The sequence below is a fragment of the Flavobacterium sharifuzzamanii genome, from assembly GCF_003254585.1.
In the GTDB taxonomy this organism is placed as follows: Bacteria; Bacteroidota; Bacteroidia; order Flavobacteriales; family Flavobacteriaceae; genus Flavobacterium; species Flavobacterium sharifuzzamanii.
Map to the genome: position 1 here is coordinate 576,716 of NZ_QJGZ01000042.1, position 94,288 is coordinate 671,003.

The window sequence follows — 94,288 nt, forward strand, 5'->3', positions numbered from 1 at the left end:
AAAGAGCTGTACAAATTGTTGCCGAGAACATTGTCCAAGATGGTGTTCCTTTTATTTTTGATATTCCGAAATACGGACGGAGTAAAATCGCTGTTATTGTAAATAAAGCAATAAAGCCAATTACGGGCCAATTGATTTTAGAACTAATTTTTCGATCAAAAAACAATAATGAAATTATAATTCCAGCCGAAGTCAGAGAAACATGTGTAAGATGTCCTGCTATAAAACTCAACCAAGAAGTGCTTTGAACAAAAGAGTTTTCAATTAAATTAAGAGAATTCATAGCAACAGCAAAAACTAGAAAAGCAATCATTGCCCATAGATTTCCTGAAACGAGCCAGTAATAAATTACCGTAAAAAGATACGCCCAACCTATCAACCCAAGAATTCCCCACCATTTTGGTGTCATTCCGCGATCTCCAGTATCTTGCACATAAATGAAATAAAGTGCTACAAGTACTAAAATCCCTCCATATTGAAGCACATTTTTTAACCAAACAGGAAAATCTTTTGGATATTTATTCCAAATTGGAATAGGCATGCTATAAGCCAAAAGTCCCCAAAATGCAGGCGCGATAATCATTTTTGTCGCATCATAGCCATACTCGGCATTGACCATAAAAACACCAATCACAATAAGTGCAATAGCTCTCTTAAGAGTATGTGTCCAAATTGTTTTTGGACTGTCTTTTTTTATAAGTCTGGCATTAAAAGCAAACGGAATGGACATTCCGACAATGAATAAAAAAGCAGGAAAAACTAAATCAACAAAAGTCATGGCATCTGCATCTGCGGGCATGTGTTTCATCCATTGCGGCACGTTTTGAATACTCGCAAGTTCATTTACAAAAATCATTACAAAAATGGTAATTCCACGCAAAGCATCAATAGAAATAATACGCTGATTAAACAGATTCTCTTTTATTTTCATAATTTTTTACTTTTTTACTAAAAATCAAATATAGTATAATTCTAAAATGTCTTGTTACAAATTCTCGACTAATTTTGCGCGTTATAAAACTGATTTATACATTTTTGTTACATGTTATCATTCCTCAAATCAAAACCCGCATTAAAAGAACTGCTTGATGGCACTTTTGTAGATATTCATTCTCATATTTTACCGGGAATTGACGACGGAGCAAAAAACATGGCAAAATCAATTGAATTGGTTTCGGCTTTGCATAAACTCGGAGTTTCTCAAATTGTAACAACGCCACACATCAACCATTATGTTTGGAATAATTCTCCTGAAATTATTCGACCTAAACTTCTAGAGACCCAAAAAGCATTAGAAGAAAATAAAATTGAAATACCTGTTCAGGCTGCTGCCGAATATTTTATAGATAGCTGGTTCGAAAATCATTTTAAAGAAGAAAAACTTCTAACATTAAAAGATAATTATGTTTTGGTAGAGATTTCTTATCTAAATGCTCCACTAAATATTTACAAAACCATTTTTGAGATACAAGTAGCGGGCTACATTCCTGTTTTGGCTCATCCAGAAAGATATGTTTTTTACCACAACAAGTTTTCAGAATATGAAAAACTAAAAAATGCAGGCTGTCTTTTTCAGCTAAATCTGCTTTCTACTGTAGAATATTACGGTTCGCCGATTGCTAAAATGGCAGACGATCTTCTAGCCAAAGGAATGTATGATTTTTGCGGAACTGATGTTCATCATAAAAAACATATTGCGGCTTTTGAAGATAAAATAAAAATCAAAAATATGGATTCTTTAAAGAAAGTTATTGCTAATAATCAGTTTTTTAAATCCTGAAAAGCTTAATAAGCGTTTTCTTCGCCTTTAAAAATATTGATAACGGTTTTTACAATAATTTTAATATCAAGCAAAAAACTCCAGTTCTCGATATACCAGATGTCATATTCTACCCTATTTTCCATATCGCTCAAGACTTTTGTTTCTCCTCTAAAACCATTTACCTGCGCCCAGCCAGTAATTCCTGGTTTAGCATATTGCCGTACCAAATAATTATTGATAAGATCGCTGTACTCTTTTGCAAGATTAACCATGTGTGGCCTTGGCCCTACAACGGACATATCTCCAAGAAAAACATTAAAAAATTGCGGCAGTTCGTCTATACTTGTTTTACGGATAAAAGCACCAAATTTAGTAATTCGACTATCTCCTTTTTCTGCTTGTTTATTATGCGCCAGACCATTTACATACATGCTCCTAAACTTTATGCACATAAACGATCTATTGTCTCTCCCGGATCTTTCCTGCTTAAAAAAAATAGGCCCTGGTGATTCTAATTTTATAATGAGCATAATAATTGGGAATAGCCATGGAAAAATAAGTAGAATTACAAGACCCGAAAAACAGATATCGAAAGCCTTTTTCAAAAGTCTGTTAGAAGCAAATTCTAACGGTTCTGGACGAAACATTAAAACGGGCATATTTTCATAAAAAGCAACTTCTACTTTACTTGCTTTTGTGTAAAGCTGAAAATCTGGAATGAATTTGATACGAATCATATTTTGTTCGCAAATTCTAGTCAATTCATTAATAATTTCGATGTTATCGATATGCAATGCAACATACATTTCGTCAATTTTTTTACCTGCAACAAACTTTTCAACATCGTCAAATTTCCCAATAATTAAAGCTGGATCAACAATTTGATTATTATTTGTTTCATCAAAAAAACCTAAAAACCTATATCCGAATGTAAGGTCTTTTGCAAGCACTTTACGAATTTTTTCACCCGATATAGTAGCACCTACTATTATAAAAGTCTTAAAATTATATCCTTTTGCACGAACATATTTTAAAAGCTTCATTGACAAATAACGCGAAATCATCAGCAACCCAAAAAATATCAGGTAAAAATAAACTAGACGAAGTCTTGAAATATCATTGTATTTTAAATAAACAACGAATATTGACACTAAAGCGGCATGAATAGAAATCTTTTTGATTGTTCTCCATAATATCGATTCTATCGGTTCTACCCTTACGCTTCGATTAGAATCTTTTTGAAGTAGTAAAGCAACCCAAATTAAAATGGCCAAAAGCGAAATTGTTCTTTCGTCCTTGGACAATAGTTTATCCAAATTGCCAAACCTTGCCAGTGCAGAAAGAATGGTCGCAAGATTTAATAATACAACATCAACTACTACAAACAAAAGTTTATAATAACGTGAGATTCGGTAGTGTGATAATTTTTGTAAAATTTTCATTGCGGGGCTTCGTTTTATCCAAGAGAATAAAAAAACGTTTACACTTAAAGTGATGCAAAATAACACTTAAATTATATTTTTTAAATACTTATTTCTTCCTATTATTTAAAACTTTACTTTTATCTTATGCAGACTTAACATTGCACTCATGCTAAAAATTCTTTTTTTCTTCCTGACCATCACTACTTCAGCTTATTCACAAATCTCTGGCTGTACAGACCCACAGGCACAAAACTACAGTTCTGTATCTAGCCAAAATGATGGAAATTGCAACTATAAAAACCTGAAGCTAAAACCGAAATATTCTTTTCAGCTAAGCGATTCATTAAAAGAAACTTCTGGGCTGATTGCTTTTGAAAATCTGCTTTGGACACACAATGATGATCACGACAAAACGATTTATGGATTAGATTCTTTAGGAAAAATTAAAAAGAAAATTGTTTTGGAACAGGCAGTGAATCAAGACTGGGAAGAAATTTCGCAAGATAGTTCAAATATCTATATTGGGGATTTTGGAAACAATTATTCTGGAAATCGATCGGATTTGAAAATTCTTAAAATCGAGAAAAAATCTTTTCTGGAAGGTAATCCAAATATTGAAACCATTTCGTTCACCTATTCCGATCAAACCGATTTTTCTGCTTCAAAACCTAACAAAACTGATTTTGACTGCGAAGCTTTTATTGTTTCCAAAGACAGTATTTATCTATTTACCAAACAATGGAAATCATCCAAAACCAATATTTATGTTTTGTCGAAACAAAAAGGAACCCAAACTGCAAAATTTAAAACAACACTCGACACTAAAGGTTTGGTTACTGGCGCAACCTATTTAGAAGATAAAAAACTCATTACTTTGTGCGGCTATAGCAAGGTTGGAAAACCATTTTTATATCTACTTTACGATTTTAAAAATCAGGATTTTTTGTCTGGAAACAAAAGGCGAATCGACTTAAAACTTCCCTTTCATCAAGTAGAAGGAATTGCAACAAAAGACGGACTTCATTATTTTATTACAAACGAATCTCTGGTTCGAAAACCTGTTTTAAACAATCCGCAACAAATTCATTACTTAGATTTGAGTTCAATTTTAAGTCAATATATCAAGATGCAGAAATAGCTTTATTTTTTGCCCCCATTATTAAAAGCCATAAACACGTCCCGATTTCTCCGAGACTTGCTGGAAGTCGGACATAAGATGATATTCCAAGTTCAGAATAACTAGGGAACAATGTATTGGCAAAGAAATTTATCAAATAGCCCAGACAGCCAAGCATTAATAATATTCCGAAAAATTTGGGAATTATTCCAGATTTGAAGATTAAATAACCAAGCGGAAACAACCAAAGTCCCCAAAATATCTGAACAATTAGATTTCCATAATCATATTGATTTAGATAAAACATAACCTGTTCGGCATCTTTATGATGAGAACCGATAATAGAAAGCACTGCAAATTTATTCTGCATGTTTATAAACGAAATCGGTACGCTTACAACTGCCAAAACAACCATATATATTGCATATGTTTCATTAACTGGTTTTAATAGTTTATACAAAACCAAAGGTAGAAATAGAAAAAAAGTATAACAAATTAAACTGCTTACAATACCTAGCCTGAAAAGAAATTCAGATTCAGAAATATTATTAAAAGTCACAGAAGCATTATCCCAGACAATTAATTTCGAAGGAACATATCCTAAGCTAAAAATCCCAGTTAGCACCACTACTAAATACAACAAACCGGCAATTCGCCCAGTAGTTCTATACGACAGATTTGATTCTTGATTCATGCTTTTATCTTTTTAAAAATTTAAACCTGTTTTGGCCATTTCAATGCAGTCCAAAATATTATTGATGTCAGAACACTTTCTATCAATGCGAAAAAAACGTAAAAACTCCACCATGGTGCAATTGTCGTAAAAGCGATTAAAAGCATTATTAGTGTATAAATAATTCCAAAAATCATATTGAGTAGACGGTTAAATTTTGGTTTTAAAACAACCGATGCAACAACCATTAATGCTGGAATTGCCATTAAAATTGCAGCAAGAAATAATTTTACTGGAGAATCAAGAAGTGTATCCCCGCTTATGAAATCCTCTACTTTTTTAGGAACATAGAGAGAAAAATAATCTCCATATATATAACAAAACATTACTGAAGTCCATAATGTCGCAAGTTTGATTTTGGGATTGATTCTAAAATCTTCGTAACCACTTGTATTTATTTGTTTCTCGCTCATGTTTAAGGAATTAAATTTCAAATATGACGAATGTATTTTTAAAATGTTACAATCCATTTTTACAATCAGCTTCCTTACTGATTTTATAAAAGCATGAAAACCAGTTTTAAAACCCGTTTTTTTTCTCTAGTTCAAAAACCTATCTTTGCGCATTATTATTAGAGTTTTAATTAATAGAGACTGATATTTCAGTTAAAAATCTTCATGAATTACTTATCTGTAGAAAATATATCAAAGTCATTTGGCGAAAGAGTCCTTTTTGACAACATTTCTTTTGGGATTAATAAAGATCAAAAAATCGCTTTTATCGCAAAAAATGGTTCTGGAAAAACCACCATAATGAGCATTATTAACGGATTGGAAGAACCAGATACAGGACAAGTTGTTTTAAGGAAAGGAATTAGAATGGCATTTCTTTCGCAAGACAATAATCTTCAGGATGAACTTACGATTGAAGAAAGTATTTTTGCTTCAGACAATGAAACGCTTAAAGTTATCGAAGCTTATGAAAAAGCTTTAGAAAATCCTTCTGACGAAGAAGCTTACCAAAAAGCTTTTGACGCTATGGATCAGCACAATGCTTGGGATTTTGAAACGCAGTATAAGCAGATTTTATTCAAATTAAAACTGGAAGATTTTAAACTTAAAGTGAAGAATCTTTCTGGAGGACAGAAAAAACGTCTTTCATTGGCTATAATTCTAATCAACCGTCCAGATTTATTGATTTTGGATGAGCCTACCAACCATTTAGATTTAGAAATGATCGAATGGCTTGAAAGTTATTTTGCCAAAGAAAACATTACGCTGTTTATGGTAACTCACGACCGTTTCTTTTTGGAGCGTGTCTGCAATGAAATTATCGAATTAGATAATGGAAAATTATATCAATACAAAGGAAATTATTCTTATTACCTTCAGAAAAAAGAAGAAAGAATCACTTCTGAAAATGCCAGTGTTGATAAAGCTAAAAACCTTTTCGTAAAAGAATTAGAATGGATGCGCCGCCAGCCAAAAGCAAGAACAACCAAATCTAAATCGCGTCAGGACGACTTTTACATTATTAAAGAAAAAGCGCAAAGCCGACGAAAAGAAAACAAAGTTGAGCTTGAAATTAATATGGAAAGAATGGGAAGTAAAATTATTGAGCTCCATAAACTTTCTAAAAAATTTAAAGACAGAGTTATTCTAGATAATTTTAGTTTTGATTTCCAACGTGGCGAAAGAATAGGAATTATTGGAAAAAACGGAACTGGAAAATCTACTTTCTTAAATCTGCTTACAGGAACAATTCCGCCAGACAGTGGTCGTGTTGTAAAAGGTGACACTATAAAAGTTGGATACTATACACAATCTGGAATTAATCCAAAACCAGGACAGCGTGTTATCGATGTTATTAAAGAATACGGAGAATATATTCCGTTGGCAAAAGGAAAAATTATTTCGGCCTCTCAACTATTAGAGCGTTTTCTTTTTGATGCTAAAAAACAATACGATTATGTCGAAAAATTGAGCGGAGGTGAATTAAAGCGTTTGTACCTATGTACCGTTTTAATCCAGAATCCAAACTTTTTGATTCTCGATGAGCCAACAAACGATTTGGATATTGTAACGCTAAACGTTTTGGAAAGTTTCCTTTTAGATTACCCTGGATGTTTATTGGTAGTTTCTCACGACCGTTATTTTATGGACAAAATTGTCGATCATTTATTTGTTTTTAGAGGAAACGGAATTATCGAAAATTTCCCAGGAAACTACTCTGATTTCCGTGCTTACGAAGATAGTGCCGATGTTGCTCAAAAAGAAGAAAACAAAGCCGAAAAGAAAGATTGGAAACAAAATAATCCGACAGGAAATTTAAGCTTTAACGAACAGAAAGAATATCAGAAAATCGAACGAGAGATTAAAGATCTTGAAGCTGAAAAAGCTAAAATCGAACAATTATTCTCTGATGGAAAAGTCGCTGATGCCGATATTAAGAAAAAAGCAAACGAACTTCAAAATATAATTAATAAAATAGACGCAAAAGAAGAACGCTGGTTTGAACTTTCTGCCAAACTTGAAGGATAGATTATACTTTTGAGTTTCAGCAATTAATGTTAATATCTAAAAACCATTATAGCGACTCAAAAACTAATTTATATATTTACGACTTTTAAAATAAATACCACATGAAAAAATTATTAATCGCATTATTTACATTGACACTTTTCGTTTCATGTACTAGTTCAACTCCTGAAGATATCCTCCCACCACCAAAGGATTATACGGCACAAAATGATAAAGAAATCACTGATTATCTTGCTAAAAACAATTTAACAGCAACAAAAACAAGCACAGGATTATATTACATAATCAAAACAGAAGGCACAGGAAAACAACCAAGTGTACTATCTACTGTAACTGTAAAATACAAAGGATATTATACATCTGGCAAAACATTTGACCAAAGCAAAGATGCTGCTGGAGCTACCTTCCCATTAAATAAAGTAATTCAAGGTTGGAAAGAAGGAATTCCATTTTTTAAAGAAGGAGGAACTGGAGTTTTGCTTATACCATCACATTTAGGTTATGGAAGTTATGACGACCCAAGAGGTGTTCCTGCGGGTTCTGTACTTATTTTTGACATTGAACTAATTTCAGTAAACTAATTGTTGTACCCTGAAAAGTAAAAATGCTATTTCAAATACAATCTTATTTAAAATTTCTTTGGCATTCTAAAAACGAACACGCGGTTCATTCGCCGTTCGTTTTTAGTCTGCTTACAAAATGCTTCTACGATAAAAAGCCTAAACCAGAATACGCCATTCTTAAAAAGTACAGAAAAACGCTTTTAGAGAATAAAAACTTTATAGAAGTAACTGATTTTGGAGCAGGTTCCAGAGTTTTCAAATCAAATCGAAGACAAATTTCTAAAATTGCACAAACAGCAGGAATTTCTCCAAAACGTGCTGAATTATTGTTTCGAGTTACCAATTATTTTCAGCCTTCAACTATTCTAGAAATAGGGACTTCTTTAGGCTTAGCAACCTCTGCGTTGGCTTTAGGAAATCCGAAAGCAAAAGTGGTTACAATTGAAGGTTGCCCAAACACCGCAAATGTTGCCCAAAATCAATTGGCTGAATTTGATTGTAAGAATGTTGAAAATGTAATTTCTGAGTTTGAATCTTTTTTAATTTCCGAGAACATTCAAGCAACAAATTACAATCTTATATATTTTGACGGGAATCATTCTAAAAAAGCAACTTTAGCTTATTTTGACCTTTTACTTCCAACCATAGACAATGATTCTGTTTGGATTTTTGATGATATTCATTGGTCAAAAGACATGGAAGAAGCTTGGGAGATAATTAAAAATCATCCGATGGTAAAAGTCACGATTGACACTTTTCAATGGGGCTTTGTATTCTTTAGAAGAGAACAGCCGAAAGAGCACTTTATAATTAGAGCATAAAAAAAGACGATCATTTTTGATCGTCTTTTTCATTTTCTAATTCAAAAAATTAAAATCTTATTTTTTTGCGTCTTTATTTTCTTCAGACTTTGCTCCCATTCTGTTTACAGTATACATTGGTGCAAACTTAATTTTCAAACCAGCAATTTTTCTGTTATCCTCTGCCGACAGACCTTCTTTTTCAACTGTATTTTTACGACTGTCAAGTGCTTCATACATTAATTTAATTTCATCCCAGTCTTCTCTAGAATATCTGTCTTTATTATTTTCTACAGTATGAACAAACTGCTGATAAACGCTATGAATATTTTGAGCATTTACCCAATTAAAACTCATGTCGTCACCAATTTTTCCTGCACCAAACAAAGCATCTCTTAATTGTTGTTTTGGACTAGGAGTTGGAGGGGCAAATTGGGCGGTCATTTCATTTTTAAATTCCTCGTATTTAATTTTACTTGCATTTACTTTTTCAGTTGCAGCAGCATTATCTTTGATATCCGCTAAAGCAGCTTGCGCGTCTTGAGATCTTCTGTCATATTCAGCTTCTACACTTTTCCAATTGTCTTTTAAATCGGATGCTGCCACATTTTTAACAGAGTCCACGTAGATTACATAGTTCTCAACTGTTTTTTGAGCTTTTTCTTGTTTTTCATCTTTACACGATGCAAACCCTAATACTACTAATGCAATTCCTATAGCTATTTTAATATTTTTCATAATCTTAGTTATTAATTAATTGATATATCAAATTTACTTAATACCAATTTCAATAAATTACATTATTATCATATTTTCAAAACAAAAAACATCTTAAAATTATAAAACATTAAAAATAATGCGAATTACACAAAATTAAAACTAAATCATATAATCATTTTAATCTTTAAAACCATATTTTATTAATCGTTTCGATACTTTTATTAGCTTAAGTGATTTTGTAACAAAAACCAATTATCAACTACTTATTCAAAAGTGTTTTGTACTTTTAAATCCAAAATTGTAAAATAAAATGGCTGAACCATTAATTAAAATAACCGACATTAAACGAAATTTTACCTTAGGAAACGAAATCGTTTATGTTTTAAAAGGAATAGATCTAGAAATACAAAAAGGCGAATATGTAGCTTTAATGGGACCATCCGGATCAGGAAAATCTACATTAATGAATTTATTAGGCTGTTTAGATACACCAACTTCGGGTCGTTATATTTTAAATGGAAAAGATGTCAGCAAAATGAAAGATGATGAACTGGCCGAAATTAGAAACAAAGAAATTGGTTTCGTTTTTCAGACCTTCAATCTTTTACCAAGAACAACAGCTTTAGACAATGTTGCCTTACCCATGATTTATGCTGGTTATGGAAAATCTGAAAGAATTGCTCGTGCAACCGAAGTTTTAAAACAGGTTAATCTCGCAGATAGAATGGATCACCAGCCGAATCAGCTTTCTGGAGGACAACGTCAGCGTGTTGCCGTTGCGAGAGCATTGGTAAACAAACCTTCTATTATACTAGCCGATGAACCAACAGGAAACTTAGACAGTAAAACTTCTGTAGAAATCATGAAGCTTTTTGGTGATATTCACGCACAAGGAAATACTGTTATTCTTGTAACTCACGAAGAAGATATTGCAGCTTATGCGCACAGAATTATTCGCTTAAGAGATGGATTAATTGAAAGTGACACAAGAAAAACTGTTTAATCGTTTATTTGGTTAATCGTTTAATCGGAAAAAGAAAAACTTATAATTTCAATTCAATCCTGATAAATTCTAAGGATAGAATCTAGAAAAATAAGCTCAAAGAAGAGAAAACTTAGCATCTCAGAACCTCAGAACCTTAGCATCTTAAAAAAAATGAAAGTATATACCAAAACCGGCGATAAAGGCACAACAGCTCTTTTTGGAGGAACTCGCGTACCAAAAGACCATATCAGAATTGACAGTTACGGAACTGTTGATGAACTGAATTCTTATATCGGATTAATCCGCGATCAGGAAATGGATTCGCATTACAAGACTATTTTAATCGAAATCCAAGACCGTCTTTTTACTGTTGGTGCCATTTTGGCAACTCCACAAGAGAAAGAAGTTTTAAAAAACGGAAAACTTCGTTTAGAAAACCTAGGCATAATCGATTCGGATATTGAATTATTAGAAAAAGAAATTGATAAAATGGACGAAAGCCTTCCGCCAATGACTCATTTTGTTTTACCTGGCGGGCATCCGACCGTGTCACATTGTCATATAGCGCGTTGTATTTGCCGTCGTGCGGAACGTTTAGCGGTACATTTAAGCCATAATGAACATGTTCCTGAAATAGCAATCACATACTTAAACCGACTTTCTGACTACCTTTTTGTCTTGGCACGAAAGTTGTCCTCAGACTTAAAAGCGGATGAAGTGAAATGGATACCCAGAAAATAAATTTTCTGGAAATTCCAATTTTTTGAAATCCCAAATTCCAAAGGAAGAATTAAATTCTTTTCGAATTTAAAAAAAGAAAAAAAACTTCAATTATAAATTGGAGTTTGGAGTTTAAGTCACTGGTATTTAAAGGCTTTTTATTGGAATTTGGAATTTAAATTTTGGGATTTAAAATTCATTTTTGGGATTTAAAAAGAGACGTTCTTAAATTTTATTAAAATAAATCAAAATTTACTTGTCTTTTTCAGTAAAAAATTTATTTTTGCACAAACTAAACAGATAACAGATGTATTGGACATTAGAATTAGCATCTTATTTAAGTGATGCGCCATGGCCTGCTAACAAAGATGAACTTATTGACTACGCCATTAGAGCAGGTGCTCCATTAGAGGTAGTAGAAAACCTTCAATCAATCGAAGACGAAGGTGAGATATATGAATCAATGGAAGAAATTTGGCCTGATTATCCAACAGACGAAGATTATCTTTGGAATGAGGATGAATATTAAAAAATAAACCAAAGGAAAAAGTCTCTCATCATAGAGACTTTTTTTTTGGTTCAAATACATATTATATAATAAAGAAATACAATAAATCATGAGTTTCATAAACAGTATTATTAAAGTCTTTGTCGGCGATAAGTCGCAAAAAGATGTCAAAGCTTTACAACCTTACTTAAATAAAATTAAAACATTCGAAGCTCCTTTAATGAGTCTTACAAACGACGAATTAAGAGGAAGAACCGTTTATTTTAAAGATAGAATCAAAGAAGCTAGAGCTGATAAAGATGCTAAAATTGCTTCGCTTAAAGCAGAAGTAGAAAACATCGAAGACATCGATAAAAGAGAAGACATTTACGATGCTATAGATGCTCTTGAAAAAGAAGCTTATGAAATCTCTGAAAAAACTTTATTGGAAATTCTTCCTGAAGCATTTTCTGTAGTAAAAGAAACGGCTCGTCGTTTTAAAGAAAATTCTCATATCGAGGTTACTGCAACTGCAAAAGACCGCGAATTCTCAGCAACAAAATCGTACATCACTATTGATGGTGAAAAAGCTATCTGGGCTAACAAATGGAATGCTGCCGGAAAAGACATCACTTGGGACATGATTCACTACGATGTTCAGTTAATTGGTGGTATGGTATTACACGAAGGTAAAGTTGCCGAAATGCAAACGGGAGAAGGTAAAACTTTGGTTGCTACCCTTCCACTTTATTTAAATGCCTTAACTGGAAACGGAGTTCACTTAGTAACAGTGAATGACTACTTAGCAAAACGTGATAGCACATGGAAAGCTCCTTTATTTGAGTTCCACGGTTTATCTGTTGATTGTATCGATAATCACCAGCCAAGTACAGAACAAAGAAAAAAAGCTTACGATGCTGATATCACTTACGGAACTAACAACGAGTTTGGTTTCGATTACTTAAGAGATAACATGGCACACTCTCCAAGCGATTTAGTACAGAGAAAACACAATTTTGCTATTGTCGACGAGGTTGACTCTGTATTAATTGATGATGCTAGAACACCGCTTATTATTTCTGGACCAGTTCCGCAAGGAGATCGTCACGAATTCAACGAATTGAAACCAAAAATCGAAAACTTAGTTGCACAACAACGTCAGTTAGCAAATGGTTTCTTAGCTGAAGCTAAAAAATTAATAAAAGAAGGAAATACTAAAGATGGAGGTTTCTTATTATTAAGAGCTTACAGATCTTTACCTAAAAATAAAGCATTAATTAAATTTTTAAGTGAAGAAGGAATTAAACAATTGCTTCAAAAAACTGAAAATCAATATATGCAGGATAACAATCGCGAAATGCACAAAGTTGACGAAGCTTTGTATTTTGTGATTGAAGAGAAAAACAATCAAGTAGAATTGACAGATAATGGTATTAAATACCTTTCTGGAGATACTGATGCAGATTTCTTCGTGTTACCAGACATCGGAACAGAAATCGCAGCGATTGAAAAACAAAAACTTGATAAAGATTCTGAAGCAGAAGCTAAAGAAAGATTATTCCAAGATTTTGGAGTAAAAAGCGAGCGTATCCACACTCTTACTCAGCTTTTAAAAGCGTACGCTTTATTCGAAAAAGATGTAGAGTACGTTATCATGGACAACAAAATTATGATTGTCGATGAGCAAACAGGTCGTATCATGGACGGACGTCGTTACTCTGATGGTCTTCACCAAGCGATCGAAGCAAAAGAAAACGTAAAAATCGAAGCTGCAACTCAAACTTTTGCAACTGTAACATTACAGAATTATTTCAGAATGTACAGCAAATTAGGTGGTATGACAGGTACTGCTGTTACAGAAGCTGGTGAGTTATGGCAAATCTATAAATTGGATGTTGTCGAAATTCCAACAAATCGCCCAATTGCAAGACACGATAAAGAAGATTATATCTACAAAACTACACGTGAGAAATTCAACGCTGTAATCGAAGATGTTACAGAATTATCAAACGCTGGAAGACCTGTATTGATTGGAACAACTTCTGTAGAGATTTCAGAATTATTAAGCCGTATGCTTAAAATGAGAGGAATCACTCATAACGTATTGAATGCTAAAATGCACAAGCAAGAAGCGCAAATCGTTGAAGAAGCTGGTAAAGCTGGAGTTGTAACAATTGCAACAAACATGGCTGGTCGTGGTACCGATATTAAATTGTCTCCAGAAGTAAAAGCTGCAGGAGGTTTAGCAATCGTTGGTACAGAGCGTCATGATTCTCGTCGTGTAGACAGACAGTTACGTGGTCGTTCTGGTCGTCAAGGAGATCCAGGAAGTTCTCAATTCTATGTTTCTCTTGAAGATAACTTAATGCGTTTATTCGGTTCTGAAAGAGTTGCTAAAGTAATGGACAGAATGGGATTGAAAGAAGGTGAAGTTATTCAGCATTCTATGATGACTAAATCTATCGAACGTGCTCAGAAAAAAGTAGAAGAAAATAACTTTGGTGTTCGTAAACGTTTATTAGAATATGATGACGTAATGAACTCTCAACGTGAAGTAGTTTACAAACGTCGTCGTCACGCATTGTTTGGAGAGCGTTTGAAACTGGATATCGCGAACATGCTTTATGATACTTGCGAATTAATTGTAAGCAATAATAAAGTAGCAAATGATTTCAAAGGATTTGAATTTGATTTAATTCGTTATTTCGGAATTACATCTCCAATTTCTGAGGCTGATTTCACGAAATTAAATGATATCGAAGTTACTGGAAAAGTATACAAAGAAGCTTTAGCTTTCTACACAGAAAAAACCGAAAGAAGTGCAAGAGAAGCTTTCCCAATTATTAAAGGAGTTTACGAAGAGCCAAACAACCATTTTGAAAGAATTGTAGTTCCATTTACAGACGGAATCAAAACTTTGAATGTGGTAACTGATTTGAAGAAAGCTTACGATAGCGAAGGTGCTCAATTAATTGCTGATTTTGAGAAAAACATTACGCTTTCTATTGTTGATGAAGCTTGGAAAAAACACTTACGCAAAATGGACGAATTGAAACAATCTGTTCAATTGGCTGTTCACGAACAAAAAGATCCATTGCTTATTTACAAATTAGAAGCTTTCAATTTGTTTAGAGGAATGTTAGACAACGTTAACAAAGAAGTTATCTCATTCTTATTCAAAGGTGATTTACCAGCTCAAAACGTTCCTGAAATCCATGAAGCAAGAGAAGTTCGTCAAAAAGAAAACTTACAATTAAGTAAAGACGAAATCCCAAACAGCGAGAGCATAAACCGTGAGGCTGGAGAAACTCAACAACGTCAGGTTACTGAAACTATCGTTAGAGATATGCCAAAAATCAACAGAAACGATACTGTTGTAGTTCAAGAAGTTGCTACTGGTAAAACAGAAACAATGAAGTACAAAAAAGCGGAAGCTTTAATTGCTGAAGGAACTTGGATTTTAATTAACTAATAATTTCTATTTCAAATAGCAAACATAAGTAGACCCGACAGATTTCAAAAATCTGTCGGGTTTTTCTTTTCTAATGCCTCCAGTTGTTCTTTTTTAACATTAAATAACAAAAATCATTCTTGTAAATAAATTTAAAATGTATTTTTGCTCTCAAAAACAACGAAACATATTTTGAAACGACTTTTCGTCATATTTCTTTCTTGCATGCTATTAGTTCCTTCTTTTGGCAGTTTCTTTGTTTATACCTCATTCAAATTAAATCAGGAAGAAATTTCGAAAACAATCTGTGTACAACGCAAAATGGTTTTCAACAGCTGTAATGGTCGTTGCGAACTTCAAAAAAGCTTAAAAAAATACGCAGACAACGAAAAAAGAATGCAAAACAATCTGAAAGAAAAAGCAGAAGTAGTTTACATTCAAACTTCAATCTTAAACAATTTCAAACTAACAGGACCTATCGAATCAAAAGCAAAAATTTTCGCTTCATTCGATAAAAAACCTATTGCAATAGCAAATTCAATTTTTCACCCTCCATCCTATTTTATATAAATTTTAAAAAGTCAAAATTCTAAGACTTGCAGTTCGCTTACGGCCTAAAGCCTATAGCTTACAGCTTTAATTTATATAATTCAAAATGAAAAAAATATACTTTACCCTATTAATCATAGGGCAATGTGTCTTTGCACAAAACAAAACAGTGCAAGACACAACAAAGCAAGAACTTGAAAATGTTTTTGTAACAGCAAACCGTACGGCAACTTTGAGAAAAGAAACTCCAGTTGCAATCAGTAAATTGACAGCAAAAACTATCAACGAAACCAAAGCGACAGCAGTTTACGAAATCATAAATAAAACTCCCGGAGTCTTGATGGTAAACCTAGGAAATGAACAGCACATGATGTCTATTCGTCAGCCTATGACCACAAATGCCTATTATCTGTATTTAGAAGACGGATTGCCAATTCGTCCAATGGGAATTTTCAATCACAATGCATTATTGGAAATAAACCAATACAATCTGCAAAGTATTGAAGTTGTAAAAGGCCCAGTTTCTTCTTTATACGGACCAGAAGCTGTTGGAGGAACCATTAATTTAATTTCGATAAAACCTCCTGTTGATCCTGAGTTTAAATTCGGAATTCAAGCTGACAATTATGGCTACAGAAGGTTTCAAGCTGCCGGAGGTGCAACAATTGGGAAAGTCGGCTTTCATATTGCAGGAATTTCTAGCTTGCAAGAAAATGGCTGGATGACGTATTCTGATTACAATAAAGATAATCTGAATGCAAGAATTGACTACAACATCTCACCTTCTACTCGACTGATCAGCAATACGATGTATGGAAAATATTATTCTGACATGAGCGGAACTGTTAACGAAGAAGCTTTCAACAACAGAACTTACAAAAGCACTTCTGATTTTACTTATAGAAAATCTGATGCTTTGCGAACTCGTTTAACATTAGAACATGACTGGAATAGCAATTCAAGCAGTTACATTACCGCTTATTTGCGTGACAATAAATTAGGCCAAAATCCGTCATACGGAATCAAATGGAGCCCGACAGTAAATCCGACAACGGCCAAAGGTGAAGTAAATTCGAACAACTTTAAAAGTTATGGAGCAATAGGACAGCACACTCAAAAATTTGATTTTTTAAACACCAAACTTGTTGCTGGAGCTTTATACGATTATTCTCCAGTGACTTATTGGTCGTATGTAATTGATTTAAAAGCCAATTTGAATCCAGGACAGCCAGGAAAACAAACGGTAGATTCGTATGAAATTATTGCCGAACATCCAGACTCTAAACTTTCAGATTATACAGCTGATATTTTTAATACTGCTGGTTATGCGCAAATTAGTTTCAATCCAATTGAAAAATTAATTGTTACTGTTGGCGGACGTTATGACAATATGAAAGTGAATTACGACAACGCAATTGACCTTTCTACAGGAAGCAAAGTATATGACAAATTTACTTTTAAAGCTGGAGCTAATTACAATCCTGTAGAATTTGCTGGTTTTTATGGCAATTATTCTCAAGGTTTTGCGCCTCCTGGAATTACTTCAATTTTCAGAGCCAAACCGGGAACTGGCGGTACATCTGGTGTTCCTGCCGAATTTTATTATAACCTGAAACCAGCAGATTTCGATAATTATGAAGTTGGTGGATGGCTTTCTTTCTTCCAAAACAAATTAAATATTGATTATGCATTTTATTATATGGAAGGAAAAAATGAATTATTAAACATCAAACTTCCAGATAACTCTACAGATTATCGTTCGGCTGGCGAAACACGCCATAAAGGAATTGAGTTTGGAGCTTCATACAAACCATCAAAACAATTTAATATTCGCCTTGGCGGTACATACGCTCAACATACTTATATTGATTTTAAACTTTCAGATAAACCATCAGATCCTATTCAGGATTTAAACGGAAAAGAAATGCCTTCAGCTCCAAAATGGTCAGGAAATTCAGAAGTTAGTTATTATCCAAATTGGCTTCCAAATTTGAGAACTTCAATTGAATGGCAGCTCGTAGGCAGTTACTACCAAGATCAAATCAATACCGTGAAATATGACGGTTATAATATTTTCAATGCCAGAATTGGATACCAATGGAAAAAAATTGAGGTTTACGGAAATGTGCTAAATCTTACTGACAAATTGTACGCATACAATGTTACAAGAACCAATGTCGCCAATGCACAGCCAACTTATACTGCCGCGGCACCTAGAACTTTTGTATTCGGAATTCAATATAATTTTTCATTAAAAAAATAAAGAATGAGTAAAGAAACAAATAAAAAATCTTCCAGGAAAGATTCTAAATTCATCAAAAAAGTCAAACAAAACATGTACAAATGGCATCGTGTTATTGGATTGATTACAATTGTTCCTGTAATTTTCTGGACCTTTTCTGGTTTGATGCATCCTTTTATGGCGCACTTTTTCAAACCTGAAATTGTTCATGATAAAATTGAACAATCAATTATTGACAAAAGCCAACTGCATTATTCTATTCAAGAAGTTTTACTGAAAAATGAAATATCACAATTCAAAAATTTCAGAATTGTCACTTTTAATAATTCAACTTATTATCAAGTAAAAACTATTCTTGGCGAACTTTGGTATTATGATGCTTCGACTGCTAAAAAACTAGAAAACGGAGATCAAAAATACGCCGAATGGCTTTCTCGTTATTTCTTAGATGACCAAAAAAGTCCTGTAAAAAATAGCGAAGTTATAACCGAATTTACTTCGCAATACAAATATGTAAATCGTTATTTACCTGTTTATAAATTAAGTTTTGATCGTCCTGATGGCATGCAAGTATATGTAGAAACCTCATCTAGCAAATTGGCTACCTATAATCCGATTTCTCGACAAGCTTTTATCTGGTTTTTTGACACTTTTCACAATTGGTCTTTTATAGATGCCATAAGCAATAATAGCATCCGAATTATTACTATGATTTTCTTATTGTCAATTATTGGGTTTTCTGCCTTGAGCGGGATTCTAATTTATGGTTTGCTTTGGAAACAATTCAAAAAAACAGATAGTTTAACGCCAAAAAAAGGATTGAGAAAATACCATCGTCAAATTGGGATTTGGGTTTCGCTTTTCACTTTGACTTTTGCTTTTAGCGGTGCGTATCATGCCACTACAAAATGGGCGCCTTATACTTTGTCGCAAATGATTTACGAACCGACTTTTGTGACCAAAGAAATTCCCAGTGCAAACAATAATCTTAATTTAGATTGGAATCGTTTTCAAAACATCAGTTTAATTACATTGAATGACACAACTTATTACAGATGTCAATTGCTTGAAAAGGAAACGAAAAGATTCAAAATGCCAAAATCGGATTCGAAATGGAATAAAAAAGAAAATTCAAAATCTGAAGTGGTTTACATTAATGCAACAACAAATAAAGTTGCACCAAATCTCGATTTAGAATACGCTGAATTTTTAGCGTACTATTTTACCGATGGAGCTCCAAAAGCTTCTTGTTGCGAAATGATCGACACTTCTGAAGATGATTCTCAACCTTCTTTTGAAAATATAAAATTGCTTGAATCAAAAGTGTTGACCGATTTTGAAAACAGAGAATATGGTTTTGTCAACAAAAGGCTTCCTGTCGTGAAATTGGCTTACGACACGCCGGAAAAAACAACTTATTTTATCGAAACTTCAACGTCAAGATTGGCTGCAGTTATCAATAATTCAGATCGAGTTGAAGGCTATTCTTTTGCTATTCTTCACAAATTTTTATTTATGGATTGGGCTGGAAAAAATATTCGCGATCTGGCAACAGTTTTAGCTGCGTTGTCGATTCTAATTGTTAGTATTTTAGGTTTTAATCTTTTCCTGAAAAAGTAAATTTTAAGTTGCTAAGATTCTGAGATACTAAGTTTTTTTTCTCAGAATCTTAGTATCTTAGAATCTTAAAAAAATTATCTAGGGTTATCTTGGTAATAACGCTCTTCAATTCGTTTTATATCTTTTATAGAGTTTTTCGCCCATAATAAACGCTTAACTAAAATTTCTTCTTCAGACAATTTCCAATCGATATCGGATCTTCTAAGTCTATTCGTCAAACTTTGAATGATAATTGCAGCAGAAACTGAAATATTTAAACTTTCTGTAAAACCTACCATTGGTATTTTTAAGAAACCATCAGCGTTGTCCATAATTTCTTTTGACAAACCTTCTTTTTCTGTTCCGAAGAATAAAGCACTTGGTTTTGTAATATCAAAATCTTCCAGCATGCAATCTTTTTCGTGTGGTGTCGTGGCAATAATCTGGTAACCTTTGCTTCTTAAATCTGAAAGGCATCCTGAAACCGAATCAAATCGATTAATGTCAACCCATTTTTGTGCACCTAAAGCAATTTCTTTATCGATTCTTTTTCCAAAACGCTGTTCAATTACATTTAATTCCTGAATTCCAAAAACTTCACAGCTTCGCATTACAGCACTTGTATTATGCATCTGATAAACATCTTCTACTGCAACTGTAAAATGTTTTGTTCTATTTTCTAGTACTTTTAAAAAATTAGCTTTTCTATTATCAGTTAATATGTTTTCTAAGAATGCGAGATAATCTAAATCAATCATTTTATTTATGTTTGGCGCAAAAATAATAAATAAAAGAGAAAGAAGGCTTCAACAGATTCTTCAGCCTGCCAAATCTGCAGTAAAATTAGCATTAAGCTTTTCATGAAGCAGATTAACTTCACTCAAATTCACAGACAAAATATCATCTTTATATGAATCTCCAACAAAAACAGCATTTTCATTTTTTGAATGTTTTTTAAGACGTTCCAGCATTAGATTTATTTCATTTTCAGAAAAATCGACATCAATAAAAGATATAAATCGTTCAATGACATTTTTCATTCCGTCATTATAATTAAGCATAATTACCTTGCTGTCAATTGCATAAAAGTGTAGAAAACCTTGAAAATATTTTTCTAAAACTAAAGCCTGATACTGTCGAAAACTCACCTCTTCGATTTCTTTAGAAGTAATTCCAAAAACACTCAATGGAATTATATTTGGAACCATATGCATTCCTGCTTGCTTTTGATGCGATCTTAAAACCTCTCCCGGATTTCGATACAATAATGCAAAAGGAATTTGAGGAAAGACCGATCTTAAATAAGAAGCCTTAAAAATACTCCAAGCATCCAATTTTATAATAAGATTCTTTTGTTCTGGAAATCTCTTCTGTCCAAGCAATTTTATAACCGATTCAAGTAAAACAGTTTTGGTATCTAAATCAAAAAAATCGCTTCTTAAAATCTCGTCAATAATAGGAGCTTCAGACACCATAATATTTTCAGATGAAGTTGCCAAAGACTGACTCAACATCGTAGATCCACATCTTGATACATGAAAAACCAATCCTTTCAATTCTACAAAATCGAGTTCTTTAGACCAATCAATTAGATTTTCTACCGTACTAACTACTTTAAAATATTTTGAATTATAACTATGACTTCTGCATTTCGCAATTGTTTCGTCAAAAAAAGGTTCTGCAAAAGGAATGTCCGAAAGATAAATCCATTCGAAATAAACTTCATTATCTTTTTCAATCAATTTAATCGGAATCCAATTTGAAATAAGATGCTTTATATTTTCCATTTTTCTTATGAGTTCATTTGCGATTGAAGTTCAGCAATAATCTTAGCATTCGTTTCAGATGGATTTCTTAAAAGCTCTGCAATAATCTGCTGCTTCACCTCATCTGAATATAGTTTTTTAGGTACAAAATTCACATCAAAACCCATTTTAGAAAACAATTTATCAGACCATTCATTTCTTATGCAATCCAAAGTCAAGTGAATTCTCGGTTCAGTACTTTTGTTCTGAACACTATGAGGTAATTGAAAATTAGCATACCAGCACTCTCCCATTTTCATAGGAACTAGTTTCTGATCTACGTAAAAATACACTTCGGAATTAGTAATAATAGGAACATGAATCCTGAAAAAGCCATCTTCATAAGAAGTATCATTATCCACGTGTTCTTTAATCTCGCTATTAGGGCCGAGTCTTAATAATCTCACAGCTTCCTTTTCGCACTCAAACCAATCCATTATTTCTTTAAAATAGGGACAACTGTCAAGCAAAGGCGTATTTTTATATTCTTTATCGGCAAAAGAAAGTATATCGGTTTCTAAACCAGACTGCGATCGCAAAGAAACACTTGTCCATTTTCCTTCATAGCGATAAGTATTAAAGTGCGGTGTCCATAAATTAGTCTCGCAAGTCAATAAATCGTTTTGTAGTTTCTCTATCGAAAAAGAAATGGGAAGCTGACAGGAAGAAGGATTCATAAGCCTTAAAAATTTAAATTGCTAATTATAAAATTATATAGTTTGTTGGCAGAAACCGAAACCGTTTCAGAATCTGTTTTTAATACTAAATCTGCTTTTTCTGGAATTTCAAAAACATCACTTATACCTGTAAAACTTCTAATTTTATTTTGATCATGGTCTGGTAATAAAGCTCTTTTGTACAATCCTTTAGGATCTCTTTCTATCAAATTAGCAATAGAACAATCTAGAAATACAGTTTTTACAAATTCAAAAGCTCTTAATTCATTTCTAACATTTTCATAAGGATTTATAACTGACATCAAAACGATTTTATTTTCCTCAATCAAACTTCGTCCAACATTAAAAAGTCTTCTCACATTTTCGCAGCGGTCTTCTTTAGAAAATCCCAAATCTTTACAGATTGTCTGCCGATAAACATCGCCATCTACTATCTCTGCTTCGTAATTATTCTGAAGCAGCAGATGCCTGACATTCTCAGCCAACGTTGTTTTTCCTGAACCTGAAAGCCCTGTAAATTGAATTAAAATCATACTGAAACGCTTTTACCAAACAGAACATTAAAATTAAACAATTCAGAAAGAGAGACAAAGCGTATAAACCCCTATTATTTTATCCAAAAAATTGCAATCTCTCCTTACTATTTACTAAACATTTGAATAAAGAAATCACTATTTTTATCTTTTAAAAAACTAAGAATGAAAAAGAAACTTGTTGTTTTAACAGGAGCAGGAATTAGCGCCGAAAGCGGCATTAAAACTTTTCGCGATAGCGATGGTTTATGGGAAGGACATGATGTTATGGAGGTTGCCACTCCAGAAGGCTGGCACAAAAATCAAGAGTTGGTTCTAGATTTCTACAATAAAAGACGCCAACAGTTAAAAGAAGTCAATCCAAATTTGGGTCATATCATTTTGGCTGAATTGGAGAAAGACTTCGATGTAAAAGTTATCACTCAAAATGTTGACGATCTTCACGAACGTGCAGGAAGCACAAACGTTTTGCATTTGCATGGTGAATTGCTAAAAGTTAGAAGCACACAAAATAAAAATCTAATTCTAGATTGGACAGAAGATTTGCTTACTGGAGATTTTGATGCAAACGGACATCAATTGCGTCCTCATATTGTTTGGTTTGGTGAAGAAGTTCCAGCGCTAGAAGAAGCAATTGACATTACCGAAACAGCAGATTATTTTGCTGTAATCGGAACTTCTCTTCAAGTTTATCCTGCCGCTGGATTAATTGCTTATACTCCAAGCACAACTCCAGTTTTTTATATAGATCCGAAACCTATTTCAATTCCGAACCTTCGCAATAAAGTTGAAACCATTGCCAAATTTGCTTCTGAAGGAGTTGCCGATTTAAGAGAAAAATTACTGACCCTAGAAAAAACAACATGATTTTTGAAAGCTGGTTACAGCAACTAACTCAATTTAATCTATTCTGGCTCTTTGTTTTCTTTTTACTAGAAAACTTAGTGTTAGTTGTTTTATCTGTTTTAATTGGAAAAATAATAGAACCAGAAAATACTATTTTAAAGAATAAAGATCGAAAATGGATACTTTCTACATTGCTTTGCAACACATTTATTACTCTAATAGGTTTTGAATTATATCGCTACGGAATCTTAAAAGTAGATTTTTCAGCGTCTCTTAAACTTTTCATTTTTGATACACTTTTATTGATTCTTTTGATGGATCTTTTCATGTTCATTTTTCATTTTCTGGTTCATCATTTAAAATGGATGTACCCGATTCATAAGCTGCATCATACACATGTAGAAACCAATGTTTACAGTTTGTATGTTCTTCATCCTATTGAAACTTTAGGTTTTGGATTTATTTGGCTGTTTTTAATTACGCTTTTGAAGTTTAATTATTTGAGTATCATCATTTATTTGATTCTAAATCTTTCTTATGGAATATTTGGGCATTTAAAAAAAGACATTTTTCCGTCTTTTTGGTACAGCAATTACTTCACAAAATGGATTTCGACCACTAAATTCCACAATGATCATCATAAAAATGAAACTCATAATTATGGTTTTTACTTTACAATCTGGGATAAAATTTTCAAAACCATAATTTAAGCATCAATATAGCTTTCAGAAGTTTTAACAATACCTTATATTTGCACCTTTCGAAAAACAACATAACAATGACTACTCTAAACGAATTGAATGCTATATCGCCAATTGATGGAAGATATAGAAATAAAACTCAAAATTTAGCACCTTTCTTCTCTGAAGAAGCTTTAATAAAATACCGCGTTTTGGTTGAAGTGGAATACTTCATTGCTTTATGCCAAATTCCATTACCTCAACTACAAGGTATTGATTCTAGTTTATTTGAAAGCTTGAGAAACATCTACAAAAACTTCTCAACTGAAGATGCTCTTTGGATTAAAGAAACAGAAAAAGTAACCAATCACGACGTAAAAGCGGTTGAATACTTTATTAAAGATGCTTTTGAGAAATTAGGTTTATCCCAATACAAAGAGTTCATTCACTTCGGATTAACGTCTCAAGATATTAACAATACTGCCATTCCTCTTTCTACAAAAGAAGCGTTTGAGCAAGTTTATATGCCAACTTTAATTGCTGTAATTGCAAAATTAAAAGAATTAAGCGTTGAATGGAAAGACATTCCAATGTTAGCTCGCACGCACGGACAACCTGCTTCTCCTACTCGCTTAGGTAAAGAAATCTTGGTTTTCGTAGAGCGTTTAGAAGAGCAAATGCGTTTGTTATTCAACATTCCATTTGCTGCTAAATTTGGAGGAGCAACAGGAAACTTCAATGCACATCACGTAGCATACCCGCAAATTGACTGGAAACAATTCGGAAATAAATTTGTTGAAACTGATCTTGGTCTAAAGCATTCTTTCCCAACCACTCAAATTGAGCACTACGATCATTTTGCAGCTTTCTTTGATGCTTTAAAAAGAATCAATACGATTATTATCGATTTAGATCGCGATATCTGGACGTACGTTTCAATGGATTATTTTAAACAAAAAATCAAAGCTGGAGAAATTGGTTCGTCTGCAATGCCGCACAAAGTAAACCCAATTGATTTTGAAAACTCTGAAGGAAACTTAGGAATTGCAAATGCTATTTTCGAACACTTAGCTGCTAAATTACCTATTTCAAGATTACAGCGTGATTTAACTGATAGTACCGTTTTACGTAATGTTGGTGTTCCTTTCGGACATACAGTTATTGCTTTTGAGGCAACTTTGAAAGGTTTAAATAAATTGCTTTTAAACGAAAGCAAATTTGCTGAAGATTTAGAGAAAAACTGGGCTGTAGTTGCTGAAGCGATCCAAACTATTTTACGTCGTGAAGCATATCCAAATCCGTACGAAGCTTTAAAAGGTTTAACAAGAACAAATGAAGCAATCGACAAAAATGCAATTCATAATTTTATTGCGACTTTAGAAGTTTCTGATTCCGTTAGAGCCGAATTATTAGCTATAACTCCTAGTAATTACACAGGAATCTAAGAAAAATACCAAATATTTTACCAAAAAAAGCTATCTTTATCGAGATAGCTTTTTTTTATTAAATCTAGAGGCAAATCCAGATTACACTCCTTTTATTTTAATTGGAGCTAATGAAATTTCATTTGAAACAAAAAGTTGGATCAGCCGCTTAAAAAAACACCTCTTTTTTATATGATTGCATTAAATGCCGCTGCAGAAACCACACACCACTTACAACCTTTAATTAGTGATTTAGGATTAATCCTGATGACTGCCGGAATTGCCGTTCTATTATTTAGAAAAATGAAACAGCCTTTGGTTTTGGGCTACCTGATTGCAGGATTTTTAGCTGGAAACCATTTTGATTTTTTTCCATCGATAAGCGACATGAAAAGTGTCGAAGTCTGGGCAGAAATCGGGGTTATATTTTTACTTTTTAGTTTAGGACTCGAATTCAGCTTTAAGAAACTAATGAAAGTTGGAGGAACTTCATCTGTCACCGCCATAACACAGATTTTGTTTATGACCGTAATTGGTTACGCAGTCGGGCAATGGATGGGCTGGGGAAAAATGGATAGTATTTTCTTGGGTGCAACACTTTCTATTTCGTCAACAACCATTATCATAAGAGCGTTTGATGAATTGGGGGTAAAAGGAAAAAAGTTCGTCGGGATTGTTTTCGGAGCTCTAATCGTAGAAGATATCGTTGCCATCTTAATGCTCGTTTTACTATCCACTATTGCGGTTAGCGATCAGGTTTCTGGTACCGAATTACTGCAATCTGTCTTAAAATTAATCTTCTTTTTAATTATCTGGTTTTTAGGAGGGATTTTTATTATCCCAACTATTTTCAAAAAAGCAAAACATCTCTTAACAGACGAAATGCTGCTGATTATCTCTTTGGCATTATGTTTAATGATGGTAATTTTCGCTTCAAATGTAGGTTTTTCTCCTGCATTAGGCGCTTTCATAATGGGGTCAATTATTGCTGAAACTACGATGGCTGAAAAAATTGAGCATTTAATTCAACCTGTAAAAGATTTTTTTGGAGCTGTTTTCTTTGTATCGGTGGGAATGTTAATCAATCCGGTTACTTTGGTTAATTACGCGCTTCCTGTTGCTATAATTACTTTATTGACCATATTCGGAAAAGCCTTTAGTTCTTCTATCGGAGCATTAATTTCTGGTCAGCCTTTAAAACAATCTGTTCAAACCGGAATGAGTTTGGCGCAAATTGGAGAGTTTTCCTTTATTATTGCCACTCTCGGAATGTCTTTAAAAGTTACAAGCGATTTCTTATATCCAATTATTGTGGCTGTATCTGCAATTACCACATTTACAACTCCTTTCTTAATTAAATATTCAGAAGGATTTGCTCTATACTTAGAGGCTAAAATGCCTAAAAGATGGGTAAAAAACATTAACCGTTATAGTGTGAATGCACAAGCAATTAAGTCTGTCAGCACTTGGCAGATTGTTCTTCGCTCATCTATTACGCAAATCATTCTTCACACAATCATTATTACTGCCATTATATTATTATCATCTAAATTTGTAGCTCCATTGGTTGCCGACACAAGATTCGGAAACACTTTAGCTGCGTTATTGACTCTGGTTGTAATTGCTCCATTTTTATGGGCGCTTTCGCTTCGTCGTGTAAAAGTAGATGAAGTCGAGACGCTATGGGAAGAACGCAAATATCGTGGAGCACTTTTAATGCTCATCTTAATAAGAATGAGTCTTGGTTTATTCTTTGTTGGTTTTTTACTGAATATTTTCTTCTCTCCTTTAGTGGCTTTCGTAGCACTTATCATCGCAATCGGAGCTTATCAAATTTTTCCTAAGAAACTAAATGAGCAATATCATAAAATTGAAAATCACTTTTTGAAAAACCTCAACGATCGTGAAAACAAAAAAATCGACAGAAGATACGCTAATTTAATGCCGTGGGACGGACACATGTCTTTTTTCGAAATTAAAAAAGAATCTAATTTGGTTGGTCAGACTTTACAGGAACTCAAAATTCGTGAACAACTAGGAATCAACATTGCTTATATTAAAAGAGGTGAAGTGACAATTCCAATTCCGACCAAAACCGAACGATTATTTCCAGGCGATGAAATTTGCGTAATTGGAACTGACGCACAAATCGCAGAATTCACAAAATTCTTAACTCAAAACGAAACAGAACCACCTACAAAAGTAGAGGAAACCGATATTGTTTTGAGACAGCTTGAAGTTTCTCAAGACGAATTCGTCCAAAAAAGCATCGGACAATTTAGAGCTAAAACAGACGGAATGGTCGTAGGAATTGAACGAAACGGAAACCGTATTCTAAATCCAGAATCTAGCCTAATATTAGAAAAAGATGACATTCTCTGGGTTGTAGGAGATAAGAAAAAAATGAATGCTTTGATGGCTTTTGAAGGTGCAAAGGTTCAAAGGAATAAAGGTTCAAAGGAATAAAGGTTCAAAGGAACAGAGGCTCAAAGGTCTCAAAAAGAAAAGGCTGATATTTTTCCATTTGGAAAAATATCAGCCTTTAAACTTTGTCCCTCTGTTCCTTTGAACCTTTGTCCCTTAAAGTTATTTATTCGGCTGCGGAGTCAATCTCAAATAAGGTTTTATTGGCGTATGTCCTTTTGGGAATTTTGCTGGAATATCGCTATCTGGAATTGCTGGCGCAATTACAACATCTTCTCCATCTTTCCAGTTGGCTGGCGTTGCAACGCTATAGTTTGCTGTCAATTGTAAACTGTCAATTACACGAAGTAATTCATCAAAATTTCTTCCTGTTGAAGCTGGATAAGTCAATGTTAATTTGATTTTTTTATCTGGTCCGATAACAAAAACAGAACGAACTGTAAATTTATCACTTGCGTTTGGATGAAGCATATCGTATAGATTTGCCACTTTTTTATCCTCATCTGCAATAATTGGAAAATTTACTTCTGTATTTTGAGTTTCGTTGATATCTTTAATCCACTCTTTGTGCGAGTCTAAACCATCTACACTGAGAGCAATAACTTTAGTATTTCTTTTTTTGAATTCTGGCACATAGTTCGCCACAGTTCCCAATTCAGTAGTACAAACTGGAGTAAAATCTGCTGGATGCGAAAATAAAACACCCCACGAATCTCCTAACCATTCGTGAAAATTAACAGGTCCTTGAGTGGTTTCTGCGTGAAAATCCGGAGCTATATCGCCTAATCTTAATGTTGACATAATTTCATTTTTTTAGTTCATCTAAAATTAACCAAAAAAAGCATATAGAAAACATTGATTTTCTTAAAAAAAGTTAAAATCCTACTTTGTCGATATAATTAGTATTTTACTACTAAATAAAGCTGAGAACAAAATACCAGAAAGCAAGTGTTATAAAGGAAATCGGAATTCCGAAACCGATCATCATACTGCTTAATTTTGGCTTTAATCCGTAAGTTGAAGCAAGAATTGCACCTGTAATCATTGGTGCCATAGCAGTTTCCATTATCGTAATTTTTATAACTTCAGAATGCTGGTTAAAAATGAAAACATAAAGCACAAAAATTACAAAAGGAATCAACAGCAATTTAAAGAAAAGTCCAAGTCGCAAAAACTTCCAATGCTGGCTTTTTCGATCAAAAGTCAATTGCAAACCGACAGAAAGCAAAGCTAAAGGCGTTACTAAACTTCCGATTTTCAGTAATACAGATTGGATATTTTCATTTAAATTATAATCGAAAATATTCATCAGGCATGCCAAAACAAACATCAGAAATGGCGGAAACGTGATGATTTTTTTTAAAATCCCTAATGCGTTCGGACTTCCTTTAGAATAAAAAGCGGCGGTAAAAACACCAAGTGTCGAAACCACTACAAAAGTTCCAGGCTGATCAACTAGAACAGCCGTCTCCAAACCTTTCTTTCCAAACAAAGCTTCGATAATCGGATAACCTAGAAAAGAGCTATTGCTTAAGCCAGCCGTTAGAATCAAACATCCTATCAATTTATTCGACCAGCCATTTCTTCTTCCTAAAAAATGAAAAAAAATAAAAGCCAAAATATAAGTAATCCACCCTGCTCCTATCGGAAACAGCAACTCGCTGCTCCATTTTATTTTAGGAATATGATATAAAGTAATCGCTGGAAGACAGAAATAAATAACAATTTTATTGAGCGTCTTATAGATATGAGTAGGAAACTGTTTTACATGCTGAAGAACTAAACCCAGCGAAAGAAAGAGAAATATTAGTATAAAGTTGTTCATATCATGACTTCAGCACAAAAATAGGAAATAATAAATTGATGAATTGAACAAATTATCGTCTCTCTTTGAGTTTTTTGTTACTTTTAATATGTAATTCTAAAAATCTATGCAGCAAATAAGGGATAATCTTGAACTAATGACCAAACTTTCTGATGAAGACTGGAACATATTTTCTTCAAAACTCATTCGTCAGGAATTTTCAAAGAAAACAGCAATACTTCAAACTGGTTATTTAGAAAATTATCTTTCATTTATAGAAAAAGGAATTCTTAGATATTATGTTCCTTCTGAGAATAGAGACTTAACGTTTACTTTTGTATTTGATGGTGAGTTTACAAGCGGATACGATTCATTTATTACAAGATTGCCCGTAAACTACACTATAGAAGCTCTTGCAGACACAATCCTTTCGCGCATTTCTTATGATGACCTTCAAGATATTTATACTGAAACTAAAATTGGCAATACTATTGGCCGATTAGCAAGCGAAGGGTTATTTATTAAAAAGTCTAAGAGAGAGCTGTCTTTACTAAACGATTCTGCAGAACAGCGATATCTTAATTTATTCACAGAACAGCCTCATTTAATACAAAAAATTCCGCAAAAATACCTTGCCTCTTACATTGGCATTACTCCGCAAGCTTTAAGCCGAATTAGAAAACGTATTTATTAACCCAGGTTCATTGTTTTAGGTTTCTTTACTGTGCAACTTTGTATAATAAAAAAAAGATATGGAAACCTTAATTATACTTTTTGGAGTTTTTATTGCAACGCTACTTATTATTTGGCTTACAGCTAAACGGCTAGAGCTAGCATTCGCTGGTAGAGTAGCCATATCAGTTATGCTAGTATTTACTGCTATAGGCCATTTTGTTTTTGCTAAAGGAATGGCAATGATGATCTCTTTTTTGCCTTTTGCAAATGCCATTGTGTTTATTACAGGAATTATAGAATTAATTGCTGCAATTGGATTGCTACTGCCAAAAACTAAAATCCTTACAGGGAAACTGCTTATTCTATTCTTTATCTTACTCCTACCCGCTAACATTTATGCCGCAAGCCATAATATCAATTTACAGAATGCCGACTATACTGGCAAAGGTTTATCGTACTTATGGATCAGAATACCAATGCAACTTCTTTTTATAGCATGGGTATATTTTTCTTCACTAGGAATCAATCAAAAATCAAAATAGTCAATCAGGAAAATGTATGTCATATATAATTAATAATGTACATTTTCCTTTAGTTTATTTTGTAATTTTAATTGGTTTAATTAATTTTTAGTTAAAATTGTTTTTTGAGTTACAAAAAGATGTAAATTTGTAACATATTTTATTACAGTATGATTTCAGGTAAATTTGCCATAACGATTCACATTCTTACTTTGCTCCATAAATTCCCAAATGATTATTTGTCATCGGAATATATTGCGGGTAGTATTAATCTAAATCCTGTTTTGGTTCGAAAAGAAATTGCCAATTTAAAAGCACACCATATTGTAGAAAGTAAAGAAGGAAAAAATGGAGGTACAAAATTGGCAGTAAACGCCGCTGAACTGACTTTAAAACAAATATTTGAAATGACCTTTGAAACCATTGGTTTAGGTTTTGCAAAGAACCAGCCGAATCCTGATTGTCCTGTTGGAAAAAACATCAATCAGCATTTGGAAGTTTTATATAGCGAAATGAATCAAAACGTCAGCAAACAGCTGGAAGGAATTTCATTGGAAGATTTTTCGAATCAGTTTTAAAACTATTTTTTTAACCTAAACTGTAACATTTTTTATTACTAAATAAATTTATATATTATGAAAATCGCACTTATCGGAGCTACAGGATTTGTTGGCTCAGCACTGTTAAATGAACTAGCAGACAGAAAACATGAAATCACTGCTATTGCAAGAACTCCAAAAGACACAGCAAACGCAACTTGGGTTGCTGCAGATATTTTTAATGTTGATGCTTTGGCAGAAATCTTAAAAGGTCACGATGCTGTGGTTAATGCTTATAACCCTGGATGGACAAACCCAAATATTTATGATGACTTTTTAGCAGGTTCAAAAGCTATTCAGGAAGCGGTTAAAAAATCAGGTGTTAAACGTTTTGTTACTATTGGTGGAGCAGGAAGTTTATATGTCGCTCCAGATTTACAAGCGGTTGATACTCCAGATTTTCCAAAAGAGATTTTCCCCGGAGCCAATGCGGCAAGACATTATTTGAATATCATCAAAGAAGAAAAAGATTTAGACTGGGCATTCTTTAGCCCTGCTTTCGAAATGCATGCTGGAACTAAAACAGGTAGAACTGGAAAATATCGTTTAGGCTTAGAAAATCCTGTTTTCAATGACGAACAAAGAAGTATTTTATCTGTAGAAGATTTGGCAGTTGTTATTGCTGACGAAGTAGAAACTCCAAAACATCATCAAGTTAGATTTACAGCGGGATATTAATTCTTTTAGATGCTAAGATTCTAAGCGACTAAGTTTCTTTGCCACGAATTACACGAATTTTCACGAATTATTCTTCTGTTTATTTTGAATAAAAAAATTAATGAAAATTCGGGAATTCGTGGCAACTTATTTTTACTCATTGTGAGAATAACAAATTAGTGGAAATTCGTGTAATTCGTGGCAAACTAACTTTTTGAAACTGTTTTTGTTTTCTGTACTTTTACATTTCTAAAAAGTGCGTTTTGTCAAATTCTAATAAACAAACTGGCAGTATATCTGAAAAAGCTGGAATTTCACCTCCCGAAATCACCAATATTTCGGCTATAAATCAAATTAAAAATAAGCGCAGGCAGCAACCGACTTCTCAAGAATTAATTGAGGGTATTTTAGAAGGCAACAGAACTTCTCTTAGCCGAGCCATTACTTTAATTGAAAGCACTAATCCAGATCATTTTGAAAAAGCTGGCGAAGTTATTCAAGGCTGTTTAGCTCATGCTAATAAATCGGTTCGAATTGGAATTACGGGTGTTCCTGGCGTTGGAAAAAGCACTTTTATTGAAGCTTTTGGAAAACATCTGACACAATTAGGAAAAAAAGTAGCCGTTTTGGCAGTTGATCCTAGCAGTTCTCTTTCGCATGGAAGTATTCTAGGCGATAAAACCCGAATGGAAGAATTGGTGAAAGACGAAAATGCTTTTATTCGTCCAAGTGCTTCTGGTGAAACTTTAGGCGGTGTGGCTCGAAAAACTCGAGAAACCATTATTCTTTGTGAAGCCGCAGGTTTTGATACCATTATTATTGAAACAGTTGGTGTTGGCCAAAGCGAAACTGCCGTTCACAGTATGGTGGATTTCTTTTTGCTATTGAAAATTTCTGGCGCAGGCGATGAACTTCAAGGCATCAAACGCGGTATCATGGAAATGGCTGATGCTATTGTTATTAATAAAGCGGACGGAGATAATATAAAAAAAGCCAATCAGGCGAAATTGGAGTTTAATCGCGCTTTGCATTTATTTCCTCCAAAAAAATCAAACTGGCAACCTAAAGTAACCACTTGCAGTTCACTCACAAAAGACGGAATCGCTGAAGTTTGGAACACTATTTCTGAATATTTTGAAATGACGAAAGAAACAGGTTTTTTTCAAGAAAAAAGAAATGAGCAAAACCATTTCTGGATGATGGAAACGATCAACGAACAGCTTAAACAAAATTTCTATAATCAGCCTGATATAATTTCGCTTTTAGAAGAAAGCAAAAAAGCAGTGCAAAACAATGAAATTTCATCTTTTGCAGCTGCTTCTGAGTTATTGAAATTATATTTTGATAAAGGTGCAAAGGCTCAAAGTGACAAAGGTTCAGAGTAAAAAGATTGTCGCTTTGCTCCTTATTTTTCCCAACAATCTTGATACACAATCTTGTCAGTTCTAGCGGAGTCGAGAACCCGCAAAGCATTTCAATTTCATTAAAAAAAGAAAAGGTTCAAAGTAAAAACCTTTGAACCTTTGTAACTCTGAGCCTTTGAACCTATTTTTTAGGCCTAAGCTTATATTTACTTTCTTTATATAAATTTCCTGCTGTAATTACATGCGCCAAAGCATCTTTTGCTAATTCTTCATTTAATTTAACTGGAATTAAAGTTGTATCATTTTTGATTTCAAACTGCAATGGTTTCAAATTTGGCTGCATGATTACAACCTGATTTTCCACTCTAAATGCGTTGATATCATTAAACTGCATAATCGATCTTCCTTGCACTTTCGGATCAAGCTTGCTTAGGTTTCTACCTACCATTGGTGTTTCAAAAGGAAGTCCTAAATAACTTAACAATGTCGGTGGAATATCAATCTGACTTGCCAATCTATCATAAACAGCTCCTTTTGGAACTCCAGGTCCCATAATAAATGCTGGAATATGGAATTTGTTAATTGGCACTAAATTTTTACCATAAGTTCTTGTATTGTGATCAGCAATTACAATAAAAATCGTGTTTTTAAAATACGGTTCTTTCTTCGCCATTTCAAAGAATTTCCCAATTGAGAAATCAGCATATTTCATGGCATTATTTACCGTATTAGGCTTTTTATCGTAAGGCTTAATTCTTCCTGCTGGATATTCAAATGGTTCGTGATTTGAAGTCGAAAACATTAAAGAGAAAAATGGTTTATCTCCTTTTGATTTGAAATACTGATTGGCTTTCGTAACCAAATCTTCATCAGAATAACCCCAAGTTCCTTTGAAAGCATATTTATTTCCATCTGATTCAAAATCGGATTGGTCAACGATGTCTGTAAAACCATTCCCGTTGAAAAACGAAGCCATATTATCAAAATTGGCCATTCCGCCATAAATGAAACTTGTATCGTAACCTTTTTGTTTTAATGCGTCTGCCAATGTAAAAAATCCTTGTTGTGAATTTCCAAGCTTCACCACACTTTCTGATGGCGACGGCAAAAATCCAGTTACAACTGCTTCAATTCCGCGAACACTTCTGGTTCCTGTGCAATACAAATTGGTAAATAATAATCCTTCTTTAGATAATTTATCAAATTCTGGAGTTAATGGTTTTCCTCCTAAAATCCCAACGTATTCTGCACCTAAACTTTCTTGTAGAAAAATAACCAAATTGTATGGCTTTTTCATAACAGAATCTGGCTGCTGAACATGTAGAAACGGAATTTCTTTATCAGTAAAATCACTTGGACCGGCAATCATGTATTTTTTCACACGAGCAATAGCTTCGGCCTCATCCATTTTACCGTACATCTTCGTATTTCCTTCATTTTTGATTGAGTACGCCGCAAAAGCAACCGTATAAAATGAATTTAACCCCAAAGTATTTGTAAGCTGATCTGTTGAGAAAACAGCATTACTAGCATTAATAGGTCGTTTTGAAGTAAGACTTGAACGTGCTCCGAAAAACAATAAAAAAGCCACTAATGGAAATACCATTAATTTGAATTTATATTCGGTACTTGTTGTGTAAAACAATTGTTTTCCTTTTTTGAAAGCAAAATACAGTACAACTCCAAGAATTAGAAAAGTCACAATGATTGAAGTCAGATAACTTTTTAAAAGCATTCCAACCACTTCTTTTGGGTAAATAAGATAGTCTAAGAAAATCTTATTTGGGCGTGTATCATATTGTTTTACAAAATCTGGGGAAGCTAATTCTACAAAAAGAATTAAAAACAGAAATAGGAAACTATAAATTACCAGAAATTTATTGGTAAACTTTATCCATGTATTCGGCAGAAAAGTAATTAGAACTGCTGGCAGAAATGACAAATAACAAAGCAATATTAAATCCATTCGAAGACCGATTGGAAAAATATACCAGAAATCTGGTGTCTGCACTACTCTTTCTTTAAAAAGAAAAAATAAAAAGATTCGGCTTAAAGTGGTAATCAATAACCCGATCAATATAAAACTGAAAATAGGTTTTAAGAAACGTAAATTTTTCATTAAAATTAGTATAAGAACGTGAGATTAGAAAAACAAATTACTCTTCGTAACGGTTAATTTCTCTGTCATAAAACTCATTAGCCTTTTCGATTAAACTCTCCATTTCGGCATTTAATTCAGCTTCGTCAAGATCTTCTGGTTCTTCCAAAAACTCAACCTCATCATCTTTCAAATTGATAATAAATCTTGGGTAATCTAGATGAATGATAAAAATATCGTCTGGAAAATCTGTATTGTCTCCAAGTAAAAATTTAGGTAATTCCATATCTATTTATTTTTTTTAATGGTTATTTTTTAGCCACAGATTAAAAGGATCAAAAGGATTTCTCCTGACTTTAGACTTTATGATCTTTGACTTATTTTTATTCAAATTTAGTTATTTGAAACTGACTTGGTAATCAATTTCTTTGTTAGGTAATGAAAACGAATATACAAACAAATTGCCGCTGCGGTTAAACCTGCCAAAAGCCCGACCCAAACTCCTTGCGCCTTCAATTCGGTGTGTTCTCCTAAATAATATGAAATCGGAAAACCAATTACCCAATAGGCTACAAAAGTAATGTACATTGGAATTTTTACATCTTGCAAACCACGGAGTGCTCCGAGAACCACAACCTGAATTCCGTCTGAAATCTGGAAAATCGCTGCAATTAACAGTAATTTTGAAGCTATTCCTATTACTTCTTCGTTATCTAAAATCTGTCCTGTATTTTCCATATTCAAGAAAATATAAGGCAGATAATCGTGGAAAATAATGAAGAAAATCGCAAAAATCGTTTCTAAGATTATGGCAAGCAGGAAAATAGAACGCGCCACAACAACTAGTTTTTTATAGTCCATTAAACCTCTTTGATTGCTGACACGAACCATCGAAGTAACGCTTAATCCCATTGCAAACATAAAAGTCATTGATGCCAAACTCAAAGCAATTTGATTTGCCGCCTGGCTTGTTTTTCCGATATTTCCGCAAAGCCAGATTGAAGCTGTAAACAAAACTACTTCAAAAAGCATTTGCATTGCAGAAGGAAACCCTATACTGATAATCTTGTTTATGGTGGCTTTTTTTATTTCACTAAAACTAAAACCTTTAAAAAAGCGCTTTAAGTCATCTCTTCGCGAAAGCATAATATGCATGAACATTACCAAAAATATTCTCGAAATCACTGTTCCTAAAGCTGCTCCGATAATTCCCATTTTTGGAAAAATCCAAATTCCGTAAATTAAAACATAGTTTATACCAACGTGAAGCACATTGGCCATTACCATGGCATACATAGAATATTTAGTCAGAGACATTCCGTCTGCAAACTGTTTATAGCCTTGATACATTACCAACGGAATTAGAGAAAAAGCAACCCATCCTAAATATGGTTTTGCCAATACAATAACATCTGCAGGCTGTTTTAGCAATTCCATAATTGGTTTCGCGAACATAATTACCGTAAAAAGCACCAATCCTAAAATAGTGCATAGAAATAATCCATGGTGGAAAGCAGATCGAATTTTTGTATCATTTTTCTCTGCATCTCCTTCAGCAACAATAGGTGTAATAGCTGTAGAAAACCCAATTCCTAGAGACATTGCAATAAAAATCATACTGTTTCCTAGTGAAACGGCTGCCAGTTCTGTGCTTCCTATTTTACCAACCATTATATTATCGACAATACCAATTAAGGTATGTCCGACCATTCCTAAAATAACAGGATATGCCAGTCTTAAATTATACGAAAACTCTTTAGTGTACTGCTTTAAATTCACTTCTATTCAATTTTGTGCGCAAAGATAGTCAGAAGCTTCGAATTCTATCCTATCTATAAAAATATATCCCAATTTTAAGACAAAAATAAGATGAACTAAATATTATGTAACGATTTTTAAAAATTGTATAACAAACTCCAAATGGCTTGCATATAATTTTACGTCATAGAAATTTCAAAAATATAAGCCATGAAAAAATTACAGATGTTATGCCTAGCTGCTTTCACATTTTTATTTGCCAACACCACATTTGCTCAAGAGACAGAAGCAACAAATTACGACCAAGGTTTTAGATTAGGTTTTGGTTTAAATGGAGGATTGCCAACAGATAATGATTACGACTGGTCTCTTGGGGGGGATGTTCGTTTACAGTATGATCTTTCCAAAAAAACATCGTTGACCCTAACAACAGGTTTTACAAATCTATTTATGGGAAAAGACGATCTTGGAAATAACATAAAAGATCTTGGATTTATTCCGGCAAAAGCTGGTTTTAAAGCTTTTGTTTTAAAAGATCAATTTTATGTTTTAGGAGAACTGGGTGCAGGTTTTGCTGTAACAAATGGTTACAATCAAACCACCTTTTTATGGGCTCCAGGAATTGGTTATGCCAACAAATACATTGATTTAAGTGTTCGTTACGAAGATTATCATGATTTTAGAACCAATCAAGTAGCATTGCGTGTTGCTTATGGTTTTCAACTCTAAAAAATAGGTTTAATTTATTATTTTGTTTTTGGTAAAAACCCGATAGTCTGAATAGTCTATCGGTTTTTTTATTTACCATTGGTCAAAAGAAAAGTGCTGGTAGTCAAATGATTTTTTGGGATTGATTTAGAACGCGGTAATTCGCAGAAAAATTAATCAAATCATGAACAAAACAGTTTTTTATCTTTCGCAGCTTTTCCTTTTTTTACTGGCTACCCTTGCTGCGCGCTCACAATCGGGAATTTCAGGAGAATTTAAAGTCGATTATGTCCCTTTTTCTAAATATGTACGACCAATGGACAGCACAAAAACAAATGCCGAAAGCAATTTTAAAAGAGCACAGCTGGCTTTTGAAGTTCCATTATCTTTAAAAATGGACAAATATGATCATCCAAAACTCTGGTCTGTTTTTTTTAGTGGCAGTTATGCTAAAATGGAAAACAGGAATTACAATATTCAAGATCTTCCCGCAGCATTTCAAGGCGGATTTCCAGATGAATTGCTCAATACGCAAATTGGAGTCAAGCATTTGCGTTCCATTTCTTCTTCTTGGTCGCTGTTAATAATGGCTTCTGTTGGTGTTTATACAGATATGGTTGAAATTAATAAAGACGATGTACTGCTTCAAGGTGGAATTCTTTTTATCAAACAATTTAATCCTAAACTTGCTTTGGGTGCGGGTCCGGTTTTAACTAATAGTTTTGGTGTGCCGATGGTTCTTCCGGGAATTTATTTTAACTGGGAGTCTACAGGAGCTTTACATTTTAAAGTAGCTTTTCCGGAAGGTGTAGAAATTGGCTATCGAATGTCTGACACTTTTGACTTAAAAGCAGTAGCCGAAATAAGCGGAATGACAGCTGAAACCAAAATTGGAAATAAATCTACACTACTTGGATATCAACAGATAATTGCAGGCTTAAGACCTCAGGTAAAATTTGGAAAACATTGGATTTTAGAGCCAACTGGAGGAACTACTCTTGTTCGAAGTTTTTCGACAACAAACCGAAAAATTAAAGAAATTTTTAAGGAAAAAGATATTGCCGATCCAAGATTCACCACTACCTTTTATGGAGCAATAGCTCTAAAATGGAAATTCTAGAGCTATCTGCTTAATAAGTTTTTATAGACTACCTCTTTCAATAATTCCTCACGGCGTGTTCTTGAAATAGGTAGTTCTTGTCCATTTATAAATAATCGCCCGCCAGAAACAGAATCGATATGAGTGATATTTACCAAAAATGATTTATGAATTCTAAAGAAAATTTCTTTGGGAAGTGTTTCTTCTAATGAAATTATAGTTTGGTGAATAACAAGAACCTTATCTTTAAAATGAAGTTTAGCATAATTCTGCATTCCTTCGATATATAAAATATCTACCCAAGAAATTTTCTGAAATCCTTCTTCCTGACGCACATATAAAAAAGGATCCAATTGATTTTGCTTTGGAGAGTTAATCATCTGATGCCATTGCTTAGCTTTTAACGAAGCTTGATAAAAACGCTGAAAAGTAATGGGTTTTAATAAATAGTCTACAACCTGAAGACGGTATCCGTCTAAAGCATGCTCTGAATAAGCGGTTGTAAAAATTACCAAAGGCGGTTTTTCTAATGATTCCAGAAACTCTAATCCCGTAAGATAAGGCATATTGATATCCAGAAACATCAAATCAATTTGCTTTTCTTGAAGGTACGAAGTCGCTTCTAATGCCGAAGCGCAAGTGCCGGCAACTTCTAGAAAATCAATTTTAGAAATAAAGTCTACGATTCCATTTCTTGCGATAGGTTCATCATCTATAACGAGGCATTTCATGTTCATAATATTGTTTCAGTTTTTTTGTTTCACGCAGATTTGGCAGATTTAGCAGATTTTCTTTTAATCCTTTACTCTGTGTAATCTGTGGCTAAAAATTTTAACGCAAAGTGCACGAAGATTTACGCAAAGTTCGCAAAGTTTTAATTTTTATAAAGGATGTAAAGATCACTAAGTAACAAACTAAAAATTCGTGCTAATTCGTGTAATTCGTGGCTAAAATAAAATCATTTTAATCTTTATAATCTGTGGCTAAAAATTTAACCGCAAAGAACACAAAGGTTTTACGCAAAGTTTGCAAAGTTTTAATTTTTATAAAGGATGCAAAAATCACTAAGCGTTGCGGATTAAAAAATTCACGCTAATTCGTGTAATTCGTAGCTAATATAAAATCATTTTTAATCTTTATAATCTGTGGCTAAAAAATTATTTTAAATCTAAAACCACTTCAACGGTAAAATCAGAAGCGGTTTTATGGATATTAAATTGATGTTTTCCTGGATATTGTATTTCCAATCTTTTCTTTACATTCTCTAGACCTAATCCCTGATTTTTAGACGGAATTTTATATTGTTCTGTATATGAGTTTTCTATTCTAAAGTTTAGTTGATAATTTATTTGTTCGCAAGACAAATGCACATATCCTTTTTGATTTGGAAGTCGAGAAACATGTTTAAAAGCATTTTCAATCAGAGGAACCAAAAGCATTGGTGCAATTTGAAGCTGTCCGTCTTCTATATTCCATTTGCTTTTTACTTCCAATTCATTTCCCCAACGGGTTTCTTCAACAGCAATTAAATCTTTTAAGTATTTAATTTCAAGATGCAATGGCACATATTCTTTATTGCATTCATACAATTGATAACGCAAAATATCCGAAAACTGAACCAATAAATCAGAGGCCAATTGTACATTGCTCTGCATCAAAATATGAATATGATTCAAAACATTAAACATTAAATGCGGATTGATCTGATCCTGCAAAATCTTGATTTGAGCCTCAAGATGAACTTGCTGTAATTGCGCATGATTTCTTTCGATAACATTATGTTCCTGATAAAATCGGAGCCCGCAGGCAGTACCGCAAATCAAAATCGCTGACGGGATATTGCCGTAAAATCGAGACCATAAAAAATGAAGAGAATCTACATCTGCTTCTTCTGGATATGCTTTTCTTCTTATAGCCGAATCTGAAAAAACAATATAAATCAATGACAGACAAAATGCCAAAAGCAGTACAACAACAACGCTTTGTACTGCAAACGAACTCATTTTATTTTGTTTTAGCGCTTTGGGCAGTATAACATCACTTAAAATATGAGCTAAAATAGCAGAACAAATCAAAACTAAAATAGCCTGAATCGTGGCCGTCAAAAAATCGTAATCTTCGATCATCTGCGCCCAAATCGTAATACCTAACAAGCTCCAAAAAAAAACTAAAAATATCCAATGTCTATTCTTATTGATTGCGATCATCTATAAATTAATTTATTGAGAAAATTTAACTCCAAAAGTAGTTCTATATTTTTTAAACAAACAGCAAAGAAGCACAAACCGCTTACATTATAAAAATTAGTTTGATGAACTGCGTTTTTGTTTTGACCAATGGAATTTAAAAAAGCAGTTTAAAAATTTTCGGATATAAAATAAACCCGAAAGGTTTTAAAAATTTTCGGATATAAAATAAACCCGAAAGGTTTTAAAACCTTTCGGGTTTACAAAAAATTATCAAATTGACTAATTATCTCAATTGTCCCATTATTTTTCTCCTAATTCTTTCTTATACAATTCGATATTTATTGCTGTTTTTTCATCCAGCTCTGGCTCTTTAATATCCGTATGTTTTTTCATTTCTTCCCAAATAATTTTGGCTACAATATAACGTGACATTTCTTTGTCATCGGCAGGCACAATATACCATGGCGCATGTGGCGTAGAAGTTTTATTTATCGCTTCTTCATAATACTTCATATATTCATCCCAATAGCCACGTTCTTTCAAATCGCCTGGCGAAAATTTCCAATTGTGCTTTTCTTCTTCCAAACGGCGTAACAAACGCTGACGCTGTTCTTCTTTGCTCAAATGCAGATAGAATTTCATTACAATTGTTCCATTTTGGCAAATATGCTTTTCAAAATTATTGATCTGTTCAATTCTATTTTCCCAAAAATCAGGCGTAATATCATCGACAGAATTAATGTCTGGAAGGTTTTCGGCCAAAACATATTCAGGATGCACGCGTGTCACCAGAACATTTTCATAATGTGTCCTATTAAAAATAGCAAACTTTCCTTTTTCTGGCAGAGCGATATAATGACGCCACAAATAATCATGTTCCAGTTCTGCTGAAGTTGGAGTTTTAAAACTATGCACCACTACTCCACGCGGATTAAACTCCTTAAAAACTTCTCGAATCAAACTATCTTTTCCCGAAGTATCCATTCCCTGAAGACAAATTAAAACGCTGTATTTGTTGTGCGCATACATTACGTCTTGCAAATCGCTCAATTTGGCTTGAACTTTATCTAGTTTTTCTTCTTTTTCATCGTCATTGGCTTTGACATTCAAAACAGTCGGAATTTCTTTGAGCTTTATTTTATCTACAACTTTAAAATCTTTCGGGTCTATTGATTTCATATTTTCAAATTTTATATCATAAATATACTACTTTTACGAAGCATACTCCTGCTATCCATTGCAATACTTTTCAATAAATAGCTTTTTTCCAAAGCCATAACAAAAGCTTCCGTTGGTCGCTTTCTTATGTCAGGAAAAAATGCAATTTCTTTTCAAAGTATTTCCATTACTATCAGGGCTAGACACTTATTTTCAAAAGAACAATTCAAATATTTCAAAATTCATAATGCCAAAACGAATTCTATTTTTATTTCTGTTTTTTGTTATCTCTATTGCAAATGCACAAACAAATCCAACAGCTACAATTGACAGTTTAGTTGACAATTACATAAAAGAACTTCAATCTAAAAAAATAGATACAATTTGTGTTTATCAAGATTACTGTATCGGATGCGTTGATACATATAATTATACATCATTTAAAAAAGATCTTTGTTTAGAGGATTTTCCTAATTATCCCATTTATATTTTCTGGAAAGAAAGTGGAAAAACGTATGTTGATAAAATTAGTGTTTGCTTTGAATATTCAAAGACTATTTCTGAAAACACTTTTTGGGATGTCTATTTTTTAAATGAAAAAATTATTAAAAACGAAATTGTTAAAACTTACGAATATGAAACTTTTGAAAACTCAAAAAAAATAACATATAAAATCAGCGTGGATCATTCTGGACATCAAAATTTTAAATTCATAATAAAAGATAAAATAACTACAAAAGAATTTGACAGCTTTGATTTGACAAAAATTGGATGGGATCCATCTAAACCAAACATTAATTACGATCACAATATCAACTTAAAAAGCAAACTAATTGTTGATATTCTTGAAAAAATAATTTCAGAAGCCGAAAAAAATAATACATTTAAAAAGATAAAGTCAAGATAAACCAAAGACTTCAAAATAAAACTTCATGGAAAAATTCACATTAGAAATACTATTTCAAATTATCGGAATCGGTTCGGCATCGGGTTTATTTTATAATAATGATGCACTTTATGTAATTGGCGACAACAGCGGATTTCTTTACGAATACAATATGCAAAATCAGCAATTGAATCAGCATGCTTTAATCGACAATCCTACACAAAATATTCCGAAAAACTTAAAACCCGATTTTGAATCGCTTACACATCATAACGATACACTTTATGTTTTTGGTTCGGGTTCTACCGAAAACCGAAACAAAATGATTGAGTTTGATTTGAAATCAAAAACTGTTTTACAGAAGAATAATCTAGTTGATTTGTATGCTGTTATGCAGAATTTTGGCGAAATAAACCCAGAAGATTTCAATCTAGAAGGCGCTATTTTTGATGGCGAAAACTGGTATTTATTCAATCGCGGAAATGGCGTTTCAAACAAAAACACCATTTTTACCATTCATGCCAAAAATCTAGGAGAAGAATTTGCTCTGATTTCGGTTAATTATAAACTTCCAAAAATAAAAGGCGTTCGCTCCAGTTTTACCGATGCCATTTTAGTTGATGATAAAATCTATTTCCTTTCAACTGCCGAAGACACAAAATCAACCTACGATGACGGAGAAATCCTAGGAAGTTTCATTGGAAGAATCGATGTAAAAACCATGAAAATAGATTTTACTCAAAAAATCACCTCAACCAATAAATTTGAAGGTCTGACTTTTTACAAAAAAGAAAACAATAAAATCGAGTTTTTACTTTGCGAAGATAATGACACAGAAGTTTTAGAAACTAAGATTTATAAATTAACATTGCCTATAAAATAAAAAATGTAACTTTTTTCTTAAAACGGCGTCTTTTATACCAAACAAACCAAGATAAACCAATTTTTAAATAATGATCAGAAAAACCACTTTCGCTCTTTTACTTTTTATTACAAATCAAGTCACACAAGCTCAGTACAAATATCCTGCTACTCCTGAACGTCCTGTTGTAGATGATTATTTTGGAACAAAAATCACAGATTCTTATCGATGGATGGAAGACATGAATAGTCCCGAGGTTCAAAAATGGTTCAAAGACGAATCGGATTATACAAATTCTATTGTAAAAACTATTTCTGGTCGTGATGACCTTTTTAAACGAATGAAAGAAATTCAAGCTTTGGGTGGAGATCAATACGGTTTAATCAGGCAGGTTGGAGATATTTATTATTATACTAAAAACAAAAAAGATGAAAATATCGATAAATTGTACCTCCGAAAAGGTAAAAACGGAGCCGACATTTTATTGATAGATCCTAGTACGATCAAAAAAGGGGCAACTATTACAAGTTTTATTATTAGTCCTGACAATAAAAAATTGGCAGTAACGATCTCTCAAGATGGCGCAGAAGTTTGTGATCTCCAAATTATGGATCTTGAATCGAAAAAGTTCCTTTCGGATAAACTTACACCGGTTTGGAGCGAATTCCCTTTTGAATTTACTCCAGATAGTAAGGCCATAACATATACACAAATGGTTACCCGAGACAATACTAGTGATGATTTTCTAAAAAACATGAAAGCATTATTACATATTATTGGAACAGACTCAAAAACAGATAAAATATTAGCATCAAAAGAAAACAATCCTGAATTAAATCTTCTTACTGAGCAATTTCCTAAAATCTCATTTTCCAATGATTACTCCTATATTATTTTAACCATTGGATCTACAAAAAGTGACGAATTATCATTTTATGCTCCATTTTCAGAACTTTCAAAACCAAAAATAAATTGGAAAACACTGATTAAATATGAAGATGAAATATCCGGAAGCCATATTATTGGAGACAAGATATTTTTTCTCACCCACAAAAATGCTCCCAATTATAAACTAGCGTACACAAGTATAGAAAACCCTGATTTTAACAATCCTACAATTCTTATTCCGGAAAATGACAGAGTAGTACGAAGAATAAGAAAATCTAAAAATTTCATTTACTATAATTTGAGTGACGGAATCAATCAGGAAATTTTTCAAGTTAATGGCAAAACTTTAGAAACTAAAAGAGTACCGCTACCTGTAGGGTCTATTGCAGGTTATTCATTAAGTCCACGTCAGAATGATGACATGTTGTTTTTTATTGACGGCTGGGTCATTCCCTCAACCACTTATAATTATAATGGCGAAACTGGAATATTAAAAAAAGCCACCGAATTTACTTCTAGTGGTTTATATCCAGATTATACAAAAAAATTTGCTACAAAAGAAATAGAAATACCTAGTCACGATGGTGTGATGGTCCCGTTAACCATTATGTATCCTAAAAATATAAAAATGGATGGTTCAACACCATGTTATATCACTGGTTACGGGGCTTATGGAAGCAGCGATTTCCCATATTTTGTTGGCCCCTCTTTAATGACTTTGTTAGAACAAAATGTCATTGTTGCCATTGCGCATGTACGTGGTGGTGGCGAGAAAGGAGACAAATGGCACAAGGACGGAATGAAAGCTAAAAAACCAAATACTTGGAAAGACTTTATTGCTTGCACAGAATATTTGATAAATAAAAAATACACTTCTAAAGAAAAGCTTATAGGAAATGGAGTCAGCATGGGAGGCATCTTAATCGGAAGAGCTATTACAGAACGTCCTGACCTTTTTAAAGTAGCACTAATTGAAGTTGGAGATACTAATACCATTAGAATGGAAACGACTACTAACGGTCCTAATCAAATACCAGAAATAGGTTCAATAAAAAATGAGGAAGATGCGAAGCACATCTTAGAAATGGACTCACAAAGCAAAGTGAAAAAAGGGGAAAAATATCCTGCAGTTTTAATTCGTACTGGTATTAACGATCCTAGAGTTACTCCTTGGGAACCAGGTAAATTTACCGCTATTTTACAAAACTACAACAGCTCGACCAATCCGATTTTATTACATGTGAATTATGTCAATGGTCACCACTCTAGTGATTTGGATGTTACGTTTGGAGACGAAGCCGATATGTTTGCTTTTGCCTTATGGCAAGTTGGGAACCCTAAGTTTCAAATTGCGAAATAATAGGACTTTGCGAATCTTTGTGTTATTGCTTTATTACGAAGATTCGCAAAGTTTTTTATATAGATTCTCTAAATCATAAAAAAAACATATTCCTGTTAATGAAACAGCTCTACAAAATCATATTCATTCTATTTTTTATCAGCCTTAAAATTTATTCTCAAAAGCAAGAAGCTATAATCTATTTTAAAGACGGAGACTCTATTGAAGGATACGCTTATCTCAAATTCAATAAAATAAAATTTAAGGTTGCTCCAGAAGACAAACCCGATACTTGGGATGAAGAATTTGTTAAAAAAATTAAGTTTGTAGATTTTGGCTTTACAAGAACTTTCGAATATGTAAAACTAAATTCTTTGGACAAACCTAAACTGGTAGAAATTATTACCCAAGGAGAAGCGACTTTATACAAAAAACTTGGATCAGATTTTAGTCTTGTTGATAAAATTTATAATCCATACGATGACCGTCCGACAAGTTCTGGAACTACAAACTTAAATCCAGACTTTAAATCTCAATTAAGTTCAGATATGCAGCTGCAACCATCTAACCCTTATGGGAATTTACCAGACCCCTCCGTATTTTATTATGTCAAAAAACAAAAAGACAAATATCCAACGTGTTTAAACTGCGGCGTCATAAATGCTTGGCGAAAAAACACTTCAAAAGTCTTTGCTGACTGCGATTTTATCGTCAAAAAACTGAAAAGCGATAAATGGATTTTCGAAGACATTAAAGAAATCGTAGAATTTTATAATGATGTTTGCTTAGGAGAATGATTACAATCAGACGCACTGCAATGCTTTTTTACAATAAAAACTTTGAACCTTTGTAACTTTGTAACTTTGACCCTAAAAAAATATTTTAATATTTTTTCACCCCCGTCCCAACCTTTTTATCTTTTTTACTCTCTATACAAGAAAGACAACAATTGTGATAAACGAGACTCAAATAGCAAATTGTAAAAAAATGCACCGCGATGCCCAGCGTCAGGTGTACGAATACATGGCGCCAAAGTTGTACCGCCTTTGCAAAAGATATTTAAAAAAGGAAGAGGAAATTGAAGAAGCTTTGGCCGATTCTTTCTTTACTATTTTCACCAAACTCGATCAGTTAAAAGAAACGTACGCTTTTGAAGCTTGGGCAAGACGCATAACTGTAAATCATTGTTTGGCGACGATTAGAAAAGAAACCAACTTTAATATGTATTTAGATGATGTGAAACTGATTTCGCAACCTTCTGTAGACGAACTAAATACGTTGGAAGAAGAAGATTTACTTAATTTATTAAACCACATTCCTGACGGCTGTAAAACTGTGTTTAGCCTTTTTGTCATTGAAGGTTTCTCACATAAAGAAATAGCCGAAATGCTGAAGATCTCTGAAGGCACCTCAAAATCACAATTGAATGCCGCTAAGACCAAACTGAAAGAACTGGTTAATAAATTGTATTATCAAAAAGCAAAATAGTAATGGACAATCAAGATAAATTATTCGATAAAATAAAAGAAGCTTCGCAAAAAGCCGAGTTTCAAGACTTTCCAGGAATGGAAAAAGTCTGGGCGCGCGTAGAAGAAAAACTGGACAAAAAAGAAGATAAAAAAACCATTGCATTATGGAAAAAAATAGCAGTTGCAGCTTCTCTCCTATTATTACTTTCTTTAGGATTTCAGTTTTTGCATTCTAATAAGAAAACTGTAACAGAAACTCCAAAAGTAGTTCTTGAAGAAAAAGCAATAGAACAGCTTCAAACTCAAGAACCAATTCTAAAACAGAATGATGCAAGTTCTTCAGGAATAGTTTCAAATGAAGAAGCAGTTAAAATTTTAGACAATCAAACTAAAAACAAAGAACGAGTTGCTGTTCAAGAAGTAACAGCTCCTCAGGCAGGACAAGTTTTGTCTGCACCAAGTCCAAGTATTGCGGCAGAAGCTGTTGTTTCTGCAAATGCACCTCTTAGAAGTGAATCTTATGAGGAAGAAAATAACGTCGTTTCAAAAAAAGAAGTGACTCCAGAAATGGGTTATTCAAGTTATCCTCAAAGAGAGTCTGCAAAAGTGGCTTACTCTGCAGCGCCAACACAGAGAGCTAAAAAAAGTAGTCCTTTAGTAATTCTTAACGGAAATGCAATGGCTCACAGCAACGATGCAAAAAAAGATAAAATGATGCAAGATGAGCTTCCAAACCTAAATCCTGAAAATGTAGATTCTCTTGTTGTACTTGATGAACCTTTGTACATTATTGATGGAATTTACTATTCTGAAAATGATTTATTCGGAAAAAATCCAACAAGTCCTTATGCACCTTTAGACAAACAAGACATTAAAACCATAACCATTTTACAAGACCTTGAAGCGACCGAAAAATATGGTGAAAAAGGCAAAAAAGGAGTTGTTATAATCACTACAAAAAACGGAAAACCAGCTCCGAAAAAATAGTCAGGTCACAACAAAACTTTGTCAAAGTTTCAAACTTTGACAAAGTTAAATCTCAACATTAATTCTTAAAACTCATTATCATGAAAAGTCTAAAACTTATTTCATCAGCCATTGCTATGCTTATATGTTTCGTAAGTATGGCACAAGAAAGAACGATTTCTGGAATCGTTTCAGACGAAAACAAACAGCCACTTCCAGGCGTAACTGTTTTCAATCAGACCTCAAAAACTAGTGTTTATACAAATTTTGATGGCCAATACAGTATTCAAGCAAAAACAGGTGACATGTTGGTTATCAGCTTCATTGGATATAAAAGCCAAAGTCAAAAGGTTCAAAATTCAAATACAATTAATATAAAACTTTTTCCAGATAATCAGACTTTAAGTGAAGTTGTAGTTACTGCTTATGGCGTAAGTAGTTCGGAATATGAAGACCGAAGCTATGCCCGTGCCGAAAGAAGAAGAGAGAAAAAAGATGCACAAGCGCTAAAAGGAAAAGTTGCGGGAATTCAAGTTCAAAATTCTATGGGATATTCTGCTATGCCAAATCCAACTGTTTCTATTCGCGGAAATGAATCAGTTTCTCCAAAGAATGAACCTATGTATATTATTGATGGAGTTCCAGCAAAAGCCAATCAAATAGCAAAAATAAATCCGAATGATATTGATAATGTTTCTGTTTTAAAAGATAAAGATGCGACTTCAATTTATGGAAGCAAAGCTTTAAACAGTGTTGTGGTTATTTCAACCAAAAATGAAATCTATAAAAACCTTTCAGAAAAAGAATTGGATAAAAAACTAAACATTATGCCAGTTCCAACAGAGCCAACTCAGGAAGATTACGACACTTTTGTAGAAAATGCCTTCGAAAGTCCTAAAACAGCACCACTTTCTACATTTTCTATAGATGTTGACAATGCTTCGTATACCAATATTAGACGTTTTTTAAACAACGGACAAGAAGTTCCTAAAGATGCAGTGCGAGTAGAAGAAATGGTTAATTTCTTTAAATACAATTATCCACAACCAAAAAATGAACATCCGTTTTCTATCAATACAGAAGTAAGCGATTCACCTTGGAATAAAAATAATAAAATCTTGAAAATTGGTTTACAAGGAAAAAATATTCCAACCAATGACTTACCTGCTTCAAACCTTGTTTTCCTAATTGATGTTTCGGGTTCAATGAGCGACATGAACAAATTGCCTTTATTAAAACAATCTTTAAAAATATTGGTAAACGAGTTACGTGCAAAAGACAAAGTAGCAATTGTGGTTTACGCAGGTGCAGCAGGAATGGTTTTGCCTCCAACTTCTGGTGATGAGAAAAAAACGATTATCGACGCTTTGGATAAATTACAATCTGGCGGAAGCACGGCTGGCGGCGCAGGAATTGAACTAGCTTATAAAACAGCTACTGAAAACTTCATTAAAGGCGGAAATAATCGTGTAATTCTAGCAACTGATGGCGATTTTAACGTTGGAAGTTCTTCTAATTCTGATATGGAAAAATTGATTGAAGAAAAAAGAAAAACCGGCGTTTTCTTGACTTGTTTGGGTTACGGAATGGGAAATTATAAAGACAGTAAAATGGAAATCTTGGCTGATAAAGGAAACGGAAATTACGCTTATATCGACAACATTCAGGAAGCAAATCGTTTTTTAGGAAAAGAGTTTAAAGGTTCGATGTTTGCTATTGCTAAAGATGTGAAGATTCAGATTGAATTCAATCCAAAACAAGTTCAGGCGTATCGTTTAATTGGTTATGAAAATAGAAAATTGCGTCCAGAAGATTTCAAAAATGACGCGATCGATGCGGGCGAATTGGGGAGCAATCATACTGTAACGGCTTTGTACGAAATTATTCCAGCGGGTGTAAAAAGTGATTATTTAGCTGAACAGCCAGATCCTTTAAAATATACTAAAACCGAAACCAGTTCAAACAATTACAGCAACGAATTGGCAACGATAAAATTCCGTTACAAAAAACCTGATGGTGATAAAAGCATCGAAATGGTTCAAGTAATCGAAAACAAATCGGTTGCTTTGGATAAAGCGAGTGATGATATGAAATTTAGTTCTGCCGTAGCTTGGTTTGGTTTGAAATTAAGAGATTCAAAATTAATTGCTGATAAGTCTTCTGAAGAAATTGTAAAACTGGCAAAGCAAGGAAATTCAAACGACGGCGAAGGTTATAAAGCTGAATTTATTCGTCTAGTTGAAACTTCTAAACAGTATAATTAATAAATATTGTATTACATTTGCGGCTTTATTTTTCAAACTTATTTTACAAACGTATGAATCCTATTTTAAGCCAAAATCTATTTTTAGTAAAAGAACATGTCGGAATGTTCAAAGCCGCAAACAATTACGATATATATCATCCAGAAACCAATCAAATCATTATGAATTGCCGAGAAAACAATCTTGGTTTCTTCACAAAAGTATTTCGTTTTACAGATTATAAAAGAGCAACTCCATTTAATGTTGAAATTACAACTGCTTCTGGAGAAAAATTAATTACCGTAAGAAGAGGTGTTGCCATCTTTAGATCTACTGTTGAAGTATTGGATGAAAAAGATCGTTTGGTTGGAACTTTCAAACAAAAATTCTTTTCGATTGGAGGAAAGTTTGATATTCTTGATAAAAACGAAAAACCTGTTGCAACGCTTCAAGGAAAATGGACAGGCTGGGATTTTAAATTCTCACACGAAAACAAGCAATTGGCTCAAGTAAGTAAAAAATGGGCAGGATTAGGAAAAGAGTTTTTTACAAGTGCTGATAATTATGTTCTTCAAATTGAAGATACAGTTACAGCTGACAGTCCGTTGAGACAATTGATTTTAGGAGCTGTCATGTGTATTGACATGGTTCTAAAAGAATAACCAAAAGTTGTTAAACTTAGATTAAGAATACCTTTTAAAGCATCATTTTAGTTTTCAAAACCTTATTTTTGTAAGACTTAAAATGATGCTTTCTGCATTTCTAAAAACACAATCATGACCGACTTAAAAAATAAAAACGCCTTTATTACGGGCGCAGGAAAAGGAATAGGAAAAGCCGTGGCAATTGCTTTGGCAAAAGAAGGTGTAAACCTGATTTTGGTTTCTAGAACCAAAAGTGATATTGACCAATTGGCAGAAGAAACTTCAAAATTGGGAGTAAAAACTTTGGCTTTGTCTGCCGATGTTTCTGACATCAATTCTATAAATGCTGCCGTTGAAAAAGCTATTGCTGAATTTAAACATATTGATATTTTAATTAACAGCGCCGGAATTGCTTCTTTTGGAAAGTTCTTAGAATTGGAGCCAGAAGCTTGGGAAAGAATTATTCAGGTGAATTTAATGGGAACGTATTTCACAACGCGTGCGATTATTCCAAACATGATCGAAAGACAAATTGGAGATATTATCAATATTTCGTCAACTGCAGGATTAAACGGAAACGCATTGACAAGTGCTTACAGTGCTTCTAAATTTGCTGTTTTAGGTTTAACTGATTCTCTAATGCAGGAAATGAGAAAACACAACATTCGTGTTACAGCTTTAACACCAAGTACAGTTGCAACTGACATGGCAAAAGACTTAAACCTGACTGACGGAAATCCTGAAAAAGTAATGCAGTCTGAAGATATGGCCGATTTAATTATTGCACAATTGAAACTAAACCGAAGAGTGTTTATTAAAAACAGCAGTATTTGGTCAACCAACCCTTAAAAATTAAATTCCAATATTTAAATTCCAAATTCCAATCTCAAAGCAATTGGAATTTGGAATTTTAAAAAATTGAAAATTTAAAAAAATATATGATGGAACAATATTTAAGACAATTGGTCGAAATAGAATTTCAGGATAAAAAGGAAATCTTCAGCGGATTTTTAATTGATTATTCTGACGAATGGATTTTACTTCGAAATAATCCTGTAGACTTTGTTTTGGATGGTTTTGTTATTCTTAGAAATAAAAATATTGAAGCTGTAAACCGCGATCACGATCTGGCTTTTACAGAAAAAGTAATTCGTTTGAAAGGGTTAAAGATCAATTCTGATGACATTATCCCAATCAAAGATTTAGCTTCAATTATTAATTATGTTTCAGAGAAATATGGCATTTTTCAAATTGCCAAAAAATCATCTAAATCAGCCTATTTAGGAAAATTAATAAAATTGAATAACGAAGAATTGACTATTAACTTCTTAGATACAAGAGGTCAGTTTGGCGGAGAATTAGATTTTAATCCCGAAAAAATTCGAGTTATAGAATTTGATACTGATTATATTAATTCTTTGAAATTGGTTGTTCAGGAAAATGAGTAATTTATAAAAAACAGAAAAGCCTCTAATAAGAGGCTTTTTTTGTCATTCCGAGGAACGAGGAATCAGACTAGTAATTCCGTATGCTATAATTGTCAATCTTTGTCGAGTTTCGAGTGTGATTCCTCGTTCCTCAGAATGACAAATACTTTGTATTTATTTCTTTTTTAAGCTTCCGCCAATTTATTCAAAAACTCAATGCGAACACTTCCGTCTTCATCAATCTTAGTTAAATTGATTTCTTGAAGTGTGTTAACCAATTCAGGATTCCAAGGTGTTTTTACTTTTACATAATTTTCTGTAAATCCGTGAATGTATCCTTCTTTATTTTCACTTTCAAAAAGAACTGTTCTATTTGTTCCCAATTGACTTTCATAAAAAGCTCGACGCTTTTTAACAGACAATCCACGAAGCATTTTACTGCGTTTAGCACGAACATTCGAAGGAACTACGCCTTCCATATCAACCGCTTCTGTATTATCTCTTTCTGAATAGGTAAAAACGTGTAAATATGAAATATCTAAATCATTTAAGAAATGATATGTTTCTAAGAAATGCTCATCTGTTTCGCCAGGAAAACCAACAATAACATCAACACCAATACACGCATGAGGCATTACTTCACGAATTTTACTTACGCGTTCTGTATAAACTTCACGTAAATAACGGCGTTTCATTAATTTTAAAATATCATTGCTTCCTGATTGCAGCGGAATATGAAAGTGCGGTACAAAAGTTCGGCTTTTCGATACAAATTCAATTGTTTCGTTTTTCAATAAATTCGGTTCGATAGACGAAATTCTCAAACGTTCGATTCCTTCTACTTTATCCAAAGCTTGAACTAAATCTAGAAAAGTGTGCTCATGTTTTTTATTTCCGAACTCCCCTTTTCCGTAATCTCCAATATTTACACCTGTTAAAACAATTTCGCGAATATTTTGAGCTGAAATTTCCTTAGCATTTTTTAGCACATTTTCTAAAGCATCACTTCTAGAAATTCCACGAGCTAACGGAATGGTACAATACGTACATTTATAATCGCAGCCGTCCTGAACTTTTAAGAAAGCTCTAGTACGATCTCCAATTGAATAGCTCCCTACGTAGAAATCGGCTTCAGCAATTTCGCATGAGTGAACTTCACCCATATCGTTTTTACTCAAATCATGAATATAGTCGGTGATTTTGAATTTTTCTGTCGCACCAAGAACCAAATCAACTCCATCAACTGAAGCTAATTCTTCTGGTTTCAATTGCGCGTAACAACCTACAGCGGCAACAAAAGCTTTTTCGTTAAGCTTCATTGCTTTCTTGACTACTTGTTTAAATTGTTTATCAGCATTTTCTGTTACAGAGCAGGTATTAATCACATAGATATCTGCAACATCTTCAAAATCGACGCGGTCAAAACCTTCGTCATTAAAACTTCTGGCGATCGTAGAGGTTTCTGAAAAATTCAGTTTACAACCCAGCGTATAAAAGGCAACTTTCTTTCTATTTTCCATAATTTGTCTTAAATTAATGAAATCGTTGTCAAAAAATTTAAGGCTGCAAATTTACAAACAATATTCATCAAAAGAAAGCGATTAATGCACTTCCATTCAATAATTTGCGCAATCGTTAATTTAGAAACATTCAAAAGCTAATCTTTTTTACCTTTATTTTACAAAAGAAAAGCTTTTGTTTTTTAAGATTTTAGCATTCAGATAAGAATAAATTGACAAAATTATCGACTAAATGCAAGTTTTATCGATTAAATACATTTTTTTCGGTTTTAAATTCAAAATTTCTTACATTTACCATTGTTATGAATCAAGTCGCCAATAAATTCATATTAAAGAATTTTAGTAAGCTTTAATTAATTTAATAATAATTCGGCCATAACAATTTTGAATTTTACTCGTTATGTTGTTGTTTTGTGTTACAAAATGAAATGGGAAAGCCGAAAACCAAAGAGAGTAGGCAAAATTATAATAACAAATACCACGCTTTATGAAAGCATTTTTACCCACGATCTGCTTGATGTTCTTAACCCTATTTAGTTCGCAAGCGCAAACTAATGCACCAGCCGCAAATGCAAATCCATTTCCTACTATTAGCACATTAACGACTTGGGCAAGCTTTAACTCACAACAGCAATTTGATGTTGCTATTCGTGCAGTTGGGTTTAAGTTTGAAGTTAAAGAACCTAGTGAAGGATCTACAGCTTATACCTACATTCGTAAAGTAACAGTTAACGATGTAAACTATACGGATAGAATTGTATACAGAATTACAAATAACAATTCTGCAAGTATTATTTCTTTAGTAACTGCTTCTACTGATTTGGTTAGTTTATACACACCACAATTGGCAAGTTTTAAAAACAACAACTGTAAAACTGAAATGTCTAAAGACAAAAACACAACTTGCAGCTGTTACGAAAGTGCAAATTTTGCAATCGATCTTTGCGACGAACGTGTAAAATTAACTATGGGTGACGGAAATAAATATTTTGTTTCTGTAGCTAAAAAATAATTATAACTCTGATTTGTTTCCAAATCTTTACTGACTTTTAAGTATGTAAAGATTTGGAACACATTTCTTAGTTTGAGTTTGGATTTTTAAGTTCGTACCAAACTTCTAATTCTTCTTGGTATTCGAAAGAATTCACAAAATGGAAACCTAGTTTTTCTAAAATCTTTCTAGAATTTTCGTTTCCTGCATCTGCGTAAGCATAAAGCACTTCTACTTTCATTTCGTTAAAGGCATGATTAATAAAAGCTTTTCCTGCTTCGGTTGCATAACCTTTTCCCCAATGTTTTTCTATAAAGCGATATCCTAACTCGTAAAAGTTTTTGTGCTTATTAATTTCGTCTGTAATAAACTTTATTCCAGACCAGCCTATAAATTCATTTGTTTCTTTTAAAACAACAGCCCAACGTCCTGTTCCTAGATCTTTGTATTGTTTCTGAACAAATTTGATATATTCAATACTTTCGTCAATATGTTTTACAGGTCTATTTCCAACAAATAAATGCACATTCGGATTAGAATCCAATTCGAACATTCCTTCAGCATCAGAAAGTTCAAGTTCCCGTAAAATTAGACGTTCCGTTTCAATTGGATTTTTCATTTTAGTTTAGTTTAAAATATAACGTGTTACAACTTCAGCAACGCCATCATCATTATTTGAAGCCACGATTAAATCGGCTTTATCACGCAATTCTGGCGTTACATTATCGACCCAAACTCCTAAACCGGCATATTCGATCATAGTTAAGTCATTTCCTGCATTTCCTACAGCGATAATTTCACTTTGATGAATTCCTAACTTATCAGCCAAAAACTTCAGACTTGCTGCTTTATCAATGCCTTGTTGTGCAGCTTCTAAGAAAAATGGTTTTGACATCGAAACGCTTAAATGCGGCATAGCATCTTTTAAATCATTTTCCAATGTTTTTAAATACGCTGGATCTTGAAGCAAGATACATTTAACCGCCGGTCTGTCTACATAATCTTTAAAGCTTGACACTTTATAATGCGCCATTCCTGTAATTTCTTTTTCGACTTCTATAAACTCAGAATCTGTTTCGCTAATGATTTGATCATCTAAATAGGTAATGATATGTGCATTTTTCTTTATGCTATAATCGTATAGCGCATGAATTTGCTCTACAGTTAACTTTTGTTCAAACAAAACCAAATCATCTTTAACACGGCTAATTATGGCTCCATTAAACGAAATCATATACGAATCGTTTTTATCCAATTCCAACTCCTTTGCATAAGCTGTCATTGCTGTAGTTGGCCTTCCAGAAGCCAAAACCACGTAAACACCTTTTGCCTGAGCTTCTAATATTACTTTTTTATTTAAATCTGAAATTCTATGATCATCTGTCAACAAGGTATCATCCATGTCGAGCACTAACATTTTGTATTGCATATTTTTTTTTAGTTTTCAGTCGCAGTCGCAGTTTACAGTTTGGAAACTGATCCCGATAGCCATCGGGAGCGACTGCAAACTGCGACTTTTTTAAAGACTCATTCTGAAATTTTCAATAACGGGATTTGCTTTAGCAAAATCGGTTTCTTGAATAAAAACCTCAACAGCTAAATCTGTCTGGCCAAAACCTCCTAAACGAGCCGATTGAATATTATCTTTTTTTACTGTTTCTACTCCAGCTTCTTCTAATCTTTCCTGCAAAGCAATCGCTAATACTTCGCTACCTGAAAATACTTTCATTAATCCCATAATATTCTTTGTTTTATTTTATTCTAATTTTCTTAAATTTAAAAATCCCGTTTTTCAATAACTTAGACTGAAAACCGGGACTATAAACTTATTGCATATTATTCTTCTTCAATATCTTCTTCATCTTCATCAAGCTCTTCTTCACCTTCTTCATCCATATCAAACAAATAAGGCTCGATCATGATTTTATCTGCTAAAATTTCGATACGCTCTGTCAAAGTTTCAGCAAAAATGATTCGCTGTACTTTGGCGATACTATTTGAAATACGCGTGATTTTAGCATCGTGACGTAATTTCAAAATCGGATCTGCATCATCGATAATAAACATTTTTAGACGATTTACATTGTAACCCGCTGTGCTGAACATATCGTTTAATTTGGTTGGAGTTCCAATTAAAACATCGATTCCGGTGGAAACATAGTTTTTATCATAATCCATATCGCCTTTGTCATGAACTCCATAAACTTCTAGATTTGTATATCTTCCGTATTTCTCAAAAAGCTCTTCCATTGCCAAAACCTTTTCTTTGTCTTCTACGACAATCAAAGCTCGTGGTGATTCTTCTGTTTTACCTGCCAATTGCTGAATTACGTTTAATACAATTGTAGTTGTTTTTCCGCTTCCTTTTGGAGAAATAATAACACAGTCAGCACCACTTTTTATAGTTGAAAATGTTTCCATCTGCAAAGCATTGGCTTCAGTCAAACCATTTTCAATTAAGGCATCTTGTAATTTCTCGTTTATCTTTTTTAGTTTCATTTTTTTTTTGAGCTTTAGGCTTTAGGCCAAAATTATTTTGTTTTTTTAGCCTAAAGCCTAAAGCTTAAAGCTTATTTCGCGAAGCATCTTACTTGCTTGCGAACATTTTTACATCGGTTTCAGAAATTTCGCTTCCTCCCAAAATGATCAATCTTTCCACCACATTTCGAAGTTCACGAATGTTACCTGTCCAATCATATTCCTGCAACAATTTTATGGCTTGCGCCGAAAATGACTTAACTGCATTTCCTTGCTCTGAAGCTATTTTCTCTGTAAAATGAGAAATCAAAGCTGGAATATCATCACGTCTTTCGTTCAACGGCGGAACTTTAATTAAAATTACTGCTAGACGATGGTATAAATCTTCACGGAAACGTCCTTCTGCAATTTCTGTTTTTAAATCTTTATTTGTTGCGGCAACAACACGAACATCGACTTTTATGTCTTTATCAGCACCAACTCTTGTAATCATATTTTCTTGAAGCGCACGTAAAACTTTCGCTTGCGCAGAAAGACTCATATCTCCAATTTCATCCAAGAAAATAGTTCCTTTATCAGCAACTTCAAACTTTCCTGCACGATCTTTTACTGCCGATGTGAAAGCACCTTTTACGTGACCGAACAATTCGCTTTCGATTAATTCACTCGGAATCGCAGCACAATTCACTTCGATTAAAGGAAAACTAGAACGCTCGCTTTTTTCGTGCAATTGATGCGCCACTAATTCTTTTCCGGTTCCGTTTGGACCTGTAATTAGAACTCTGGCTTCTGTTGGAGCAACTTTATCAATCATCACTTTAATATGATTAATTGATTCGCTGTCACCAATCATTTCGTAGTTTTTACTAACTTTTTTCTTTAGAATTTTATTTTCAACTACTAATTGTTTTTTATCTAAAGCATTACGAACTGTATTCAGCAAACGATTCAAATCTGGCGGTTTCGAGATATAATCAAAAGCTCCTAAACGCATAGTCTGAATTGCAGTTTCCATGTCGCCATGACCCGAGATCATCACCATCGGAATTTCTGGTTTTATTTTTTTCACTTCTTCTAAAACCTCAACTCCGTCCATTTTTGGCATTTTGATATCGCACAAAACCAAATCGTAATCGTTGTTTTTTATTTTTTCAAGCCCAGCAACGCCATCTTCTGCTTCATCTACCTGATACGAATCATTTTCTTCTGATAAAATTTTTACCAAAACTCTTCTGATTGCTGCTTCGTCTTCTACAATTAGTATTTTACTCATTTTTTTCTAAGGTTCAAAGTTGCAAAGGTTCATAGGTACAAAGTTTAAAATCTTTATCTACAATTATACCTTTTTAACCTGTTATATAATATCTCTTCTGGCTCTAGTGCATTTCTTAAAGTCGCTTTTCTAAGTTACAAAATTTCAAAAAACCTTTGAACCTTTGCCCCTCTGAACCTTTGCAACCTCAAAAAACTAGTACTTCAGCCACTTATACAATTCCTTCCAAGTCGGTTTTTTGCCGTACATTAAAATACCGATTCGGTAGATTTTTGCAGCGAACCAGACTACAAGGAAAAATGTTGCAAACAATAATGATACCGAAATTGCAATTTGCCACCACGGCACACCAAACGGAATACGCATTAACATTACTATTGGTGAAGTTAACGGAATCATTGAAAAGATTACCGCAACACTTCCGTGAGGATCATTTACCACAGTAAAAAATCCGATATAAACACTCAAAATCAGAGGCATCAAAATTGGAAGCAAAAATTGTTGAGAATCGGTTTGATTGTCAACCGCTGCTCCAATTGCTGCATAAAATGAGCTATATAGAAAATATCCTCCAATAAAATAAATTACAAATCCGATTAAAATACTGGCAATTGGCAAATTCCATAATTCAGCAATATACATTTGCGCCGATCCAGAAAGTTCATGCTGAGCTGCCTGCATCATTTCTGGTGAAATTCTGGCTGTTGGGCCAACATTTACTCCAAAAAATGCCGAAGCTGCAAACATCAAACTTAAACCAATTATTGCCCAGATTACAAATTGCAGAATTCCAGCTAGTGAAGTTCCGACAATTTTTCCAATCATTAATTGAAATGGCTTTACAGATGAAATAATGATCTCAATAATTCGGTTCGTTTTCTCTTCGATTACGCTTCTCATTACCATGTTTCCGTAAATGATAATAAACATCATAATCAAATAGCCAAATGCACCTCCGATTCCGATTTTAATTTCATTTAAGCCTTTTAAACTTTCTTCTCCAGAGGCTTTTACCAAATGAATATTTACATCTGATTGTGCTTTCTGAATAGCAAGCGTATCCAATTTCGCCTCCTCAAGATTCAGTTTTGTGATTTTATTTCCAATAATATCTTGAGTGTTTTCAATAAAAGAAATGCTCGGACTATTATTCGAAATAAATTCAATTTTACTTTCTAAATCTTTAATATTATTTGTTTTCGGAATAACAATTAATCCACTGAAATTTTCTTTTGTAATACTGTCTTTTAAAGCTTTTACATCAATTTCAGATAGATTCAGATATTTAAATTCTGCTCCTTTTTTATTTTCTTTTAAAAAATCTGAGACAAAAATCCCAGTTTCGTCATGAATCGCAATTCTTTTTGTTTCTGCTTTCATAGTACTTAAATACCCAATAAAAACAGCTATAGCCACAAACAAAAGCGGACTCAAGAAAGTCATGACAACAAAAGATTTATTGCGGACTTTGGCAATAAATTCTCTTTTTATAATCAACGAGATAATACTCATAAATAATTAATTTTCAAATTTTAAATTCCAAATCCCAATTTATAAGCTTGGAATTTGGAATTTCTATATTGGAATTTTTAAATTTTGTTTTCAGTAACCGTTTGGATAAAAATATCGTTTATACTCGGAATTTTTTCAACGAAGTGCGTTACTTGTCCACGTTGTGTCAAAACATTCAATAATTCGTTTGGACTTGCATTTCCAATCTGAATATTTAATTTTAAATCATCATTTAAAGATTTAAAACTAGCAGGCGAAACCGTGAATTTTTGAGTAATATCATACATTAAACCTTCAACATTACCAGTTAAGATTCCAACTTCAAAACTGTTTGTTCTAAACTGACGTTTTACATCAACCACTTTTCCTTCTATCAGTTTATTAGATTTATGAATTAAAGCGATATTTTCACAAAGTTCCTCAACACTTTCCATTCTATGAGTCGAAAAAATAATTGTTGAGCCTTGTTCTTTTAAAGCCAAAATTTCGTCTTTAATAATATTTGCATTTACGGGATCAAATCCTGAAAATGGCTCATCTAAAATCAGCAATTTTGGTTTATGCAACACACAAACCACAAACTGAATTTTCTGCGCCATTCCTTTAGAAAGCTCTTGGATTTTTTTATTCCACCATCCTTGAATTCCTAATCGGTCAAACCAATAATCTAGTTGCTTTTTAGCTTCGGCTTTAGAAAGACCTTTCATTTGCGCCAAATACAAACACTGCTCGCCTACTTTCATCGAACTGTACAAACCTCTTTCTTCTGGAAGGTAGCCAATTGTCTGCACATGTTTTGGCTGTAATTTTTCTCCATCCAAAATTACCTCGCCACTGTCCGGCATTGTAATTTGGTTTATGATTCTGATAAGGGAAGTTTTTCCTGCTCCATTGGGACCTAATAGTCCATATATACTGCCTTTTGGCACATTTAATGAAACTTCGTTAAGTGCTACATAGTCGCCATATTTTTTTATGACTTTATGTACTTCAAGTAAGTTACTCATGTTATTTTTAAGGATTTACTGCGTTGCTTCTCCCATTACGGTTCAGCGACTGTAAAAGTAAATAATTACTAGCGAATCTGCGCCATATTACGCAAAAAACCCATTCTAATTTATACTAGAATGGGTTTTTATTATTTTATAACCTTTTAAAAAAGTTGAGATTATGAGAACATATCTTTTACTTTTTCAAAGAATGACTTCTCTGATTTCTCTGGACTCGGAGCAAAGTGTTCGTTGTTCAAAGCATTTTCAAAGAATTGTTTTTGCTCTTTATTTAATGTTTTTGGAGTCCAAACATTTACATGAACCAATAAATCTCCGCTTCCGTAACCGTTCAAACTTGGAATTCCTTTTCCTTTTAATCTTAAGATTTTTCCAGATTGGATTCCTTCTTCCAATTTAATACGCACTTTTCCGTTGATTGCTTCGATATCTTTTGAAGCTCCCAAAACTGCTTCCGGGAAACTGATGTATAAATCGAAATGAACGTTTTCACCTTCACGCTTCAAGAATTCATGTTCAATTTCTTCAATAGCAACAATTAAATCACCTGGAATACTGTTTCCTGGTGCATCATTACCTTTGTTTGCAACTTTCAACTGCATTCCGTCAACAACTCCCGCAGGAATTTTGATTGATACCGTTTCGTCTTCTTGAACCATTCCTTGAGCATCTGCCTCAGAAGGTTTTTTATCTAAAATCTGACCAGAACCACCACAAGTAGGGCAAGTTGATGCAGATTGCATTCTTCCTAAAATGGTATTGGTTACACGCATTACTTGTCCTTGACCGTTACAAGTCGTACAAGTTTTATACGTTACGCCTTTTGCCTGAACTTTACGTTTTACTTTTACTTTTTTCTCAACTCCATTTGCAATTTCTTCTAAAGTCAATTTTACTTTAATTCGAAGATTGCTTCCTTTCGCGCGGCGAGGACCTCCGCCTCCGCCTCCGAAACCGCCAAATCCGCCACCAAAAATATCACCAAACTGGCTGAAAATGTCGTCCATATTCATACCACCGTGACCGCCGCCAAATCCGCCAGAACCATCAAATGCTTGATGACCATATTGATCGTATTTCGCTTTTTTCTGCGGATCACTCAAAACTTCATAAGCTTCAGCTGCCAATTTGAAGTTTTCTTCTGCCTCTTTGTCGCCTGGGTTTTTATCAGGATGATATTTTAAAGCGCTTTTTCTATACGCTTTTTTAATTTCGGCAGCATCAGCATTTTTTGAAATGCCTAGTATTTCGTAAAAATCTTTTTTCATAATTAGGTTTAAATTCCAAATTTTAAAATTCCAAAATCCAAAATGGGCTTGAAATTTCTATTTGCATTTTAGTTTCCAACTACAACTTTAGGGTAACGAATAATTTTGTCTCCTAATTTGTATCCTTTTTCAATAACATCAACAATTTTCCCTTTTAATTTGTCAGACGGAGCTGGAATTTGGGTAATTGCTTCAGCAATATCAGCATTGAAAGCATCTCCTGCTTGAATTTCAACTTGCTCTAACCCTTTAGAAACTAAAGTGCTTTTCAATTTTTCGTGAATCAACTCAACACCTTTTTTCAAATTCTCATCCTCAGACTTGTTGATCTCTACTGCCGCTCTGTCAAAATCATCTAAAACTGGAAGCATAGCCAACAAAACCTCTTGGTTTGCAGTTTTAAACAATTCAAGACGTTCTTTTGAAGTTCTTTTTTTGTAATTTTCAAATTCAGCAAATAATCTCAAAAACTTATCTTTTTCGTGAGCCAAGTCTTTAGCTAATTGCTCCTCAACACTTAATTCTTCAACAATTAACTGCTCTCCGTTGGCATTGTTCTCTAACGTTACGTCGTCTAATTCCTGATCGAATTCTGTATTTTCCGTAGTCATATTACTTTTATTTTTAAAAATATTTTTAAACTTCATTTTATTTCTTTCTGTTGGATTGCAAAAGTACTGCCAAATCTTATAAAATGTCAAATTGTCACTTTATTAATTATGAGACATTTAAAAAACGCATTTGCCCAGAAAAAATTTATTATAATTTTAAGACTATTACGTTTTAGTTTATCTTATCTTTGAGACCAATAGATATAAATTTTTACCACCAAAAATTGAATTTAAGGGTTGGCTTCGGCCTCTAAATAATTATTAATTCAAATTTACCTTATATTAAAAAAAGCTTCGCCTATAGAGACGAAGCTTTTTTTTATGTTTGAGCTTAACATGACAAGATTGTCATTTTCTATTTTTGCACGGGCGGAGGGATTCGAACCCCCATCAACGGTTTTGGAGACCGCTATTCTACCCTTGAACTACGCCCGTAACTTAAGGTCGGCAAATTAAGAGTTTTTTTTCTTCTCTAGCAACTATTTTAGGCAGAGATTTTAAAAGAAAATCCTTTAAATCTGCTGAATCTAAAGCAAAAACTTTTATTCCAGACAGTTAGCCACACAAAGTATTTTTTATTATTTCACGCAGATTTAAAAAGATTTAGGCAGATTTACTTTTTAATTCAAATTAAATCTGCTCCAATCAGCAGAATCTGCGTGAAACAAAAACTTAATTACGACTGTAAAGCTTTCTTTAATCCGTCAAAATCAACAGAAACCTGCTCTCCCGTCACTAAATTTTTAAGTGTATATGAATTTGAACTAATTTCCTGATCACCAACCAATACTGCAAACGGAATCAAACGTTTATCTGCATATTGAAATTGTTTCCCAACTTTTACATTATCAGGATACAATTCTACTTTAATATTTTCCTGTCTCAATTTCTGAATCGCTTTTGAAGCATATAAAGCTTCTTTGTCTCCAAAATTCAAGAATATTGCTTTTGAAGTAGCCGCGACAGTTTCTGGAAATAATTGCAATTCTTCTAAAACTAGATAGATCCTATCCAAACCAAAAGAAATTCCGACACCACTCATATTTTTCAATCCGAAAATACCAGTCAAATCGTCGTATCTTCCGCCTCCGCCAATAGACCCCATAGCAACGGTTTTTGGAGCTGCAACTTCAAAAATGGCTCCCGTGTAATAATTTAAACCACGTGCTAAAGTCACATCCAAATCTAAAATTGCAGTTGACAAACCTAAATCGGCAACATTGTCACATATAAATTTTAATTCCTCAACACCTTTCATTCCTTCTTCAGAAGAAGACAATAAGTCCGAAAGTTGCGTAATTTTGTCTGCAAAAGTTCCTGAGAAACTAAAAAGCGGCTGTACTTTTACTAAAGCTTGTTCAGAAATGCCTTTTTCAATCATTTCTTTTTTAACGCCGTCTTCTCCAATTTTGTCTAGTTTATCAAGAGCAACTGTAAAATCAATCAATTTATCAGAAGCACCAATAACCTCAGCGATTCCCGATAAAATTTTTCTATTGTTGATTTTAATCGTAACGCCTTCTAAACCTAAAGAAGTAAAAACAGTATCATATAATTGAACTAATTCAACTTCTTGCCAAAGTGATTTTGAACCAACAACATCGGCATCGCATTGAAAGAATTCTCTAAAACGACCTTTTTGTGGATTATCTGCTCGCCAAACTGGTTGAATTTGGTATCTTTTAAACGGAAATTCAATTTCACTTTGGTGTTGCACAACATATCTTGCAAACGGAACTGTCAAATCGTAGCGCAATGCTTTCTCAGAAATTTTTCCTGTGAATTTATTCAGTTCAATTCTTTGCTCTAAAGTGATTTTTTCAGCAGAATTTAACTGTAATTCTTCAATAGATTCTGGCAATTCGATTTTACTTTTATTGTAGAAAAAATTACCTGAATTTAATATTTTAAAAATCAGACGATCTCCTTCTTCTCCGTATTTCCCCATTAAGGTATCTGAATTTTCAAACGAAGGCGTTTCGATTGGCTGAAAACCAAATTTCTCGAAATTAGCTTTTATAGTTTGAATAATATATTGACGTTTTGACACCTCTGCTGGTGAAAAATCTCTTGTCCCTTTTGGTATACTTGGTTTTGAAGCCATCTTCTTTATTTTAGATTGTTGATTTTTGATTTTAGATTTCTTTTGAAACTTAAATTCAAAAATCTTTAAAATTAATTTATTTCTATTTTTTTTGATTGCTGGCGCTTTAGACTTTCATCTTTATAACTTTCCAACTTTCGACTTAATTTAAGTCTGCAAATATCTTACTTTTTAAAATAAATAATAGCACATCGAAAGCAAACTTGTAACAAAAAACGTATTTTCGTGACAAATTGGTCATGATGCTAAAATTATTTAAAGAAAATATCCGAATTGCTTTTGGTTCTATCAAAACACAAATTCTGCGTACTATTCTTACCGTTTTAATTATTGCTATCGGTATTACCGCTTTAGTCGGCATCTTGACTGTAGTTTCTGCATTAGAAAACACAATCTCTACCAATTTTGCATCAATGGGAGCTAATACCTTCAACATTAACCAATACGAAAATACGGTTCGAAATCGTGGCGGAAAGGAGCGTGAAGTTATCAATCCGATTATTTCTTATCCTGAAGCTGTTGCTTTTAAAAACAAATACAAATATCCTTTTACAGAAACATCTCTTTCGTTTACCGCAACCTCAAAAGCTGAAGTAAAATATTTAGATACCAAAACAGATCCTGAAATTACAGTGGTTGGTGTTGATGAACATTTTATTGCCAATTCTGGTTTAGAAACTACTTTAGGCCGTTCTTTTAACCAGTTTGACATTGACAACAACACTTACTCGTGCATTGTTGGTTCTGATTTTGAAAAAGGACTTTTAAAAGATGTAAATCCGATAGATAAAATCATTTCGATTCGTGGAGCACGATTTAAAGTTATTGGAGTTTTAAAAGAAAAAGGTTCTACTTTTGGAAATAGTCAAGATTTACGTGTTTTGATTCCGATTCAGGTGGCAAGATCATTGTTTTCTGCACCTGACATTAACTATACAATCAGCGTGATGGTTTCTAAAAAAGAACTTTTAGACGAAGCTGTTGATAATGCCACAAGCACCATGAGAAGAGTTCGTAAATTGAGTCCTGTAAGAGATAATAATTTCGGAATTGGACGCAGTGACGATTTAATAAACCGAATTTTAGGAATTACCAAATATTTAGGTTGGGCCGCTTGGATTATATCCGTTATTACCATTTTAGGATCTTCTATTGCCTTAATGAATATTATGATTGTTTCGGTTACAGAACGTACACGCGAAATTGGCGTTCGTAAAGCTTTAGGAGCAAAAAGATCAACGGTTGCTTTTCAGTTTTTTATTGAAACTTTATTGATCGGACAAATTGGAGGTTTAGTTGGAATCGTTCTAGGAATTCTGCTTGGTTTTGCTATTGCAACTGCCATGAGTTTCGTTTTTGTGATTCCGTGGATGGCAATTTTTGCAGCATTTGCAACCAGTTTTATGGTCGCAATAGTTTCTGGCTTATATCCAGCTATTAAAGCATCAAAACTAGATCCTATTGAGGCATTACGTTACGAATAGTTTTAGTCTCAGTTTTCAATCTAAATAATCGCTTTTACTTTTTAAACGACTCTTCTTTATATTTTCTAATATAATTGGAAAATCATTCTTGCAGCACACTCCTAACTGAAGACAACCACCTGGAGCTTTGGGGTGATATTCTTTTTCTTCATAAAGCTTATGTAGTATTTCAGGTATTTGACTCTCAAACTTCACAGCTAAAATATGATTATTTCCTATCGAAGTGCCTTCTGCAGGAATCCATCCATTCACCAAAGAATGAATAAGTTTAAATTCTTGATAAATAAATTCGTCTGGATTACGAAAATCAAAAACACATCCTAAATCTGTACCTATAGGCCAAGCAGCAGACGCGCGAAATGTTCCTAACAGAATTTCATTTTCAGCTTTAGACCAATTTATAAAATCATTATAGAAATCTGTTTTTAATCGTTTTTCAAAACGTTTTCCCACAACATCTTTAACAGATTTAATTCCGTCTAACGAAAAATAACCATCAATTACGATGTAGTTTTCTTTGGGATTAGTTTTATATTCCATAAGATTCCGACTGAATTATCAAATTATGAGCCTTTCAAGACCTTACCCGAAATCATACGATCGTTATCATAAATATCTTTTCGAAGCTCAACGTTTTGGAAACTCATACTCGCAAGCAAATCAATCATTTCTTTTCCGAGATATTGATTGATTTCGAAATATAATTTTCCTTTTTCTAGAAGAGCATTTTTTGCCAGTGAGGCAATTTTTCTATAGAAAATTAAAGCGTCGTTGTCTTCCACAAAAAGAGCTAAATGCGGCTCATAGTTCAAAACATTTTTCTTGATTTCTTCTTTTTCTAAATTTCGCACGTAAGGCGGATTAGAAACAATTATATCAAACTGGCATCTTAATTCTTCTTCTTTTAAAATATCCAATAATACAAAAGTCACTTCGACATTATTTCTTACAGCGTTTCTTTTAGCCGTTTCAATTGCTTTTTTAGAAACATCAATCGCTACAACTTCTGCATTTGGAAGGTTTTTCGCCAAAGAAATAGCGATACAGCCACTGCCCGTTCCTATATCCAGAATTCTTATTTTTTTTGACTTTTCTGGACTTATATTTTCATTAATAATCCATTCTACCAATTCTTCTGTTTCTGGCCTCGGAATTAAAACATTTTCATTTACTTCAAAATCCAAACCGTAAAAATTAGTTTTTCCAAGCAAATACTGAATCGGTACTTCTTTTTTAAGATGTTGTAACAATTCGTCCCATATCAGAAAATCATTCTCATCAAACATCAGCTCATGATTTAGGGCCAAATCAATCTGACGAAGCTGATGCTTATCTTCTAGAATCAAATAAAAAAAGCTCTCTGCTTCATACGCATCGTAAAAAGGAGATAATTCTTGAATAAACTGAGTACGATATTGTTTAATTTTCATTTTTATTTTTTGACCATTTCTATCAGCCAAAAGCTGACATTTTACTTTCAATAAGTCTTACTGATTTAAATTTGTTACATGCAAAATCACAAAACTTTCAGCATCCATACAGGACAAGAATTGTGTCCAGTACATCCCAGAGGAGCATCTAAATATTCAAAACCAGATTTTTTATACAGCTTTTGTGCGGCAAGCATAAATGGCATGGTTTCTATGTAACATTTTTTAAAACCAAAAACCCTAGCTTGTTCTAAACATTTTTCCATCATTTGCGATCCAATCCCTAAACCTCTAGTTTTTGGAAGGAAGTACATTTTCTGCAATTCACAGATTTCAGGATCACCATTTTCCAAAGGCGCAATTCCTGCACATCCGACAATTTCCCCATCACTTTCAACAACAAAATATGTCGATTTAGGCTTGCTATATTCTTCAAACATCAAATCCAGATAAGGATCTTCGTATGCGGTTTCTACTTTTGGAATTTCCATTTCATCAAAAACAAATCGTATCAAACCCGCAACTGCCTGATTATCTTCTTTTTTAATTTCGCGTATTAGCCAATTTACCATTTTTTTATTCTAAATCATTATATGTGCAAAAGTAAATATACTTTTTATGCGGTTTCTTAACTTAATCATAAACTCAAAAATAACTACTTTTGCACCGTGAATATACATGAAAAATATATAAAACGCTGCATCGAACTGGCACAAAATGGACTTGGAACAACATATCCGAATCCGATGGTTGGCAGTGTGATTGTTTATGACGGCAAGATTATTGGCGAAGGCTGGCATAAGAAGGCTGGTGAGCCGCATGCAGAGGTAAATGCCGTCAATTCTGTAAAAGATAAATCGCTGCTGAAAAAGGCTACAATTTATGTAAGCTTAGAGCCTTGCAGTCATTTTGGCAAAACTCCTCCATGCTGTGATTTGATTATTGCAAATGAAATTCCGAATGTTGTGGTCGGCACGGTTGATCCTAATGAAAAGGTAGCTGGCAAAGGCATTTTGAAATTAATTGAAGCTGGCGCAAATGTTACAGTTGGCGTTTTAGAAGACGAATGCAACGAACTGAATAAGCGTTTTTTTACTTTTCATCAGAAAAAAAGACCTTATATCATTTTAAAATGGGCTGAAAGTCAAGACGGATTTTTAGCTCCTGAAAAAACAATTGATCAAGATCGAAAACCAATTTGGATTACGAATCAATATTCAAGACAATTGGTTCATAAATGGAGAACTGAAGAACAAGCTATTTTAGTTGGAACACAAACCGTAGTTGATGACAACCCAAAATTGAATGCTAGAGATTGGAACGGAAACAATCCGACAAGAATTGTTATAGATCGAAATAATAGAATTGATAAAGATAGTTTTATTTTTGATGACAGCGTGAGAACTATCATTTTTTCTAGTGAAACAAAAAAGTCATCAAAAGAAAATACGCACTTTGAAGCAATTGATTTCAGTAAAAATATTGTACCTCAGATTTTAGATGTTTTATACCAAAATCAAATTCAATCGGTAATTATTGAAGGCGGAAGACAAACGCTTCAATCTTTTATTGATGATAATCTTTGGGACGAAGCACGAATTTTTATTGGAAAAACAAGTTTTGAAAAAGGAACAAAAGCGCCAGATATTTCAAGAAAAAACACTATTAAAACCAACATTTTAAGCGACGAATTAATACAAATTAGAAATTATGATTAATGCGATAATTTTTGACTTTGGAGATATTTTTATCAATTTAGATAAACCTGCTACAATTTCTGGTTTACAAAAACTAGGAATGAAAGAATGGAATAATGAATTTGATCAATTAAATCTTTCTTTTGAAGTAGGTGCAATTTCTCCAGAAGATTTCGTTGGCGGTTTTCAAAAACAATTGCCAAATGCTAGTAAAGAAGATATTTTGAAAGCTTGGAATGCTGTTTTGGCAGATTTCCCGTTTTACCGTCTGGAATTTCTTCAGGAATTATCAAAAAAATATCGCTTGTTTCTTTTAAGCAATACCGATTCTATTCACATTAATACTTTTGAAGAAAAGAGCGGTGTTTCTTTTTACAAAGATTTTTATGCTTGTTTTGAAAAAGTCTATTTTTCTTTTGATATCGGAATGAGAAAACCTGACCCGAAAATCTATCAATTTGTTTTGAATGAAAATAATCTTATTGCAGAAAACACTTTGTTTGTTGATGATAAAACCGAAAACACAGATAGTGCAGCGACTTTAGGAATTAAAGTTTGGAATCTTCAAGTTGGAAAAGAAGATGTTGTTGATTTATTTAGCAAAGGATTATTATAAAAAAATATTTTAGCCACAGATTATACTGATTAAAAGGATTCAAAAGTATGTTGCCACGAATTACACAAATTTCCACTAATTGAATTGGCTTAAAAAAACTAAAATTCGAGGAAATCTGTGTAATTCGTGGCGAAAAAACTTAAAGCTTACCATTTGGAAATTAACGATACTTATCAAACTATTGCAACTGCATCTGAAGAAATACTGTTTAAAGAAAAAGGCAGTAAATTCTTTGGTTACGCATTTCCAATAGATCATGAAGACGAAGTAAAACCCATTATAGAAGAACTCAAAAAACAGCATCCGCACGCGGTGCATTATTGTTATGCTTACCAATTGGGCGTTGGAAATAAAACTTCATATCGCGCCAATGATGACGGTGAGCCAAGCAACACGGCTGGAGCACCAATTTACGGCCAGATACAATCTTTTGGCATAACAAACGTTCTTGTTGTAGTGGTTCGTATTTTTGGAGGAGTAAAATTAGGCGTTGGCGGTTTAATTGCAGCTTACAGAACAACTGCTCAACAAACTTTGGAAGTTTGCGAAATTGTTGAAAAAACTATTGATGTCGAGTTTCTGATTTCTTTTGATTACAAAAACATGAATAAAGTAATGCGCGTGATTAAAGAAAAAAAACTAGAAATTGTGTCTCAAGAAATGGAAATGGATGAAGTTTCTGGATTGCCAATTGGCAAAATTGTGACAAAAACGCGAAAAAAAAATGCCGAAACAGTGTTCAGCATTTTTGATTTAATGTTCGAAATTGATATTAAAATTATATAATTTAACATCAAAAAGAAAGTGGTTTTAACACTTTTCATCAAGTGTTTTAAATATGTCTAAAATGTATTCTGGAGGAGCTGTTGGACGACCTGTTTTTAACGCAACAAATACTAAAATAAACGTCGCAGTTGTTAATAACTCATTTACCTCATTGTAAATCGCACAGTCAAATTCGATCTTCACAGAAGAGTGACTTTTGAATGTTGTATGAATTGTCAAAAGTTCATCGTATCGTGCCGATTTTTTGTAACTGATATTCATGTTGACAATTGGAAGACCAATACCGCTTTCTTCCATGCTTTTATACGAAACCCCTTTATTTCTAAGCCATTCCACGCGTCCAATCTCAAAATAAGGCACATAATTTCCGTGATAAACAACTCCCATTTGGTCAGTTTCTGAGTAACGAACTCGCACTTGAGTCTGGTGATTTTTCATTTATAAAATATTAAAAAAATTCGAATTTAAAAAGCCTCATTACAACTTTTTTTTATAAAATTAGATGCCGAAATATTTTTTTTTACAGAAATTTGTTCACATATTTGTTATCCCGAAATACGGAATAAAATTGCTCCACTTTTATTAGGAGAATCTTTATAACAATAATAAAAATTTATCTGAATCTATGACTAAAACTGCTCAATCGGTATGGGAAAACTGTTTGTCCTTTATAAAGGATAATATTCAAGACCAAGCATATAAAACTTGGTTCGAACCAATCAAATCAGTTGAGCTAACCGATAACGCATTATACATTCAGGTTCCGAGTAAATTTTTCTACGAATGGCTCGAAGAGCATTACGTAAAATTATTGAAAGTTGCGCTTACCAAAGAACTGGGAAAAAACGCAAAGTTACTCTATAAAATTAAAATGGAGAACACTTATGGCAATAAACAGCCGTTTACCGAGCAGCTGCCAAGTGCCAACAGAGTGCCAATGAAACCGCAAGAGGTTGATGCTCCGTTTAAAAACTTAAATCCTGAACTTAAAAATCCTTTTGTAATTCCTGGAATTAGAAATTTAAAAATTGAGTCTCAGTTAAACCCAAACTACAGTTTTGATAATTTCTTAGAAGGAGATTCAAATAGATTAGCTCGTTCTGCTGGTATGGCAGTTGCCAACAAGCCAGGGGGAACTTCATTTAATCCGTTATTGATTTTTGGAGGAGTTGGTTTAGGAAAAACACACTTAGCACATGCTATAGGTGTAGAAGTAAAAGATAAATACCCAGAAAAGACCGTTTTATATATTTCTGCTGAGATTTTCACGCAACAATACATTGATTCTGTTAAAAAGAATAATCGTAATGACTTTATTCACTTTTATCAGTTAATCGATGTTTTGATTATTGATGACGTTCAGTTTTTATCTGGAAAATCAGGAACGCAAGACGTATTCTTCCACATTTTTAACTATTTGCACCAAAACGGAAAACAAGTAATCTTAACTTCTGATAAAGCTCCTGTTGACATGCAGGATATCGAACAAAGATTATTATCTCGTTTCAAATGGGGATTGTCTGCAGAATTGCATCAGCCTGACTACGAAACTCGTATCTCAATCTTAAAAAACATTTTATACCGCGATGGTGTAGAAATGCCAGAAGATATTTTAGAATATGTTGCTCGAAACATCAAATCAAATGTTAGAGAGCTCGAAGGCGCTATTATTTCGTTAATCGCCCAATCTTCTTTCAACAAAAAAGAAGTTACGATCGAATTGGCAAAAAGCGTTGTAGAGAAATTTGTTAAAAACGTAAAGAGAGAAATCTCTATCGATTATATCCAAAAAATTGTTTCAGACTATTTCCAGTTGGACATTGAAACACTTCAATCTAAGACCAGAAAGAGGCACGTTGTACAAGCAAGACAATTAGCGATGTTCTTTGCTAAGAAATTCACTAAAGCTTCTCTTGCTAATATTGGCTCACAAATTGGAGACCGCGATCACGCAACTGTTCTTCACGCTTGTAAAACAGTCGATAATTTAGTTTCTACAGACAAACAATTCAAAAAATTTGTCGAAGACATCAACAAAAAACTAACGCTATAACGCGAATCATGCCAGTAAAAATTTTAATGGTATGTTTAGGAAATATTTGCAGATCTCCTTTGGCCGAAGGAATTCTTGCTTCTAAACTACCCGAAGATAAATTCTTTGTTGATTCTGCTGGTACAGGTTCTTGGCACGTTGGCCATTGCCCAGATAAACGTTCTATTGAAGTCGCTAGAAAAAACGGAATCAACATCAGCGCACAAAAAGGAAGACAAATTCAAATTTCTGATTTTGATGAGTTTGATTATATCTATGTAATGGATAATTCAAATTTTCGCGATGTTGTCCATTTAGCTAAAACTCCTGAACATAAAAATAAAGTTCGCTTGATTTTAAACGAATTATTTCCAGATGAAAATGTTGATGTTCCAGATCCATATTATGGCTCAACAAACGGTTTTGACAACGTTTACCAAATGCTGGACGAAGTAACTGATTTAATTGCAGATCAGCTTATTAGAAAACACTCCTAATTCAATTCAATTGTTTCTAAAAAAGAGATAATTGAATTTTTTAATTTTAAACAAAACACATTATGAAATCTTTCGGAAAACTATATTTAATTCCAACCACAATGGGCGAAAGCGATCCGATGGATGTTTTACCTCAAACTGTTAGAAGAACGATAGAAGTTATCGACCACTATATTGTTGAAAATGACAAAACGGCTAGAAAATCTATAAAAGCAGTTTATCCAGAAAAAAAACAATCTGAATTGGTTCTTTTTACTTTAAACAAAAGAACAGAAACTAGCGAACATAATGATTTCATTAAACCTTTATTAGAAGGAAAAAACATGGGATTAATGAGTGAAGCTGGCTGTCCTGGAGTTGCAGATCCTGGTGCTGTAATTGTAAAACTGGCGCACGAAAAAGGGATTCAAGTTGTACCTTTAGTTGGTCCTTCTTCTATCCTACTAGCCATGATGGCTTCAGGAATGAACGGACAAAGTTTTACTTTCAACGGATATCTACCTATTGACAAAGATGAGAAAAAATCGGCAATTCGTCATTTCGAGAAATTATCTTATGATAAAAATCAATCGCAACTATTCATTGAAACTCCGTACAGAAACAACAAACTGATTGAAGATCTTTTACAAATCTTAAGTCCTGCAACTCATCTTTGTATTGCGGCAGATATTACTTTGCCAACAGAATTCATCAAAACAATGAAAGTTTCTGATTGGAAAAAATTAAAAATTGATATTGATAAGCGTCCTGCGATTTTTATTATTCATAAAATGTAAAAACTAACTCTAAAACCATCACAATGGAAAAGATTTTTCTCCTTGTTTTAATTTGTTTTGTACAAAATGCATTTTCGCAAAGCACTAAAAATAATTCTAAGACAAAAGCTTCACAAACAAAAGAATCAGAAATACCAATTGTTAAAGTTAATACTACTAATTACACTGACACAGATTTAATAGTAGATGAGCCTAACCCCTCTTCATTAGCTATAAAAAATGATGACAAAACAATTTATAACACTGCAGGTTTAGATGTAAAACCCGATTTTCCTGGAGGAATAGAGAAATTCAACAAATTTTTTTATAACAACTTTCATTATTCGGATGAAGAATATACTGCTTTGAAAGGAAAAAAAATTTACGCAACGTTTGTAGTTGAACAAGATGGAGCATTAACAGATATAAAAATCCTTAGAGATGCTGGCTATAACACAGGAGCTGAAGCAATTAGGGTTTTAAAAAAGTGTCCAAAATGGATTCCTGGAGAAATTAAAGGCAAAAAAGTTAGAGCTTTATACTCAATACCACTAACAATAAATTAGCTAGTATAACACTCACAAGTTTTTCCCTAACCAAACTTTATCATGAGTAAACTCCCAAACGTAACCACAAGCATTTTCACGGTAATGTCAAAAATGGCAACGGAATACAATGCCATCAATCTTTCTCAGGGATTTCCAAATTTTCCGGTTGACGAAAGATTAACTGATATTGTTGCCAGATTAGCAAAGGAAAATGTACACCAATATACTCCAATGGCAGGTTATCCGCCATTGATGAACAAAATTGCAAAATTAACTCAGGATTCTTATAACAGAACAATAAATCCAGATACAGAACTTTTGGTTACAGCTGGTGCAACGCAAGGAATTTTTACCACAATTTTGGCTTTAGTAAAAGAAAATGACGAAGTAATTATTCTCGATCCAAGTTATGATTCTTATGAATCTCCTGTTTTACTCTGCAAAGCAAAACCTGTTCGAGTAGCACTGAATGACGATTATACGCCAAATTGGGAACGAATTGAAAAAGCATGTTCTGCTAAAACCAGAATGATGATTATCAATAATCCGCATAATCCGACAGGGAAAATTTTAACCGAAAATGATTTTGTTCAATTAAAAAATCTTCTTGAAAAATATCCTGATATTATAGTTTTATCAGATGAAGTTTACGAATATATTACTTTCGAAGAAAAACATATTTCTGCACATACAAAAGATTTCCTTTTAGATCGTTGTGTTATGGTTTCTTCTTTTGGAAAATCATTTCACATAACGGGTTGGAAAATTGGCTATACCATTGCACCAGAACATTTAATGAAAGAAATCAAAAAAGTGCATCAGTTTTTGGTTTTCAGCGTAAACAGCATTTCTCAGTTTGCAATAAGCGAATATCTTGATATTGTTGATGTTAATCTTCTTGGAAAATTCTATCAGGAAAAACGAGATTATTTTCAGAAACTACTCCAAAATAGCCGTTTTGAATTAAAACCTTGTGAGGGAACGTATTTTCAAGTCGCTTCTTATGCTAATATTTCAAATGATGACGATGTTACTTTCTGCAAAAATCTGATTATCGATCATGGTGTTGCTGCAATTCCAATTTCAACTTTCTACTCAGATCATAAAGACCAAAAATTAATTCGTTTCTGCTTCGCCAAAGACGATTTTACACTTGAGTCCGCAGCAAAAAAATTATGTGAAATATAAAATTTATTGAAATTTTATAACATTATTATGCGTGCATCCTATTTTATTTAATTAATATTGTAAAAAAAAGAAAAAATATGAGCTACACAGATAAAATGTTACGTGATGATGCTTTAAAAGGCAAAGTCATTGTCGTTACAGGCGGCGGAAGCGGTTTAGGCAAAGCTATGACCAAATATTTTCTCGAATTAGGAGCTCAAGTAGCGATAACTTCTAGAGATTTAGAGAAGTTAAAAACTACAGCTGCCGAACTGGAAAGCCAGACTGGAGGTAAATGTCTTCCTCTTCAATGTGATGTTCGTCATTATGAAGAAGTAGAAAACATGCTTCAGGAAACTTTAAAAGTTTTTGGAAAAGTAGATGTTCTTTTAAATAATGCGGCAGGAAATTTCATTTCGCCAACAGAAAGATTATCAGCCAATGCATTTGATACTGTTATAGATATCGTGCTTAAAGGTTCTAAAAACTGTACGTTGGCTTTTGGAAAACACTGGATTGATACGAAGCAAACTTCGGCAACGATTTTAAATATAGTAACTACTTACGCTTGGACAGGATCGGCTTATGTTGTTCCTAGTGCTACGGCAAAAGCGGGAGTTTTGGCAATGACACGAAGTCTTGCTGTAGAATGGGCAAAATACGGAATTCGTTCTAACGCAATTGCCCCTGGACCATTCCCTACAAAAGGTGCTTGGGACAGATTATTGCCTGGAGATCTTTCAGAGAAATTTGACATGGCCAAAAAAGTGCCACTAAAAAGAGTTGGAGACCATCAAGAATTAGCAAATTTAGCAGCTTATTTAGTTTCTGATTTTTCATCTTATATCAACGGAGATGTAATCACAATTGACGGTGGCGAATGGCTAAAAGGTGCTGGACAATTCAATTTATTAGAAGCGATTCCAGAAGAACTTTGGGATCAGCTTGAAATGATGATAAAAGCAAAAAAGAATAAATAATTACAAGTGCTTACTAAATTCAGAATATTTTTTTTAAACTATACTGATTGCACAAAATCCCGAAAGTAAACTTTCGGGATTTTTTTATGTTTTTTGCCATATAAGCAATATAAATTCAGCTAAGTAACATTTTATTTAAACATTTTCTAACTTAATTTTACTTACGTTACTTATATGTTTAAAATCATAATGTTTTAATACAATTCAGTTAAATTATTATTTTTGCCAAACAAATATCAAACAAAAATTTTATGCTCATTATTGGAATTGCAGGAGGAACTGGAAGCGGAAAAACAACGGTTGTACACCAAATCATGAACGAATTACCAGACACTGAAGTTGGTGTAATTTCTCAAGATTCGTATTATAAAGAAAACCATAACTTGTCTTTTGACGAGAGAGCATTAATCAATTTTGATCACCCTCGTGCCATTGATTTTGAATTATTGGTAAAACATCTTAAAGCTTTAAAAGCTGGAGAGACTATCGATCAGCCTGTATATTCATTTATTCAACATAACAGAACTGATGATACAATTACCACTCATCCTAGAAAAGTAATGATTGTTGAAGGAATCTTAATTTTGACCAATCCAGAATTGCGTGAGCTTTTTGATATCAAAATTTATGTTCATGCCGATTCTGATGAAAGATTAATTCGTCGTTTAAAAAGAGATATTTCTGAACGCGGACGTGATATTGACGAGGTTTTAAACCGTTACCAAACTACTTTAAAGCCTATGCATGAGCAATTTATAGAACCAACTAAAGCATTTGCAGATATTATTATCCCAAATGACAAATACAATACAGTAGCAATTGATGTAGTTCGGGCTGTAATTAATCAGCGTATTTCATAATTTTTATCGTAAATTTAAACCATAATAATTAGGAGCTATTTCCCGCTTTCGCCTTTATCTTTTTATGGCAGAAAAAGCCATAAAAAGGATACCGGCTCTATCGGGGCTAGAGACAACATTCAAATTCAAAAGAAATATTCGTTTAAAATGAAATTTAAAAATCCATACAAAGACAAAAGATGGTTTAAATACCTAGGAAACAAATACGTTTGGGTTTTGCTATTTTTTATAGTTTGGATGTTATTTTTAGACAATTACTCTTATTTTGATCATCGTTTTCTAGATCAACAGATACATGAACTTGAGGATAATAAAAAGTATTATCAAGAGGAAATCAGAAAAGATCAAGAACAGATTAAACAGCTCAAAAATCCAGAACAAATTGAAAAATACGCTCGCGAAAAGTACTTTATGAAAAAAGACAGCGAGGATATTTACATCATACAATTTGAAGGAGACACAATTCAAGAAAAAGAATAATCAAAAAAACTACAATGGCCACTAACCTATTCGACGATTTTAATCCGATTTCATCCAAACAATGGAAACAAAAAATTCAGTTTGAATTAGATGGAGCCGATTACAATCAAACTGTTATTTGGAATTCTCCAGAAGATATTCAGGTAAAACCTTTTTATCATAGCGATGAATTTACAAAAGCCGCAAATATAAATACACAAGCCTCAGATTTTAAAATCTGCCAAAATATCTTTGTTTTTGATGTAGAAAAATCTATCGAACGCGCTTTAAACACTTTAGAAAGAGGTGCAGAAAGTCTTCGTTTTACAATTGAAAATGATAAAATTGATGTTCAAAAACTATTGGAGAATCTTCCTTTAGAAAACAAAAACATTTACTTTAATTTCAATTTTATCTCAATCGATTTCGTTAAAAAATTAGACACTATTTCAATTCAGAAAAAAGCTAATTTTTACTGCAATTTTGACCCAATCGGACAATTGGCAAGAGAAGGGAATTGGTTTACAACTTCCGAGAAAAACAATTTTGAAACCCTAGATTTACTTTTTAAAAATACAACCCATTTAAATCTGCTGAGTGTAGATTTGGGCTTGTATCAAAATTCAGGCGCCAATATTACGCAGCAGATTGCTTACAGCTTAGCACACGCAAACGAATATTTAAATCGTTTCTCTGATACTGCAAAATCTATCGTTTTTCAGGTTTCTGTTGGAACAAATTATTTTTTCGAAATAGCTAAACTTCGTGCGCTTCGAATGCTTTTTGATTTAATTGCTGCAGAATACGATTCGAAAATCGAATGTCATATACTGGCAACTCCAACAAAACGAAATAAAACCATATACGATTACAATGTCAATATGCTTCGCACCACAACTGAATGTATGTCGGCAATTTTGGGTGGCGCAGATGCAATTGCTAATTTGCCTTACGACACATTGTACCACAAAGACAACGAATTTGGCGATCGTATTTCAAGAAATCAGCTTTTGATTTTAAAGCATGAAAGTTATTTTGACAAAGTAGACAACCCAGCCGACGGAAGCTATTATATAGAAAGCTTAACGATGCAATTGGCAGAAAAAAGCTTGGCTTTATTTAAAGATATTGAAGCCAGCGGCGGTTTCTTGAAACTTTTAAACGATGGCACAATCAAGAAGAAAATTCAAGAAAGTGCCAATAAAGAACAAGAATTATTCGATTCTAAAAAAGAAATTCTTTTAGGCACAAATAAATATCCAAACAAAGAAGACCGAATGAAACATGATTTAGAATTGTTTCCTTTTGTAAAAATAAAACCAAGAAAAACATTAATTACACCAATTATCGAAAAGAGATTGGCAGAGAAAATGGAGCAGGAAAGACTGGAGCTTGAGTAAACCGATTTTAATTCGTTATATTTAATAAAAACTATAATTATGGAAGCCATTAGACAAATAATATCTGTTAAAAATCATTCTGTAACTGTTGTCTTGCCAGATGATTTTACTGCGGAGAAAGTAGAAGTAATTATTTTACCGGTTCAAAATGATGAATATCAAGTTCCTCAATGGCAAATTGATCAAGTTAGAGAAAGAACAGAAAACTATTTAAGAAATCCAAAGAATGTTACTGACATCGATGATTTTTTAAAAGAAATTGAAGATGAGTTATAAAATAGTTATTCTTGAGGAAGCTAAAGCGGATTATAAAGAGTCGTTATTATTTTACAAAAATATAAATCCAAAATTAGCTGTCAGATTTAATGACTCTTTCAAAAAAAGCATTGCCTTTATTACTAAGAATCCATTTCAATTTCAAATAAAATATGACGATGTTAGAATCATCTTTTTTAGAACTTTCCCATACGCTATACAATATTCAATATATGAAAATTCTGTTATCATAAAATCTATTTTTCATACATCAAGAGATAGTGATTTGAACGTATTTTAAAAAACAACATTTACATTGAGAAAAGACCTTAAACATATTACTCTTCAAAGTCAAAAGCTGAAAACTGAAAGTCAAGAATCAAATTCTACACATAACTTTACGACTGCCGAAGGAATCGAAATCAAAAAAAACTATTCGGAGAAAGATATCGAAGAATTAGAATTTCTGGATTTTGGAGCTGGTTTTGCACCCAATTTGCGCGGACCATACGCAACGATGTATGTACGCCGTCCGTGGACTATTCGCCAATATGCCGGATTTTCGACAGCGGAAGAAAGTAATGCTTTTTACAGAAAAAATTTAGCTGCGGGTCAAAAAGGACTTTCTATTGCTTTTGATCTTCCAACGCATCGCGGTTACGATTCTGATCACGAAAGAGTTGTTGGTGACGTTGGAAAAGCAGGAGTTGCCATTGATTCTGTTGAAGACATGAAAGTGCTTTTTGATCAGATTCCATTGGACGAAATGTCAGTTTCTATGACCATGAATGGAGCCGTTTTACCTATTATGGCTTTTTATATTGTTGCTGCAGAAGAACAAGGCGTTAGTCCAGAAAAATTAGCAGGAACAATCCAAAACGATATTTTAAAGGAGTTTATGGTTAGAAATACTTATATCTATCCTCCTACTCCTTCTATGAAAATAATCGCTGATATATTTGAATTTACGAGCAAAAAAATGCCAAAATTCAATTCTATTTCCATTTCTGGTTACCACATGCAGGAAGCTGGAGCGACGGCAGATATTGAATTAGCTTATACTTTAGCAGATGGTTTAGAATATATCAGGACAGGATTATCGACAGGAATGACCATTGACGATTTTGCTCCAAGATTGTCTTTCTTTTGGGCAATTGGCATGAATCATTTTATGGAAATTGCCAAAATGAGAGCTGGCCGAATGATTTGGGCAAAACTATTACAACAGTTTAATCCGAAAAGCGATAAATCTTTGGCATTAAGAACGCATTGCCAAACCAGTGGATGGAGTTTGACAGAACAAGATCCATTTAACAATGTTGCCAGAACTTGTATAGAAGCTTCTGCTGCCGTTTTTGGAGGGACACAATCATTGCATACCAATGCTTTAGATGAGGCAATTGCGCTTCCCACAGATTTCTCCGCCAGAATTGCTAGAAATACGCAAATATTTCTTCAAGAGGAAACTAAAATCACTAAAACGGTCGATCCTTGGGCTGGAAGTTATTATGTTGAAAGTCTGACAAATGAAATTGTTGAGAAAACTTGGAAATTAATTGAAGAAGTAGAAGAACTTGGCGGAATGACCAAAGCAATTGAAGCTGGAATTCCGAAACTTCGAATTGAAGAGGCGGCCGCAAGAAAACAAGCAAGAATAGACAGCGGACAAGATATTATTGTTGGTGTAAATAAATACCGTTTAGAAAAAGAAGATCCATTGGATATTCTGGATGTAGACAATCAATTGGTTCGTAAACAGCAAGTCGAACGTCTTGAAGAAATAAAGCGAACCAGAGATTCTGAAAAAGTAAATAAGTCATTAGAAAAATTAATCCATTGTGCTCAGACAGGACAAGGAAACTTATTAGAAAATGCAGTTGAAGCCGCTAGAAACAGAGCAACATTAGGCGAAATCAGTAATGCATTGGAAACTGTTTTTGGCCGTTTTAAAGCACAAATTAAATCTTTTAGCGGAGTGTATAGTGCAGCAATAAAAAATGACGAGAATTTTGAGCGAGCAAAACAATTAGCTGATGTTTTTGCTAAACAAGAAGGAAGACGCCCTAGAATTATGATTGCAAAAATGGGACAAGATGGTCACGATCGAGGTGCAAAAGTAGTTGCAACAGGTTATGCCGATGTAGGTTTTGATGTTGACATTGGCCCTCTATTCCAAACTCCAGCAGAAGCCGCAAAACAGGCTGTGGAAAATGATGTGCATATCTTGGGAGTTTCATCGCTTGCTGCAGGACACAAAACTTTAGTACCACAAGTAATAGAAGAACTAAAAAAACATGGACGCGAAGATATAATGGTAATTGTAGGCGGTGTTATTCCGTCTCAGGACTATCAATTCTTGTTTGATGCGGGCGCCTCAGCAGTTTTTGGTCCAGGAACTAAAATAAGTGAAGCAGCTATAAAAATCTTAGAAGCTTTAATAGATTAAAAGAAAAATCCCTAATTAAAGGGATTTTCTTTTTTCATTTAGTCATTTACTGTTGCGTTACTATCTGCTTCTATAAAAGAAAGATCGTAACCTGCAAAATCTCTCATGTAGCTTTTCAAAGAAGTCCCGAAAGCATCTCTAAAATGTCTGCTTCCTTTGTTCTTGAAAAAATTCTTTACAGAACCTGCACCACCTAAATGCGCTGCAGCTAAAATTCCAGATTCGGTAATTTCGATACCACTGATGATTTTACCTTGATACTTTTCGATTTCGTAACGTAAAATCCATTTGTTTTTGGCTAACAAAGCCATAAAAGCTTTTTCTTGTAGAGCAGGATCTTTTAAAAAGGCTTTATTATCATTAATTCCAATTGCTCTCAAAGCTTTAGAACCAAATTGATATTTACCCATATAACCAAGAGTGTTTACTAATCTGTATTGCCCTTGTGATTCTTTAAAAGCGACTGCTTCTTTAAATCCTATTAGACGATTTCCTGTAAATGGAACATTTGCGATTTTAGGATAATCATCTTTTTCTTTTGATGGAAAAATGTATTCTGATCCATCCGTTTTTTCAATTAAAAACCAAAGTTTGGTTTCATGGTTAGAGGGAATAAATCCCAAACTTAAAAATGTAATAATAACGACTAAACTCGCATAAAAATACCATTTCTTTATCATAAATTGTTTTTCTTCAAGACACTGTCACTCTCTTGAAATTTCTACGCTGCAAAGATAAGCTATTTTAAAAATATACTTAAAATCAGCAGTTTAGCGTTTTTTACGTAAAAACGTAAATCACTTTCATCCCAGTTATAATAATGGATTGCGTGAGATTTCCACTCTCTCGTTTTATCTTCAAAAATTGAAAATTAGAGTCAAAAAAAATCGCATTTTATATAAATTTTAAGCAAATTTCATTAAAATGAAAGAATAAACCTACAATGATATTGTATTATTTTACTCAAATCTTGAAAGTCACTTTTCGAATTCTATAAAATTCAACATTAAAAAATGTTTATTTTTTTATTACTTCAATCTAAAAAATACCTACAATAGTAATTTCATAAATTTTTGATTTCGGCCATATTTTCATGTTCGAAAAAAAATAAAAAAAACCGAAGTAAATTTTACTTCGGTTTCTAATCTTTTTTCAGTTTTAAATTTATCTTGTCACACCTTGACTTGCTATCCAATCAGAATATTTTTTTGCATTTACATTATGTTCTGCTAATGTTGCCGCAAATTCATGATATCCGAAACGATCAACACTTGCACAGAAATAGATATAATCGTTCTTTTCTGGATTCAAAACTGCTTCCAATGCTGTAATATCAGGCATTGCAATTGGTCCTGGCGGAAGTCCTTTATTCACATAAGTATTATATGGAGATCTCATTACCAAATCATTATAAAAAACTCTTTTTATAACCTGATCAAAATCGTTATCTCTCAATTTTAAAGCATAAATAACGGTTGGATCTGCTTGTAATGGCATTTCTAAACGCAAACGGTTTAAATAAACTCCCGCAATTCTAGGTCTCTCGTCTTTTTTAACCGACTCTTTATGAACAATTGATGCTAAAATTGTGGCTTGAACTGGAGTTAATCCTTGCGCTTTTGCTTTAGCAATTCTATCAGCTGTCCAGAAATTATGATATTCTTTAATCATCTTATCACGGAACTTTTCTGCCGATGTATTCCAATAAATTTCATACGTATTTGGAATAAACATTGCAAAGACATTTTCTTCATTAAATCCGTTTGCAGCTAAGAATGTTGAATCTTTTATAGCTTTCATTAATGATAAACTGTCCGCTTCGATTTCTTTTCCAATTCTTCCTGCAAAATTCTCTAAACGTTCTTGATTATTAAAAACCAACTTAACTGGAATATTAGAACGCATTGCACGAACTAAGTCGATATTATTCATGTCCTTCTTTAAAAGAAAACGTCCCGACTTTACATTTTCTGGATAATCTCTTTTTTCAGCAACCATTTCGAAGTTGTCAAAATTCTTTATGTAAGGTGCCAAAATCTTTTTTACATCAGCATAATTTGCATCTGTTGGCACATAGACATATACTTCTTTTTCTTCAAATTTAGTATTAGAACTAAATATTTTACTGATTAATATAAAACCATAAATCAATAAAACTGAAATTATGGCTACGGCACTTATTGTGATTATTTTTTTTAGACTCAAAGCTTAAAATTTAAATTTGTTTGTTAATTAGCTGAAAAATTGCCTCATCGTGATAGTGGTTATGATACAAAATCCAGTCTTTTTTTATTCCGATTTTCTTAAAACCAAATTTAGTAAAAAGTGCAATACTCGCTACATTTTGCACACCAATATTTGCGTACAATTGATGGAGATTTAAATTAGTAAAAGAATATTTAATTAAAAGCTCTAAAGCCTCAGAACCAATGTTTTTTCCCTGATTTTCTTCTTTCTGAATGACAATACCAATCCCTGCCCTATTATTTCTAGGATCAAATTCAAACAAATCAATCAGTCCAATAGCAGGAAAATCTTCGTCCTGACAGATTGCCAAACGAAGCTGTTTTGCCTCATAAATATCCTGATGAGCATTTTCTAAATATTGTTTAATCAAAAAACGGCTGTAGGGAGTCTGCGTATTGCTAACTTCCCAGATATTCTCATCATTTTCTATAGAATAAATGAACTCTAAATCTTGAGGTTCAAGTGCCCGCAAATAAATTGAATCTCCTTTTAATGTTATCATTTAGATATTTCAGATTTTAGATTGTAGATTTTAAAATCTCAATTGGATTTTGGAATTTAAAAAATTGGTATTTATAAACTAAATCTCTATTGTTCCTTTAAATACGAATTTTGCAGGTCCTGTTAAGAAAACATTGGTATAACCATCATTATCTTTATTAAAAGAAACGACAAGTTTTCCGCCTTCAACATTTAAGTTTATTGAAGTTTTATCAGTTTCGCCAATCGCATTCATTGCAATTGCTACTGCTGTTGCGCCAGTACCGCAGGCAAGAGTTTCGTCTTCAACACCTCTTTCGTAAGTTCTCAAAGAAAAAGTATCATTATCTACTTTTTTAACAAAATTGATATTACTTCCTTTTTCTCCATATAATTCTCCGTAACGAATTGCAGCTCCGTTTTCTTTTACATTATAATGCTCCAAATCATCTACAATTTGAACATGATGAGGCGAACCTGTATTTAGGAAAGTATAAGAATCTTTTTTCTGGATTTCATTAACATCAATCATCTGTAAAGAAACAATTGAGTCTGCCTTTACAGAAGCGTGATGTAATCCATCAGTTGCGATAAAAGTGGTTTTGTCGTCAATTACTCCCAGTTGATTGGCAAAAGCAACCAGACAACGCCCGCCGTTTCCGCACATTGAACTTTGGTTTCCATCAGAATTATAGTAAACCATTCTGAAGTCAGTTTCAGAATCATTTTCAAGTAAAATTAATCCGTCAGCTCCAATTCCGAAACGTCTGTCACACAGACGCTCAATAAGTTTTACATCGTCTTTTGGAAAGAAATTTGTACGGTTATCAATCATTACAAAATCGTTTCCGGTACCTTGATATTTATAAAATTCTATTTGCATTTTTTAGTTGTTAGAAATACAAAAGTACGAACTATTAATTAATGAAATGTTAATCATTGTTAAAGAGAGTTAAACCATTTTTCCAAATAATTTTTTGAAGTATTTTTACGTTAAATATTAAAAACATAAATTTCTAATAACTTAAATTATAAATTCTAAAATGAAAAGATTTTCAGCCTTATTTTTAGTGTCATTATTAAGTGGTGCTATTACTCTTGGTGCTTACAAGTTATTATTTGAAAGCAACAATTCTTTTTTTGGAAAAGGAAATTCTGTTGTAACTCTTGCCCCTAACTCTTATGGAAAAAATGTTGGTTTAGGTGCCGAAATACTAGATTTTACCGAGGCCGCAGACAAAACCGTTCACACTGTTGTTCACGTAAAAAATGTTTCGAGAAGAACTGTCAGTAACCCAATGCTTGAGTTTTTCTACGGATACGGCGGACAGCAACAGCAAGAACAAGTAGGAACTGGTTCTGGTGTAATTATTTCTGAAGACGGATATATTGTTACTAATAATCACGTAATTAAAGACGCTACAGAAATTGAAATTACTTTAAACAATAAAAAATCATACAAAGCGAAGTTAATTGGTACAGATTCTAAAATGGACATTGCTCTTTTAAAAATCAATGCCGATGAGAAACTTCCTTACACTGCTTTTGCCAATTCTGACAATGTAAAAGTTGGAGAATGGGTATTGGCAGTTGGAAATCCTTACAACTTGACTTCTACTGTAACCGCAGGAATTGTTTCTGCGAAAGCTAGAAATTTAGACCAAAGCGGAATCCAATCTTTCATACAAACTGATGCTGCCGTAAACCCAGGTAATAGCGGTGGAGCGTTGGTAAATGCAAGAGGAGAATTAATCGGAATTAACACCATGATTTCTTCAATGACAGGTTCTTATGTTGGATATTCTTTTGCTGTTCCTTCAAATATTGCTCGCAAAATTATTGAGGATATTATGGAATATGGAAATGTTCAAAGAGGTATTCTTGGAGTTGAAGGAGGCGAATTGAATGCAACTGCTTCTAAAGAATTAGGAGTAACAGAAACACAAGGATTCTATATTAATAGAGTTTCTAAAAACTCAGGTGCAGAAAAAGCTGGTTTGACGAAAGGTGATATTATCGTAAAACTCGATGATCAAAATATTGCAACTTATGCTGATTTATCTGGCTACATCAATACAAAACGCCCAAATGATGTTGTAAAAGTAACTTATATTAAAGAAGGAAAAACCAAAACTGTTCCTGTTACTTTAAGTAAAAATGAGTTTTACAGCGCTGAATTTAAAGGGATTGAATTAGAAAATATTGATGCTGCTGATAAGAAAAAATTCAGAATTGATTACGGTGTTAAAATTAAAAACATCACAAACGAGAATTTAATGCAATATCAAAACGAACTACTAGGAAATATTATCCTAAGTATTGATAATGTAAAAGCAACCAACGTTGAAACAGTTTCAAAACTTTTAAGCAAAAAAGATGAAGGACAAAGCGTAAGAATTGAAATGATCAACAGAAACGGAGAGATTTTCAGAATAATTATTTAAGTCACAGTTTTCAGTCACAGTTTTCAGTTATTAAAAACTGAAAACTGTGACTGCGACTGAAAACTTCAAAAAAGCCATCTTAAGAAAATTAAGGTGGCTTTTTTATTTTCAAAAATAAATGCTAAAATAGTTTACGAAATCGATTGAAATAGATACTTTTGCGCAAAATTTTAAAATAGTGAGCATTTTATTTTTTCAATTATGAGTAACAAATCATTGTACCAAAAAGAGGTATCCTTACAAGTCGACCGAAGAAAAGCCGGAGTCGAATTAATTAAAATCATAAGCGATTTATGGTATGACAAGTCTATCGAAATGGTTTTATTCAAAAATCAGTTATTGGATAAAAACGTTAGCGATATTATCAATCTTCATCAATATGCTGGTGAATTCGTGGGTAAGCCGATCAGTATTTTTGATTCGGTTGAAATCGCAAAAGTAGTTTTATCATTAGATCTTCCGCCAGCAAAAATAGATCTTGGAAAACTAACTTATGAATATCGTTTAGAAGATGAAAAATATCCCGATGCAAGATATTTTGTTATTGAAAAATTGAAAAAAGCAAAATCTTCAAAAGAAATCAAACCAAAAGATATTGTTTTGTATGGTTTCGGAAGAATTGGACGTTTATTAGCGAGAGAGCTAATGTCTAAAACTGGAAAAGGAGATCAATTACGTCTGAGAGCAATTGTAACCCGTGATAAAAATGATGCAACAAGTTTAGAGAAACGAGCTTCTCTATTACGATATGACTCAATTCATGGAGATTTTCAAGGATCTGTAATTGCCGATGCTAAAAACAACGCTTTAATCATAAACGGAACAACTGTTCATATCATTACAGCAAATTCCCCAGAAGAAATTGATTACACTTCATACGGAATAAATGATGCTTTAGTAATTGATAATACTGGAGCATTTACAACCGAAGAAGCATTAAAAAGACATTTAACATCAAATGGAGCGAGCAAAGTTTTATTAACTGCTCCAGGAAAAGGTGTTCCGAATATTGTACATGGTGTAAATCATAATGAATTTAATCCCGATGATGTAAATATTTTTTCTGCCGCATCTTGCACAACAAATGCCATCACTCCAATTTTAAAAGTGGTTGAAGAAACTCTTGGTGTTGTAAAAGGGCATTTAGAAACAATTCATGCCTACACCAACGACCAAAATCTGGTTGATAATATGCATAGAAAATACCGTCGCGGTAGAGCAGCAGCTTTAAACATGGTTATTACCGAAACTGGCGCAGGAAGTGCTGTAGCAAAAGCTTTACCAACATTAGAAGGTAAATTAACTTCAAATGCAATTCGTGTACCTGTTCCTAACGGTTCTCTTGTTGTTTTAAATTTAGAAGTAAAAAAAGCAACATCAATTGCGGCTATTAATAAAATCATGAAGAAATATGCTCTTGAAGGAGAACTAGTAGAGCAAATAAAATATTCTTTAAACAACGAATTAGTTTCGTCTGACATAGTTGGAACTTCTGCTCCATCTATTTATGACAGCAATGCTACAATTGTTTCTAAAGATGGAAAAAACATTGTATTGTATATCTGGTACGATAACGAATATGGTTATAGTCATCAAGTTATTCGTTTAGCGAAATATATTGCCAAAGTAAGACGTTATACATATTATTAATTCAACCAAACTAACTTTTTTTCTTAAAACCATCAAGATATTCTTGATGGTTTTTTGTTTTAATTTAAATAGGAAGAACAGTAGTACTTTTTACCTCCGAAATCACAAAAACGGTATTTATTAAAGAAACTTCAGGCAGAACCGATAATTTTTTCTGATGAAAATGATGGTAACTTTCCATGTCTGGAATTATAATCTTAAGCATATAATCGAAGTTTCCTGACACATAATTACATTCGACAACCTCTGGCAAATTCAAAATCGACTGATTAAATCCTTCCGAAGTATCATAAGTCTGTTTTGTCAGCGTAACTTGACAGTAAACCGTCAAATTATTCCCAAGTTTTTTCTTGTCGAGAAGTGTCACATATTTTTCTATAATACCATCTTTTTCAAGACGTTTCACACGATCATGAACAGGCGTCAAAGACAAATTTATTTTGTTTGCGATGTCTTTTAAAGTGTAGTGCGCATCTTCCTGTAATAAGCGTAAGATTTTTTTGTCAATTTCATCTAAAGCCATAACGAAAACGTTTTATTAAAATTAGCTCGATTTAGTCTTTTTTTCTTTTTGAAGAATAAATTTTGCTTCAAAACAGAATATTTTTCTGTAAAAGTAAAAAATAAAATAATATTTTCTTATTTATTAAGCATTAAACCATAATTTATTCTCTATCTGTAGATTTGTAAAACAAATTCAATAAAAACAAAAAAATATAACAAAATGATAATAGGTGTTCCTAAAGAAATAAAAAATAACGAGAACAGAGTTGCTTTAACTCCTGCAGGTGTTTCAGAAATGAAAAAACACGGACATACAGTATATGTTCAATCTACTGCTGGTTTAGGAAGTGGTTTTGCTGATGCAGAATATGCTGAAGCTGGTGCGATTGTTTTACCAACTATTGAAGAAGTTTATGCTATTGCAGAAATGATCATCAAAGTAAAAGAGCCAATTGCTTCTGAATATCCATTGATCAAAAAAGATCAATTATTATTCACATATTTCCACTTTGCTTCTTCAGAAGAACTAACGCATGCAATGTTAGAAAAAGGAGCTGTTTGTTTAGCTTACGAAACTGTAGAAAAAACAGACAGAAGTTTGCCATTATTGGTTCCAATGTCTGAAGTTGCAGGTCGTATGGCAATTCAACAAGGAGCAAAATACCTTGAAAAACCATTAAAAGGAAGAGGAATTCTTTTAGGAGGTGTTCCAGGTGTACCACCAGCAAAAGTATTAGTTTTAGGTGGTGGAATCGTAGGAACTCAAGCTGCTAAAATGGCTGCTGGTTTAGGTGCTCAAGTTACTATTATGGACTTAAGCTTACCACGTTTACGTCAATTGGATGATATCATGCCAGCAAACGTAAACACAGAAATGTCTAACCACTACAATATCACAAGAGCAATTAAAGATGCTGACCTAATTGTTGGTGCAGTTTTAATTCCAGGAGCAAAAGCACCTCACTTGATTACTCGTGACATGCTTAAATTAATGCGTCCAGGAACTGTTGTTGTTGACGTAGCTGTTGACCAAGGAGGATGTATCGAAACTTGTACACCAACAACTCACGAAAATCCAACTTTCATTATTGACGATATCGTTCACTACTGTGTAGCTAATATGCCAGGAGCTGTACCTTACACTTCTACTTTAGCTTTAACAAACGCAACTTTACCATATGCTGTACAATTAGCAAACAAAGGATGGGAAAAAGCTTGTGCAGAAAATGAAGAATTGAAAAAAGGATTGAATGTAGCTAATGGAAAAATCCTTTACAAAGGAGTTGCAGAAGCTTGGAATCTTCCTTTTAATGAAGAAATAGTATTAGCAAACGCATAGTGCTAATACTTATATAAGTGCTTACTAAATCACTATTACAAGAAGGCTTTTCTTAATTGAAAAACCTTTTTTTATGCCATAAAAAAAACCTGTCACGAAGACAGGTTTTTCTAAATACAATATTTTTTACTTTTTATTATCAAGAACTTCAGTCATAACTTTTGCTTCGGTTCCATTTGGAAAAGTAACTTTAATTTTCTGAGCTATTGTTGGAGCAATCTCTGTAATTGCTTTTTTATCATAAGACTCTCCTTTTTTGATATGCCAGCCATAGAAAATAGCTGGAACATGTGTATCGTAACTATAAATTGTACCATGTGATGTTCCTGTTGGTGTATATTCAATCATTCCAGGTTTATCTACAATAACTAAATCACCATTCTGAGTAACATCATAGCCTTTTGCTACAAAATTAAGAGCGTAATCATTTCCAGCATTAGCTAAAATTTCTTCTTCAGTATAAACTTTTTTAACTTGCGGCTGAGTAATTAAGAACTTCTTAAAAGCATCTTTAACTTTATCAAGATCTAATTTTTTATCCTTAATAGTTTGCTTATTGAAGAACACATTAAAGTTTGAATAATTTTGAACTAAATCTACACCAAAAGTCTTAGTCGAAAAATCCTGTAAACTTTTCTTAACGTCTTTAGAAGGGTAATTATCTACATTATATTTACGATCTTTTAAATAAATAACATTTTCTGCACCAGCATGGTCAGCTGTTAAGAAAAGCAAATAATTTCCTTTACCAACCGTTTTATCAAGATATGCTAAAAAATCAGCAATGGTTTGATCCAATCTCAAGTAAGTATCTTGAAGCTCCATAGATCTTGGCCCCAATAAATGACCTACGTAGTCTGTAGAAGAAAAACTAACCGTTAAGAAATCAGTAATATTATCTTTACCCAATTCTTCTTTCTCAATAGCTCTTTTTGCAAATTCAGCTAAAAGATCATTTCCAAAAGGCGTAGCTCTAATAACACCAGCGTCATTTTTCTCATACATTGATTTTAAATCGTATGGGAAAACTGGTGCAGCACTTCCATATAATTTCCCTTCGTATGGATTGTTATCTGGAAGACTCTCATTGTAAACCGAAGCAGGTTTATACAAGTCCCAACCTTTATTAATGTATTTTAAGTAGTTTTTTTCGTTATTGAATTCAGTAACCCACTCTGGCAATTTTTCACCGTAAAAAGTACTAGAAATAAAAGAACCTGTTTTACTATACCAAAATGCCCAATTTGCGAAATGTCCAGCTGGCAATATAGCACCTCGATCTTTTAAACTCAAACCAATAACTTTTCCCGTAAAATTAGTAGCCATTCTAACTTCGTCAGTAATTGTTGTACTTTGAAGGTTTTTAGGCGACATAGCACCTTCTTCTGCTGTGCCGTCACCTACAGTTTTAACGCTAGCATCATCAGTACAATACGTTTCTTTACCAAGCGTTCTGCTAAACCATTCGTTACCTACAATTCCGTGAGTAGCTGGAGTTGTACCTGTGTAGATTGAAGCATGCCCAGGAGCAGTATAAGTTGGCATATAATTGTAATGCATATTCTGGAAAGTAAATCCATCATTCATTAGTCTTTTAAAGCCATTTGGAGAAAAATCATCCGAAAAACGATATAAATATTCCATTTTCATTTGATCGACAACTATACCCACGACTAACTTTGGACGTTGTTGCGCACTTAGACTTGTTACAACAAGAAGTGCTAACAATAAAATATTTTTCTTCATATTTAAAAAGTAATTTAAACACAAAAATACTCATTCAAATCCAAAAAGTCTAAAGTATCAATATCTAACCGCAGACAATTGACTATAATTTAACACTTATTGCCTCAAGCTTTCAAATATTTATAGAGTTTTCTTTTTTGTTTCATTGTCCACTGCTTTCTTGCAGTAGAAAAATGAAGTTTTGAACGTCCCACAAGTAGATCCTGCCCCTCTTTCTGAAGCTATATTTGGACTCAGCATTCAAAATTCTACAAAACAAAAAAATCCCCATCAGATTAATGATGAGGATTCTAAAAAGAAAGGCGACGACATACTCTCCCACAA

Annotated in this window: 91 protein-coding genes and 1 tRNA gene (1 of these 92 only partly in view); 53 read left to right on the top strand and 39 right to left on the bottom strand. The window is 33.2% G+C overall.

Annotation, left to right across the window (positions count from 1 at the left end; all coding sequences use genetic code 11):
- A protein-coding gene (locus DMA14_RS22235) for a DUF5009 domain-containing protein (RefSeq protein ID WP_111426659.1) crosses the window boundary here: on the bottom strand, positions 1-931 show its 5' portion. The gene continues 260 nt to the left of window position 1, outside the view; only the first 931 of its 1,191 coding nucleotides appear in the window; it begins with the start codon at positions 929-931; its stop codon lies off the left edge, out of view.
- Positions 932-1,042: 111 nt separating this feature from the next.
- On the opposite strand from DMA14_RS22235, the gene DMA14_RS22240 reads away from it, so the two are divergent.
- Positions 1,043-1,780, top strand: a complete 738-nt coding sequence (locus tag DMA14_RS22240) for a tyrosine-protein phosphatase (protein ID WP_111426660.1) — start codon at positions 1,043-1,045, stop codon at positions 1,778-1,780.
- 5 nt (positions 1,781-1,785) lie between these two features.
- Here DMA14_RS22240 and DMA14_RS22245 read toward each other — a convergent pair whose 3' ends face one another.
- Positions 1,786-3,204 (bottom strand): undecaprenyl-phosphate glucose phosphotransferase, encoded by a 1,419-nt coding sequence (locus tag DMA14_RS22245; protein ID WP_111426661.1) that lies wholly within the window; start codon positions 3,202-3,204, stop codon positions 1,786-1,788.
- A 148-nt stretch (positions 3,205-3,352) separates the two neighbouring features.
- On the opposite strand from DMA14_RS22245, the gene DMA14_RS22250 reads away from it, so the two are divergent.
- On the top strand, positions 3,353-4,324 hold the full coding sequence (locus DMA14_RS22250) for a T9SS C-terminal target domain-containing protein (protein ID WP_111426662.1): 972 nt from the start codon (positions 3,353-3,355) through the stop codon (positions 4,322-4,324).
- On the opposite strand, the gene DMA14_RS22255 is transcribed toward DMA14_RS22250, so the two are convergent.
- Together DMA14_RS22255 and DMA14_RS22260 are read right to left on the bottom strand one after the other, a co-directional pair.
- Positions 4,308-4,997 carry a DUF4386 domain-containing protein gene (locus DMA14_RS22255; RefSeq protein ID WP_111426663.1) on the bottom strand — a complete coding sequence of 230 codons (690 nt, stop codon included), beginning with the start codon at positions 4,995-4,997 and terminating at the stop codon, positions 4,308-4,310. The two genes, DMA14_RS22250 and DMA14_RS22255, sit on opposite strands and share 17 nt — an antisense overlap.
- 20 nt (positions 4,998-5,017) lie before the next feature.
- Positions 5,018-5,449 carry a DUF6326 family protein gene (locus DMA14_RS22260; RefSeq protein ID WP_111426664.1) on the bottom strand — a complete coding sequence of 144 codons (432 nt, stop codon included), beginning with the start codon at positions 5,447-5,449 and terminating at the stop codon, positions 5,018-5,020.
- A gap of 204 nt (positions 5,450-5,653) precedes the next feature.
- Between DMA14_RS22260 and DMA14_RS22265 the strand changes: the two genes are divergently transcribed.
- From DMA14_RS22265 to DMA14_RS22275, 3 genes are all read left to right on the top strand, one after another.
- Positions 5,654-7,516 carry an ABC-F family ATP-binding cassette domain-containing protein gene (locus tag DMA14_RS22265; RefSeq protein ID WP_111426665.1) on the top strand — a complete coding sequence of 621 codons (1,863 nt, stop codon included), beginning with the start codon at positions 5,654-5,656 and terminating at the stop codon, positions 7,514-7,516.
- 101 nt (positions 7,517-7,617) lie between these two features.
- The gene (locus tag DMA14_RS22270; protein ID WP_111426666.1) at positions 7,618-8,097 is read left to right on the top strand and encodes an FKBP-type peptidyl-prolyl cis-trans isomerase; all 480 of its coding nucleotides are present in this window, start codon (positions 7,618-7,620) and stop codon (positions 8,095-8,097) included.
- 23 nt (positions 8,098-8,120) lie between these two features.
- Positions 8,121-8,900, top strand: a complete 780-nt coding sequence (locus DMA14_RS22275) for an O-methyltransferase (protein ID WP_111426667.1) — start codon at positions 8,121-8,123, stop codon at positions 8,898-8,900.
- 57 nt (positions 8,901-8,957) lie between these two features.
- On the opposite strand, the gene DMA14_RS22280 is transcribed toward DMA14_RS22275, so the two are convergent.
- The gene (locus tag DMA14_RS22280) at positions 8,958-9,617 is read right to left on the bottom strand and encodes a DUF6565 domain-containing protein (RefSeq protein WP_111426668.1); all 660 of its coding nucleotides are present in this window, start codon (positions 9,615-9,617) and stop codon (positions 8,958-8,960) included.
- A gap of 292 nt (positions 9,618-9,909) precedes the next feature.
- Between DMA14_RS22280 and DMA14_RS22285 the strand changes: the two genes are divergently transcribed.
- The 7 genes from DMA14_RS22285 (at position 9,910) to DMA14_RS22315 (ending at position 19,653) form a co-directional block, all read left to right on the top strand.
- Positions 9,910-10,602, top strand: a complete 693-nt coding sequence (locus DMA14_RS22285; protein WP_111426669.1) for an ABC transporter ATP-binding protein — start codon at positions 9,910-9,912, stop codon at positions 10,600-10,602.
- Positions 10,603-10,755: 153 nt separating this feature from the next.
- Positions 10,756-11,325 (top strand): cob(I)yrinic acid a,c-diamide adenosyltransferase, encoded by a 570-nt coding sequence (locus DMA14_RS22290; RefSeq protein WP_111426670.1) that lies wholly within the window; start codon positions 10,756-10,758, stop codon positions 11,323-11,325.
- A gap of 286 nt (positions 11,326-11,611) precedes the next feature.
- Positions 11,612-11,833, top strand: a complete 222-nt coding sequence (locus DMA14_RS22295) for a DUF2795 domain-containing protein (RefSeq protein ID WP_007138072.1) — start codon at positions 11,612-11,614, stop codon at positions 11,831-11,833.
- Positions 11,834-11,921: 88 nt separating this feature from the next.
- A complete protein-coding gene (secA, locus tag DMA14_RS22300) occupies positions 11,922-15,263 on the top strand; it encodes a preprotein translocase subunit SecA (RefSeq protein WP_111426671.1) in 3,342 nt (1,113 codons plus the stop codon).
- 171 nt (positions 15,264-15,434) lie between these two features.
- Positions 15,435-15,812, top strand: a complete 378-nt coding sequence (locus DMA14_RS22305; protein WP_238990026.1) for a hypothetical protein — start codon at positions 15,435-15,437, stop codon at positions 15,810-15,812.
- 85 nt (positions 15,813-15,897) lie between these two features.
- Positions 15,898-18,054: a TonB-dependent receptor gene (locus DMA14_RS22310; RefSeq protein ID WP_111426673.1), complete on the top strand. Its 2,157-nt coding sequence runs from the start codon at positions 15,898-15,900 to the stop codon at positions 18,052-18,054.
- 3 nt (positions 18,055-18,057) lie between these two features.
- Entirely contained in the window at positions 18,058-19,653 is a 1,596-nt protein-coding gene (locus DMA14_RS22315) for a PepSY-associated TM helix domain-containing protein (RefSeq protein WP_111426674.1), read from the top strand.
- A gap of 74 nt (positions 19,654-19,727) precedes the next feature.
- Here DMA14_RS22315 and DMA14_RS22320 read toward each other — a convergent pair whose 3' ends face one another.
- The 4 genes from DMA14_RS22320 to cysC are packed head-to-tail and all read right to left on the bottom strand — an operon-like array spanning position 19,728 to position 22,647.
- The gene (locus DMA14_RS22320) at positions 19,728-20,390 is read right to left on the bottom strand and encodes a TrmH family RNA methyltransferase (RefSeq protein WP_111426675.1); all 663 of its coding nucleotides are present in this window, start codon (positions 20,388-20,390) and stop codon (positions 19,728-19,730) included.
- Between the two features lie 60 nt (positions 20,391-20,450).
- Positions 20,451-21,419, bottom strand: a complete 969-nt coding sequence (locus DMA14_RS22325; protein ID WP_111426676.1) for a sulfotransferase family protein — start codon at positions 21,417-21,419, stop codon at positions 20,451-20,453.
- A gap of 5 nt (positions 21,420-21,424) precedes the next feature.
- Positions 21,425-22,114 carry an aspartyl/asparaginyl beta-hydroxylase domain-containing protein gene (locus DMA14_RS22330; protein ID WP_111426677.1) on the bottom strand — a complete coding sequence of 230 codons (690 nt, stop codon included), beginning with the start codon at positions 22,112-22,114 and terminating at the stop codon, positions 21,425-21,427.
- A gap of 5 nt (positions 22,115-22,119) precedes the next feature.
- Complete coding sequence (cysC, locus tag DMA14_RS22335) at positions 22,120-22,647, bottom strand: adenylyl-sulfate kinase (RefSeq protein WP_111426678.1); 528 nt, start codon at positions 22,645-22,647, stop codon at positions 22,120-22,122.
- A gap of 165 nt (positions 22,648-22,812) precedes the next feature.
- Here cysC and DMA14_RS22340 point away from each other — a divergent pair, with 165 nt between their 5' ends.
- The 4 genes from DMA14_RS22340 (at position 22,813) to DMA14_RS22355 (ending at position 28,063) form a co-directional block, all read left to right on the top strand.
- Positions 22,813-23,514, top strand: a complete 702-nt coding sequence (locus DMA14_RS22340) for an SIR2 family NAD-dependent protein deacylase (RefSeq protein ID WP_111426679.1) — start codon at positions 22,813-22,815, stop codon at positions 23,512-23,514.
- Entirely contained in the window at positions 23,511-24,203 is a 693-nt protein-coding gene (locus tag DMA14_RS22345; RefSeq protein WP_111426680.1) for a sterol desaturase family protein, read from the top strand. Before DMA14_RS22340 ends, DMA14_RS22345 begins: the two co-directional genes overlap by 4 nt.
- 68 nt (positions 24,204-24,271) lie before the next feature.
- Complete coding sequence (gene purB, locus DMA14_RS22350) at positions 24,272-25,618, top strand: adenylosuccinate lyase (RefSeq protein ID WP_111426681.1); 1,347 nt, start codon at positions 24,272-24,274, stop codon at positions 25,616-25,618.
- Positions 25,619-25,789: 171 nt separating this feature from the next.
- On the top strand, positions 25,790-28,063 hold the full coding sequence (locus tag DMA14_RS22355) for a cation:proton antiporter domain-containing protein (protein WP_111426769.1): 2,274 nt from the start codon (positions 25,790-25,792) through the stop codon (positions 28,061-28,063).
- Positions 28,064-28,183: 120 nt separating this feature from the next.
- Here DMA14_RS22355 and DMA14_RS22360 read toward each other — a convergent pair whose 3' ends face one another.
- Together DMA14_RS22360 and DMA14_RS22365 are read right to left on the bottom strand one after the other, a co-directional pair.
- The gene (locus DMA14_RS22360; protein WP_111426682.1) at positions 28,184-28,822 is read right to left on the bottom strand and encodes a peroxiredoxin; all 639 of its coding nucleotides are present in this window, start codon (positions 28,820-28,822) and stop codon (positions 28,184-28,186) included.
- 112 nt (positions 28,823-28,934) lie between these two features.
- Positions 28,935-29,846 carry an AEC family transporter gene (locus DMA14_RS22365; RefSeq protein ID WP_111426683.1) on the bottom strand — a complete coding sequence of 304 codons (912 nt, stop codon included), beginning with the start codon at positions 29,844-29,846 and terminating at the stop codon, positions 28,935-28,937.
- A 106-nt stretch (positions 29,847-29,952) separates the two neighbouring features.
- Here DMA14_RS22365 and DMA14_RS22370 point away from each other — a divergent pair, with 106 nt between their 5' ends.
- The 5 genes from DMA14_RS22370 to meaB all read left to right on the top strand — a co-directional run bounded on the left by DMA14_RS22370 (position 29,953) and on the right by meaB (position 33,662).
- Positions 29,953-30,519, top strand: a complete 567-nt coding sequence (locus DMA14_RS22370; protein WP_111426684.1) for a Crp/Fnr family transcriptional regulator — start codon at positions 29,953-29,955, stop codon at positions 30,517-30,519.
- 58 nt (positions 30,520-30,577) lie between these two features.
- Complete coding sequence (locus DMA14_RS22375) at positions 30,578-31,042, top strand: DoxX family protein (protein WP_111426685.1); 465 nt, start codon at positions 30,578-30,580, stop codon at positions 31,040-31,042.
- A gap of 149 nt (positions 31,043-31,191) precedes the next feature.
- Positions 31,192-31,599 carry an RrF2 family transcriptional regulator gene (locus tag DMA14_RS22380; protein ID WP_111426686.1) on the top strand — a complete coding sequence of 136 codons (408 nt, stop codon included), beginning with the start codon at positions 31,192-31,194 and terminating at the stop codon, positions 31,597-31,599.
- A 57-nt stretch (positions 31,600-31,656) separates the two neighbouring features.
- A complete protein-coding gene (locus DMA14_RS22385) occupies positions 31,657-32,298 on the top strand; it encodes an NAD(P)-dependent oxidoreductase (RefSeq protein WP_111426687.1) in 642 nt (213 codons plus the stop codon).
- A 242-nt stretch (positions 32,299-32,540) separates the two neighbouring features.
- Positions 32,541-33,662, top strand: a complete 1,122-nt coding sequence (gene meaB / locus DMA14_RS22390) for a methylmalonyl Co-A mutase-associated GTPase MeaB (protein ID WP_111426688.1) — start codon at positions 32,541-32,543, stop codon at positions 33,660-33,662.
- Positions 33,663-33,822: 160 nt separating this feature from the next.
- Here the strand turns inward: meaB and DMA14_RS22395 are convergent, their stop codons facing one another.
- From DMA14_RS22395 to DMA14_RS22405, 3 genes are all read right to left on the bottom strand, one after another.
- Entirely contained in the window at positions 33,823-35,760 is a 1,938-nt protein-coding gene (locus DMA14_RS22395; protein ID WP_111426689.1) for an LTA synthase family protein, read from the bottom strand.
- Between the two features lie 37 nt (positions 35,761-35,797).
- Entirely contained in the window at positions 35,798-36,025 is a 228-nt protein-coding gene (locus tag DMA14_RS22400) for a hypothetical protein (RefSeq protein WP_008468034.1), read from the bottom strand.
- Between the two features lie 107 nt (positions 36,026-36,132).
- Positions 36,133-37,518: an MATE family efflux transporter gene (locus tag DMA14_RS22405; RefSeq protein ID WP_111426690.1), complete on the bottom strand. Its 1,386-nt coding sequence runs from the start codon at positions 37,516-37,518 to the stop codon at positions 36,133-36,135.
- Between the two features lie 189 nt (positions 37,519-37,707).
- Between DMA14_RS22405 and DMA14_RS22410 the strand changes: the two genes are divergently transcribed.
- Both DMA14_RS22410 and DMA14_RS22415 read left to right on the top strand, forming a co-directional pair.
- Entirely contained in the window at positions 37,708-38,226 is a 519-nt protein-coding gene (locus tag DMA14_RS22410; RefSeq protein ID WP_111426691.1) for a hypothetical protein, read from the top strand.
- A gap of 163 nt (positions 38,227-38,389) precedes the next feature.
- A complete protein-coding gene (locus tag DMA14_RS22415) occupies positions 38,390-39,325 on the top strand; it encodes a DUF6268 family outer membrane beta-barrel protein (protein WP_111426692.1) in 936 nt (311 codons plus the stop codon).
- Between the two features lie 2 nt (positions 39,326-39,327).
- Here DMA14_RS22415 and DMA14_RS22420 read toward each other — a convergent pair whose 3' ends face one another.
- From DMA14_RS22420 to DMA14_RS22430, 3 genes are all read right to left on the bottom strand, one after another.
- The gene (locus tag DMA14_RS22420; RefSeq protein ID WP_203418358.1) at positions 39,328-40,041 is read right to left on the bottom strand and encodes a LytR/AlgR family response regulator transcription factor; all 714 of its coding nucleotides are present in this window, start codon (positions 40,039-40,041) and stop codon (positions 39,328-39,330) included.
- Between the two features lie 420 nt (positions 40,042-40,461).
- Positions 40,462-41,511 (bottom strand): sensor histidine kinase, encoded by a 1,050-nt coding sequence (locus DMA14_RS22425; protein ID WP_111426694.1) that lies wholly within the window; start codon positions 41,509-41,511, stop codon positions 40,462-40,464.
- Positions 41,512-41,793: 282 nt separating this feature from the next.
- Positions 41,794-42,672 carry a PPK2 family polyphosphate kinase gene (locus DMA14_RS22430; protein ID WP_111426695.1) on the bottom strand — a complete coding sequence of 293 codons (879 nt, stop codon included), beginning with the start codon at positions 42,670-42,672 and terminating at the stop codon, positions 41,794-41,796.
- 226 nt (positions 42,673-42,898) lie between these two features.
- Between DMA14_RS22430 and DMA14_RS22435 the strand changes: the two genes are divergently transcribed.
- The 10 genes from DMA14_RS22435 to DMA14_RS22480 all read left to right on the top strand — a co-directional run bounded on the left by DMA14_RS22435 (position 42,899) and on the right by DMA14_RS22480 (position 53,396).
- The gene (locus tag DMA14_RS22435) at positions 42,899-43,558 is read left to right on the top strand and encodes a hypothetical protein (RefSeq protein WP_111426696.1); all 660 of its coding nucleotides are present in this window, start codon (positions 42,899-42,901) and stop codon (positions 43,556-43,558) included.
- Positions 43,559-43,583: 25 nt separating this feature from the next.
- Complete coding sequence (locus tag DMA14_RS22440; RefSeq protein ID WP_111426697.1) at positions 43,584-44,420, top strand: DUF6929 family protein; 837 nt, start codon at positions 43,584-43,586, stop codon at positions 44,418-44,420.
- Between the two features lie 70 nt (positions 44,421-44,490).
- Positions 44,491-46,647: a prolyl oligopeptidase family serine peptidase gene (locus DMA14_RS22445; protein ID WP_111426698.1), complete on the top strand. Its 2,157-nt coding sequence runs from the start codon at positions 44,491-44,493 to the stop codon at positions 46,645-46,647.
- Between the two features lie 98 nt (positions 46,648-46,745).
- Positions 46,746-47,423, top strand: coding sequence for a hypothetical protein (locus DMA14_RS22450; RefSeq protein WP_111426699.1), 678 nt, complete (start codon positions 46,746-46,748; stop codon positions 47,421-47,423).
- A 190-nt stretch (positions 47,424-47,613) separates the two neighbouring features.
- Complete coding sequence (locus tag DMA14_RS22455) at positions 47,614-48,114, top strand: RNA polymerase sigma factor (RefSeq protein WP_111426700.1); 501 nt, start codon at positions 47,614-47,616, stop codon at positions 48,112-48,114.
- 2 nt (positions 48,115-48,116) lie between these two features.
- Positions 48,117-49,082: a hypothetical protein gene (locus DMA14_RS22460; protein ID WP_111426701.1), complete on the top strand. Its 966-nt coding sequence runs from the start codon at positions 48,117-48,119 to the stop codon at positions 49,080-49,082.
- Between the two features lie 80 nt (positions 49,083-49,162).
- Entirely contained in the window at positions 49,163-51,325 is a 2,163-nt protein-coding gene (locus DMA14_RS22465; protein WP_111426702.1) for a vWA domain-containing protein, read from the top strand.
- A gap of 53 nt (positions 51,326-51,378) precedes the next feature.
- Positions 51,379-51,966 (top strand): phospholipid scramblase-related protein, encoded by a 588-nt coding sequence (locus DMA14_RS22470; protein WP_111426703.1) that lies wholly within the window; start codon positions 51,379-51,381, stop codon positions 51,964-51,966.
- Positions 51,967-52,080: 114 nt separating this feature from the next.
- Positions 52,081-52,797, top strand: coding sequence for a 3-ketoacyl-ACP reductase (locus tag DMA14_RS22475; protein WP_111426704.1), 717 nt, complete (start codon positions 52,081-52,083; stop codon positions 52,795-52,797).
- 92 nt (positions 52,798-52,889) lie between these two features.
- On the top strand, positions 52,890-53,396 hold the full coding sequence (locus DMA14_RS22480; RefSeq protein ID WP_111426705.1) for a hypothetical protein: 507 nt from the start codon (positions 52,890-52,892) through the stop codon (positions 53,394-53,396).
- 164 nt (positions 53,397-53,560) lie between these two features.
- On the opposite strand, the gene mtaB is transcribed toward DMA14_RS22480, so the two are convergent.
- The gene (gene mtaB, locus DMA14_RS22485) at positions 53,561-54,895 is read right to left on the bottom strand and encodes a tRNA (N(6)-L-threonylcarbamoyladenosine(37)-C(2))-methylthiotransferase MtaB (RefSeq protein WP_111426706.1); all 1,335 of its coding nucleotides are present in this window, start codon (positions 54,893-54,895) and stop codon (positions 53,561-53,563) included.
- Positions 54,896-55,382: 487 nt separating this feature from the next.
- Between mtaB and DMA14_RS22490 the strand changes: the two genes are divergently transcribed.
- On the top strand, positions 55,383-55,907 hold the full coding sequence (locus DMA14_RS22490; protein ID WP_111426707.1) for a hypothetical protein: 525 nt from the start codon (positions 55,383-55,385) through the stop codon (positions 55,905-55,907).
- Between the two features lie 67 nt (positions 55,908-55,974).
- Here the strand turns inward: DMA14_RS22490 and DMA14_RS22495 are convergent, their stop codons facing one another.
- The 11 genes from DMA14_RS22495 to hisS form a co-directional block, all read right to left on the bottom strand.
- Positions 55,975-56,505 (bottom strand): GNAT family N-acetyltransferase, encoded by a 531-nt coding sequence (locus DMA14_RS22495; RefSeq protein ID WP_111426708.1) that lies wholly within the window; start codon positions 56,503-56,505, stop codon positions 55,975-55,977.
- A gap of 6 nt (positions 56,506-56,511) precedes the next feature.
- On the bottom strand, positions 56,512-57,315 hold the full coding sequence (locus DMA14_RS22500) for a Cof-type HAD-IIB family hydrolase (protein ID WP_111426709.1): 804 nt from the start codon (positions 57,313-57,315) through the stop codon (positions 56,512-56,514).
- 90 nt (positions 57,316-57,405) lie between these two features.
- On the bottom strand, positions 57,406-57,624 hold the full coding sequence (locus tag DMA14_RS22505; protein ID WP_111363916.1) for a putative signal transducing protein: 219 nt from the start codon (positions 57,622-57,624) through the stop codon (positions 57,406-57,408).
- Between the two features lie 98 nt (positions 57,625-57,722).
- A complete protein-coding gene (locus tag DMA14_RS22510) occupies positions 57,723-58,385 on the bottom strand; it encodes a DEAD/DEAH box helicase (protein WP_111426710.1) in 663 nt (220 codons plus the stop codon).
- 88 nt (positions 58,386-58,473) lie between these two features.
- Positions 58,474-59,637, bottom strand: coding sequence for a sigma-54-dependent transcriptional regulator (locus DMA14_RS22515; protein WP_111426711.1), 1,164 nt, complete (start codon positions 59,635-59,637; stop codon positions 58,474-58,476).
- A 195-nt stretch (positions 59,638-59,832) separates the two neighbouring features.
- Positions 59,833-61,149 (bottom strand): ABC transporter permease, encoded by a 1,317-nt coding sequence (locus tag DMA14_RS22520; protein ID WP_111426712.1) that lies wholly within the window; start codon positions 61,147-61,149, stop codon positions 59,833-59,835.
- A 77-nt stretch (positions 61,150-61,226) separates the two neighbouring features.
- Positions 61,227-62,156, bottom strand: coding sequence for an ABC transporter ATP-binding protein (locus tag DMA14_RS22525; RefSeq protein ID WP_111426713.1), 930 nt, complete (start codon positions 62,154-62,156; stop codon positions 61,227-61,229).
- Between the two features lie 161 nt (positions 62,157-62,317).
- Positions 62,318-63,427 (bottom strand): molecular chaperone DnaJ, encoded by a 1,110-nt coding sequence (gene dnaJ, locus DMA14_RS22530; protein WP_111378423.1) that lies wholly within the window; start codon positions 63,425-63,427, stop codon positions 62,318-62,320.
- Positions 63,428-63,495: 68 nt separating this feature from the next.
- Positions 63,496-64,074 (bottom strand): nucleotide exchange factor GrpE, encoded by a 579-nt coding sequence (locus DMA14_RS22535; protein ID WP_111426714.1) that lies wholly within the window; start codon positions 64,072-64,074, stop codon positions 63,496-63,498.
- Between the two features lie 328 nt (positions 64,075-64,402).
- Positions 64,403-64,473, bottom strand: a tRNA-Trp gene (locus tag DMA14_RS22540).
- A 241-nt stretch (positions 64,474-64,714) separates the two neighbouring features.
- Positions 64,715-66,142: a histidine--tRNA ligase gene (gene hisS, locus DMA14_RS22545; protein ID WP_111426715.1), complete on the bottom strand. Its 1,428-nt coding sequence runs from the start codon at positions 66,140-66,142 to the stop codon at positions 64,715-64,717.
- A gap of 239 nt (positions 66,143-66,381) precedes the next feature.
- Between hisS and DMA14_RS22550 the strand changes: the two genes are divergently transcribed.
- Positions 66,382-67,626 carry an ABC transporter permease gene (locus tag DMA14_RS22550; RefSeq protein ID WP_162536298.1) on the top strand — a complete coding sequence of 415 codons (1,245 nt, stop codon included), beginning with the start codon at positions 66,382-66,384 and terminating at the stop codon, positions 67,624-67,626.
- Between the two features lie 15 nt (positions 67,627-67,641).
- Here DMA14_RS22550 and DMA14_RS22555 read toward each other — a convergent pair whose 3' ends face one another.
- The 3 genes from DMA14_RS22555 to DMA14_RS22565 form a co-directional block, all read right to left on the bottom strand.
- A complete protein-coding gene (locus DMA14_RS22555; RefSeq protein ID WP_111426717.1) occupies positions 67,642-68,166 on the bottom strand; it encodes a hypothetical protein in 525 nt (174 codons plus the stop codon).
- 23 nt (positions 68,167-68,189) lie between these two features.
- Complete coding sequence (gene prmC / locus DMA14_RS22560; protein ID WP_111426770.1) at positions 68,190-69,056, bottom strand: peptide chain release factor N(5)-glutamine methyltransferase; 867 nt, start codon at positions 69,054-69,056, stop codon at positions 68,190-68,192.
- Positions 69,057-69,142: 86 nt separating this feature from the next.
- Positions 69,143-69,628 (bottom strand): GNAT family N-acetyltransferase, encoded by a 486-nt coding sequence (locus DMA14_RS22565; RefSeq protein WP_111426718.1) that lies wholly within the window; start codon positions 69,626-69,628, stop codon positions 69,143-69,145.
- 96 nt (positions 69,629-69,724) lie between these two features.
- On the opposite strand from DMA14_RS22565, the gene ribD reads away from it, so the two are divergent.
- The 3 genes from ribD to DMA14_RS22580 all read left to right on the top strand — a co-directional run bounded on the left by ribD (position 69,725) and on the right by DMA14_RS22580 (position 72,155).
- On the top strand, positions 69,725-70,774 hold the full coding sequence (ribD, locus tag DMA14_RS22570) for a bifunctional diaminohydroxyphosphoribosylaminopyrimidine deaminase/5-amino-6-(5-phosphoribosylamino)uracil reductase RibD (RefSeq protein ID WP_111426719.1): 1,050 nt from the start codon (positions 69,725-69,727) through the stop codon (positions 70,772-70,774).
- Complete coding sequence (locus DMA14_RS22575) at positions 70,767-71,369, top strand: HAD family hydrolase (RefSeq protein ID WP_111426720.1); 603 nt, start codon at positions 70,767-70,769, stop codon at positions 71,367-71,369. The genes ribD and DMA14_RS22575 overlap by 8 nt, the downstream gene beginning before the upstream one ends.
- Positions 71,370-71,522: 153 nt before the next feature.
- Entirely contained in the window at positions 71,523-72,155 is a 633-nt protein-coding gene (locus tag DMA14_RS22580) for an IMPACT family protein (protein WP_111426771.1), read from the top strand.
- A gap of 24 nt (positions 72,156-72,179) precedes the next feature.
- Here DMA14_RS22580 and DMA14_RS22585 read toward each other — a convergent pair whose 3' ends face one another.
- Entirely contained in the window at positions 72,180-72,593 is a 414-nt protein-coding gene (locus DMA14_RS22585; RefSeq protein WP_111426721.1) for an acyl-CoA thioesterase, read from the bottom strand.
- Between the two features lie 187 nt (positions 72,594-72,780).
- Here DMA14_RS22585 and dnaA point away from each other — a divergent pair, with 187 nt between their 5' ends.
- The 12 genes from dnaA to scpA all read left to right on the top strand — a co-directional run bounded on the left by dnaA (position 72,781) and on the right by scpA (position 83,554).
- Positions 72,781-74,208, top strand: a complete 1,428-nt coding sequence (gene dnaA / locus DMA14_RS22590; protein WP_095931847.1) for a chromosomal replication initiator protein DnaA — start codon at positions 72,781-72,783, stop codon at positions 74,206-74,208.
- An 8-nt stretch (positions 74,209-74,216) separates the two neighbouring features.
- Positions 74,217-74,684, top strand: coding sequence for a low molecular weight protein-tyrosine-phosphatase (locus tag DMA14_RS22595; protein WP_111426722.1), 468 nt, complete (start codon positions 74,217-74,219; stop codon positions 74,682-74,684).
- Between the two features lie 62 nt (positions 74,685-74,746).
- Positions 74,747-75,460 (top strand): SAM-dependent methyltransferase, encoded by a 714-nt coding sequence (locus DMA14_RS22600; RefSeq protein ID WP_111426723.1) that lies wholly within the window; start codon positions 74,747-74,749, stop codon positions 75,458-75,460.
- A gap of 23 nt (positions 75,461-75,483) precedes the next feature.
- Positions 75,484-76,005 (top strand): energy transducer TonB, encoded by a 522-nt coding sequence (locus tag DMA14_RS22950; RefSeq protein WP_111426724.1) that lies wholly within the window; start codon positions 75,484-75,486, stop codon positions 76,003-76,005.
- 42 nt (positions 76,006-76,047) lie between these two features.
- Positions 76,048-77,175, top strand: a complete 1,128-nt coding sequence (locus DMA14_RS22610) for a methionine aminotransferase (RefSeq protein ID WP_111426725.1) — start codon at positions 76,048-76,050, stop codon at positions 77,173-77,175.
- Positions 77,176-77,252: 77 nt separating this feature from the next.
- A complete protein-coding gene (locus DMA14_RS22615; protein WP_008467969.1) occupies positions 77,253-78,134 on the top strand; it encodes an SDR family oxidoreductase in 882 nt (293 codons plus the stop codon).
- A gap of 251 nt (positions 78,135-78,385) precedes the next feature.
- Positions 78,386-78,994, top strand: coding sequence for a uridine kinase (gene udk, locus DMA14_RS22620; RefSeq protein ID WP_111363887.1), 609 nt, complete (start codon positions 78,386-78,388; stop codon positions 78,992-78,994).
- A 147-nt stretch (positions 78,995-79,141) separates the two neighbouring features.
- Entirely contained in the window at positions 79,142-79,474 is a 333-nt protein-coding gene (locus DMA14_RS22625; protein WP_111426726.1) for an FtsB family cell division protein, read from the top strand.
- 14 nt (positions 79,475-79,488) lie between these two features.
- Positions 79,489-80,853 (top strand): methylmalonyl-CoA mutase subunit beta, encoded by a 1,365-nt coding sequence (locus DMA14_RS22630; RefSeq protein WP_111426727.1) that lies wholly within the window; start codon positions 79,489-79,491, stop codon positions 80,851-80,853.
- Between the two features lie 39 nt (positions 80,854-80,892).
- Positions 80,893-81,129 (top strand): hypothetical protein, encoded by a 237-nt coding sequence (locus DMA14_RS22635; protein ID WP_111426728.1) that lies wholly within the window; start codon positions 80,893-80,895, stop codon positions 81,127-81,129.
- Positions 81,119-81,409, top strand: a complete 291-nt coding sequence (locus DMA14_RS22640) for a type II toxin-antitoxin system RelE/ParE family toxin (protein WP_111426729.1) — start codon at positions 81,119-81,121, stop codon at positions 81,407-81,409. Before DMA14_RS22635 ends, DMA14_RS22640 begins: the two co-directional genes overlap by 11 nt.
- A 15-nt stretch (positions 81,410-81,424) precedes the next feature.
- On the top strand, positions 81,425-83,554 hold the full coding sequence (scpA, locus tag DMA14_RS22645; RefSeq protein WP_111426730.1) for a methylmalonyl-CoA mutase: 2,130 nt from the start codon (positions 81,425-81,427) through the stop codon (positions 83,552-83,554).
- Positions 83,555-83,592: 38 nt separating this feature from the next.
- Here scpA and DMA14_RS22650 read toward each other — a convergent pair whose 3' ends face one another.
- The 4 genes from DMA14_RS22650 to dapF form a co-directional block, all read right to left on the bottom strand.
- Positions 83,593-84,234 carry a peptidoglycan-binding protein LysM gene (locus DMA14_RS22650; RefSeq protein WP_111426731.1) on the bottom strand — a complete coding sequence of 214 codons (642 nt, stop codon included), beginning with the start codon at positions 84,232-84,234 and terminating at the stop codon, positions 83,593-83,595.
- Between the two features lie 484 nt (positions 84,235-84,718).
- Complete coding sequence (gene mltG, locus DMA14_RS22655; protein WP_111426732.1) at positions 84,719-85,759, bottom strand: endolytic transglycosylase MltG; 1,041 nt, start codon at positions 85,757-85,759, stop codon at positions 84,719-84,721.
- 10 nt (positions 85,760-85,769) lie between these two features.
- Entirely contained in the window at positions 85,770-86,303 is a 534-nt protein-coding gene (locus DMA14_RS22660; protein WP_111426733.1) for a GNAT family N-acetyltransferase, read from the bottom strand.
- 78 nt (positions 86,304-86,381) lie between these two features.
- Positions 86,382-87,164: a diaminopimelate epimerase gene (dapF, locus tag DMA14_RS22665; RefSeq protein WP_111426734.1), complete on the bottom strand. Its 783-nt coding sequence runs from the start codon at positions 87,162-87,164 to the stop codon at positions 86,382-86,384.
- A gap of 160 nt (positions 87,165-87,324) precedes the next feature.
- Between dapF and DMA14_RS22670 the strand changes: the two genes are divergently transcribed.
- The gene (locus DMA14_RS22670; RefSeq protein WP_111426735.1) at positions 87,325-88,725 is read left to right on the top strand and encodes a trypsin-like peptidase domain-containing protein; all 1,401 of its coding nucleotides are present in this window, start codon (positions 87,325-87,327) and stop codon (positions 88,723-88,725) included.
- A 201-nt stretch (positions 88,726-88,926) separates the two neighbouring features.
- Positions 88,927-90,375, top strand: coding sequence for a glyceraldehyde-3-phosphate dehydrogenase (locus tag DMA14_RS22675; RefSeq protein WP_111426736.1), 1,449 nt, complete (start codon positions 88,927-88,929; stop codon positions 90,373-90,375).
- Between the two features lie 64 nt (positions 90,376-90,439).
- On the opposite strand, the gene DMA14_RS22680 is transcribed toward DMA14_RS22675, so the two are convergent.
- Positions 90,440-90,898 carry an Lrp/AsnC family transcriptional regulator gene (locus tag DMA14_RS22680; protein WP_008467950.1) on the bottom strand — a complete coding sequence of 153 codons (459 nt, stop codon included), beginning with the start codon at positions 90,896-90,898 and terminating at the stop codon, positions 90,440-90,442.
- 201 nt (positions 90,899-91,099) lie between these two features.
- Here DMA14_RS22680 and ald point away from each other — a divergent pair, with 201 nt between their 5' ends.
- Positions 91,100-92,218, top strand: coding sequence for an alanine dehydrogenase (ald, locus tag DMA14_RS22685; RefSeq protein WP_111426737.1), 1,119 nt, complete (start codon positions 91,100-91,102; stop codon positions 92,216-92,218).
- 126 nt (positions 92,219-92,344) lie between these two features.
- On the opposite strand, the gene pafA is transcribed toward ald, so the two are convergent.
- On the bottom strand, positions 92,345-93,964 hold the full coding sequence (gene pafA, locus DMA14_RS22690) for an alkaline phosphatase PafA (protein ID WP_111426738.1): 1,620 nt from the start codon (positions 93,962-93,964) through the stop codon (positions 92,345-92,347).
- Positions 93,965-94,288: the final 324 nt, after the last annotated feature.

Bases quoted from the DNA above. Each gene is read 5' to 3' on its own strand.
- DMA14_RS22500 (WP_111426709.1), bottom strand. From the start codon at position 57,315: ATGCAATACAAAATGTTAGTGCTCGACATGGATGATACCTTGTTGACA.
- DMA14_RS22250 (WP_111426662.1), top strand. From the start codon at position 3,353: ATGCTAAAAATTCTTTTTTTCTTCCTGACCATCACTACTTCAGCTTAT.
- DMA14_RS22360 (WP_111426682.1), bottom strand. From the start codon at position 28,822: ATGTCAACATTAAGATTAGGCGATATAGCTCCGGATTTTCACGCAGAA.
- DMA14_RS22475 (WP_111426704.1), top strand. From the start codon at position 52,081: ATGACCGACTTAAAAAATAAAAACGCCTTTATTACGGGCGCAGGAAAA.
- DMA14_RS22280 (WP_111426668.1), bottom strand. From the start codon at position 9,617: ATGAAAAATATTAAAATAGCTATAGGAATTGCATTAGTAGTATTAGGG.
- DMA14_RS22575 (WP_111426720.1), top strand. From the start codon at position 70,767: ATGATTAATGCGATAATTTTTGACTTTGGAGATATTTTTATCAATTTA.
- DMA14_RS22285 (WP_111426669.1), top strand. From the start codon at position 9,910: ATGGCTGAACCATTAATTAAAATAACCGACATTAAACGAAATTTTACC.
- DMA14_RS22430 (WP_111426695.1), bottom strand. From the start codon at position 42,672: ATGAAATCAATAGACCCGAAAGATTTTAAAGTTGTAGATAAAATAAAG.
- DMA14_RS22275 (WP_111426667.1), top strand. From the start codon at position 8,121: ATGCTATTTCAAATACAATCTTATTTAAAATTTCTTTGGCATTCTAAA.
- DMA14_RS22260 (WP_111426664.1), bottom strand. From the start codon at position 5,449: ATGAGCGAGAAACAAATAAATACAAGTGGTTACGAAGATTTTAGAATC.
- DMA14_RS22550 (WP_162536298.1), top strand. From the start codon at position 66,382: ATGATGCTAAAATTATTTAAAGAAAATATCCGAATTGCTTTTGGTTCT.
- DMA14_RS22450 (WP_111426699.1), top strand. From the start codon at position 46,746: ATGAAACAGCTCTACAAAATCATATTCATTCTATTTTTTATCAGCCTT.
- dnaA (WP_095931847.1), top strand. From the start codon at position 72,781: ATGACTAAAACTGCTCAATCGGTATGGGAAAACTGTTTGTCCTTTATA.
- secA (WP_111426671.1), top strand. From the start codon at position 11,922: ATGAGTTTCATAAACAGTATTATTAAAGTCTTTGTCGGCGATAAGTCG.
- DMA14_RS22555 (WP_111426717.1), bottom strand. From the start codon at position 68,166: ATGGAATATAAAACTAATCCCAAAGAAAACTACATCGTAATTGATGGT.
- DMA14_RS22630 (WP_111426727.1), top strand. From the start codon at position 79,489: ATGGCCACTAACCTATTCGACGATTTTAATCCGATTTCATCCAAACAA.
- DMA14_RS22640 (WP_111426729.1), top strand. From the start codon at position 81,119: ATGAGTTATAAAATAGTTATTCTTGAGGAAGCTAAAGCGGATTATAAA.
- hisS (WP_111426715.1), bottom strand. From the start codon at position 66,142: ATGGCTTCAAAACCAAGTATACCAAAAGGGACAAGAGATTTTTCACCA.
- dapF (WP_111426734.1), bottom strand. From the start codon at position 87,164: ATGCAAATAGAATTTTATAAATATCAAGGTACCGGAAACGATTTTGTA.
- DMA14_RS22520 (WP_111426712.1), bottom strand. From the start codon at position 61,149: ATGAGTATTATCTCGTTGATTATAAAAAGAGAATTTATTGCCAAAGTC.
- DMA14_RS22315 (WP_111426674.1), top strand. From the start codon at position 18,058: ATGAGTAAAGAAACAAATAAAAAATCTTCCAGGAAAGATTCTAAATTC.
- DMA14_RS22525 (WP_111426713.1), bottom strand. From the start codon at position 62,156: ATGAGTAACTTACTTGAAGTACATAAAGTCATAAAAAAATATGGCGAC.
- DMA14_RS22625 (WP_111426726.1), top strand. From the start codon at position 79,142: ATGAAATTTAAAAATCCATACAAAGACAAAAGATGGTTTAAATACCTA.
- dnaJ (WP_111378423.1), bottom strand. From the start codon at position 63,427: ATGAAAAAAGATTTTTACGAAATACTAGGCATTTCAAAAAATGCTGAT.
- DMA14_RS22310 (WP_111426673.1), top strand. From the start codon at position 15,898: ATGAAAAAAATATACTTTACCCTATTAATCATAGGGCAATGTGTCTTT.
- DMA14_RS22355 (WP_111426769.1), top strand. From the start codon at position 25,790: ATGATTGCATTAAATGCCGCTGCAGAAACCACACACCACTTACAACCT.
- DMA14_RS22565 (WP_111426718.1), bottom strand. From the start codon at position 69,628: ATGGTAAATTGGCTAATACGCGAAATTAAAAAAGAAGATAATCAGGCA.
- DMA14_RS22455 (WP_111426700.1), top strand. From the start codon at position 47,614: ATGCACCGCGATGCCCAGCGTCAGGTGTACGAATACATGGCGCCAAAG.
- DMA14_RS22345 (WP_111426680.1), top strand. From the start codon at position 23,511: ATGATTTTTGAAAGCTGGTTACAGCAACTAACTCAATTTAATCTATTC.
- DMA14_RS22385 (WP_111426687.1), top strand. From the start codon at position 31,657: ATGAAAATCGCACTTATCGGAGCTACAGGATTTGTTGGCTCAGCACTG.
- DMA14_RS22595 (WP_111426722.1), top strand. From the start codon at position 74,217: ATGCCAGTAAAAATTTTAATGGTATGTTTAGGAAATATTTGCAGATCT.
- DMA14_RS22420 (WP_203418358.1), bottom strand. From the start codon at position 40,041: ATGAACATGAAATGCCTCGTTATAGATGATGAACCTATCGCAAGAAAT.
- DMA14_RS22440 (WP_111426697.1), top strand. From the start codon at position 43,584: ATGGAAAAATTCACATTAGAAATACTATTTCAAATTATCGGAATCGGT.
- DMA14_RS22375 (WP_111426685.1), top strand. From the start codon at position 30,578: ATGGAAACCTTAATTATACTTTTTGGAGTTTTTATTGCAACGCTACTT.
- DMA14_RS22600 (WP_111426723.1), top strand. From the start codon at position 74,747: ATGAAATCTTTCGGAAAACTATATTTAATTCCAACCACAATGGGCGAA.
- DMA14_RS22365 (WP_111426683.1), bottom strand. From the start codon at position 29,846: ATGAACAACTTTATACTAATATTTCTCTTTCTTTCGCTGGGTTTAGTT.
- DMA14_RS22465 (WP_111426702.1), top strand. From the start codon at position 49,163: ATGAAAAGTCTAAAACTTATTTCATCAGCCATTGCTATGCTTATATGT.
- DMA14_RS22270 (WP_111426666.1), top strand. From the start codon at position 7,618: ATGAAAAAATTATTAATCGCATTATTTACATTGACACTTTTCGTTTCA.
- DMA14_RS22610 (WP_111426725.1), top strand. From the start codon at position 76,048: ATGAGTAAACTCCCAAACGTAACCACAAGCATTTTCACGGTAATGTCA.
- DMA14_RS22295 (WP_007138072.1), top strand. From the start codon at position 11,612: ATGTATTGGACATTAGAATTAGCATCTTATTTAAGTGATGCGCCATGG.
- DMA14_RS22415 (WP_111426692.1), top strand. From the start codon at position 38,390: ATGAACAAAACAGTTTTTTATCTTTCGCAGCTTTTCCTTTTTTTACTG.
- DMA14_RS22470 (WP_111426703.1), top strand. From the start codon at position 51,379: ATGAATCCTATTTTAAGCCAAAATCTATTTTTAGTAAAAGAACATGTC.
- prmC (WP_111426770.1), bottom strand. From the start codon at position 69,056: ATGAAAATTAAACAATATCGTACTCAGTTTATTCAAGAATTATCTCCT.
- DMA14_RS22320 (WP_111426675.1), bottom strand. From the start codon at position 20,390: ATGATTGATTTAGATTATCTCGCATTCTTAGAAAACATATTAACTGAT.
- DMA14_RS22425 (WP_111426694.1), bottom strand. From the start codon at position 41,511: ATGATCGCAATCAATAAGAATAGACATTGGATATTTTTAGTTTTTTTT.
- DMA14_RS22435 (WP_111426696.1), top strand. From the start codon at position 42,899: ATGCCAAAACGAATTCTATTTTTATTTCTGTTTTTTGTTATCTCTATT.
- DMA14_RS22585 (WP_111426721.1), bottom strand. From the start codon at position 72,593: ATGAAAAATCACCAGACTCAAGTGCGAGTTCGTTACTCAGAAACTGAC.
- DMA14_RS22680 (WP_008467950.1), bottom strand. From the start codon at position 90,898: ATGGCTTTAGATGAAATTGACAAAAAAATCTTACGCTTATTACAGGAA.
- DMA14_RS22505 (WP_111363916.1), bottom strand. From the start codon at position 57,624: ATGGGATTAATGAAAGTATTTTCAGGTAGCGAAGTATTAGCGATTGCT.
- DMA14_RS22240 (WP_111426660.1), top strand. From the start codon at position 1,043: ATGTTATCATTCCTCAAATCAAAACCCGCATTAAAAGAACTGCTTGAT.
- DMA14_RS22490 (WP_111426707.1), top strand. From the start codon at position 55,383: ATGAAAGCATTTTTACCCACGATCTGCTTGATGTTCTTAACCCTATTT.
- DMA14_RS22395 (WP_111426689.1), bottom strand. From the start codon at position 35,760: ATGAAAAATTTACGTTTCTTAAAACCTATTTTCAGTTTTATATTGATC.
- DMA14_RS22265 (WP_111426665.1), top strand. From the start codon at position 5,654: ATGAATTACTTATCTGTAGAAAATATATCAAAGTCATTTGGCGAAAGA.
- pafA (WP_111426738.1), bottom strand. From the start codon at position 93,964: ATGAAGAAAAATATTTTATTGTTAGCACTTCTTGTTGTAACAAGTCTA.
- DMA14_RS22495 (WP_111426708.1), bottom strand. From the start codon at position 56,505: ATGAAAAATCCAATTGAAACGGAACGTCTAATTTTACGGGAACTTGAA.
- DMA14_RS22950 (WP_111426724.1), top strand. From the start codon at position 75,484: ATGGAAAAGATTTTTCTCCTTGTTTTAATTTGTTTTGTACAAAATGCA.
- DMA14_RS22380 (WP_111426686.1), top strand. From the start codon at position 31,192: ATGATTTCAGGTAAATTTGCCATAACGATTCACATTCTTACTTTGCTC.
- DMA14_RS22635 (WP_111426728.1), top strand. From the start codon at position 80,893: ATGGAAGCCATTAGACAAATAATATCTGTTAAAAATCATTCTGTAACT.
- ald (WP_111426737.1), top strand. From the start codon at position 91,100: ATGATAATAGGTGTTCCTAAAGAAATAAAAAATAACGAGAACAGAGTT.
- DMA14_RS22460 (WP_111426701.1), top strand. From the start codon at position 48,117: ATGGACAATCAAGATAAATTATTCGATAAAATAAAAGAAGCTTCGCAA.
- DMA14_RS22370 (WP_111426684.1), top strand. From the start codon at position 29,953: ATGCAGCAAATAAGGGATAATCTTGAACTAATGACCAAACTTTCTGAT.
- DMA14_RS22330 (WP_111426677.1), bottom strand. From the start codon at position 22,114: ATGAATCCTTCTTCCTGTCAGCTTCCCATTTCTTTTTCGATAGAGAAA.
- DMA14_RS22480 (WP_111426705.1), top strand. From the start codon at position 52,890: ATGGAACAATATTTAAGACAATTGGTCGAAATAGAATTTCAGGATAAA.
- DMA14_RS22410 (WP_111426691.1), top strand. From the start codon at position 37,708: ATGAAAAAATTACAGATGTTATGCCTAGCTGCTTTCACATTTTTATTT.
- DMA14_RS22670 (WP_111426735.1), top strand. From the start codon at position 87,325: ATGAAAAGATTTTCAGCCTTATTTTTAGTGTCATTATTAAGTGGTGCT.
- DMA14_RS22340 (WP_111426679.1), top strand. From the start codon at position 22,813: ATGAAAAAGAAACTTGTTGTTTTAACAGGAGCAGGAATTAGCGCCGAA.
- DMA14_RS22650 (WP_111426731.1), bottom strand. From the start codon at position 84,234: ATGATAAAGAAATGGTATTTTTATGCGAGTTTAGTCGTTATTATTACA.
- DMA14_RS22255 (WP_111426663.1), bottom strand. From the start codon at position 4,997: ATGAATCAAGAATCAAATCTGTCGTATAGAACTACTGGGCGAATTGCC.
- DMA14_RS22510 (WP_111426710.1), bottom strand. From the start codon at position 58,385: ATGAAACTAAAAAAGATAAACGAGAAATTACAAGATGCCTTAATTGAA.
- DMA14_RS22615 (WP_008467969.1), top strand. From the start codon at position 77,253: ATGAGCTACACAGATAAAATGTTACGTGATGATGCTTTAAAAGGCAAA.
- DMA14_RS22675 (WP_111426736.1), top strand. From the start codon at position 88,927: ATGAGTAACAAATCATTGTACCAAAAAGAGGTATCCTTACAAGTCGAC.
- DMA14_RS22535 (WP_111426714.1), bottom strand. From the start codon at position 64,074: ATGAAGTTTAAAAATATTTTTAAAAATAAAAGTAATATGACTACGGAA.
- DMA14_RS22445 (WP_111426698.1), top strand. From the start codon at position 44,491: ATGATCAGAAAAACCACTTTCGCTCTTTTACTTTTTATTACAAATCAA.
- DMA14_RS22290 (WP_111426670.1), top strand. From the start codon at position 10,756: ATGAAAGTATATACCAAAACCGGCGATAAAGGCACAACAGCTCTTTTT.
- DMA14_RS22325 (WP_111426676.1), bottom strand. From the start codon at position 21,419: ATGGAAAATATAAAGCATCTTATTTCAAATTGGATTCCGATTAAATTG.
- DMA14_RS22245 (WP_111426661.1), bottom strand. From the start codon at position 3,204: ATGAAAATTTTACAAAAATTATCACACTACCGAATCTCACGTTATTAT.
- DMA14_RS22660 (WP_111426733.1), bottom strand. From the start codon at position 86,303: ATGATAACATTAAAAGGAGATTCAATTTATTTGCGGGCACTTGAACCT.
- mtaB (WP_111426706.1), bottom strand. From the start codon at position 54,895: ATGGAAAATAGAAAGAAAGTTGCCTTTTATACGCTGGGTTGTAAACTG.
- DMA14_RS22400 (WP_008468034.1), bottom strand. From the start codon at position 36,025: ATGGAATTACCTAAATTTTTACTTGGAGACAATACAGATTTTCCAGAC.
- purB (WP_111426681.1), top strand. From the start codon at position 24,272: ATGACTACTCTAAACGAATTGAATGCTATATCGCCAATTGATGGAAGA.
- udk (WP_111363887.1), top strand. From the start codon at position 78,386: ATGCTCATTATTGGAATTGCAGGAGGAACTGGAAGCGGAAAAACAACG.
- DMA14_RS22515 (WP_111426711.1), bottom strand. From the start codon at position 59,637: ATGAGTAAAATACTAATTGTAGAAGACGAAGCAGCAATCAGAAGAGTT.
- cysC (WP_111426678.1), bottom strand. From the start codon at position 22,647: ATGATTTTAATTCAATTTACAGGGCTTTCAGGTTCAGGAAAAACAACG.